This is a genomic window from Leuconostoc garlicum (assembly GCF_001998805.1).
In the GTDB taxonomy this organism is placed as follows: Bacteria; Bacillota; Bacilli; order Lactobacillales; family Lactobacillaceae; genus Leuconostoc; species Leuconostoc lactis.
The window spans coordinates 57,672-173,014 of record NZ_CP016329.1 but is presented as its reverse complement, the minus strand read 5'-3'; the positions used below and the strand labels follow the sequence as shown (position 1 = coordinate 173,014).

107 protein-coding genes and 1 tRNA gene (2 of these 108 cut by a window edge) are annotated in these 115,343 nt (G+C 43.6%); 91 read left to right on the top strand and 17 right to left on the bottom strand.

The features are described 5' to 3' along the window. The 9 genes from A9176_RS00825 to A9176_RS00785 form a co-directional block, all read left to right on the top strand. On the top strand, positions 1–604 hold the 3' portion of the coding sequence (locus tag A9176_RS00825; RefSeq protein WP_077283211.1) for a JAB domain-containing protein. It extends 29 nt beyond the left edge of the window; the window shows 604 of its 633 coding nt (coding positions 30–633); the start codon falls outside the window, past its left edge; its stop codon occupies positions 602–604. 185 nt (positions 605–789) lie between these two features. Beyond that, entirely contained in the window at positions 790–2,007 is a 1,218-nt protein-coding gene (gene tgt / locus A9176_RS00820) for a tRNA guanosine(34) transglycosylase Tgt (RefSeq protein ID WP_029509896.1), read from the top strand. A gap of 86 nt (positions 2,008–2,093) precedes the next feature. Beyond that, on the top strand, positions 2,094–2,450 hold the full coding sequence (gene yajC, locus A9176_RS00815) for a preprotein translocase subunit YajC (RefSeq protein WP_010003891.1): 357 nt from the start codon (positions 2,094–2,096) through the stop codon (positions 2,448–2,450). A 54-nt stretch (positions 2,451–2,504) separates the two neighbouring features. Next, a complete protein-coding gene (locus tag A9176_RS00810) occupies positions 2,505–3,242 on the top strand; it encodes an alpha/beta fold hydrolase (protein WP_077281879.1) in 738 nt (245 codons plus the stop codon). Further along, on the top strand, positions 3,229–5,784 hold the full coding sequence (gene mprF, locus A9176_RS00805) for a bifunctional lysylphosphatidylglycerol flippase/synthetase MprF (RefSeq protein ID WP_077281878.1): 2,556 nt from the start codon (positions 3,229–3,231) through the stop codon (positions 5,782–5,784). Before A9176_RS00810 ends, mprF begins: the two co-directional genes overlap by 14 nt. 52 nt (positions 5,785–5,836) lie before the next feature. Continuing rightward, the gene (locus A9176_RS00800; RefSeq protein WP_029509893.1) at positions 5,837–6,493 is read left to right on the top strand and encodes a YfbR-like 5'-deoxynucleotidase; all 657 of its coding nucleotides are present in this window, start codon (positions 5,837–5,839) and stop codon (positions 6,491–6,493) included. 13 nt (positions 6,494–6,506) lie between these two features. Beyond that, positions 6,507–8,489, top strand: coding sequence for an ABC transporter ATP-binding protein/permease (locus tag A9176_RS00795; protein ID WP_077281877.1), 1,983 nt, complete (start codon positions 6,507–6,509; stop codon positions 8,487–8,489). A gap of 104 nt (positions 8,490–8,593) precedes the next feature. Then, the gene (locus A9176_RS00790; RefSeq protein ID WP_077281876.1) at positions 8,594–10,312 is read left to right on the top strand and encodes an ABC transporter ATP-binding protein; all 1,719 of its coding nucleotides are present in this window, start codon (positions 8,594–8,596) and stop codon (positions 10,310–10,312) included. A 2-nt stretch (positions 10,313–10,314) separates the two neighbouring features. Then, positions 10,315–12,096 carry an ABC transporter ATP-binding protein gene (locus tag A9176_RS00785; RefSeq protein ID WP_077281875.1) on the top strand — a complete coding sequence of 594 codons (1,782 nt, stop codon included), beginning with the start codon at positions 10,315–10,317 and terminating at the stop codon, positions 12,094–12,096. A gap of 57 nt (positions 12,097–12,153) precedes the next feature. Here A9176_RS00785 and A9176_RS00780 read toward each other — a convergent pair whose 3' ends face one another. Both A9176_RS00780 and A9176_RS00775 read right to left on the bottom strand, forming a co-directional pair. Beyond that, on the bottom strand, positions 12,154–12,975 hold the full coding sequence (locus tag A9176_RS00780) for an IS3 family transposase (RefSeq protein WP_157093711.1): 822 nt from the start codon (positions 12,973–12,975) through the stop codon (positions 12,154–12,156). A gap of 29 nt (positions 12,976–13,004) precedes the next feature. Continuing rightward, entirely contained in the window at positions 13,005–13,511 is a 507-nt protein-coding gene (locus A9176_RS00775) for a transposase (protein WP_077281831.1), read from the bottom strand. A gap of 182 nt (positions 13,512–13,693) precedes the next feature. Between A9176_RS00775 and A9176_RS00770 the strand changes: the two genes are divergently transcribed. From A9176_RS00770 to uvrA, 7 genes are all read left to right on the top strand, one after another. Then, on the top strand, positions 13,694–14,920 hold the full coding sequence (locus tag A9176_RS00770; protein WP_048701385.1) for a glycosyltransferase family 4 protein: 1,227 nt from the start codon (positions 13,694–13,696) through the stop codon (positions 14,918–14,920). Beyond that, the gene (locus A9176_RS00765; protein WP_077281874.1) at positions 14,921–15,928 is read left to right on the top strand and encodes a glycosyltransferase; all 1,008 of its coding nucleotides are present in this window, start codon (positions 14,921–14,923) and stop codon (positions 15,926–15,928) included. Between the two features lie 20 nt (positions 15,929–15,948). Continuing rightward, positions 15,949–16,986, top strand: a complete 1,038-nt coding sequence (locus A9176_RS00760) for a lysylphosphatidylglycerol synthase transmembrane domain-containing protein (RefSeq protein ID WP_077281873.1) — start codon at positions 15,949–15,951, stop codon at positions 16,984–16,986. Further along, positions 16,983–17,249: a YkuJ family protein gene (locus A9176_RS00755; protein ID WP_010001201.1), complete on the top strand. Its 267-nt coding sequence runs from the start codon at positions 16,983–16,985 to the stop codon at positions 17,247–17,249. Before A9176_RS00760 ends, A9176_RS00755 begins: the two co-directional genes overlap by 4 nt. A gap of 60 nt (positions 17,250–17,309) precedes the next feature. After that, complete coding sequence (locus A9176_RS00750; protein WP_077281872.1) at positions 17,310–19,466, top strand: LTA synthase family protein; 2,157 nt, start codon at positions 17,310–17,312, stop codon at positions 19,464–19,466. 70 nt (positions 19,467–19,536) lie between these two features. Then, entirely contained in the window at positions 19,537–21,540 is a 2,004-nt protein-coding gene (gene uvrB / locus A9176_RS00745) for an excinuclease ABC subunit UvrB (RefSeq protein ID WP_077281871.1), read from the top strand. A gap of 113 nt (positions 21,541–21,653) precedes the next feature. Then, a complete protein-coding gene (gene uvrA / locus A9176_RS00740; RefSeq protein WP_077281870.1) occupies positions 21,654–24,518 on the top strand; it encodes an excinuclease ABC subunit UvrA in 2,865 nt (954 codons plus the stop codon). A gap of 49 nt (positions 24,519–24,567) precedes the next feature. Here the strand turns inward: uvrA and A9176_RS08795 are convergent, their stop codons facing one another. Then, complete coding sequence (locus A9176_RS08795) at positions 24,568–24,690, bottom strand: putative metal homeostasis protein (RefSeq protein ID WP_010001196.1); 123 nt, start codon at positions 24,688–24,690, stop codon at positions 24,568–24,570. 237 nt (positions 24,691–24,927) lie between these two features. On the opposite strand from A9176_RS08795, the gene A9176_RS00735 reads away from it, so the two are divergent. The 26 genes from A9176_RS00735 (at position 24,928) to A9176_RS00610 (ending at position 47,489) form a co-directional block, all read left to right on the top strand. Beyond that, positions 24,928–25,896: a gluconeogenesis factor YvcK family protein gene (locus A9176_RS00735; protein WP_029509884.1), complete on the top strand. Its 969-nt coding sequence runs from the start codon at positions 24,928–24,930 to the stop codon at positions 25,894–25,896. A gap of 4 nt (positions 25,897–25,900) precedes the next feature. Further along, a complete protein-coding gene (whiA, locus tag A9176_RS00730) occupies positions 25,901–26,845 on the top strand; it encodes a DNA-binding protein WhiA (RefSeq protein WP_019040415.1) in 945 nt (314 codons plus the stop codon). Positions 26,846–26,992: 147 nt separating this feature from the next. Next, positions 26,993–27,595: an ATP-dependent Clp protease proteolytic subunit gene (locus tag A9176_RS00725; protein WP_010001192.1), complete on the top strand. Its 603-nt coding sequence runs from the start codon at positions 26,993–26,995 to the stop codon at positions 27,593–27,595. A 210-nt stretch (positions 27,596–27,805) separates the two neighbouring features. Next, positions 27,806–28,804: a D-2-hydroxyacid dehydrogenase gene (locus A9176_RS00720; RefSeq protein ID WP_048701400.1), complete on the top strand. Its 999-nt coding sequence runs from the start codon at positions 27,806–27,808 to the stop codon at positions 28,802–28,804. Positions 28,805–28,937: 133 nt separating this feature from the next. Then, positions 28,938–30,176 carry a PTS transporter subunit IIC gene (locus A9176_RS00715; protein ID WP_029509882.1) on the top strand — a complete coding sequence of 413 codons (1,239 nt, stop codon included), beginning with the start codon at positions 28,938–28,940 and terminating at the stop codon, positions 30,174–30,176. Positions 30,177–30,511: 335 nt separating this feature from the next. Next, entirely contained in the window at positions 30,512–31,132 is a 621-nt protein-coding gene (locus A9176_RS00710) for a peptidoglycan-binding protein (protein WP_172412937.1), read from the top strand. Between the two features lie 158 nt (positions 31,133–31,290). Beyond that, the gene (locus tag A9176_RS00705; protein WP_010002663.1) at positions 31,291–31,827 is read left to right on the top strand and encodes a YqeG family HAD IIIA-type phosphatase; all 537 of its coding nucleotides are present in this window, start codon (positions 31,291–31,293) and stop codon (positions 31,825–31,827) included. Beyond that, positions 31,817–32,956 carry a ribosome biogenesis GTPase YqeH gene (gene yqeH / locus A9176_RS00700; RefSeq protein ID WP_077281868.1) on the top strand — a complete coding sequence of 380 codons (1,140 nt, stop codon included), beginning with the start codon at positions 31,817–31,819 and terminating at the stop codon, positions 32,954–32,956. The genes A9176_RS00705 and yqeH overlap by 11 nt, the downstream gene beginning before the upstream one ends. Then, positions 32,956–33,270, top strand: a complete 315-nt coding sequence (yhbY, locus tag A9176_RS00695) for a ribosome assembly RNA-binding protein YhbY (protein WP_029509879.1) — start codon at positions 32,956–32,958, stop codon at positions 33,268–33,270. The genes yqeH and yhbY overlap by 1 nt, the downstream gene beginning before the upstream one ends. Before the next feature lie 18 nt (positions 33,271–33,288). Further along, entirely contained in the window at positions 33,289–33,927 is a 639-nt protein-coding gene (locus tag A9176_RS00690; RefSeq protein WP_029509878.1) for a nicotinate-nucleotide adenylyltransferase, read from the top strand. Further along, a complete protein-coding gene (gene yqeK, locus A9176_RS00685; RefSeq protein WP_077281867.1) occupies positions 33,920–34,501 on the top strand; it encodes a bis(5'-nucleosyl)-tetraphosphatase (symmetrical) YqeK in 582 nt (193 codons plus the stop codon). Before A9176_RS00690 ends, yqeK begins: the two co-directional genes overlap by 8 nt. A 34-nt stretch (positions 34,502–34,535) precedes the next feature. Continuing rightward, positions 34,536–34,907 carry a ribosome silencing factor gene (gene rsfS / locus A9176_RS00680; RefSeq protein WP_010001179.1) on the top strand — a complete coding sequence of 124 codons (372 nt, stop codon included), beginning with the start codon at positions 34,536–34,538 and terminating at the stop codon, positions 34,905–34,907. Between the two features lie 45 nt (positions 34,908–34,952). Next, positions 34,953–35,711, top strand: coding sequence for a class I SAM-dependent methyltransferase (locus A9176_RS00675; RefSeq protein WP_077281866.1), 759 nt, complete (start codon positions 34,953–34,955; stop codon positions 35,709–35,711). Next, the gene (locus A9176_RS00670) at positions 35,708–36,919 is read left to right on the top strand and encodes a nucleotidyltransferase (RefSeq protein WP_077281865.1); all 1,212 of its coding nucleotides are present in this window, start codon (positions 35,708–35,710) and stop codon (positions 36,917–36,919) included. Before A9176_RS00675 ends, A9176_RS00670 begins: the two co-directional genes overlap by 4 nt. Further along, positions 36,906–37,451: a YceD family protein gene (locus A9176_RS00665; RefSeq protein ID WP_077281864.1), complete on the top strand. Its 546-nt coding sequence runs from the start codon at positions 36,906–36,908 to the stop codon at positions 37,449–37,451. The genes A9176_RS00670 and A9176_RS00665 overlap by 14 nt, the downstream gene beginning before the upstream one ends. A gap of 94 nt (positions 37,452–37,545) precedes the next feature. Next, a complete protein-coding gene (locus A9176_RS00660; protein WP_010001175.1) occupies positions 37,546–38,235 on the top strand; it encodes a response regulator transcription factor in 690 nt (229 codons plus the stop codon). Positions 38,236–38,243: 8 nt separating this feature from the next. Beyond that, complete coding sequence (locus A9176_RS00655; RefSeq protein WP_077281863.1) at positions 38,244–39,347, top strand: sensor histidine kinase; 1,104 nt, start codon at positions 38,244–38,246, stop codon at positions 39,345–39,347. Then, a complete protein-coding gene (locus A9176_RS00650) occupies positions 39,328–39,597 on the top strand; it encodes an acylphosphatase (protein WP_029509872.1) in 270 nt (89 codons plus the stop codon). Before A9176_RS00655 ends, A9176_RS00650 begins: the two co-directional genes overlap by 20 nt. 52 nt (positions 39,598–39,649) lie before the next feature. Then, positions 39,650–40,573 carry a membrane protein insertase YidC gene (gene yidC, locus A9176_RS00645; protein WP_077281862.1) on the top strand — a complete coding sequence of 308 codons (924 nt, stop codon included), beginning with the start codon at positions 39,650–39,652 and terminating at the stop codon, positions 40,571–40,573. A 65-nt stretch (positions 40,574–40,638) separates the two neighbouring features. After that, on the top strand, positions 40,639–41,412 hold the full coding sequence (locus A9176_RS00640; RefSeq protein WP_019040287.1) for a TrmH family RNA methyltransferase: 774 nt from the start codon (positions 40,639–40,641) through the stop codon (positions 41,410–41,412). Positions 41,413–41,513: 101 nt separating this feature from the next. Next, the gene (secG, locus tag A9176_RS00635) at positions 41,514–41,750 is read left to right on the top strand and encodes a preprotein translocase subunit SecG (protein ID WP_278320906.1); all 237 of its coding nucleotides are present in this window, start codon (positions 41,514–41,516) and stop codon (positions 41,748–41,750) included. 87 nt (positions 41,751–41,837) lie between these two features. Then, the gene (rnr, locus tag A9176_RS00630; RefSeq protein ID WP_077281861.1) at positions 41,838–44,162 is read left to right on the top strand and encodes a ribonuclease R; all 2,325 of its coding nucleotides are present in this window, start codon (positions 41,838–41,840) and stop codon (positions 44,160–44,162) included. 44 nt (positions 44,163–44,206) lie between these two features. After that, positions 44,207–44,671: an SsrA-binding protein SmpB gene (gene smpB, locus A9176_RS00625; protein WP_010004616.1), complete on the top strand. Its 465-nt coding sequence runs from the start codon at positions 44,207–44,209 to the stop codon at positions 44,669–44,671. 99 nt (positions 44,672–44,770) lie between these two features. Next, a complete protein-coding gene (gene rny, locus A9176_RS00620; RefSeq protein ID WP_029509869.1) occupies positions 44,771–46,327 on the top strand; it encodes a ribonuclease Y in 1,557 nt (518 codons plus the stop codon). 124 nt (positions 46,328–46,451) lie between these two features. Further along, positions 46,452–46,853, top strand: coding sequence for a DUF948 domain-containing protein (locus A9176_RS00615; RefSeq protein WP_029509868.1), 402 nt, complete (start codon positions 46,452–46,454; stop codon positions 46,851–46,853). After that, complete coding sequence (locus A9176_RS00610) at positions 46,854–47,489, top strand: hypothetical protein (RefSeq protein WP_077281860.1); 636 nt, start codon at positions 46,854–46,856, stop codon at positions 47,487–47,489. A gap of 66 nt (positions 47,490–47,555) precedes the next feature. Here A9176_RS00610 and A9176_RS00605 read toward each other — a convergent pair whose 3' ends face one another. The 5 genes from A9176_RS00605 to A9176_RS00585 all read right to left on the bottom strand — a co-directional run bounded on the left by A9176_RS00605 (position 47,556) and on the right by A9176_RS00585 (position 51,564). Further along, positions 47,556–48,377: an IS3 family transposase gene (locus A9176_RS00605; RefSeq protein WP_157093711.1), complete on the bottom strand. Its 822-nt coding sequence runs from the start codon at positions 48,375–48,377 to the stop codon at positions 47,556–47,558. Between the two features lie 29 nt (positions 48,378–48,406). Then, positions 48,407–48,913 (bottom strand): transposase, encoded by a 507-nt coding sequence (locus A9176_RS00600; protein ID WP_077281831.1) that lies wholly within the window; start codon positions 48,911–48,913, stop codon positions 48,407–48,409. Between the two features lie 61 nt (positions 48,914–48,974). After that, the gene (locus A9176_RS00595; RefSeq protein WP_068851862.1) at positions 48,975–49,439 is read right to left on the bottom strand and encodes a substrate-binding protein; all 465 of its coding nucleotides are present in this window, start codon (positions 49,437–49,439) and stop codon (positions 48,975–48,977) included. Between the two features lie 12 nt (positions 49,440–49,451). After that, on the bottom strand, positions 49,452–50,678 hold the full coding sequence (locus A9176_RS00590) for an ABC transporter permease (RefSeq protein ID WP_068851865.1): 1,227 nt from the start codon (positions 50,676–50,678) through the stop codon (positions 49,452–49,454). Beyond that, on the bottom strand, positions 50,671–51,564 hold the full coding sequence (locus A9176_RS00585) for an ABC transporter ATP-binding protein (RefSeq protein WP_077281859.1): 894 nt from the start codon (positions 51,562–51,564) through the stop codon (positions 50,671–50,673). The genes A9176_RS00590 and A9176_RS00585 overlap by 8 nt, the downstream gene beginning before the upstream one ends. 354 nt (positions 51,565–51,918) lie before the next feature. Here A9176_RS00585 and A9176_RS00580 point away from each other — a divergent pair. Beyond that, a tRNA-Glu gene (locus A9176_RS00580) sits at positions 51,919–51,990 on the top strand. Between the two features lie 427 nt (positions 51,991–52,417). Here A9176_RS00580 and A9176_RS08790 read toward each other — a convergent pair. Both A9176_RS08790 and A9176_RS00570 read right to left on the bottom strand, forming a co-directional pair. Continuing rightward, on the bottom strand, positions 52,418–52,573 hold the full coding sequence (locus A9176_RS08790) for a hypothetical protein (RefSeq protein WP_167604546.1): 156 nt from the start codon (positions 52,571–52,573) through the stop codon (positions 52,418–52,420). Between the two features lie 70 nt (positions 52,574–52,643). Beyond that, positions 52,644–53,234 (bottom strand): DUF4352 domain-containing protein, encoded by a 591-nt coding sequence (locus A9176_RS00570; protein WP_068851875.1) that lies wholly within the window; start codon positions 53,232–53,234, stop codon positions 52,644–52,646. Positions 53,235–53,572: 338 nt separating this feature from the next. Here A9176_RS00570 and A9176_RS00565 point away from each other — a divergent pair, with 338 nt between their 5' ends. Beyond that, positions 53,573–53,854 (top strand): DUF2087 domain-containing protein, encoded by a 282-nt coding sequence (locus tag A9176_RS00565; protein WP_068851878.1) that lies wholly within the window; start codon positions 53,573–53,575, stop codon positions 53,852–53,854. A gap of 113 nt (positions 53,855–53,967) precedes the next feature. On the opposite strand, the gene A9176_RS00560 is transcribed toward A9176_RS00565, so the two are convergent. After that, a complete protein-coding gene (locus A9176_RS00560; protein WP_242943228.1) occupies positions 53,968–55,065 on the bottom strand; it encodes a DNA/RNA non-specific endonuclease in 1,098 nt (365 codons plus the stop codon). A gap of 235 nt (positions 55,066–55,300) precedes the next feature. Between A9176_RS00560 and A9176_RS00555 the strand changes: the two genes are divergently transcribed. Continuing rightward, complete coding sequence (locus A9176_RS00555; protein ID WP_068851884.1) at positions 55,301–55,531, top strand: CsbD family protein; 231 nt, start codon at positions 55,301–55,303, stop codon at positions 55,529–55,531. A 45-nt stretch (positions 55,532–55,576) separates the two neighbouring features. Here the strand turns inward: A9176_RS00555 and A9176_RS00550 are convergent, their stop codons facing one another. Then, positions 55,577–56,122, bottom strand: a complete 546-nt coding sequence (locus A9176_RS00550) for a GNAT family N-acetyltransferase (protein WP_010001438.1) — start codon at positions 56,120–56,122, stop codon at positions 55,577–55,579. A 221-nt stretch (positions 56,123–56,343) separates the two neighbouring features. On the opposite strand from A9176_RS00550, the gene A9176_RS00545 reads away from it, so the two are divergent. The 6 genes from A9176_RS00545 to A9176_RS00525 all read left to right on the top strand — a co-directional run bounded on the left by A9176_RS00545 (position 56,344) and on the right by A9176_RS00525 (position 60,339). After that, positions 56,344–56,625 carry a lactococcin 972 family bacteriocin gene (locus A9176_RS00545; RefSeq protein WP_077281857.1) on the top strand — a complete coding sequence of 94 codons (282 nt, stop codon included), beginning with the start codon at positions 56,344–56,346 and terminating at the stop codon, positions 56,623–56,625. A gap of 15 nt (positions 56,626–56,640) precedes the next feature. Next, on the top strand, positions 56,641–58,647 hold the full coding sequence (locus tag A9176_RS00540; RefSeq protein ID WP_077281856.1) for a hypothetical protein: 2,007 nt from the start codon (positions 56,641–56,643) through the stop codon (positions 58,645–58,647). After that, positions 58,644–59,114 carry an ATP-binding cassette domain-containing protein gene (locus A9176_RS08855; RefSeq protein ID WP_077281855.1) on the top strand — a complete coding sequence of 157 codons (471 nt, stop codon included), beginning with the start codon at positions 58,644–58,646 and terminating at the stop codon, positions 59,112–59,114. Before A9176_RS00540 ends, A9176_RS08855 begins: the two co-directional genes overlap by 4 nt. Beyond that, on the top strand, positions 59,111–59,266 hold the full coding sequence (locus tag A9176_RS08850) for a hypothetical protein (RefSeq protein WP_157093689.1): 156 nt from the start codon (positions 59,111–59,113) through the stop codon (positions 59,264–59,266). The genes A9176_RS08855 and A9176_RS08850 overlap by 4 nt, the downstream gene beginning before the upstream one ends. A 96-nt stretch (positions 59,267–59,362) precedes the next feature. After that, entirely contained in the window at positions 59,363–59,857 is a 495-nt protein-coding gene (locus A9176_RS00530) for a GNAT family N-acetyltransferase (RefSeq protein WP_172412926.1), read from the top strand. A 161-nt stretch (positions 59,858–60,018) separates the two neighbouring features. Beyond that, positions 60,019–60,339: a DMT family transporter gene (locus tag A9176_RS00525; protein WP_010002201.1), complete on the top strand. Its 321-nt coding sequence runs from the start codon at positions 60,019–60,021 to the stop codon at positions 60,337–60,339. A gap of 62 nt (positions 60,340–60,401) precedes the next feature. Here the strand turns inward: A9176_RS00525 and A9176_RS00520 are convergent, their stop codons facing one another. Then, positions 60,402–62,315 carry a glycoside-pentoside-hexuronide (GPH):cation symporter gene (locus A9176_RS00520; RefSeq protein WP_077281854.1) on the bottom strand — a complete coding sequence of 638 codons (1,914 nt, stop codon included), beginning with the start codon at positions 62,313–62,315 and terminating at the stop codon, positions 60,402–60,404. A gap of 169 nt (positions 62,316–62,484) precedes the next feature. On the opposite strand from A9176_RS00520, the gene A9176_RS00515 reads away from it, so the two are divergent. The 6 genes from A9176_RS00515 to A9176_RS00490 all read left to right on the top strand — a co-directional run bounded on the left by A9176_RS00515 (position 62,485) and on the right by A9176_RS00490 (position 72,716). Then, complete coding sequence (locus tag A9176_RS00515; RefSeq protein WP_077281853.1) at positions 62,485–63,501, top strand: LacI family DNA-binding transcriptional regulator; 1,017 nt, start codon at positions 62,485–62,487, stop codon at positions 63,499–63,501. A 70-nt stretch (positions 63,502–63,571) separates the two neighbouring features. Then, positions 63,572–65,788: an alpha-galactosidase gene (locus tag A9176_RS00510; RefSeq protein WP_077281852.1), complete on the top strand. Its 2,217-nt coding sequence runs from the start codon at positions 63,572–63,574 to the stop codon at positions 65,786–65,788. Between the two features lie 46 nt (positions 65,789–65,834). Beyond that, positions 65,835–67,013 (top strand): galactokinase, encoded by a 1,179-nt coding sequence (locus tag A9176_RS00505; RefSeq protein WP_077281851.1) that lies wholly within the window; start codon positions 65,835–65,837, stop codon positions 67,011–67,013. Between the two features lie 9 nt (positions 67,014–67,022). Further along, on the top strand, positions 67,023–68,543 hold the full coding sequence (locus A9176_RS00500; protein ID WP_077281850.1) for a UDP-glucose--hexose-1-phosphate uridylyltransferase: 1,521 nt from the start codon (positions 67,023–67,025) through the stop codon (positions 68,541–68,543). Between the two features lie 21 nt (positions 68,544–68,564). Further along, the gene (locus A9176_RS00495; protein WP_077281849.1) at positions 68,565–69,599 is read left to right on the top strand and encodes an aldose epimerase family protein; all 1,035 of its coding nucleotides are present in this window, start codon (positions 68,565–68,567) and stop codon (positions 69,597–69,599) included. A 24-nt stretch (positions 69,600–69,623) separates the two neighbouring features. After that, positions 69,624–72,716, top strand: coding sequence for a beta-galactosidase (locus A9176_RS00490; RefSeq protein ID WP_077281848.1), 3,093 nt, complete (start codon positions 69,624–69,626; stop codon positions 72,714–72,716). Between the two features lie 61 nt (positions 72,717–72,777). On the opposite strand, the gene A9176_RS00485 is transcribed toward A9176_RS00490, so the two are convergent. After that, positions 72,778–73,353, bottom strand: a complete 576-nt coding sequence (locus A9176_RS00485) for a recombinase family protein (protein WP_029510131.1) — start codon at positions 73,351–73,353, stop codon at positions 72,778–72,780. Between the two features lie 357 nt (positions 73,354–73,710). Here A9176_RS00485 and A9176_RS00480 point away from each other — a divergent pair, with 357 nt between their 5' ends. The 24 genes from A9176_RS00480 to hisC all read left to right on the top strand — a co-directional run bounded on the left by A9176_RS00480 (position 73,711) and on the right by hisC (position 103,629). Continuing rightward, the gene (locus tag A9176_RS00480; protein ID WP_198150934.1) at positions 73,711–75,081 is read left to right on the top strand and encodes a vWA domain-containing protein; all 1,371 of its coding nucleotides are present in this window, start codon (positions 73,711–73,713) and stop codon (positions 75,079–75,081) included. A 115-nt stretch (positions 75,082–75,196) separates the two neighbouring features. Next, positions 75,197–76,312: a SpaA isopeptide-forming pilin-related protein gene (locus tag A9176_RS00475; RefSeq protein ID WP_077281846.1), complete on the top strand. Its 1,116-nt coding sequence runs from the start codon at positions 75,197–75,199 to the stop codon at positions 76,310–76,312. Continuing rightward, on the top strand, positions 76,309–76,572 hold the full coding sequence (locus A9176_RS00470) for a hypothetical protein (protein WP_077281845.1): 264 nt from the start codon (positions 76,309–76,311) through the stop codon (positions 76,570–76,572). The genes A9176_RS00475 and A9176_RS00470 overlap by 4 nt, the downstream gene beginning before the upstream one ends. 3 nt (positions 76,573–76,575) lie before the next feature. Beyond that, the gene (locus A9176_RS00465; RefSeq protein ID WP_077281844.1) at positions 76,576–77,373 is read left to right on the top strand and encodes a SpaA isopeptide-forming pilin-related protein; all 798 of its coding nucleotides are present in this window, start codon (positions 76,576–76,578) and stop codon (positions 77,371–77,373) included. Beyond that, positions 77,363–78,874, top strand: coding sequence for a SpaH/EbpB family LPXTG-anchored major pilin (locus A9176_RS00460; RefSeq protein ID WP_077281843.1), 1,512 nt, complete (start codon positions 77,363–77,365; stop codon positions 78,872–78,874). Before A9176_RS00465 ends, A9176_RS00460 begins: the two co-directional genes overlap by 11 nt. Positions 78,875–78,940: 66 nt before the next feature. Beyond that, positions 78,941–79,690, top strand: coding sequence for a class C sortase (locus tag A9176_RS00455; protein WP_077281842.1), 750 nt, complete (start codon positions 78,941–78,943; stop codon positions 79,688–79,690). Between the two features lie 115 nt (positions 79,691–79,805). Further along, positions 79,806–81,836: an ATP-dependent DNA helicase RecG gene (gene recG / locus A9176_RS00450; protein WP_077281841.1), complete on the top strand. Its 2,031-nt coding sequence runs from the start codon at positions 79,806–79,808 to the stop codon at positions 81,834–81,836. Between the two features lie 39 nt (positions 81,837–81,875). Then, positions 81,876–84,470 (top strand): DNA mismatch repair protein MutS, encoded by a 2,595-nt coding sequence (gene mutS, locus A9176_RS00445; RefSeq protein WP_077281840.1) that lies wholly within the window; start codon positions 81,876–81,878, stop codon positions 84,468–84,470. A gap of 28 nt (positions 84,471–84,498) precedes the next feature. After that, complete coding sequence (mutL, locus tag A9176_RS00440) at positions 84,499–86,493, top strand: DNA mismatch repair endonuclease MutL (RefSeq protein ID WP_077281839.1); 1,995 nt, start codon at positions 84,499–84,501, stop codon at positions 86,491–86,493. 41 nt (positions 86,494–86,534) lie between these two features. Continuing rightward, complete coding sequence (locus A9176_RS00435) at positions 86,535–87,047, top strand: DUF1456 family protein (protein WP_077281838.1); 513 nt, start codon at positions 86,535–86,537, stop codon at positions 87,045–87,047. A 67-nt stretch (positions 87,048–87,114) separates the two neighbouring features. Then, positions 87,115–87,528 (top strand): nucleoside-diphosphate kinase, encoded by a 414-nt coding sequence (gene ndk, locus A9176_RS00430; protein WP_010003529.1) that lies wholly within the window; start codon positions 87,115–87,117, stop codon positions 87,526–87,528. A 118-nt stretch (positions 87,529–87,646) separates the two neighbouring features. Next, positions 87,647–88,525, top strand: a complete 879-nt coding sequence (murB, locus tag A9176_RS00425; protein ID WP_029510140.1) for a UDP-N-acetylmuramate dehydrogenase — start codon at positions 87,647–87,649, stop codon at positions 88,523–88,525. 3 nt (positions 88,526–88,528) lie between these two features. Next, positions 88,529–90,625 (top strand): Na+/H+ antiporter, encoded by a 2,097-nt coding sequence (locus tag A9176_RS00420; RefSeq protein ID WP_077281837.1) that lies wholly within the window; start codon positions 88,529–88,531, stop codon positions 90,623–90,625. Between the two features lie 64 nt (positions 90,626–90,689). Continuing rightward, on the top strand, positions 90,690–91,508 hold the full coding sequence (gene cdaA, locus A9176_RS00415; RefSeq protein WP_048700668.1) for a diadenylate cyclase CdaA: 819 nt from the start codon (positions 90,690–90,692) through the stop codon (positions 91,506–91,508). Beyond that, on the top strand, positions 91,505–92,524 hold the full coding sequence (locus tag A9176_RS00410) for a CdaR family protein (protein ID WP_077281836.1): 1,020 nt from the start codon (positions 91,505–91,507) through the stop codon (positions 92,522–92,524). The genes cdaA and A9176_RS00410 overlap by 4 nt, the downstream gene beginning before the upstream one ends. 18 nt (positions 92,525–92,542) lie before the next feature. Beyond that, positions 92,543–93,907 (top strand): phosphoglucosamine mutase, encoded by a 1,365-nt coding sequence (glmM, locus tag A9176_RS00405; protein WP_010004104.1) that lies wholly within the window; start codon positions 92,543–92,545, stop codon positions 93,905–93,907. Between the two features lie 85 nt (positions 93,908–93,992). Further along, the gene (rnc, locus tag A9176_RS00400; RefSeq protein ID WP_077283207.1) at positions 93,993–94,694 is read left to right on the top strand and encodes a ribonuclease III; all 702 of its coding nucleotides are present in this window, start codon (positions 93,993–93,995) and stop codon (positions 94,692–94,694) included. A 4-nt stretch (positions 94,695–94,698) separates the two neighbouring features. After that, the gene (gene smc / locus A9176_RS00395) at positions 94,699–98,253 is read left to right on the top strand and encodes a chromosome segregation protein SMC (RefSeq protein ID WP_077281835.1); all 3,555 of its coding nucleotides are present in this window, start codon (positions 94,699–94,701) and stop codon (positions 98,251–98,253) included. A 2-nt stretch (positions 98,254–98,255) separates the two neighbouring features. Beyond that, positions 98,256–99,578: a signal recognition particle-docking protein FtsY gene (gene ftsY / locus A9176_RS00390; protein ID WP_077281834.1), complete on the top strand. Its 1,323-nt coding sequence runs from the start codon at positions 98,256–98,258 to the stop codon at positions 99,576–99,578. Next, positions 99,575–99,919 carry a YlxM family DNA-binding protein gene (gene ylxM / locus A9176_RS00385; protein ID WP_010000174.1) on the top strand — a complete coding sequence of 115 codons (345 nt, stop codon included), beginning with the start codon at positions 99,575–99,577 and terminating at the stop codon, positions 99,917–99,919. Before ftsY ends, ylxM begins: the two co-directional genes overlap by 4 nt. 64 nt (positions 99,920–99,983) lie before the next feature. Further along, positions 99,984–101,459, top strand: coding sequence for a signal recognition particle protein (gene ffh / locus A9176_RS00380; RefSeq protein ID WP_048701436.1), 1,476 nt, complete (start codon positions 99,984–99,986; stop codon positions 101,457–101,459). Continuing rightward, the gene (locus tag A9176_RS00375) at positions 101,459–101,638 is read left to right on the top strand and encodes a hypothetical protein (protein ID WP_010004267.1); all 180 of its coding nucleotides are present in this window, start codon (positions 101,459–101,461) and stop codon (positions 101,636–101,638) included. Before ffh ends, A9176_RS00375 begins: the two co-directional genes overlap by 1 nt. 40 nt (positions 101,639–101,678) lie before the next feature. Next, entirely contained in the window at positions 101,679–102,482 is an 804-nt protein-coding gene (locus tag A9176_RS00370; RefSeq protein ID WP_077281833.1) for a Cof-type HAD-IIB family hydrolase, read from the top strand. 82 nt (positions 102,483–102,564) lie between these two features. Continuing rightward, complete coding sequence (gene hisC, locus A9176_RS00365) at positions 102,565–103,629, top strand: histidinol-phosphate transaminase (protein WP_077281832.1); 1,065 nt, start codon at positions 102,565–102,567, stop codon at positions 103,627–103,629. Between the two features lie 55 nt (positions 103,630–103,684). On the opposite strand, the gene A9176_RS00360 is transcribed toward hisC, so the two are convergent. Both A9176_RS00360 and A9176_RS00355 read right to left on the bottom strand, forming a co-directional pair. Further along, the gene (locus A9176_RS00360; RefSeq protein WP_242943223.1) at positions 103,685–104,506 is read right to left on the bottom strand and encodes an IS3 family transposase; all 822 of its coding nucleotides are present in this window, start codon (positions 104,504–104,506) and stop codon (positions 103,685–103,687) included. Between the two features lie 29 nt (positions 104,507–104,535). Next, a complete protein-coding gene (locus A9176_RS00355; protein ID WP_077281831.1) occupies positions 104,536–105,042 on the bottom strand; it encodes a transposase in 507 nt (168 codons plus the stop codon). Positions 105,043–105,212: 170 nt separating this feature from the next. Between A9176_RS00355 and A9176_RS00350 the strand changes: the two genes are divergently transcribed. From A9176_RS00350 to A9176_RS00305, 10 genes are all read left to right on the top strand, one after another. Further along, positions 105,213–105,950: a Firmicu-CTERM sorting domain-containing protein gene (locus tag A9176_RS00350; protein ID WP_068851993.1), complete on the top strand. Its 738-nt coding sequence runs from the start codon at positions 105,213–105,215 to the stop codon at positions 105,948–105,950. Continuing rightward, positions 105,943–106,527, top strand: a complete 585-nt coding sequence (xrtG, locus tag A9176_RS00345; protein WP_077281830.1) for an exosortase family protein XrtG — start codon at positions 105,943–105,945, stop codon at positions 106,525–106,527. Before A9176_RS00350 ends, xrtG (A9176_RS00345) begins: the two co-directional genes overlap by 8 nt. Positions 106,528–106,530: 3 nt before the next feature. Beyond that, positions 106,531–107,871 (top strand): TIGR03111 family XrtG-associated glycosyltransferase, encoded by a 1,341-nt coding sequence (locus tag A9176_RS00340; protein ID WP_077281829.1) that lies wholly within the window; start codon positions 106,531–106,533, stop codon positions 107,869–107,871. 4 nt (positions 107,872–107,875) lie between these two features. Next, complete coding sequence (locus tag A9176_RS00335) at positions 107,876–108,259, top strand: 6-carboxytetrahydropterin synthase (RefSeq protein ID WP_077281828.1); 384 nt, start codon at positions 107,876–107,878, stop codon at positions 108,257–108,259. Positions 108,260–108,645: 386 nt separating this feature from the next. After that, a complete protein-coding gene (locus A9176_RS00330) occupies positions 108,646–109,209 on the top strand; it encodes a hypothetical protein (protein WP_029510155.1) in 564 nt (187 codons plus the stop codon). Then, positions 109,190–109,786 carry an exosortase family protein XrtG gene (gene xrtG, locus A9176_RS00325; RefSeq protein WP_347512239.1) on the top strand — a complete coding sequence of 199 codons (597 nt, stop codon included), beginning with the start codon at positions 109,190–109,192 and terminating at the stop codon, positions 109,784–109,786. The genes A9176_RS00330 and xrtG (A9176_RS00325) overlap by 20 nt, the downstream gene beginning before the upstream one ends. A 3-nt stretch (positions 109,787–109,789) precedes the next feature. Further along, the gene (locus tag A9176_RS00320) at positions 109,790–111,139 is read left to right on the top strand and encodes a TIGR03111 family XrtG-associated glycosyltransferase (RefSeq protein ID WP_077281827.1); all 1,350 of its coding nucleotides are present in this window, start codon (positions 109,790–109,792) and stop codon (positions 111,137–111,139) included. Beyond that, positions 111,139–111,516, top strand: a complete 378-nt coding sequence (locus tag A9176_RS00315; protein WP_077281826.1) for a 6-carboxytetrahydropterin synthase — start codon at positions 111,139–111,141, stop codon at positions 111,514–111,516. Before A9176_RS00320 ends, A9176_RS00315 begins: the two co-directional genes overlap by 1 nt. A gap of 254 nt (positions 111,517–111,770) precedes the next feature. Beyond that, entirely contained in the window at positions 111,771–113,054 is a 1,284-nt protein-coding gene (locus A9176_RS00310) for an adenylosuccinate synthase (protein WP_077281825.1), read from the top strand. A gap of 25 nt (positions 113,055–113,079) precedes the next feature. After that, complete coding sequence (locus tag A9176_RS00305; RefSeq protein ID WP_077281824.1) at positions 113,080–113,592, top strand: YiiX/YebB-like N1pC/P60 family cysteine hydrolase; 513 nt, start codon at positions 113,080–113,082, stop codon at positions 113,590–113,592. Between the two features lie 33 nt (positions 113,593–113,625). On the opposite strand, the gene A9176_RS00300 is transcribed toward A9176_RS00305, so the two are convergent. Continuing rightward, positions 113,626–115,343 carry the 3' portion of an ATP-dependent Clp protease ATP-binding subunit gene (locus A9176_RS00300; RefSeq protein WP_077281823.1) on the bottom strand. Its footprint extends 349 nt past the window's final position, so the window shows 1,718 of its 2,067 coding nt (coding positions 350–2,067); the start codon falls outside the window, past its right edge — the gene reads right to left on this strand; the stop codon is at positions 113,626–113,628.

Here is a 115,343-nt window from a genome sequence, read left to right as displayed (position 1 = left end):
CTATGCAACGTTGGGACAAGATGCGGCGCAACAATTGCACATGCTGCGCCGTTTTTTTCCAAATGATTATGATCTCAATGAAATGACACAGGATAATCAAGAAGATTTTATTGCCCAAAATCCTACGATTAACCGCGCGTTGCTTATTGGGATGGCGATTGGTCGTCAGGTCGCTAGTGTGACCCGGCCGAAAATGTTAAGTGCGAAATTTTCAGAAGAAATTGGACACTATGCGCAAAAACAACTGGGGCACTTACCCCAAGAACAATTATGTGTGGCGTTATTAGATGCGCAACTGAACGTGATTGGCTGGGAAACCATTTTTGTCGGTAGTTTAACGCATGTTCAAGCATCCCCACGGGAAATTTTTCAGCGTGTCCTCAAGGCCAATGCGCTAGGTTTTATGATGATTCATAATCATCCTAGTGGTAATGTGACGCCATCAGATAGTGATTTACAGTTTAGTCAACAATTACAAAATTTGGGCACACAACTTGGAATGCCCATGTTTGATTCTTTTATTGTCACAGGTGATAGCTATTGGAGTATGTCAGAAAACCAGCAGCTCACCAAACATTGGACACAAGGAATGACTTCTGAGTGATCAGTGTGCGTGATAAACAGACGTATCGCAAGACCATTAGGCCCGCGCCTGGGGTGTTTCCTGTGATGCGTCTTTTTTTGTCTCTCAAAAACTGGTAGAATGAAATAGATTGATTTCATAATGAATAGAAAAGGATAAGCTGTTGCCCTGACCGCTAGTCAGTCAGGGCAACAGCCCATAACAATATGACAACAGAAAAACCAGCAGTATGGTACGAACATCTGCATACTGAAAAATATACGGGCGCACGTCGTGGCCGGATTCATACCCCACACGGAACGTTTGAGACACCGATGTTTATGCCAGTGGGTACTCAAGGCGCTGTTAAAGGCGTTGGGACACGGGAACTCAAAGATATCGGTGCACAATTTATTTTGAGTAATACCTATCATTTGTGGGTTCGACCAGGGGATGAATTGATCGCTGAAGCCGGTGGGCTCCACAAATATATGGGTTGGGATCAAGCCATCTTAACGGATTCTGGCGGCTTTCAAGTTTTTTCACTTTCTGACGCCCGGAAGTTGCAAGAAGAAGGGGTGACCTTCCAAAACCATGTGAACGGGGATAAGATGTTCTTATCACCTGAAGTGGCGATGCGCATTCAGAACAATTTGGGTTCTGATGTGATGATGCAACTGGATGAAGCCATTCCTTATTTTGAAAGTTATGACTATATCAAAGAATCGATGCAACGATCATTACGTTGGGCGGAACGGGCACAAATTGCGCATAAAAATCCAGACACCCAGGCTTTGTTTGGCATTGTGCAAGGTGCAGGCTTTAAAGCCTTACGGACGGAATCAGCCAATGGCCTCGTGAGCTTGGATTTGCCAGGGTATGCCGTTGGTGGCTTGTCTGTTGGGGAGTCGAAAGCTGAAATGAATCGTGTCTTGGACTTTACGATGCCATTGTTGCCAGAAGACAAGCCGCGTTATTTGATGGGCGTGGCGGCACCTGATTCTTTGATTGATGGGGTTATTCGCGGGATTGATATGTTTGATTCGGTGCTCCCAACACGAATAGCCCGTAAGGGTACCTTGATGACGCGCTATGGTCGTGTGGTCATTAAGAATTCAAAGTATAAGCATGACTTTACCCCTTTGGATCCGGATTTAAGCTACTACTCACCTAATCCAATTCGTCGTGAACAATTTGGCAATAAAGCACAATTTGATGATCCAACGTATAACCCATTCCAGAATTTGACGCGTTCGTATTTGCACCACTTGTTTAACGCAAACGAAATTCTTGGGGCTCAACTCGCTTCGCAACATAACCTGCGCTTCTTGTTGCAGTTTATGGAAGATATGCGCACAGCGATTGAAAATGATGAATTATTGGCCTTCCGAGAAACAGTGATGGAAGAATATGGCTATAATAAGCCGAATGCACGCTTATTCTAAAAAACAGCGTGAATTTTTGATATAATGAGAATAGAGTGTCTGACCAGAAAATGGCAGACCTATTCTAGAAAGTAGGACAAATTACCATGAATGCAAACTTAATCCTCCCACTTATTCTGATTGTTGGTATGTTTTGGTTTATGAACCGCCAACAAAAGAAGCAACGTGCTGCGCAAGAAGAACGTCAAAACAGCCTTGAAAAAGGATCTGAAGTTGTGACAATCGGTGGTTTGCACGCCGTTGTTGATAGCGTGGATAAGGTCGCTAAGACTGTTGATTTGGACGCCGAAGGCGTTATTTTGACGTTTGACTTGGCCGCTATTCGCACAATCAAGCCAAAAGCACCTGCAGCTGGCGAAAAGGTTGTTGTGGATGATCTGAAGCCAGCAGAAACACCTGCTGAAGATAAGATTGTGAACACAAACGAACCAGCCGACAAGTAAACGTTATAATAAAGAGAGCATATTGCTCTCTTTTTTGAATGGTGGCAAATAATCATGAAAACAAAAACAATTCAACGACCAGATGGCACAAAAATTGTCTATGATGAATTTGGGGATCGCCAACACCAAACCTTGTTTCTGCTGCATGGGAATGGTGGCTCGGCCCGTTATTTTCGGCCGCAAATTACCCAATATGCCCAATACTTTCATGTGATTGCAATCGATACCAGAGGACATGGGCGTTCGTCCAATACGCAGCGGCGGATTACCTTTGATGACATGGTAGCTGATATCGAGGCCATTCGCCAAACCGAGCAAATTGAGACGCTGTATATACTGGGCTATAGTGATGGCGCCAATATTGGGATTAAGTATGCCACGCTTTATCCTAAACGCGTGGCCCGTCTCGTCCTTAATGCCCCCAATTTATCCAAAAAAGGGGTCTATCAAGTGCTTTGGTGGTTTGATCGCACGGCGCAGTTTTTGATGCGGTTACTAGCCCCGATTAATCATTATGCTAAACGGCGTTATAAACAGCTGCATGTGATGAGTGAACCACTCAATATTAGTCGACGAGACTTAGAGCGTATTTCGGCACCAACATTGTTGGTCATCGGCCGGTTTGATTTAGTGAAAAAGCGGCATATTGAAGGTATTGCAGCGATTTTACCGCATGCAGAAGTCATGATTATTCCACGCGGTGGCCATTTTGTGACTTACACCAATCCAAAAAAATTTAGTGCGTTAGTCTTACCATTTTTACAACAAGGAGAAGAGCATGAAAAAGTTTAAACAACTCTTATCACGGTTGATTGTGCCAGCTGTGACCCTGATTTTGATTGGGCAGACGATTTATATGACCCGAGAAATTACCTGGGATATGATTTTTTCAACCATCAATGATATTTATTGGTGGCAAGCGATTTTATTGATGATTTTAGGTTTTATTGCGGTATTGCCAACGGTGTTAAACGACGTGATCTTAGCCAAATGGCAGCACTATCAAATTGAGATGCCTGAATTGTTGCAACGGTCATGGCTGATTAATGTGTTTAATATTAATGCTGGGTTCGTTGGGACAGTCGGGGTCTTGTTGCGTCGCATTTGGTTTGCTGATCAAAAAAATGGTGGCCGGCTAAAGCCCTATATTCAGATGTATGTGTTGAGTTTAGGTGGGTTGTTTATTGCCAGTGTAATGGCAATTGTAGCCATCTGGTTAAATGTCATCCCCGACTTTGACGATAATCTGATTTGGTTGATGGTTTTGCTCGCTGTTGCGGTGGTGGTCGGCATCATCTCACTTATCCCACGATTTAATTTCTGGTCGGGGATGACACAGCGTGCCTTTGTCTTACTCACGAGTAATGCGGTCTTAACCTTTGCTATCCAAATGGCATTATTTGTGACAATTGGGCTTACGATTGGCGTGGATGTCCGCATTGCTATGATGATGTTATTGTTCACCATTGCCAATACCATTGCGCTGGTGACGATGACACCAGGAACTTGGGGCTCACTTGATGTGTCGTTGCTATTGATGCTATCAGGCTTATCAGTGGATATTGAAAAAGTGGTGGTTTGGCTGATTTTGTATCGCCTGGTTTACAACATGCTGCCATTGTTTAGTGCCATTGTCTTGTTTTGCTACCGGTTATCTCGCAAAATCAATCGTGAATATCGTGGGGTACCGCACTATGTTGCTTTGTCGGTGACGCATCGCTTGACGACTATTGCGTTATATTTGTCAGGTATTTTGTTAGTTTTGTCTGGGACAATGCCAGGTATCATGCAACGGGTGACCATCCTACATCATCTACGGCCATGGCCAATTACATTTGCGCTTGCCAACCAGCTGCCAAATATTTTATTGGGTTTTCTCTTACTTATTAGTGCGCGTGGCGTGTCCAATCGGGTGCAACGCGCTTATTATTCGACGATTGTTTTACTCGTTCTGGTGGTCATTTATGCGTATATGTCTTATCGACAAATTTTGCCAGTTATCATCTTTGGGTTGCTCTTGGTTGGCTTTATCTTTAGTAAGAAAACGTTGTATCGCAAACAATTTATCCACTCTTGGCAGCAACAGGTGATTGATGGCACCATTTGGGGTGCACTCATTATCAGTTATTTACTGCTTGGTATGATTGATGCACCGATTGTTAAAAACCATTTTCAGCGCTTAACGCATCTTGGTTTATTGCCGTCAGTGCACTGGTGGCTCATGGGAACCGCCATTATTTTGGTGGTGACAGTCTTTAGTCTGTTGTTATCACGCTACCTCCGTGCCCACAAGCAACAACTTGGGGTGCCGTTTGATGAAGCGCGCTTGCAACGGTTATTAGCCATTGGAGATACGCATTATACCAACTTGGCATTTTTGGGTGACAAACGTTTTTACTTCTATCAGGTTGATGGACAAGATCGCGTTGGCCTACAATTCCGCGTGATTAATAATCAAGCAATGGTGATGGGCGATCCGTTTGGCGACGCCACGTATTTCGCTGATGCGATGCAACAGTTCGTGGATGAGGCAGATGTTTTAAGTTATATGCCGGTATTTTATGAAGTCAGTGAACGGATTGCCATGTTGGCGCATGAATTTGGCTATGATTTCTTTAAGCTAGGTGAAGAAGCACATGTTATCGTCACAGAATTCTCAACTGCCGGTAAGAAAATGCAAAATGTGCGTTCCGTGATTAATCAAGCCAATCGCGCCGGCTTTGAATTTAAAGTATTGCAGCCACCATTTAGTGGCGAAGTGATGGCACAATTACGTGCAATTAGTGATGAATGGTTAGCGGGTCGTGAAGAAAAAGGGTATTCATTAGGCTTCTTTGACGAAAATTATCTCCAACGCTATCCAATTGCCGTCTTAGAAAAAGATGGCCAAATCGAAGCCTTTGCCACGCTGGTAACGTCACATACCGAACAACAATTGGCTGTTGACTTGATGCGTTTTACCAAGCAAGCACCAAATGGTGTGATGGATGTGTTGTTTGTGAACACGATTGCCTATGCCAAGGAAAAAGGGTTGACGACGTTGAATTTGGGGATGTCACCGCTGGCCAACGTTGGCCAACATCGCCAGAGTTTTGGTCGCGAGCGGTTAGCTAATTTGGTATACCAATTTGGGTCAAAAGTTTATTCATTTGAAGGGTTGCATCACTACAAGCGTAAATTTACGAAATATTGGGTGCCCATGTACATTGCGTACTCAAGAAAGTCATGGATTATCATGGTTATGATTGGTCTCTTGAAAATTGATAATAAGGGTGTGGCACGTGCACCAGAAATCAAAGTCGTGTATGATGAAGATAACGATTCTGAACAATAAGGAGGAACGTGTGTCATCTCGCAAGTTTGTTGCGTGACACACGAGAATGATCATGCCAATGCACGAATATTTTATGGGATTAAATCAATTAGAACTGATTAACCGTGCACCGGGCTTTTTTAAGTATCAACCGCACAACGTGGCGGCGCATTCTTGGAAAGTTGCCCAAATTGCGCAGTTTTTAGCGGATGTGGAAGAGCAAAATGGCGCGACGATTAATTGGCAATCAGTCTATGAGAAGGCCTTAAATCACGATTACACCGAACGCTTTATTGGTGATATTAAAACGCCGGTTAAATATGCCACGGCGGATTTGCGGGCGATGCTTGCTGACGTGGAAGAAACCATGACGGAAAATTTCATCAAAACTGAAATCCCTAAAGAGTTTCAGGCAGCATATACCCGCCGTTTAGGTGAAGGGAAGGATGACACCATCGAAGGCAAAATTTTATCGATTGCCGATAAGGTTGATTTGCTGTATGAAGCATACGGTGAGCTCGTCAAGTTTAATCCAGAACCTGTTTTTGTGAATATTTTTGAAAGCAGTCTCCAATCCTTGGCTGAATTTAAGACGATGGCGAGTGTGAAGTACATTGCCACCGACATCTTACCGGATATTTTTGCCGAAGATTTTATTAGTAAGCAACAATTATATGACTTAGCCAAGCAGTTATTGCCTGACTTTGCAGCAGTGACCCCAGCAGATTGAAAGTGAGGCAACAATGGCATTTTTAGAATTACACGATATTAGAAAGTCGTATTACATCGGTAAAACAGCTTTTCCGGTTTTAAAAGGGATTAACTTAAGCTTTGAAAAAGGCGAATTTGTGTCGATTTTAGGGGAATCAGGTGGTGGTAAATCCACGCTGATGAATATTATTGGTGGCTTGGATCGCAACTTTGAAGGTCAGGTGGTGGTCAATGGGGAAATCTTGGACCACACGCAAGCCAAAAAGTTAGACGTTTATCGCCGTGAAACAATCGGCTATATTTTCCAAAGCTTTAACCTGATTAATTATCAAACTAACTTGGAAAACGTCGAAACGAGCTTGAATATGACGACGTTATCAGCACGTGAACGCCGACAACGTGCCACTGAATTACTGACAAAGGTCGGCTTAGCTGATCATATTCACAAGTATCCCTCGCAACTATCTGGTGGTCAAAAGCAACGTGTTGCCATTGCGCGAGCATTGGCCGCTGATCCAGATATTATGATTGCCGATGAACCAACGGGTGCCCTCGACGCGGTTAACACGGCTGAAGTGTTGGCCTTACTCGAACAAATTGCCCAAGAAGGTAAATTAGTGATTGTGGTGACCCATTCGCAAGCCGTGGCTGATTATGGGACGCGCATTGTGCACATGGCGGACGGTGTCATTGATCGTGAACAAATCTTAAAGCCAAAGTTCCCAGTACCAGCAGAAACGCACCGGTTACACTCACGGCCATTGCGCCGTCGGGCCGTTTGGAATATGGCGTTTGATCATCTGAAATACAAAAAGTTACAAAACTTTTTGATTGTGTTTGGTTCGGCCATTGGTGTTTTCTCAGTCATTTTCTTTCTTGGCTTGGGAAATGGGGTCAAAAGCTACATTGGGGATCAAGTCGATGCGTTGGTCAATCCAAACTATCAAAGCGTTTTACGCAATACTACAACTGATAAACAAGCACCTGCAACGGAACGCATGCGCGCCACGATGCAGGCGAGGGCGACCAACTATACCAGCACAACATTGGATGACCAGTTATTAAAACAATTGCGTGGGGTATCAGGTGTGAGTGCGGTTTATCCTGGTGGCCAATACAACAATGCGATTTTCACTGCTGGCCAAGTGCGTTCAGAACCCGTACAGCTGGTATCTTGGACGCCGCAGTATTCCGATAAAATTATTAAGGCCGGTCATCAACCCAAAAATGGTGAGGTCTTGATTGATCGTGATTTTGCCAAGAAAATTCAGCCAAATTATCGGCAACTTATCGGCCAAGATATGGCCTTTAGTTATATGGCATATGATGCCAATAACCAACCTGTGATGATTAAAACAACAGCCAAAATTGGTGGCATCACGAGTGGGGGACAATCAGGCGCCTTATTTATCCAAAATTGGCAAACGATTCAACGTGACTTAACGGCAAATCATGCCGTAGCGGATGCGAACTTTGCTGCCGTTGAAATCAAAGATACAGCGCGCGTGAAAGCAACCATGGCACGTATTAACGCAGTCAAAGCGAATGGCCAACAAGTCTTTGTGGGCGTCTCAGTCGATGAGATTCTCAGCACAGTCAACACGATTACGAGCTTGGCATCTTATGTTTTGGCAGCCATTGCCGGCATTTCATTGCTTGTTTCAGCCATTATGATTATTGTGACGACTTACATGTCCGTGTCTGAACGTACCCGAGAAATTGGCGTCTTACGCGCCCTTGGTGCACGCGCGAAGGATATTCGTGGACTATTCACTAACGAAGCACTGTTAATCGGCTTGATTGCAGCTGCTTTGGGCATTGCGATGGCATATGTTGTCCAAATGCTCATGAATAGCGCTCTGAAAGGCCTCATTCATTTTGATATCGTACAAGTGTCGATTGGCAACGTCATTTTTGCCGTTGTGATCGCTTTGTTCATCGCACTCGTTGCTAGCTTTGTACCCTCACGACGGGCAGCAAAACTCAATACAATTGATGCGTTAGCAGCAGATTAAGCGATGGTGAGACATAAAAGGTGCAGGCAACTGCACTTTTTTATGCGATCCGATCGGCTATTAAATGATGACGTGATAACGCATCAGATTCAAAGGAGTAAAGAATGCAGATTTTAAAAAAGCACGCCAAACCTTACCGCCGCGAGATTATCTTGTCGATGCTTGCCGTGGTCATTATGGCGGGTGCCTCTTTGTGGCAACCACGTTTATTGCAACAAGTCATGAATGCCATTATTGCGGATAACCAACAAGCCGTGTGGTCAAATGGGATTGCGTTGGTTAGTTTGGCCGTGATTGGTTTACTGGCGGGTGTGATCAATACCATTTTTGCCGCCAAGGTCTCTCAGGGGATTGCTGCCGATATCCGGGCCGATGAGTATCGTAAAATTCAATCTTTTTCATTTGGTAATATTGAAGCCTTTTCAGCGGGTAATTTGGTCGTGCGAATGACCAACGATGTCAATCAAGTGCAACAACTCGTCATGATGTTTCTCCAGACCTTGACGCGAATTCCCATCCTCTTTTTAGGTGCCTTTATTCTGGCTTTAATGACACTACCACGGTTATGGTGGATTGTGATCTTAATGGTGGTCTTGATTGTCCTGTCTTCACAAGTTGTCTTTAAGCAAATGGGGAAGTATTTTGCTAAAATTCAACATTTAATTGATCGGACGAATACGTTAGCCAAGGAAGATTTACAAGGGATTCGTGTCGTTAAATCATTTAACCAAGAAGCAAACGAAACAGTGCGTTTTACGGATAATTCCGATGAATTGACGCGCGTGAACATGATGATTGGTTATCTGTTCTCAACCATGATTCCAATCTTTATGCTGATTTCATATGTTGCCATCGGAGCTTCAGTCTGGTTTGTGGGCCAAAGTGTGGTCGCTCATCCAGAAGATTTGGCTGCGATTACATCATTTATCGCCTACTTAATGCAAATCTTTTTTGCTATTTTGATTGGGGGGATGATGTCAACCTTTGCGTCACGTGGTTTTGTGTCATTAGGTCGAATTAAGGCGATTTTTGATACTAAGCCTGATTTGACATTCAATCCGAATGCGCCAGCGGTTGATTTAACCGGCGATGTGGCGTTTGAAAATGTCTCCTTTACGTATCCAGGTGATACACAGCCTGCTTTGACCGATATTTCATTTAAGATTAAAGCAGGTGAAATGGTCGGTATTGTTGGGGCAACTGGATCAGGAAAAACAACGTTAGCCCAGTTGATTCCACGGCTCTATGACCCAACTAAAGGGGAGGTCTTAGTGGGTGGTGTCAATTTGAAGGATGTCAATGAAAAGTCATTGCGTTCAGCGGTGTCATTTGTCCTGCAACGGGCCATTTTATTTAGTGGGAAAATTTCAGATAATCTTCGGCAAGGGAAACCAGATGCCACTTCAGCTGAATTCCAACGTGCAGCTGAAATTGCGCAAGCAGCCGAATTCGTGAATCGTTATGAAGATGGGTTTGAACATCTGGTTGAAGAACGATCAGCGAACTTTTCTGGTGGTCAGAAACAGCGTTTGTCGATTGCTCGTGGGGTTGTTGGGTCCCCTAAAATTTTGATTTTAGATGATTCAACCTCAGCTTTGGATGCGCGTTCGGAAAAGCTGGTGCAAGAAGCACTTGATAAAGAATTAGCTGGCACGACAACGATTGTGATTGCTGAAAAAATCAGCTCTGTCTTGCATGCCGATCGCATCTTGGTACTAGATGACGGCCGCTTAGTTGGCAGTGGGTCGCATGCGGAATTGTTGGCATCTTCAGCCATTTATCGGGAAATTTATGAGACGCAAAAGGCAAAAGGTGGTGAGTAAGCATGCATGATTTTCAACGCGCAATGCGCTATTTCTATCGTTACTTGAAACGCTACTGGCTGAGCCTCAGTTTTGTGGTGGTTGTCACGATTCTATCGACTTATTTCCAAGTCAAAGCACCCGTTTATATGGGACAGGCGATTACAGAACTCTCCCGTTATCTTGGTGACGTGATGAATCCGGCAACCCATGCGATTGCCAGCAAGACGCCATTTTATAATGCATTGATTGCCATGATGATTTGCTTTACGTTATCAGCGGGGACAATGTTTATCTCTAGCCTTTTGTCGTCAAGAATTTCAGCTAAAACATCGGGGAAAATGCGTATTGGCTTATTTGGTAAGCTACAACGGATGACCATCAAATATTTTGATACCCATCAAGATGGTAAAATTTTGTCGTTGTTTACGTCTGATTTGGATAACATTTTCAATGCGATGAACCAAGCCATCTTTGAATTGCTTTCGCAAGCAATCCTCTATATTGGGGTCATTTGGATGATGTTTGGCCAAAATGTCAAACTTGCCTGGGTCACGATGGCCTCGACACCATTGGCCATTTTGGTTGCGGGGTTTGTCATTATGCAAGCTCGCAAAAATATTAACAAGCAACAAGAAGCCATTGGTGAAATGAACGGCTACATCAACGAACAAATCAATGGTGAAAAAGTGATTATCACGCAAGGCTTGCAACAAGCGTCGGTGGCTGGTTTCTTGCCTTATAATGAAAAAGTGAAACAAGCGACGTTTAAGGGACAAGTTTATTCTGGTTTGCTCTTCCCGTTGATGCAGGGGCTATCTTTACTGAACTTGGCGATTGTGATTTTCTTTGGCTCTTGGTTAGTGGTGCATGATGGGATGGATAAGGCGGTCGGTCTGGGATTGATTGTCGTGTTTGTTAACTATTCACAAGAATATTATCAACCCATTACGCAAATCACGTCGATTTATAACATGTTACAACTGGCTATGACGGGGGCACAACGGTTGTCTGATGTGCATGATCAACCAGAAGAAGTGTCGCCAAAAGATGGCCAACAACTCACCAATTTGAAGCACGAAGTCGCGTTAAACGATGTCCATTTTGGCTATCAACCAGACAAAGAAATTCTACACGGTGTGTCGATTGATGTGAAAAAGGGCCAGATGGTAGCGTTAGTCGGGCCAACTGGGTCTGGTAAAACGACTATTATGAATCTGTTAAACCGCTTTTATGATGTGACGGGTGGTTCGGTTACCTTTGATGGGGTTGACGTTCGGCAATTAGATTTGAAATCATTGCGTGATCATGTCGGGATTGTGCTACAAGATTCCGTTTTGTTTACCGGAACAGTGGCCGATAACATCAAATTTGGTCGGCCAACAGCTAGTGATGACGACATGATTGATGCGGCCAAACAAGCTAATATTCATGACTTTATCATGAGTTTACCGGATGGTTATCAGACGACAGTCAATGATGAAAGTTCTGTTTTCTCAACGGGGCAAAAACAATTATTGTCGATTGCTCGCACAATTCTAACTAATCCTGATTTCTTAATATTAGATGAAGCGACGTCAAACGTTGATACGGTGACGGAAGCGCGCATCCAAGCAGCGATGGATAATGTGATTGCTGGTCGGACGAGCTTTGTGATTGCCCATCGTTTGAAGACGATTCTAGGGGCAGATAAGATTGTGGTCTTAAAAGACGGTAAGGTGATCGAAGAAGGGACACATGACGAACTGGTCGCAGAAAACGGTTTTTATGCGGAACTTTATCATAATCAAATGGTTTTTGACTAGTAAAAAGTCACGGTTATGTGGTGTACCCAAAAAGTTAAAGTAAAATAGTTTAGTTCATTAAGCGGCCAGTTGTCGGTATTCTACCGGTGAGTGGCCGTTTAATTTTGTTTGGATGCGTGTGTTGTTGTAATACAGTATCCACTTTTTAACGGCCTCTATCAACGCTTTAGCTGATGAATACTTGTTTAGTGGCCCGATTTCAACTTTAAGCTTATTGAAGAAGCTTTCCATCACCGCATTGTCTAGAGCAGTCGCACGACGCGACATGCTTTGGATAATGTGGTTTTTCTTTAGTGTTTTACGCCATGTTCTGTGGCGATATTGCCAGCCTTGATCCGTATGAATTGTTGTACGATACGAAAGTTTTGGCAGTTGCGCTACGAGCTGATTAAGCGGTTGTAAGGTAAAGGCGAGATCTGGACGCGTGCTAATGGCATAGGTAAGAATCTCATTGTTATACATATCAAGAATCGGTTCTAAATAGACCTTTTCACCAGTCGCTGAAATCTTAAATTCAGTAACATCGCTAGCTAATTTTTGTAATGGCCGATTAGTCTTGAAACGACGGTGAAGCTTGTTCTTCACACGTTTTCCTTCAGGTCCTTTGGATGAATCATACTGACGTGATTGCTTATTGTAGCCAACACCCTTTAGCCCCATTTCATGCATTAGCCGTTGTACTTTCTTGTGATTTACCGCTTTAAACGCTGGTTGTTGACGTAACTTTAAATACACTCTTCGCACACCGTAGTGATTATCAGCTTCCCAGATTGTCCTAATAGCCGCACGAAGGGGTGCATCAGGGTCATCATTTTTAAACTGTCGTTTCCAGTAATGCACTGTACTTTCTGCGATTGGCAGAACCTTTAGGATAGCCACCAATTTAAATTGCGCCTCGAGCCGGCAAGCTACTTCTGCGAGTTGTCGGTTCGTTGCTGAATCGAGGCTAATAATTTTAACGCTTCATTTTCAATCTTTAGTCGTAGGTTTTCGTCTTCTAGTTGGGCAATGTGTTTTTCAGTTTCTGTGAGCTGTTTTACTTGCTTAGGTTTCTTATTAGCCATTCTAGGTGATCGTCCTTTTTGAATAGATAATAACCCATTTGGCCCTAGTTGTGAATAGATCTTCTTCCACGAAACAATTTGGGCAATGCCTGTATAGCCGAACTTAGCAGCCACTTGACTATGAGAAGCGTTATTTTGAATGGCCCATGATGCCACTTTAATCCTAAATTCAGGTGTGATTGCTGGTGGATTAAATAATATATCTGATCCAAAACTTTTGTATGCGGCAATAAGCATGCGAAAGACACTGTTAGCAATACCATATCGAGCAGTAATGCCACGTATGGAATATTTTCCAGACAGATAATCTTGAATTGCCTGAAGTTTAATTTGTTTTGAAATTTTAGTCATAAATAAAACCCCGAAAGTTGCTTTAACTTTCGGGGTACGCCACATTAGCCGTGGCTTTTTTTGTTTGAATTCAAGGCGAAACGGCTGTCAGCCGTTGTTTAGTTGTCAAAATACTTTATGCTATAATTGTAGTATTGCTATTTATCGAAATTTTAATGTCTATATAAACTTTGGAGGACACAATGAATATTGGTCTCTTTACGGATACGTATTTTCCACAAGTCAGTGGTGTGGCGACTTCGATCAAAACATTAAAAGATGCACTTGAAGCGCAAGGCCACCAAGTCTATATTTTCACTTCAACTGATCCGAAAGTGTCTAAAAATAAATTTGAACCCCATATCTATCGTTTTTCGAGTGTGCCTTATGTTGGCTTTAAAGATCGTCGCTTAGCGTTTCGTGGGTTAATTCAGGCCGTTGAAATTGCAAAATCTGTTGAATTAGATATTGTGCATACCCAAACAGAGTTCTCGCTTGGTTTGATGGGTAAGTTTGTGGCCCGTCAACTTAAAATACCAGCTATTCACACGTACCATACCATGTATGAAGACTACACGCATTACGTGGCAAAAGGGTTATTAATTGGGCCTAAAGGCGTTGGCACATTGATGAAAGCCTATATGTTGGGGATGTCTGGGGTCGTCGCACCCTCTCAACTGGTACAAGAAACCCTGATTCGTTATGGCGTCAAGGCACCGATGCGTATTATTCCAACAGGTGTTGAAATGCCAAGACGTGGCGGTTCACGGGTTAATCTACGAGAAAAGTTTGGGTTTACCCCCGAACAACCCGTGATTTTGTCACTAGGGCGTTTAGCGTTTGAAAAGAACGTGGCGTTAACAATCTCTGCTTTTTCAGAATTATTGCAAACGCAACCAGATGCCCGTTTAGTGATTGCTGGCGATGGCCCAGCACGTAAGGCGCTTGAAGAGCAAGTAGCCGAATTGAACTTAACCCAGGAAGTGTTATTTGTTGGTATGGTTGATCACGATGATGTGACCGACTATTATCAGATGTGCAATGTTTTTGTGAGCTCATCTGATACAGAAACCCAAGGGCTCACGTTCATTGAAGCAATCGCATCCGATCGGCCGTTTGTGGCGATGCACTCACCTTATCTTGATAACTTGGTGGATGATGATGCCATCGGGACATTAGTGTCAGATTATGACGAATTGTTGGCAGGGATTGAAAAATACCTCACACGCCCAATGACGTCAGCTGATCACGCGTTACGTCAAAATAAAATGCAAGATGTTGATGCCGATACTTTTGCAACACGGATGTTGGCTTTTTACCAGGACGTTTTGGACAATTATCATTCTGACGATGCAGAAGATGAATATCCAACGGATGATGAAGTGGGTTACATGAAGCGGATCTTACGAAATCCATTTAGGAGAAATTAGGTGAAAGTTTTACTGTATTTTGAAAACCAAAAGTGGATTGCAAAATCTGGCATTGGGCGCGCTTTAAAGTTGCAACAGGCTGCTTTGAGCTATACGGATGTGACCGTCACAACGGATCCAAAGTCGCAGGATTATGATGTCTTACACATCAATACCTACGGCGTGAAGAGCCACCACATGGTGAATGCGGCTCATAAAATGGGCAAAAAGGTTGTCTATCATGGCCACTCCACTTATGAAGACTTTAGAAATTCATTTACCGGTTCAAATCTGATTGCACCGTTATTTAAGCGGTATTTGGTGTCGCTATATCAAAAGGCGGATGCGTTGATTACGCCAACCCCTTATTCTAAGCAGTTGTTGCGCGGGTATCGGTTATCACAACCCATCACGCCAATTTCCAATGGAATTCCCCTCGATAAATATGCCCCAGACGCGGATAAAGTTGCCAAATTTCGAACGTATTTTGATTTGTCACCAGATCAAAAAGTTGTGATGAGCGTGGGGTTATTTTTTGAGCGTAAAGGGATTTTAGATTTTGTCACCTTAGCGCAACGCCATCCCGAATACGTTTTTATTTGGTTTGGGTATACGGATTTGCGCCTGGTTCCCGCTAAAATTAGTCGGTTAATTAAAGGCGACCATCCGCGGAATTTGATTTTCCCAGGTTATATCACTGGAGAAGTCATCCAAGGTGCCTATCAGGGCGCAGATTTATTTTTATATCCGTCCTTTGAAGAAACGGAAGGGATTGTTGTTTTAGAAGCCTTGGCATCCAAACAAAAGGTGCTCGTGCGTGATATTCCCGTCTATAAGCCTTGGTTACAAGATGGGGTGAATAGCTATCAAGCCAAGAATCTTGAAGATTTTGATACTAAAATGGTCAAAATATTAAACGGCGAGCTACCAGATCTGAGTGCGGCTGGCTATGAGTTAGCTGTTGCTCGGAATTTACCGGCAATTGGCCAGCAGTTACAACAAGTTTATGAGGCAGTCTTAGAAGGGTAGTCACGGGCAAGGAGGAGAATATGTCTAAAACAGATAAAGTTTCTGCTATTGTTGTCGTGATATTGACTGGTGTTGTTGTTTATTTTTTGACAACAGAATTACGTGGTAAAGGTTATCAACTCAATTTGGCGTTAAAGCACCTTGACTGGCGGTGGCTGGTCGGGGGACTGGTCATGATGCTGTTGTCCATTTTGCTTGAGGCGATTGCCACTTATGTCATGCTCAACAAATCAGATCGTCACAAGACATCTGTCATAGCTTTGTTACGTGTGCCATTGCTTAATTTACTTGGTACAGGCTTAACACCGTTTGCGACTGGTGGCCAACCAGCGCAATTGTTTGGGATGACGCGTGCTGGTGTTGAAGCTGGACGCGCCATGTCCGTCATTCTCATGAAGTTTTTAGTTTACCAAGTGGTCGTCGTGGTATTCTTTATCATAGGTTACTTTTCGGCGGAACATTTTATTTACGGACAGGTTGACCCCGCATTTGCTAATTTTATTCCATTTGCCATTGCGATTCATGCCGTCGTGATTATCGGTATCCTGTTGGTCATGTTCTGGCCAGCATTGACGCTCAAATTAGTGGATATGGTGGCACCGATGTTCCAAAAAATGTTATCGCGTGAGCGGTATGACAAGTTATTGTCCACAGTTACCCAGAAAGTTGCCAATTTTCATCGTGAGTCACGGCGCGTGATTAGCAGTTGGGAATCATTGATCGGCGCTACGGTGTTTACCGTGTTGCAATTGATGGTTTTTTATCTCATTCCGTATTTTGTTATTCGCGCGTTCGGTTATGCCCAGGTGAATCCTTGGTTAATTATCACAATGAACATCATGATTGTGATGGTTATTTCCCTGTTTCCAATTCCTGGTGGGGTTGGGGGCGCGGAATTGAGTTTCCAATTGCTATTTTCACCATTTGTTAAAAATCCAGCAACGTTAATTTTGGTGATCTTAATTTGGCGTCTCATTACGTACTATTTTGGTCTATTTGCTGGTATTATTGCCTATATGGTACCTGCGCGATCAGTTAGTAGAGAGGAGCGACCATGACAGTTGAAAAAACGTATCCGGTGAGTGACTTAAAGCAAATTTTGGCACGGTTACGGGCAATGGTTGATGCGACGGATACGCCGTATCAAACGCGCCGTTTTGATGCTTTTGGTATTGAAGCCGTGCAAGTTGACTATGATCAACTCACACAAATTTGGACGGTCCATGAACATCGTGAAGTGCGTCAATTTCAATTTGATGATATTGACTTGGTTGCGATTGAAGTTTATGATGTCCTCCATGATTTTAAATTAATATTTTAAATACGCAGGCTGACCGATAGATTATTCGGTGATGTGACGACGTATGTGAAGGAAAAAAATATGCGAAATTTGCTCAATAAAGTGCCCAAACCGAAAGCCATTTGGCTGAAGATTAAGCAGACAATGGATACCTCCGCACCGCTTGTGTGGTTCTTTGTGTTGAACGTTGTGCTCGTTTGGTTCAAAACGTTTGTGAACTACCATATGAATTTCAATCTTGGTGCTGATGGGCCAACGCAGCAGTTTTTGTTATTCTTAAATCCATGGCCAACAGCGATTATCCTCTTAAGTATTGCGCTTTATTTTAGAGGCGTCTTGAGTTACTGGATCGCAATTTTGTTTAATTTCATTCAATCCCTGTGGTTGTTTGCCAATATCTTGTATTACCGTGAATTTTCTGATTTCCTCTCAATGGGCATTTTGGGTTCTGGTAGTTCAACAGGGAATAACTTAGGAAAGTCGATTGCTGCTATTATTCACTGGTCAGATTACATGGTCTTTCTGGACATTGTAATTTTAATTGGCTTGGTCCTCTTTAAGCAATTGACGATTGACCGTAAAGGGGTGCAACGCCGTTTTGCCGTTTTGACAACGTTGCTTGGTGTCGCCTTAATGTTTGTCGATTACGGGATTGCCTCGGCTGATCGTTCAGGGTTGCTCACGCGATCATTTGATAATAACTATATTGTGAAGTATCTTGGTCTAAATGAGTATGCGGTCTTCAACGCTGTCCAAACTTATAATCAAACGGAGAGTCGGAAGCGCGCGAAGCCAGCTGATTTAACCAAGGTTAAACAGTTTGTTGCGAGTCAGCAATTACCAGATAATCTGGAATATTATGGGACGCAAAAAGGTAAGAATGTCTTCATGATCCATTTGGAGTCATTCCAACAATTCCTGATTGATTATAAAGTTGATGGACGTGAAGTCACGCCAAATTTGAACCAGTTCTACCATGACCAAAATACGTTGAGCTTTGACAACTTCTATAATCAAGTTGGTCAAGGGAAGACTTCTGATGCTGAAATGATGCAAGAAAACTCATTGTTTGGGCTTTCTACTGGATCAGCCATGGTGAAGTATGGGACAAGCAATACGTTTGAATCATTCCCCGCAGTATTGAGCCAGCGTGGTTACACAACGGCCGCCTTCCACGGGGACGTGGCGAGCTTCTGGAATCGTGATAACACGTATAAGTCATTTGGTTATAACTATTTCTTTTCTAAGTCATATTACCCAAATGCGGATAAGCCAAACTTCAATATTGGCTATGGTTTAAAAGATAAAATCTTCCTGCAAGATAGTGCCAAGTACCTGGAACAATTGCCACAACCGTTCTATGCGAAATTAATTACGGTCACGAATCATTATCCTTATGATCTCGATAAGGCCAATATTGATTTCCCAGCCACAACGACTGGCGATAACACTGTGGATGGGTACGTGCAAACAGCGCATTATCTGGATCAAGCCTTTGGCGAATTCATGACCTATTTGAAAAAAGCTGGCTTGTATGATAATTCAGTCTTTGTTTTGTATGGGGATCATTATGGTATTTCTGAGAACCATCAACCAGCTATCGCACAGCTATTAGGCAAAGATAAAGTCGCCAACTATGATTTAGCTCAGTTCCAAAAGGTACCGTTCATGATTCACGCAACTGGTCTTAAGGGCGGGGTAGATCACACGTATGGTGGTGAAATTGATATGATGCCAACGTTGCTTGACCTGTTGGGTATTCCAGATAACAATATGATCATGTTTGGGCAGGATATGTTGTCACCAAAGTATGAGGGGATTGTGCCATTCCGTGATGGGGATTGGATTACACCGACTTATATGAAGTATAACAACCAGTACTTTAATACCGTAACGGGTGAGCAAGTGACGCTTGCCAGTGACCCAAGTCTCAAAAAGATAGCGGGGCCAACGCAAAAGTATGTTGACCAAGTCTTGGAAAATTCAGATGCGGTTATTACGGGTGACTTGTTGCGCTTTGATACGGCACGACCAGATTTCCATGCGGTTAACAAAAAAGCATTAGACTACAAAAAGACTGCTGGTCTTGCGTCGTTAAAGGCTGCACAGCAAACAAATCCATCTAGTGTACTCGCTAAAAATAAAGGCAAATCAACGCTTGGTGATTATCAAACTGATGCACCAGAGTTGAAACCAGCTGATAATAATGGGCAGGATGCCAGTTCATCCTCAAAATAAAACGAACAAACAATAGAACGTTTGTTCGTTTTATTGTATAATGAAATAAAGTCGACTAAGGAAGAAAACTATGCGTGAAAATGTTGCCAAGCATGAATTTGAAGTGGTGTCAAAGTACGAACCAACTGGTGATCAGCCCCAAGCGATTGACCAATTAGTGCGTGGCATCAATGCTGGAGTGAAAGAACAAATCCTGTTGGGCGCGACGGGGACAGGGAAAACTTTTACTATTTCCAATGTGATTCAACGTGTCAAAAAGCCAACCTTGGTTTTAAGTCATAATAAGACCTTGGCTGGGCAGATTTATGGCGAGTTAAAAGAGTTTTTCCCCAATAATGCGGTAGAATATTTTGTTTCTTACTATGATTACTACCAACCAGAAGCCTACGTCCCAAGTTCAGATACTTTCATTGAAAAAGACTCCGCGGTCAATGATGAAATTGACCAATTGCGAAACTCGGCCACTAGTTCACTGTTATCACGCAACGATGTTATTGTGGTTGCTTCGGTTAGCTCTATTTTTGGTTTGGGTGATCCGCACCAGTATCAAGAACACGTGATTAATTTACGGGTGGGGAATGAGTATGGCCGTGAACAATTGATGCGTGATTTAATCGATGTGCAATTTACGCGAAATGACATCGATTTTCGCCGTGGCACATTCCGTGTTCGCGGTGACATTATGGAAATTTTCCCGGCATCAGAAGACGAGATGGCGTTACGCGTGGAGTTTTTTGGGGATGAAATTGATCGCATTCGAGAAATCAATTCGTTGACGGGTGAGACGGTTGCGGAGCGTGATTTTGTGGCCATTTATCCGGCCAAACATTTTATGACTAATGATGATCAAATGCGCTATGCGTTAGCCGGTATCAATGATGAAATGACCGCGCAAGTCGCTAAGTTTGAGGCCGAAGGCAAGTTAATTGAAGCGCAACGCATTAAGCAACGGACAGAATATGATCTGGCGATGTTAGAAGAAATGGGCTTTGTTGGCGGGATTGAAAACTATTCACGTTGGATGGATGGGCGTCAACCAGGCGAACCACCCTTTACCTTGTTGGATTTCTTCCCCGATGACTTTTTGATTGTGGCGGATGAAAGCCATGTGACGATGCCACAAATTCGCGGGATGTTTAATGGGGATAAGGCACGGAAAGAGACGCTCGTTAATTATGGCTTTCGTCTACCGTCGGCTTTAGATAATCGGCCCCTTAAATTACCAGAGTTTGAAAAACGGGTCAACCAAATCATTTATATGTCGGCAACGCCTGGTGATTATGAACTCGAGCGGGTGACCCCAGATCATGTGGCAGAACAGATTATTCGGCCAACTGGTCTCCTGGATCCCGAAGTTGAAGTCCGGCCGGTGATGGGACAAATTGATGATTTGGTTGGCGAAATTAACCAGCGTGTTGATCAGAACGAACGGGTCTTTATTACGACCTTGACCAAGCGAATGGCGGAAGATTTAACCGACTATTTAAAGAATGTTGGCTTAAAAGTAGCCTATTTGCATGCGGATATTAAAACACTAGAACGAACAGAAATTATTCGTGACCTCCGACTGGGTAAATACGATGTGTTGATTGGGATTAACTTATTGCGTGAGGGAATTGATGTGCCAGAAGTCTCTTTGGTGGCGATTCTTGATGCGGATAAAGAAGGCTTTTTGCGTAATCCACGGTCACTGATTCAAACCATTGGGCGTGCGGCGCGTAATGCCAATGGTCATGTGATTATGTATGCTGACAAGATGACGCGGTCGATGCAAGAAGCCATCGATGAAACTGCACGTCGTCGTGAAATTCAACTGCAATATAATGCCACGCATGGGATCACCCCTATGACGATCAAAAAGCCGATCCGAGATTTGATTTCTGTCCGGACTGAGACAACAACTGGCGAAAAAATTGATTTGACGCAAGTGGCCTTTAAAGATTTGCCAAAGGACGAACAAAAAAATATTATTGCAAATTTGGAAAATCAAATGAAAGCTGCGGCCAAAGCACTAGATTTCGAAGAAGCTGCGCAATTGCGAGATAGCGTAATGTCTCTGAAAGCTTTGTTGTAGTATAAGCAAAATAACAGCGTCACTGGTAGTGCTTGTTATAATGAAATGAGCAATGAAATTTAGGATAAGGAAAGGCGTTAGGCTGGTAGTCAGCAGGCTAACGTTTAAAATCTATGGCGAAAACTAATATTGAAATTCGTGGCGCTCGCGCCCAAAATTTAAAAAATATCGATGTGGATATTCCAAAAGATAAGTTAACGGTTATCACAGGGTTATCTGGTTCTGGGAAATCATCCCTGGCATTCGATACGCTTTATGCAGAAGGACAACGACGGTATGTCGAGAGCTTGTCATCTTACGCCCGCCAATTTTTAGGGCAAATGGATAAGCCCGATGTTGATTCAATTGATGGCTTGTCGCCGGCAATTTCAATTGACCAAAAAACAACGTCTAATAATCCGCGTTCGACTGTCGGGACGGTGACAGAAATCAATGACTACTTCCGTTTGTTATATGCGCGCGTTGGACGACCAGATGAACCAGCCGATGGCACTAAAGTGATGATGTCCATTGACCAAATGGTTGAATATGTTTATCAACAGTTGGCCATTGGCAGCCGTTTGCAAGTATTTGCACCCATTATTGTCGGCAAACGTGGGTCACATGAGACGACGTTTGATAACATGCGCAAGCAGGGGTATATTCGTGCGCGGGTTGACGGTGACATCTATGAATTGGATGCGCAAACACCAACGCTAGATAAAGAAACGGCCCATGATATTGACGTAATGATTGACCGTATTGTGTTACGTGATGATTCCCGCTCACGTCTATTTGACGCCATCGAAGCCGCCGTGCGTTTAACGGATGGTTTAGTACAGTTGGATGTGGTGACGCGTGAGGGTGAACCAGCAGTTGCCCCATTGAAATTCTCTGATCACTATCTGGGTCAGTTGAAAGATTTTCGCGTTGGGCGCTTGGAACCGCGGTTGTTTAGTTTTAATGCACCACTAGGGGCTTGTGAAGTTTGTCAAGGATTGGGTGTCACACGTGAAGTCGATATTGATCTGGTCGTGCCAGACGACAGTAAAACTTTACGTGAGGGGGCGATTGCGCCTTGGAATCCGATTTCCTCGAATTATTATCCTGAAATGTTACGGCAATTTGCTGAACAATCAGGCATTGATATGGACACCCCATTCAAAGCATTACCTAAAAAACAACAACGATTAATTTTACAAGGATCAGGTACCAAGGATTTTCATTTCCATTATGAAAATGATTTTGGCGGTGTTCGTGACGTGGATATTCCTTTTGAAGGGGTTATCAATAATATTTCACGGCGTTTCCACGAAACCAATTCAGAGTTTACCCGCGATCAAATGGCCAATTACATGACAGAGTTGACTTGTCAAGCTTGTCAGGGCTACCGTTTAAATGAAGCGGCTCGCTCGGTTAAAATTAATGGTCGCCATATTGGTGAAGTGTCGGAATTGCCAGTTGACCAAGAATTGGCATTCTTTAATGACATTCAACTGGGTGAACAAGATACGACGATTGCCGCGCCAATCATTAAAGAAATTAAAGACCGCTTGGGCTTTTTGGCGAGCGTGGGCTTGCAGTATCTGACATTGTCACGTGCTGCTCGCACATTGTCGGGTGGTGAATCGCAACGGATTCGCCTAGCCACGCAAATCGGCTCTAATCTGTCCGGCGTGTTGTATGTTTTAGATGAACCGTCAATTGGGTTACACCAACGCGACAACGACATGTTGCTTAAATCGATGCAAAACATGCGTGACTTAGGGAATACGTTGGTCGTTGTGGAACACGATGAAGATACGATGTTAGCTGCTGATTACTTGATTGATGTCGGCCCTGGTGCGGGTACTTTGGGTGGCGAAATTGTCGCGACTGGGACGCCAGCAGAAGTGGCGGCTAATCCAAACTCACTGACGGGTCAGTATCTGTCTGGGAAAAAGTTTATTCCAGTACCAACTCAGCGTCGCGAGGGTAATGGTCAGGCCATTACGATTAAAGGGGCGCAAGAAAACAACCTGAAAAACGTGACGGTCAAATTCCCTTTGGGCAAATTTGTGGCCGTGACAGGGGTGTCTGGTTCCGGTAAATCAACACTGGTAAACCAAATTTTGAAGCGCGCGTTAAAGCAGAAGTTAAATCATAATTCAGAAAAGCCGGGGAAGTATCGTACGATTGAAGGCGTTGACAACATTGAACAAGTTGTCGACATCAACCAATCACCAATTGGGCGCACGCCACGTTCTAATCCGGCAACCTATACCGGTGTATTTGATGATATTCGTGAGTTGTTTGCGCAGACAAACGAAGCTAAGATGCGGGGTTACAACAAAGGCCGATTCTCATTTAACACCAAGGGTGGTCGTTGTGAAAATTGCCGTGGTGATGGTGTGATTAAAATTGAAATGAATTTCTTGCCTGACGTTTACGTCACTTGTGAAGTCTGTGGCGGCACACGTTATAATACGGAAACGTTGGAAGTGACATATAAAGGGCATAACATTTCACAAATTTTAGACATGTCAACCACAGAGGCGCTAGCCTTTTTTGCCCCAATTCCAAAAATTGCCCGTAAGTTACAAACGATTGTGGATGTTGGTCTTGGTTATATCAAGTTGGGCCAATCGGCGACGACCCTATCGGGTGGTGAAGCCCAGCGCATGAAGCTTGCCTCAGAATTGCACCGACGCACCAACGGTAAAACAATGTATATCTTAGACGAGCCAACAACTGGTCTCCATGTCGATGATATTGCCCGTTTGCTGGTCGTTTTGGAACGACTTGTTGAGGCGGGGAATACCGTCGTGGTGATTGAGCACAATTTAGACGTGATTAAATCAGCTGATTGGGTTATTGATATGGGACCAGAAGGTGGTGAAGGTGGCGGGAACGTCTTGGTCACTGGAACGCCTGAAAAGGTGATGGCGCATGCCACATCTTACACGGGTAAATATCTTAAAGAAATTATCACGCGTGATTTGGCGCGGGCAGCAAATTAATAACAGAAAAAAGCCCACTGTTCTCAGAACAGTGGGCTTTTAATGACGATTAGCGTGATGCTTTCTTTTGCTTAGCTAAGTCGTGAATAGCCTTCAAAGCACGCTTGCGTGTTTTGATATTTGGGCTCTTTAACTTCCGTGCTGCTGAAGCAATATCTAATTTTTCTGTCATGTGATGAGATCTCCAATTTGTTTGTATTTGCAAATAGGGACGGTATGCTCACAAGCATACTAGCAATCTTACTTACATATAATAAGTATACCAAAAATCTGAAAAATTGCAACTATCATGCTAAAATGTGAGATAATGAAAAGAAATCAAGGAAGGTGAAGACGTTGACTACCCGTCTGCGACTGCTGCTTTGTCGCTGGTCTCAGATGGTATCAGGTAGTTTGAACAATTGGAAATATGCCAAATAAACCAAAAATAGTGATCATTGGCGGTGGTTCAGGATTACCCGTCATTATTAAACCGCTTGTTAAAGAACGTATCGATTTAACCGCTATTGTCACGGTTGCGGATGATGGTGGATCAAGTGGTCTACTACGTAATTACATTAATATTGTGCCCCCTGGTGATATTCGCAACATCTTAGTGGCAATGTCAGACGTGGATCCGGCCATCAAACAAGTCATGCAATATCGTTTTGATGCCAAAGACGATTTTTTTGCCCAGCATGCGGTGGGAAATTTGATTATTGCCGCCATGACTGAAATGCATGATAGCATTTTTGATGCTGTGCAGCACCTGGCAGACTTTATGAAAGTGCGGGGCCGTATTTACCCCGTTTCGAATGAGCCACTAGTTTTGCACGCGGAATTTAAAGATGGCAATATTTTGGCCGGTGAGTCCGAAATTACAAAAGCGCACAAGACAATCGATCATGTTTGGGTCACACGTGATGCCTCACAAGATATCCCTAGAGCTGCACCAGAAGTCGTTGAGGCGATTTTGGACGCTGACATGATTGTGTATGGGCCAGGCAGTTTATTTACCTCAATTCTACCCAATGTGGTGGTACCGGAAGTACGGACAGCATTACGATTAACGGCTGCCAAGCAAGTCTATATCTCAAATATTATGACGCAAAAAGGTGAAACAGACGCTTACACGGATGCGCAGCATTTGTTAGCCTTAAATGCTCATATTGGCGCACCAGTGATTGATTACGTGATTGCCAACAATGCGATTGTCCCTGATGATTTCGTTGATTTTCAAAAATGGCATGAAATTTCTAACCAAGTGAAATTAGACCCTGCCGCTGTTGCTGTGCAGGGCGCGCAAGAAATTGCTGGAGACTTTCTACAGTTGCGTGATGCCGGGGCGTTCCATGATGGCGATAAAATCATGGCAGAATTGATGCAAATTTTGGAGTGAAAATATGTCATACGCGGCTGATGTCAAAAAAGAATTAACAGGGTTACTGGTTCATGATGGTAACGCTAAAGCAGAATTATCGGCCCTGATGCGTATGAATGGTGTCAGTACGCTGGGCTTTGACCAAACCGTGTCTGTCAAAACCGAAAACGCCGCGATTGCGCGCCGTATTTACACGTTGTTAACGCAAAATTATGACGGCGTGGTGGTTGAAGTGACAATGGCTGATCACAGCTATTTATCACAGCATAAATCCTATGGTGTGTTGCTGAAGACACAGGTTGAGGAAGTGTTGGCTGATTTAGGGGTTGATCCCTTTGGGCTACATCCAGAGATCCCAGCCCGTCTGTTAAACCAAAAGGATAAGCGACGGTCCTTTTTACGTGGGGCCTTTTTGGCAGCTGGTTCAGTGAACTCGCCAGAAAAAGCCAATTATCATTTAGAAATTTTTACAACCCACGAAGAACTCGCTGAAAAAATGTTGCAAATGATGCAAGAATTTAACTTGCCTGCTAAAATTACTGATCGTGCGGGCGGTTTTATTGTCTATCTTAAGCGGGCGGAAAAGATTGTGGATTTTTTGTCGCTGATTGGGGCTTCTCAGACCATGTTGCGATTTGAAGATATCCGTATGATGCGTGATATGCGTAATTCAGTCAATCGCATGATGAATGCCGAAATGGCAAACATGCAAAAAACAGCGGATGCGGCTAACAAACAAGTGCAACAGATTCTATTTATTGCCAATGCCATTGGGGATTTAGATTTGTTACCCAAAAAGTTACGCGATATCGCTAAAGCCCGTTTAGAGCATCCAGATGCCTCGTTAGCTGAACTGGGAGACTATCTAGAAATTAGTAAATCTGGGGCGAATCATCGCATGCGGAAGTTAAAAGAGCTAGAACAAATGATCAAAGATGAGATACCGTTTGACTTAGCGAAGTTGTAAAACAAATTTTAGCACTCTAACTGTGTTTGTGCTAAAATAGTCTTAGTGACTCGGTACTGACATCGAGTGACACATAATTGACCAGTTTATCATGCCACCTGTTGGTGGGGATGGTAAACTGGGACCATGAAAAGGAGCTTAACAACTATGTGGCCAGGAGTTATTGAACAAACAGCAAACGGCCGTGAAAGCTATGACTTGCCTTCACGTTTGTTAAAAGATCGTATTGTTTTGGTACAAGGCGAAATCGAAGATAGCATGGCAACTTCAATTGTTGCCCAATTGTTATTTTTGGAAGCCCAAGATCCAACGAAAGAAATTTCAATGTATATCAATTCACCTGGTGGCTCAGTCACTGCTGGGCTATCAATTACCGATACCATGAACTTTATTAAGGCGCCGGTGACAACTATTGTGATGGGCTTGGCGGCCTCAATGGGAACAATTATTGCCAGTTCTGGTGAAAAAGGGCACCGTTTCATGTTGCCTAATGCTGAATACTTGATTCACCAACCAATGGGTGGTGCTGCTGGTGGTACTCAGCAAACAGATATGGCCATTATTGCTGAACAATTGACGAAAACACGGGCAAAGTTGAACCGTATTTTGGCCGATGCGTCTGGCAAAGATTTGGAAACAATTGCACATGATACAGAACGTGATTATTGGATGAGCGCTGAAGAAACGTTGGAGTACGGCTTTATTGACGGTATTTTGACGAAATCTGGGGAAAAGCCAGTTGTCAAGTGATGATGAGAAAACTGATCGATAACTTTGTGAGTTGCGGTTAGCTTTTTTATTAGCTAGAAATGAACTTGATCAGTTAAAATGAGATGTAATATCATCAGGATTTCACGGTAATGCGTGCAATATAATAATCTCATTAAATTAATACTTTCACGTGCAAATATGCACAATATAGGGTAAAATAAGATAGTAATAAAATTTTTGGAGGATATTATGAAGATTTTTGCTTACGGTATTCGTAATGACGAAAAGCCAGCGTTAGAAGATTGGAAGTCAGCTCATCCAGAAGTTGAAGTTGATTACACCCAAGAACTTTTGACACCAGAAACAGCCGCTTTGGCTAAGGGGTCAGATTCAGTGGTTGTTTATCAACAATTAGACTATACGCCGGAAACATTGAAGGCATTGGCAGAAGCTGGTGTAACAAACATGTCTTTGCGTAATGTTGGAACAGATAACATTGACTTTGAAACAGCAAAGGCTTTGGACTTCAACATTTCAAACGTCCCAGTTTACTCACCAAACGCGATTGCTGAACACGCAGCCATCCAAGTTGCTGCTTTGTTGTCACAAGCTAAGGTGATGGAAAACAAAGTGCAAAAGCGTGATTTGCGTTGGGAACCAACAATCCGTCGTGAAGTGCGTGACCAAGTTGTTGGTGTTGTTGGAACAGGTCACATCGGCCGTGTCTTCTTGGAAATCATGCAAGGTTTCGGGGCAAAGGTTGTCGCTTATGATGTTTACCGCAACCCAGAACTTGAAGCTGAAGGTGTTTACGTTGATACATTGGATGAATTGCTTGAACAATCAGACATCGTGTCATTGCACGTACCACACATTCCAGGTGTCAATGATCAAATGATCAATGCAGAAACAATTGCTAAGATGAAGGATGACGCAGTCTTGGTCAACGTTTCTCGTGGTTTGTTGGTTGATACAGATGCCGTTGTTGCCGCATTGGATTCAAAGAAGTTGTTTGGCTTCGTCATGGATACTTATGAAGGCGAAGTTGGTGTCTTCAACAAGGACTGGTCAGAAAACGGTTTGGAAGACAAGCGTTTGGATGACTTAATCTCACGTGAAAATGTTTATGTGACACCACATACAGCATTCTATACAACGCACGCTGTGCGTGAAATGGTACATCAATCATTTGATGCTGCCGTAGCATTTGCCAAGGGTGAAACACCTGCAAATGCTGTGAAGTACTAAACAAAGGAATACCCGCAGTAGCCGCGGGTTTTCTTATGTCATTTTGTGTCACGGTATGGCACGTAGTAAAATTTTGATGGAAAAAACTTAGCAATACAGTTATGGATTGCTGTAATTTTAGGTGAGGGAAATTATGACGATTAAAGCAGAAGGCCAAAAGTGGGCTTCAAAAGATTCACAAGCCTTACGTAATGAAGAATACGCTCGTAAGGCTGTGGAAAATGCCCCAGTAACATTTAGTGGTGATACAGAACTTAAGTTGAAGGATTTCTTCTTTAAAGTTTTGTCTGGTTCAGCGCAAGGTATTTTGATTGGTGTGTTACCATCTGCGGTAATGAAGTACATCATTCAATATTCTGGTTTGGGGACAACCACATTTGGTGGACATCTCAGCGCAATTTTGACGTTGTTCACATCATTCATCCCCGTTTTGATTGGTTTGGCAGTTGCCTTGCAATTTAAGATGAAGAGTTTGGATGTTGGGGTTGTGGCAATTGCAACAGCTGCAGCATCTGGTTCAATCAAGTGGGCGCAAGTACCAACTGGCTTTGTGAACCCAATTACAGGGGCTAAGACAATTGCGCCAAGTAATATCTACATCGCTAGCGGCGCTGGTGATGTGATCAATGCCATGATCGTGGCAGCCGTGGCAGTCTTTGTGACATGGTTAGTTGCCCGTTACTTGAAGGGCTTTGGTTCTGTTGCCATCATTTTGAGCCCAATCATCATCGGTGGTGGTGTTGGTTTGTTTGGTAAGATGATTGCACCTTACGTTGGGGCTGTCACAACTTGGATTGGTAACTTGATTGAAACGTTCACACGTTTGGCACCAATTCCAATGGTTATGTTGATTGCCATGGCGTTCTCAATTATCATTATTACACCTGTTTCAACTGTTGGTATTGCTTTGGCTATTTCATTGTCAGGTATCGGTTCTGGTGCTGCCGCAATGGGTGTTGTGGCCACAACAATTGTTTTGTTGATTAACTCATGGCGTGTTAACAAGCCTGGTGTCACAGTAGCGATTGCGCTAGGTGCCATGAAGGGTATGATGCCATCTGTCTTTGCTAAGCCGGTAACCATGCTACCATTCATGCTGGCAGCGGCAATTTCTGCCATTCCGGTTGCTTTGTTCAACATTCAAGGAACACCAACAACTGCTGGATTCGGTTACATTGGATTAGTTTCACCAATCCAATCAATGGTGAAGGATCCATCAATTCCAGCAAACGTGATGAACCACTTCATTAATCCATTTACAGCTTTGATTGCTTGGATTATTATTCCAATCATTGCCGGATTTATTGCACAATTCATCTTCAGTAACTGGTTGAAGTTGTATACACCAGCTGATTTTGAACAAGAACTATAAAATTTAGTACGTATTAGCGTCACCTCAAATTAATGAGGTGGCGTTTTTATTTGACAAAAGCGTTAAGCAATGTAACAAAATTTCGCACCAATGTTACAAAAATATTAAATAAATCATGTTTTATACTGGAATTGCGGGGTATTTTTCACCAATCATCGTTTTTAGCCTCGTTTTAAAAGCACCATGATACTGCGTGTTCAGCCGATTTTTTGGGTTGGGATGACTTTTTAAATATATATATTGTTGCATGTTTGTATATTAAAAGGTTTTTGTACTGGTTTTTGATTGGCTATGTTACATATATGTAATATTGATACGTCAAAATAAGTCACATGATGTTAAAGAAAATTTTAATCACAAGTGCAACAGTAACTGGTATGACGTTGGGGGTTCTCGGCGCGCAACTTAAAGCTGAAAGTCATCCAACGGATGCCGCTTCATTAAACGAACAAGTTAGTGTAAAAGCGGTAGACCGAGCTGTTGCTTCATTAGCTGACGTGAAGTCAGTCCAATTGTCAGTCAGTCAAGCAGTGGCGGCACATGCTACTGCTGAACAAGACACAACACCAGCGGCAACTGCGCCGGCTGAAGCAGCACCAGCTGTGGCCGTTGCAGAACCAGTTGCGACACCGGCACCAACAGCGCCGGCAGCTGCGCCTGCTGTTGTGACACCAGTTGCAACACCAGCCAAGCCAGCTGAAGCAACACCAGCACCAGTTTCTGGTGATTTGCAATGGTTGATTGCACGTGAAAGTAGCGGTAACGTTAACGCGCAAAACGGACCTTACTATGGGATTGGCCAATTAAGCGAAAATTATTATGCCAAATACGTCCCAGGCCAAAACTATCGCGGCAACTACGCGGTGCAACTTGAAGCCATGCAGAAATACATTGCTGATCGTTATGGCACAGTGGCGCAAGCCATTGCACATTGGCAAGCGAACAACTGGTATTAAGCCTTGTTTGGTGTGAATCATACGGTTCAAATGTAAAAGTACACTCCGGTGTGCTTTTTCTATTTTGGTCCTAATTTGTCCACGACAAGAGTGGTGTCAAATTTAGTGGCAGAGTAGTGTATAATAGAATAGAATAAATAAACTGGATGATGATTTGCATGCGCTTAGAACAATTTACGCCAACCTATATGGTTGAAAGAATATATGATTTGACAGTTGACGACCTGAAAGCTCATGGCGTCAAAACGGTCCTAGCTGATTTGGATAATACGTTACTTGCTTGGAACAATCCAAATGGCACCCCTGAATTGCGTCAGTGGTTAGCTGATTTACGTGAGGGTGGGATCGAGTTGATTGTGGTGTCAAACAATACCACCAAACGCGTAGCGAAGGCCGTTGAACCGTTAGGGGTACAATTCGTTTCCTGGTCGCTTAAACCATTACCAAGAGGTATTTTGCATGTTTTGCGAACACACCATCTTGATCGGCAATCGGTTATTATGGTGGGGGATCAAATGTTGACCGACATTTGGGCAGCACATGCAGCCGGCGTACGTAGTGTCCTTGTTAAACGTTTAATTGACTCAGACATGTGGCAAACGTGGCTTAATCGTAGTATTGAAAAGCAAGTGAAAAAAATTGTTTTTCGTGCACATCCAAACTTAAAATGGGAGAAATCACTTCGTGACAACTGAAGTAACGGACGCATATGTCCGAGAAGAATTAAATGATGGTTTGCGCTGCATTGGCTGTGGCGCTTTAATCCAGGTTGATGACCCAAATAAGTCGGGTTATCTGCCAATGAGTGCCTTAAAGAAGGCGATTGACCGGGATGAATTACTTTGCCAACGGTGCTTCCGTTTGCGGCATTATAATGAAATTCAACCCTTAGAATTGACTGATGATGACTTTGCGAGCTTGTTACACCAAATTTCCGACACACGCGCTTTGATTGTTTACGTGATTGATGTCTTTGATGTGACGGGTTCAGAAATTTCTGGCTTGCCACGCTTTGTGGGACAAGACAATCCAATTTTGGTAGTGGCCAACAAGGTAGACTTATTGCCAAAGTTGTTGAACAAAAATCGATTGAAAAATTGGTTGCAAGCCGAATTGAAGGCGCAAGGCATTAAGCCGGTCGATATTTTCTTGACGTCAGCGACGCACCCACAAAATCTTGATGCGTTGTTGGCTGAAATTGATGAATTACGTGCCGGTCGTGATGTCTTTGTCGTTGGGGTAACCAATGTTGGGAAGTCAACGTTAATTAACCAAATTATTAAGACAAGCACAGGGGTGAAGGATTTAATTACGACCTCACGTTTCCCAGGGACAACGTTAGATCGAATCGAAATTCCGCTATCTGATGGGAAGCATTTGATTGACACACCAGGGATTATCAAGCGTGACCAAATTGCGCACGTGTTGTCGGACAAAGATTTAAAGTATGCGTTGCCTAAAAATGAAATTAAGCCACGCACTTACCAATTGAATCCGGAACAAACCCTATTTATTGGTGGGCTCGCCCGCTTTGATTTTGAATCAGGGGAACGTGCCTCATTTACGGCATATTTTGAAAATAATCTCAATTTACACCGGACAAAACTGGCCGGTGCAGATGCTTTTTATGAGAAGCATGTTGGGACGTTATTAACACCGGCACCAAAAACAGCAACCCCACTTGTGAAGCACACATTTAAAACGACTGAAAAGAGTGATATTGTGTTTGCAGGTTTGGGTTGGATTTCTGTGCCAGCTGGCGTACAAGTCAGCGGTTGGGCACCACAGGGCGTTTCTGTCCTTATTCGAAAGGCAATGATTTAATGTTACAACTCACTGGAAAGCAAAAGCGCTTTTTGCGCGCACAAGCAAACACACTCTCACCTATTTTTTCGGTTGGTAAAAATGGGTTGACCCAAGCTTGGGTGGATGAAATTGTCTTGGCAATTGCCAAGCGTGAATTAATTAAAATTAGCATTCAGCAAAGTGCGGATGATTCAGCGCAAGCGGTGGCTGAATTTATTCAATCACACTCAGACATTACGGTCGCACAAGTGATCGGCCGGACGCTGGTGTTGTACTTGCCAGCGCAAGAAGATAAATATAAGAAAATTTCTGTGGCATTAGCAAAGATTTAATAAAAGGTAGTCATGTCAATGCAAGGGATAGCAACAACGATCACACAAAGGCAACTGCAGGAAGCCCCCGTGCAACCGCAACATCGTGTCGGTATTTTTGGTGGCACTTTTGATCCACCACATATTGGGCAATTGGTATTAGCGGAAAGTATTGGGCGGCAATTGGGTTTGGAAAAGGTTTATTGGATGCCAAATGCGCAACCGGTAGACGGACGCCATGCCAGTGCGATTGCGCCTGCGGATCGTGTTCAAATGGTTCGCCAAGCGATTATGGGCAATCCTTTCTTTGACCTTGAATTGATTGAAATCTATCATGGTGGGCCATCTTTGACCTACCAAACCATGTTGGCCCTGACGCAAGCACATCCGGAAAATGCTTACACCTTCATCATGGGTGGTGATCTCGTTGAAAAACTGCCAACTTGGGCACATATTGATGACCTGGTACAGTTGGTGCAACTAGCAGCCGGTAAAACGACGCAACAGGCAGGCCAATCGGACTATCCCATTATTTGGTGTGACGTACCCAAAATTCAAATTTCTGCTTCAGACATTCGGACAAAACTGCGGTTAAACCAAAGTATTCGTTATCTGGTACCAGAACGGGTGAGTTATTTTATTGAAGAATATCATTTATATCGAGGGCTATATGACTAAGTATTTTGATGGCAGTATTGCAGAACTCGAAACGCGTGTTGCCGCGCAACTGTCGGACTATCGTTTTCAACATGTCTTACGTGTCAGAGATTACGCGCTTAAATTAGCGAAACAGTATGGTGTGTCACCAGAAAAGGCTGAAATTGCCGCACTTGTGCATGACTATGCAAAAGAACGCGCTGATGAAGATTTTCTTGCTGTGATTCAGGCCAAGAATTTGGATCCTGATTTAGTGAATTGGGGTAATTACATTTGGCATGGTGTTGTTGGGGCAGAAATGATTCGTGATGAGTTGGGGATTGATTACCCAGACATCTTAACAGCGGTTCGGCAACACACAACGGGATCAGGGGCAGACATGTCTTTGTTATCACAGATTATTTTTATGGCAGATTACTTGGAGCTGGGGCGGACTTTTCCAGGGGTTGAAACAGCGCGTACTTTGACGGACCAATCACTGGCTGCCGGTATAAAATACCAAATTGTCCACACCGTTTTACGTTTGGTCGAAAAAGAAACACCGATTTATCCAAAGAGTATTACAACCTATAATTATTGGTTGCCCCGTGCTTAAGGGCAACGTATAAACGAAAGTAAAGGCAAATATTTTGACAACAGCATTAGATGTAAAAACAGTATTAGAAACAGCTATTAAGGCTGTAGATGACAAAAAGGCCAACAACATTGTGGCCCTTGATATGCAACAAGTCAGCTTAATGGCTGATTACTTTGTCATTGCCGATGCCGCTTCAAACCGGCAAGTACAGGCAATTGTGACGGAAGTAAAAGACAAAATTCAAGAAGCTGGGGGCGAAGTTAAGTTAATTGAAGGCTTCCAAGCAGCGGATTGGGTGTTGATTGACTTAGGTGACGTTATTGTCCATGTCTTTTCAACAGAACAACGTGATTTCTACAACTTGGAACGCCTCTGGCATGATGCACCATATGTTGATATCACAGAATTATTGGTAACTGATTAATTGAGATGAGCGGCAGCTCGTCTTTTTTCTGTTAAAATAGAACTTATGACAAACGAAAATTTACAAAATAATTATTCAACCTTTGCGGCAAAATACGATCAGTTATTTGATCAAGAGATGTATCGTGCCTGGGCAGACTTTGTGACCAGTCAAACGCAACCAGGCGACATCTTAGATCTTGGTGGTGGTGCCGGGCGATTGGCTGTTTTATTGGCGCAACGCGGTTACCAAGTTGATGTACTGGATATGTCGGCCGAGATGTTAACGTTGGCCCAACAGCACGCCGCCGCAGCTGGCGTGGATGTGAACTTGTTACAAGCCGATATGCGCGATTGGTCAGATTGGCAGAAAACCTATCCAACGATTGTGAGTTTTGCGGATGCGTTAAATTATTTGCCAACGTTGGCCGATTTTCAGGCAACCATCCGTGAAGTTGCCGCTCATCTGGAAAAGGGCGGTCAGTTTTTATTTGACGTCATTACACCGCATCAGGTTAATGTTGGTTATGCTGACTATTACTATAATAACGATGATGATGCCGACAATATCTTCATGTGGACAAGTTATCCAGGGGAAGCGGCCAACAGTGTTGATCATGATTTAAAGTTTTTCGTGTATGACGAGCAGATTGATGGGTTTAAAATTTTACGTGAAATTCATCATGAACAAACGTATGATTTAGCGACCTATGAACGCGAACTACGTTTAGCAGGATTTGAGCAAATAGCGGTGTCGGCGGGCTTTGGTGACAGTACCATTGATGATGCCACAGATCGCTGGTTCTTTAAGGCGGTGAAAGCATGAAAGTTGTTGGTTTAGTAACTGAATACAATCCATTTCATAATGGGCATCGTTACCACATACAACAAGCCAAAGCGGTGACTGGGGCCGATGTTGTGGTGGCCGTGATGTCGGGTAATTTTGTCCAACGTGGGGAACCTGCTTTATTTGATAAATGGACACGGGCGCAAACAGCACTGGAAAATGGGGTCGACCTCGTGATTGAGTTGCCAACTTTTTATGCGGTACAACCCAGTCATATTTTCGCAGAAGGTGCGGTGCGCTTATTGTCAGCAATGGGCATCACAGACATGGTTTTTGGGAGTGAACATGCAGATGTTGATTTCTTAAAACTCGCTGAACAGGCACCAAGTGTCGAAGACGGTCATGCTTTCCAAGAAAAAAATCAAACTTTTGCGCATGCTTATGCGACGCAATTGGCCGAAGAGACGGGGTTCGTGTTAGAAGATCCAAATGACATTTTGGCATTTGGCTATGCTAAAGCGGTCATTAAATTGGGCGTTGACATGACGTTACATCCTATCCAACGGGTGGCTGCGGGGTATCACGATCAAAGTTTTGCTGATGATCAAACCATTGCATCGGCCTCATCAATCCGTTTGGCCTTGCATAAAGGCAAACTTGACAAAGTACAGGGCGTTGTGCCAGAAGCGACATTACAGGCGATTGCACAAGCCCCACATACGATTGCTTTTGAAACGCCATTTTGGCAATTATTGAAGTACCGCTTAATGACGGATACAATTGGGCAGTTGGGGCAAGTTTATCAAATGGCTGAAGGCTTAGAACATCGCTTAGCGGCAGTAGCACTGGGTGAACCTGGCCCCAAAAATTATCAGAGCTTTATTAAGTCAGTGAAATCAAAGCGCTATACTTTTGCACGGATGCAGCGCACATTGTTGTATACGTTACTCAATATTAAGGTTGATCAAATGCAGGCAGCCATGCAAGATCCTTATTTGCGCATTCTTGGATTTACCGATGCAGGACAACAATTCCTCAATCAGATTAAAAAGACGGTAACGTTACCGTTGATTAGTAAAGTGGATCAAAATCTTGCCAAGGCTAACTTGCGATTAGATTATAAAGCAGGTAAAATCTGGCAGTTATTGGCCAATGAGCCTGGGCAACAACAGGACGTGACACGTCAGCCGATTCATGTGACCGGCCAAAAACAAGCAGACAGGGGAGAAACAAATGAAATATCATAAAAATCAACTACAAAAATTTCGCCAAAATGCGTTAACTTTCGATGAAGATTTAACGCTTGAGACATTGGCTAAAACACGTTTTCCAGACACCATTTTAGCTTTGCCACCACTTCACGTGACTGGGCAAATTAAATACACTGACCAAGACGATTTGCTACTTAACGCGCATGTGACAGGGGAAGTCACAGTGCCATCATCACGATCATTAGCACCAGTTGTACGGCCAGTGGATTTGGTGATTGAAGAACGTTATGTTGAAGATGAGAAGCGGTTGGCTGACTTTGAAGAGACCGATCCTGTGTTTGTATTAGAAAATGATACACTTAACGTCGACGAAGCCGTCCTTGACAACATTGTGGCCGAATTACCGTTGCAAATTTTGACGGCGGAAGAGCTGGAAAATGATGTGTTACCATCTGGACAAGATTGGCATGTTATCAGTGAATCAACTTATGAAAATGAGAAAAAAGCAGCAGAAACCGAGCAGTTGGACCCAAGACTAGCAAAATTAGACGATTTTTTCAAAGAATGAGAAAAAACTTGCAAATTTTTAGAAACTACTCTAAAATATAGGGAAGTAAAAGAATTGGATTCGGCGTTGCCGATTTAACTATTGAGGACAAAAAATGAGCAAAGTATTGATTGTTGAAGATGAAGAAAACTTGGCAAAGTTTGTCGGCCTTGAACTAAAGCATGAAGGCTATGAAGTCGAAACAGTTTTAGATGGTCGTTCAGGACTAGACGCCGCACTGGAAAATAACTATGATGTTATTTTGCTTGACTTGATGTTGCCGGAATTAAACGGCTTGGAAGTTGCCCGTCGTTTGCGTGAAACAAAGAAGACACCAATCATTATGATGACAGCACGTGATTCAGTGATTGATCGTGTTTCAGGTTTGGATTACGGTGCAGATGATTACTTGGTGAAGCCATTTGCCATTGAAGAATTGTTGGCACGTATTCGGTCACTCCTTCGTCGTATTGCAATCGAAACGGAATCAAGTGATAAGCACCGGTCAATTATTAACTTCAAAGACTTGCGAATTGAAAAAGAAAACCGTATCGCACGTCGTGATGACCAAATTATCAATTTGACAAAGCGTGAATATGACTTGCTCTTGACGTTGGTTGAAAACATTAACGTTGTGCAATCACGTGAACAATTGTTGAAGGAAGTTTGGGGCTTTGACTCTGAAGTTGAAACCAACGTAGTTGATGTGTACATTCGTTACTTACGTAACAAAATTGACGATCCAGAAAGTAAAGCATCTTATATCCAGACTGTTCGTGGTACTGGCTATGTGATGCGCAGCTAATAAATACTATGGTTGACAAAAAAAATACAACTCAAAAAGCCGCACGTCGTTTCTCATTAGGTTGGCAACTGTCACTGGGGATGGCGTCTGGTTTTTTTGTTGTCTTCATTTTCTTTACGTTGATTGTCATTGCGCGAATTAAGCAATATTATGGCACGCTACCGCCCCACTTGTACCATTGGTTATGGGGAACCGTCTTTTTAGGCGGCGTGGCCATTTTTATTTTTGCTTTTCTACTAACGCGTCTGATTTTACGTCCCGTCAAGTCAATTGAGACAACCATTGAAGCGTTACGTGATGATCCGATGACTGAGGTGCGGGCGAAACAGACCGGCCCTAATGATGAATTTTCGGATTTGGTCAGTGTGTTAAATCGGATGATTGATCGGCTACAAAATTTGATTGCTGCGCAGCAACAATTCGTTTCCGATGTTTCCCATGAGCTGAGAACCCCCGTTACCATTGTGAAAGGGCATATGGATTTGCTTAATCGCTGGGGGAAAGATGAACCGGAAGTGTTGGATGATTCGATTAAATCATCCCTTGCCGAGATGCAACGGATGGAAACACTGATTAATGAAATGTTAAACCTGACCCGTGCGGAACAAATTCCAATTGAAAATGTTCAAGAAGTCACGGAAATTGGTGGTTTAGTGCATCGTGTGTATGACAACTTTAAGTTGATTCATCCAGATTTTATTTTCACCTTGGATGATGACTTAACGCATGAAGCGAATGTGAAAGTTCGTCAAGATCACATGGAACAAATCTTAATTATCTTAGCGGATAATGCGGTGAAGTATTCAACAGATCGTAAGGAAATTCATTTTGCCTTGTCGCAGACGGCTAATCGTGTTGAAATCGGGGTCCAAGACTTTGGTGAAGGGTTATCGACTGAAGATGCGGGACGGGTGTTTGATCGTTTTTATCGTGTTGATAAAGCACGTTCCCGTGCCAAAGGAGGCAATGGGCTTGGTTTGAGTATTGCCCAACGCCTAGTTAACGCTTACGGTGGTGAAATTGCCATTGAAAGTGCTCTGGGATCGGGGTCAATTTTTACCATCCACTTACCACTTTATCGGGAGGCGCAGCATGGTCAGCTATCAAATTAATGTTTATGGTCGTGTCCAAGGCGTTGGCTTTCGTTGGTTTACCCAGCAGGCAGCAGAACGCCATCACATCAGTGGTTGGGTACGGAACAAAACAGATGGCTCGGTTGAAATGGCGATTCAGGGTGAACCGGCTGCTATTGATCGTTTTTTAACCATCATTGCTGCTGGACCTGGTGCCTATAGTCACGTCACACAGCTTGTTAAAACACCGATTGCGCCGTTTGAAGGGAAAAACTTTACCATTAGGTAGGAATTATTGGTATAATGGTTATCTGTAATAACCAGGAGAAAAAAATAACCTCATGAAACAAGTCAAGCGCGTCCTCACAATAGCTTTTGTGATTTTAGATATTATCTTAATTACCGGTGGCTATAGCCAACATAGTCGTATGTACCGCTGGATTGGGCAACCATTAGCAGATATCATGGCCAATATTGCGCACGTTATTGGTGGTGTCAATGGTATCGGTTGGGCGATTATCATTATTACAGCGATTTTGCGTTTGATTTTGTTGCCGTTCTTCTTGAATCAACAAGTCAACACAACAATTAACCAAATTAAAATGCAAAAATTAAAGCCTGAAATTGATAAATTACAGGCCATCTCACGTCAGGCAGGGACATCTGCTGAACAACAACAAGCCAGCATGGCGATGATGTCACTGTATCGCGAAAACGACGTCAGTGTCATTGGCGGTATTTCATTTTTGACTTTAGCCATGCAACTACCAGTTTTTTCTGGTTTGTACGCTGCTATTTTACACGCTCCAGCATTGAAAGGGGCAACTTTCTTTGGGCTTAGCTTAGGGCAACCACAATTGATCTTTGCGATTGCAGCCGGTGTGGTTTACTTGGTGCAAGCTTGGATTGCCGTGCTACGGATGCCAGAAGAACAAAAGAAGGCGTCAGCAACCATGATGTTGATCAGTCCAATCATGATTTTTGTGTTTGCTATGATTGCCAGTGGCGCAATTGGCTTGTACTTTATCGTGGGTGGTTTGTTCGCCCTCTTGCAGTCTTTGATTCTGCACTTCCAACGTCCTGGTTTGGAAAAGCGTGTGGCGCGTGAATTTAAAATTAAGAAAACAGCAGATGATTTGTTAGCAGATCGTGCGCAAACGACACCGGGCGCGCAAGCAACACAAGCAGCGCCTGCAGCCGAACAAACATCAGTATTACCCCCAAAATCAAAGCGCAATCGTAATGCTGGTAAACAGCAGCGTTAATGTTTAAGTACGCCAAAAATTTGGCGTACTTTTGTTAGTTCTCAAGAGAACAGAAAGAAGTTATTATGGATCGTATTTTATCAAATCAAAACAGTCGTGTGAAAGCGTGGGCAAAGCTCGCTACTAAGAAAGGCCGTCTTGAAAACAAGACTTATTTACTAGATGGCTGGCATTTAGTTGAAGAAGCTATTAAAGCAAAGGCCAAGTTCCATGCCGTGATGGCGACAGAAGCCCAAATGGCTGAACACTTGCCGGATGTACCGCATGGTGTACCAGCTTTTGAAATTAGTGAAGAAGTCGCCAAGCATATTGCTGGGACCAATACACCACAAGGCATTTTTGCCGAAATCTCATTGCCAGACAAGACGTTTGATCCAAGTTATGTGCATGATGGCGCTTGGTTGTTGCTTGACAAGATTCAAGATCCAGGTAATGTTGGGACATTGGTTCGTACGGCCGATGCTGCTGGCTTCAAAGGGGTCGTCTTGGGCGAAGGTACAGCTGATGCTTATTCACCAAAGGTTGTTCGTGCCATGCAAGGGTCACAATTCCATTTGGAAGTCTTAAACGGCGACTTGAATGAATGGACAGATGCGTTGACTGCGAATGGCTTGCCAGTTTATGGTTCACAATTGGATGAAGCAGCGCAATCTTATCGTCAAATCGAACCAAGTACGCAATTTGCGCTAATTGTGGGTAACGAAGGTCAAGGTATGGCCGAAGAATTGGCAGCGAAAACGACTGCTAACTTGTATATCCCAATCCAAGGTCAAGCGGAAAGTTTGAACGTGGCTATTGCTGGTGGTATTTTAATGTTTAGTTTGGCGGCAGGTAATTAAGCAGCCCGCGACATAAATAACGTCTTGTGATAAAAATTCTGTGCACAAGACGTTATTTTTTGTTATAATAGGTATTAATGATTTAATGAGGAGTTATGACTGTGGCAAAAATACTCACCGTTGCTCTGATTGTTGTGGGTCTATTGCTCATTGTGACAGTCATGATGCAACCAAGTAAACAACAAGATGCGTTATCTGCTTTATCAGGTGGCGCTGGCGATTTATTCGCTGAACGTAAGTCACGCGGGTTTGAAGCGGTGATGCGACGCACAACAGCTATTTTAGGCGGGTTGTGGTTCATTATCGGTTTCGCCTTAATGTACTTGTCAGCGCATTAAGAATGATTAAGGTCAGTTTGCTCTTTTTGTAGACTGACTTTTTATTTTGGAAATTTTTATTTTGGAGAAATATAGAAAGAGGAGACTATGGCAGTAGAACAATTAAAATCTCAAATTGGCGGTTTTTTAAAAGCAAACCGCGAACAATCCTTTAGTGCACAAAATATGGCGGACGGCCTACGCATGAATTCAGCTGCGGGCTACCAAGACGTGATTAATGCGATGAATGCGCTTGTGCGTGATGGGGAAGCCGTCGAAAAAGATGGCCAATTCTCATATAACGTCAATGCCGGCTATGGGATTGGTGAATATCATGCCAATGACAAAGGATTTGGCTTTGTTAAATATGACAGTGAATTACCGGACTTTTTTATCAATCCTGAAAATACGTTACAAGCCATGCAAGGTGATACGGTGCGGGTTTCAACAGTTAAGCCTTCAGCATCAGCCGACCGTGGCCCTGAAGGTAAGGTAGAAGAAATTATCAGCCACGCCTTTGAACGGGTTGTGGGGACTTTCTCACTTGGCTCAGAAGCGAAGGGGATGATTGGAGAAATCAAACTCAGTGACAAAAAGGCTATGGGTTATAAAGTTTTGGTGAGTGCTGATGGCATTACGCCAAACGATGGTCAAGTTGTGGTCGCGGATGTTACCCGTTTCCCAGATAAAGTTCACCCACGTGAACTAGTGGCAACGGTGACGGAAACATTAGGCTACAAGGATGAACCTGGGATGGACATTTTGCAAATTGTCTATTCTAAGAAAGTACCAAGTGAATTCCCACAAGAAGTGTTGGATGATGCAGCCAAAATTCCAGTTGACGTGCCGAAATCTGATTGGGCCGGTCGTGAAGATTTGACTGAACAAACACTGGTCACAATTGATGGTGCCGATACGAAAGATATCGATGATGCCGTTGTGGCTTGGAAGTTAGATAATGGGAATTATCATTTAGGTGTGCACATTGCCGATGTGTCACATTACGTCACGGAAGGGTCAACGATTGATGCGGAAGCCTATAAGCGTGGGACATCGGTTTATTTGACAGACCGTGTCATCCCAATGTTGCCACGTAACATTTCAAACGGGATTGCGTCATTAAATCCTAATGTTGTCCGTTTGGCAATGTCTGTTGAAATGGAAATCAATCCACAAGGACAAGTTGTGAACCACCGTTTGCACACATCTGTGATTAAGTCGCATGCGCGGATGACTTATGATGCGGTCAACAAGATTCTTGATGGTGATGTGTTTGTGCAAGACGAATACGCACAATTGACACCGATGTTTAAAGTCATGGGCGAATTACATGACATTTTGTACAACATGCGTAAAAAGCGTGGGGCAATCGAATTTGATGCGCCAGAAGCACAAGTTGTGGTAGACGATGAAGGTAAGGCAGTTGATATTAAGCTGCGTGAACGTGGCACAGCAGAACGGATGATTGAGTCCTTCATGTTAGTGGCAAACGAAACAGTCGCGGAGCACTTTGACAAGTTAGAAGTGCCATTCCTTTATCGTATTCACGAGATGCCCGATGAAGAACGCGCGAAGTCATTCTTTGAATTTTCAAAGGCATTGGGACACCCGGTTTATGGTGATCCAAGCAAGGTAACACCAGCAATGTTGCAACAGTTAATGGCTGATGTGGCTGGTGATCCGGCTGAACAAATGATTTCAACGATGATGCTACGGGCAATGAAGCAAGCGAAGTATGCACCAGATCCTATTGGCCACTTTGGTTTGGGAGCTGATTACTATACACACTTCACATCACCAATTCGTCGTTACCCTGATTTGACGGTTCACCGCCTCATTAAGTGGTATGAAAAACATGGTTATGGTCCGGAAGCACAAGCAAAATATGCCGATAAGCTCGGCCAAATTGGTGAAGATACCAGTGCCCGTGAACGGCGTGCGATTGACACGGAACGTGATGTTGATGCTTTGAAGAAGGCCGAATACATGTTAGACAAAGTGGGTCTGGAATTTGACGGTGTTGTCAATTCAGCCATGAAGTTTGGCTTGTTTATTAGCTTAGAAAACACGGTTGAAGGATTAGTGCACATTTCTAACTTGACCGATGATCATTATGAATACGATGAAGCACACGCTGCCTTGATTGGCCGCTCAAAGCACCGTATTTTCCAAATTGGTCAAAAGGTGCGTGTCAAAGTTTTGCGCGTTAACAAAGAAGAACGGACTGTTGACTTTATGTTAGTGGATCCAGAAAATACGCCAACAACCGACATCCGTGTGGCGTCAAAGAACAATGGTAAGTTTGGTAAAGGCCGTAATCGCGAAGAGCGTCGTAAGAATGAGCGTCGCGGTAAGTCTGAAGGACCACGACAACGTCGCGGTAACTTAGATGCTAAGCAAGGCCAAAAGCGTGATGCAAAGCGAAATTTCTAAAGCGATGCGCAATGAAAGACTAATTTTTTAGTGGCGGGAACAGTATGGCAAAAAAGCAACAACAGACAGAAAAATATCTTGCACAAAATCGCAAGGCGCGGTTTAATTATGCAATTGAAGACACGTTTGAAGCTGGGATTGCATTAACTGGGACTGAAATTAAGTCTGTCCGTGCGGGACAAATTACCATCGGGGATGGTTTTGTGACGATTCATAATGGGCAACCACTATTAACGAATGTGACAATTGCGCCTTATGCGCAAGGTAATCAATTCAACGTTGATCCAACCAGAACACGACCATTACTTTTGCATAAACGCGAAATCAATCAATTAAGTCGCGCTGCGGCCGAACCAGGGGTTACGATTGTACCCTTAAAGGTCTACCTGAAACATGGTTTTGCCAAAGTCCTGATTGGCATTGGTCGCGGAAAAAAGAAGTATGATAAACGCGAAGATATCAAACGTCGGGACCAAGAACGCGAGCTTGGTCGACGCTTAAAACATTGAGCGCAGGACCGGCTTTGGGTTTGACGTTAAGTAAGTTTACAGCTATACTTAATATATGTGGAATAGTTGAAATTTCACAAGCTGAAAGGAATGACACGCATGATAGTAACAATCATTTCAGCACTCTTCGCAATCGTGATTGGTCTCGTTGTCGGTTATTATGGTCGTCTTTGGCAAGATAACAAACAAATTAACGCAACGAAACAAATTGCAGCTAACATTCTTGAAGAAGCAAACAAAGAAGCTAAAAGTCTCATACGTGCAGCGAAAACTGACGCGAAAGAAATGGCCCAAGATTATCGTAATCAAGTGGATTTAGATTTCAAAGATCGTCAAAAGCAACTGCAGCAACAAGAACAACGGCTTGAAGATCGCATCTCGAACCTCGACAAGAAAGATGCGGCCTTGAATCAGCGTGATGCGCAATTGATTCAAAAAGAAAACCAAGTACAGCAACGTTTGGATGATGCAAATCATAAAAAGACAGTTGCCAATGACTTAGTAACAGCACAACAGGAAAAGTTGGAAGAAATTGCCCAATTAACGCCTGTTGACGCTAAAGAACAAATTTTAAGTCAAACGAAACAAAGTTTGGTACGTCAACGAGCTGCTTTAGTGAAAGAAGCTGAAGAAGACGCGACGAGTGAAGCCGAAAAGCGCGCGCGCAATATTATTGTGCAAGCGATTCAACGGTCGGCAGCGGATGCTGTGGCGGATGTCACAGTGTCGGTTGTGCATTTACCAAGCGAAGACATGAAGGGCCGAATTATTGGTCGTGAAGGTCGGAATATTCGCACATTAGAATCATTGACAGGGATTGATTTAATCATTGATGATACACCAGAATCAGTGGTGTTAAGTGGCTTTGATCCAGTTCGTCGTGAAATTGCTAAAATGGCCTTAGATGCCTTGGTAGCAGACGGTCGCATTAATCCTTCACGGATTGAAGAGACTGTTGAAAAAGCACGTCGACAAATTGATGAAACAATTCGTGAAAAGGGTGAAGAAGCGGTATTTGAGCTTGGCCTACGTGGCCTGCACCCAGATTTGATTAAAATGATTGGCCGGATGAATTATCGAACGTCTTACGGTCAAAATGTGCTCCAACATTCAATCGAGGTCGCAAAACTTGCGGGAATGATGGCAGCAGAGCTTAAAATGGATGTCGCGCTTGCGAAGCGCGCTGGATTAATACATGATATTGGTAAGTCGGTTGACGCTGAAGTTGAAGGTTCCCACGTGGAATTGGGCGTACGCCTTGCCGAGAAATTTAACGAAAAGCCTGATGTGATCAATGCCATTGCGTCACATCACGGCGATGTACCAGCAACGTCACCAATTTCTGAATTAGTGACCGCTGCTGATGCCATTAGTGCCGCCCGTCCAGGGGCGCGGAGTGAATCACTTGAAAACTATGTTCAACGTTTGAAGGATCTTGAAGCTATTGCTAACCGTTATGACGGTGTTGAAAGTGCTTTTGCCATTCAAGCTGGACGTGAAGTTCGCGTGATTGTCGAACCAACTAAATTAACGGATATCCAGGCAACAGTCTTAGCACATGATATTAAATCAGATGTTGAGGAAAAGCTAGAATATCCTGGACATGTGAAGATTACAGTGGTCCGCGAAACACGCGCAACAGACTATGCCCACTAATAAACAAAAGTTACTCGTTGAGTAACTTTTTTTGTTATACTTATACTATGTTGTGCCAGTATGATGTTATTTTAATACAGTAGGTTGCAGCAAATACATTAAATATCACGGTATGGGGGGATTTATGGCACCAGGACAATGGGCACTTATCATTTTTGCGGTTGCTTTCTTATTACTGGTAATATTTATCGGTATATTCCTAATGCGCCTAACGCAATCACTTAAGATTATTACGTTCGACGTGGACACGATTGCCCGCTCGAGCAATGAAATTCTTGGCAACGCCAATGAGCTATTGACTGATGTCAACGAGAAAATGAAGACATTAGATCCAACTGTGCAAGCAGTTGCGGACTTGTCGGTTACGGTATCAGAATTAAATGACACTGTACAAAGTGTGACAAGTCGATTTGCTGCCTCAAAGCTTGTTCGCGGCTTTGGTGCGACGGGTATGGCAGCATCTGTTGCAAAAACGGCTATGCGTAAGTATAGTCACAAAAAATCATCAAAAAAGGAGACAAAGTAAATGTCAAAAGCTAAAGGATTTTTAATTGGGATTGCTGCGGGAGCAGCTGCATTGGCTGCGTTTAAAGCATTGCCAAAGAACCGTCAAGAAGAACTCAAAGCTAAGGCTACTGAAACATCAGATGTCTTGCGTGAAAAGGCCTATGATGCCGCTTATGCGACTGCTGATTTTGCTGGTGATGTGACGGAAAAGGCTAAAGCTAAGGCTGCTGAATTAAAGGACAAGAGTCAAGAAAAGTATGGCGAAAAGATTGATTTGGCTGCTGATCAAGTGAAGCAATTAGCCGATCAAGCCACACCTTATGTTAATAAGGCAAAGGATTTGGCTGTAAGTTATGTAGATAAGGCACAAGCCTCATTGAATGAATTACGCGATAAGTTCAATAATCACGATATTGAATTGACACAAGCTGATCTTAACCTTGATGAAACATTGCGTGATTTAGCTGAAGCGGCTCAAGTTGAAGCTGAAGATTTCTCTGATAAAGCTGCTGATAAGGCTAAAGAAGTTAATGAAAATGTTGACAAAGCTGCCGAAAAGGTCAACGAAAACGTTGCTAAGACGGCTGAAAAAGTTAACGAAAAGGTCGACAAGGCTGCTGAAAAAGTTGCTGACAAAGCCGACGATGTAAAATAATTGGTCAAAAAAAGCGCTCACATACTGTGGTGTACCCAAAAAGTTAAAGTAAAATAGTTTAGTTCATTAAGCGGCCAGTTGTCGGTATTCTACCGGTGAGTGGCCGTTTAATTTTGTTTGGATGCGTGTGTTGTTGTAATACAGTATCCACTTTTTAACGGCCTCTATCAACGCTTTAGCTGATGAATACTTGTTTAGTGGCCCGATTTCAACTTTAAGCTTATTGAAGAAGCTTTCCATCACCGCATTGTCTAGAGCAGTCGCACGACGCGACATGCTTTGGATAATGTGGTTTTTCTTTAGTGTTTTACGCCATGTTCTGTGGCGATATTGCCAGCCTTGATCCGTATGAATTGTTGTACGATACGAAAGTTTTGGCAGTTGCGCTACGAGCTGATTAAGCGGTTGTAAGGTAAAGGCGAGATCTGGACGCGTGCTAATGGCATAGGTAAGAATCTCATTGTTATACATATCAAGAATCGGTTCTAAATAGACCTTTTCACCAGTCGCTGAAATCTTAAATTCAGTAACATCGCTAGCTAATTTTTGTAATGGCCGATTAGTCTTGAAACGACGGTGAAGCTTGTTCTTCACACGTTTTCCTTCAGGTCCTTTGGATGAATCATACTGACGTGATTGCTTATTGTAGCCAACACCCTTTAGCCCCATTTCATGCATTAGCCGTTGTACTTTCTTGTGATTTACCGCTTTAAACGCTGGTTGTTGACGTAACTTTAAATACACTCTTCGCACACCGTAGTGATTATCAGCTTCCCAGATTGTCCTAATAGCCGCACGAAGGGGTGCATCAGGGTCATCATTTTTAAACTGTCGTTTCCAGTAATGCACTGTACTTTCTGCGATTGGCAGAACCTTTAGGATAGCCACCAATTTAAATTGCGCCTCGAGCCGGCAAGCTACTTCTGCGAGTTGTCGGTTCGTTGCTGAATCGAGGCTAATAATTTTAACGCTTCATTTTCAATCTTTAGTCGTAGGTTTTCGTCTTCTAGTTGGGCAATGTGTTTTTCAGTTTCTGTGAGCTGTTTTACTTGCTTAGGTTTCTTATTAGCCATTCTAGGTGATCGTCCTTTTTGAATAGATAATAACCCATTTGGCCCTAGTTGTGAATAGATCTTCTTCCACGAAACAATTTGGGCAATGCCTGTATAGCCGAACTTAGCAGCCACTTGACTATGAGAAGCGTTATTTTGAATGGCCCATGATGCCACTTTAATCCTAAATTCAGGTGTGATTGCTGGTGGATTAAATAATATATCTGATCCAAAACTTTTGTATGCGGCAATAAGCATGCGAAAGACACTGTTAGCAATACCATATCGAGCAGTAATGCCACGTATGGAATATTTTCCAGACAGATAATCTTGAATTGCCTGAAGTTTAATTTGTTTTGAAATTTTAGTCATAAATAAAACCCCGAAAGTTGCTTTAACTTTCGGGGTACGCCACAACATTGTCGTAGTTTTTTTATTGTGTCAGTTGTTGATCTTGGGCAATGATCCATGCATTGAGGTCGGAATCATCAATGCGGGTGGGGTGTTGTTTCAAAAATTGCCGGTAAAGTGTGGCAATACGTTTGCTAAAAATGAGTGTATTGGGTGGTGTCAGTGAATCATCGAGTAGCTGATAAGAACGAATCGCATAACTGATAAATGCCAGTGTTTGGGCTAACTCGTTATCGGATAATCCATGTGCTTCTGACAGATAGTGTCGACGTGCGGCATAGCCTAGGGCTTGTTGAAAGCGATTTAAGTTATCCGGCTCAATCTGGCCCTCGGGGCCGATGGCAATCATGGTTGCTTTGAAGCTGGCAATCGCATCTGGTGTCGCTTTGTTGGTGAGTTCAAAACGTTGAAAGGGTATCCCGTCCGATGTGGTGCGGGTTTCAAAGGTATACCATTTTTTATTGGTGAGAAAGAAAGGCGTTGTCATAAGGACCTCAGTTTAATCGTGGTGTTTGATGTTTCGGATGAGTTGCGCCATAATCTTGTCATCGCTGTATGACAAGACGTTTTTCGCGTAAATACCACGGCCAAACCAAGCTAGAAGGACTAGCGCAATGGCCGACAAAGCCAGGGCCACAATGGCAGCTGGCCAGGATTCGACCTTAGTAACCAGGCGGACAGGCATCATACTTTGTGAAATAAATGGGACGTAACTTAAAATTTTAATCACGATATTGTTTGGCATGTTAGTCATAAAGTAACTAAAGAAATAACCAATCATGGCCAGCACCGTCACGGGGCCAACAGCTTGTTGAACTTGTGAATTATCATTAACGAGGGAAGCAATAATTGCCGTCAGCACGAGATACAAGGCCACGGCTACTAGAATAAAGCAAACAGCATAAACAGTAAATCCTACAGTGATACCGGAGAAGTTATGCGCAATCTCAGCAACTGCTACATTATTTTTAAAGATAAGATAGGCAATAATACCGGCAACCAAGTAAAGGAGCATGTGTGTGAGTGTTAGCGCAAAAATACCAATGATTTTACCGAAATATTGAATATTTGATGATGTCGCAGCCAACAAGGTCTCCATAATACGTGACGACTTTTCGTTGGCGATTTCTGTGGCAATCATTGAGGTATACCACATCACGACGACCATCGTGATCACGCCAATGGCAACAGCAATGCCGTAGTTGGCCATTGATGAATTATCGCCATTTGTGGTACGGTTGTCAGCTTGCTTGACAACAGACTTTAACTGATAAGGCTGTATCAATGCTTGGGTCTGTTCAGGTGTGAGACCGTACTGGGCTGCTTTTTGTGTGCGGGCCAGATTACCTAAGACACTGCTGATTGCCTCTTGATTGATTTTATTACTCTTAGGCTGTGTTGTGAGCGTGGCACCATTAGCATTAAAAGTCAGCACACCGTCAAGAGTTTGCTTGTCGAGTGCTTTGTTTGCTTGTGCTTGTGTTGTTATACGTGATACTTTCAGGTCGAGACTTTTTTCGCTTTTAATCATGACTTGGCGTACAGCAGGATTACCAATGACGGCTACATTTGGAGTGGTATTGCCTTGCATTTTTGTAATGCCAAAGACAATCGCGGCAATGATGCTAGCAAAAATAATTGGCGAAAGGACCAAAAGCCAATAACCGCGCGATTTGAAATGATTACGGTACGTCTGTTTAATGACGATCATGAGTCCATTAGGCATTGTGAGCGACCTCCTGTCGGAAAATATCATCTAGTGTTGGGGGTTGTTGAGAGAAGGCCGGAATGTAGCCGTTTCGGGTAACATAGTTGAAAATATCATGACCCACAGCTTCATCTGTGACAACGAGGTCAAAGCCTGCGCCGCGTGGAGTGACACTAACAACCCCTGATAACTGGGCCAACTCGGCTTGTGTGAAGGGTCCTTCAACGTAGATTTTTGTCCGACCAAACTGTTCACGAATTTCTTGCACGCCGCCTTGTAGAATAACTTCACCTTTTTTAAGCATGGTGAGTTGGTCTGAAATTTTTGTGACGTTGTCCATATCATGACTTGAAAAAATAATCATGGCACCTTGATCGCGCATCCGGATGATTTCGTTCATCATGATGCTGGTGTTGACAGGATCAAGCCCAGAAAAGGGTTCATCTAAAATGATAAATTCAGGATTGAAAATGAGCGAGGCAATCATTTGGACTTTTTGCGCATTACCTTTTGACAAAGACTGCACTTTGTCCGTTGCTTTGCCCACAACATCAAGTCTTTTCAGCCAATCAGCTAATGCTGTTCGGGCATCTGCTCGTCGCATGCCGTGTAGTTCAGCGAAATATAGTATTTGCTCTTCAATCGTTAACTTTTGATACAAGCCACGCTCTTCAGGGAGAAAGCCAATACGTTGTTTATCCTGTTGCGTGATGGGATGATTATCCCAAGTGATTGTGCCGGAAGTCGGCGTAATGAAGTTAAGAATCATACGGAAAGTTGTCGTTTTACCGGCACCGTTTTGTCCGATTAACCCCATTACTTGACCGGACTCAAGTGTCATGTTTAATTGGTTAACGGCTAATTTGCTGTTGAACTTCTTAGTGAGTTGGGTCAGTTGGATCATACTGTGCTCCTTATGTTAACTGCGTCTGTAACGATTTAAAGGGGGGAATTGTGGCTCAAAGTTCGTCATATAAATGATACGAATTTTTGTTTTGTTGCTTTGCCGACACTTGCCGTATTTGGCTAATTATCTACAAGTCATCAGTCGCGTATTATACAATTGATACTTTGAGTGTAGCGAACTTAACATTAAATGTAAAGGCAAGGGCCAAATGTGTGATTGGTGGCCTCTGATGCTTGCTTAGGGCAAGCGTTGCGCCATAATGGTCATTAGCGCAGGTTTAATCGCACGAGTCGGTTTTTTGATTGCTTGTTGACGAGGCAGTATTTTTTCGGTATACTTATATTTTGTTATGGCGCTATGGTCAAGTGGTTAAGACGTCGGCTTCTCAGGCCGAAATCGAGGGTTCGATCCCCTCTAGCGCTATTCTAGCCGCTCTATCAGGTTTACTGGTAGGGCGGCTTTTTTGTGTTAAAACGTCCAGTTTAGTGATTATTGCTTATCTCGATATTTGTTTAAACAAAGCAAATATATCAGGACAATTGAATAGATACAAAGCCATTTGTAATAAAAATCACCCTGTGTGATGAACAAGTTCAAGAGAAAGCCGATTAGCAATACACTTAAAATAAATACGATATATTGTGTTGACCGTAATTGATTGACAAACTTGACGACACCATCATTTTTAGCTTTTTGTTTTTCAAAAATAAAATTGAATAAATTGAAAATTAAGAACCAAAAAATGAGCGTCATGATGAATTTGACTGTTAAATATAGCATGATATCCCTTTCTAAAAATCACGTCTTATGATCGAGTAGGTGATGTTTGTTGTGACCCGAGTGAGCGGCATCAGCGCAATAGTCGATATGCTAAAATGATCAGTCCGATAATGAGCAAGGCATAACCGATATATTTTTGATAGGTTTGGCGTGGGTTTGGTTTTTTTGATGCGCCAATCAGTAGGGCAGCAAACAATAGAAAAGTAACTTGTACTGTTGTCGTCATAATCATCTCCTGTGTGCGATCAGAACGTGGTGGTTAGCCTATATATGTACGCCCAAAAGGGCATAAGGGATTAGTCGAGGTCAAAGGTAATTTTCTCATCTTTTGAGAATAGTGACCCTGTGTAAATTAGCTTGAGTTTATCTGTTTGGACGGCTTGACCGACGAGTGTACCAGTAACGGAAGCGCCCTTGGTCAGGTCGCCGGACTTCAAATCATCGCCCACAACTTTGTGACCATTATCATCTAGCACAATTTCGGTTAGGTCAGTTTGGTTGCCATTGTCGTCCAATTTGAAATCTAATGGATTGTAGCTGACTTTGTTGCGATCGACATTAGTAATAGTAACATTCACCATCACGAACATCTTGCCAGAATCTGGTGTTGAAATTGAACTACCGTTATAATAGTCCACTTTATTGAGTTTTAAAGTAACGCCATCTGCCTTGACAGTGTCACCAACTTTGAATGTTTGGTGGTTAACCTTAGCTGAAGAAGTTGTTTTATGTTCAGAGGAAACCTTTTTTGCGCTGTCGTCAGCGCGACCAATTGCCGCAATCACAAGCACGACAATGATCGCTAGCGTCCAAAACCAACCACGCTTATAAAATGGCTTCTTTTGAACGTCTGTGTTGCCATTCTCATCAACAATCTTTTTCGCCATGAAAAAATCTCTCCTTAGCCTTTTAGTGTGGTTGCTCAGCACATGTGATGTTAGGGATTACAGGCTAGTTAACATGTTTGGTAAATGTTTAACGTTTAGCATTTTAAGACGCAGTAACTCACCGGATTGCGTCGATGTTAGATAAACTTAAATAGGAAAATGATATTTTATATTGCAATTTTATTATTAAACCAGTATTGTGTCAACGCAATCTGACACATGCACGCATTAATCAAGTCGCTAATCAGGGCTTGTCGATTTTACTAGAATTAAAATTTAATGAGGTTTATAATAGAGACAACTTAATATTAGAATTGCAGAAAAACGGGAGAGAACAAATGACACAGGGGATTACAGCCTATTTAAATGACGATGGGGTCTTGATACAATGGCCAGCGAAATACCATAAAAAGCGTGACGTGATTGCTTATTTAGCCAGTAAGTTTGACAGTGATAAAATGTACGATGAACAGGACGTTAATTTAGTATTGCGGCGTTGGTCCGATTATGCGGACTATCCACTGCTAAGACGCGCATTAGTAGATTTTGGTTTGCTAACAAGAGATGCTTATGGGCGAACGTACCAATTGTCATCCGAAGTAAATAGTTTAGAAAACTAGTAACAGTGCTTGAGTAGTTTTAAAGACGTGTTGTGATCAGCACACGTTCGCAGATGATGACTCAAAATAAAAAAGCGCTTATGCGCTTTTTTATTTTGTCGTCGTATGGTAATTTATTGGACTTGCCAATGATAACCTGCTGGCAATGCACCACCAGGTGCAACACGTGTTGAGTGGCCTTTGCGGGTTTGCCAAGTATAGCCATCTTGAATAGCCCATTTGTATGCCCCAGTATTATTAATGTTACCAGTGGCTGGTGCGGGGGCGACAGCTGTTTGGGCCGTCGCTGCCTGAGATTGCGCTGCTGCTTGTTGCGCAGCGGCCTCACTAGCGGCGCGCGCAGCACTTTCTACAGCAACGCTTTCCGCAGCAGCTTGAGCGGCTGCTGCTGCGTTGGCCTTAGCTTCGGCTTCAGCTTTGGCCTGGTCAGCTGCTTCTTGTTCAGCTTTTAGTGTTTTTGCTTTATTGAGTGTGTTGCGTGCGGTACCATTACTGTAATCAATAATGGCATTTGGACTATCATTATTGAGGTAGACGACCGTCGCATCATCATTTCCATTTTCTTCACGATATGAGTGGAGATTAATTTTGACTTTTTCACCACGCGGATTGTAGCCAACATAAGCCAAGCGTACTTGTCGTGGTAGTAACTCATCGTTGCGATACAATGGTGTCACTTGATAATCGAGGCGATAGCCTTTGTGTGTCTTTAACCACTTGGCCAGATGATTTTCATAATAAAGCATGGATTGCTTATTAGCAGCATTCATGCTTTTAAGGGCACCGGCATTTAAATAAGCGGTTTCAGGTACTAAATTTTTAGATTCGTCATTGAGACCGCTGAATTGATAACCGACTAAATGGCCACGATTGAATAACCACTCTTTACTGATTTTACCGTTACTTTTTTCATATTTGAAACGATAGTTGTGCCAACCAACTGGATTGTAAGTCAAACGTGCTGCGCGTTTGGCAGTTGGCTTATCAGTATTAGCCAACTGAATATGTGCATCCGTTGTCCGTTGTTTGTCATCATGATCACCTAAGACAAGCTGTTTAGATTGACTGAAGGCCAACGGCCGCTGTTCTGCACCCGTCAGTGTTGCATCGCGATAGGTTTGGTCAGCGGCAACTGGGGCAATTCCCATTAAGCCAACGAGACTCGAAAAAACAGCCAAAATGACTGTCCGTTTTATGTGTTGAAACATCATATTCTCCTAAATTCTCCCGAAAAATAGTAATCTGTTGAATGATCCTTTTTTAAGGAACATTTATAAGAATTATTATAAGATATTTGCAAAAAATTGTATATCTATTTTAGTTTGAGCATGATTAAAGACAACATAACCGTTTGACCATAGCGATTAGGCCCGCAATTTTTATAAATGGCAAATTTATGATAAAATAGAGGGGTACCATCAAATAAAACTCAAGGAGAACATGTTCATGTCAGTTGAAGAAAAGTTTGATAGCGCCAAGGACCAAGTTGTTGGTAAGGTGAAAGAAGTAGAAGGTAAGCTTACCGGAGATAAGGTACGTGAAGCAGAGGGTAAAGCCCAAGGCGTACTTGGCAAGGTGAAAGATGCCGTGTCAGATGTTAAAGAAGACGTTAAGGATGCTGTTAAAGAAGCAGCCGATGACTACAAAACCGATAGCGAAAAAGAAATTGATCAATAAATTTAAAAAAGCCCAACAGGCAGTTTAGCCTGTTGGGCTTTTTGTTTAAGCACGAGACGTTAATTGTGAAAAAGGTATAAACGGTGCGGGCGTATCGGTTGGTGTTGCTAAGGATTTTTGTAACCAGGCAACATCAAGCCATTTACCATGTTTAAAACCAACTTGTGTTAGTTGGCCCACTTGGTGATACCCAAAATGTTCATGAAAAGCAATACTACGTGTATTTTCAGCAGTAATGACAGCGATGGTTTGGATAACATTTTGCTCTTTCAGATATTGTTCGAGTGCTTGGTAAAGTTGCTTGCCCACACCACGTCCCTTTGCAGTCGAGCCAACATAGACGCTGAGCTCAGCAGTCCATTGATAAGCTTCGCGTTCGTTTAAGGGGTGCGCATAGGCATAACCTAAAATTTTGTTGTTATCTTCAGCAACAAGATAGGGGTGTGTCTGTAGTGTTGTCGTGATGCGTTGTTCAAATGTTTGCAGACTGGGGATGTCATATTCAAAAGTAAAGGTGCTATCCAATACGTAAGGGGCATAAATATCAAGTAACTGTTGGGCATCATTTTTGGTGGCAATTCGAATGATCATCACATACACTCCGTTTGATTAATGTTCACAGTATAGCATACGTTGCGAAGAGAAACAGCCAGTAGGTGATAAAAATACATAGCATTAATTTATTACAATGTCAATAAATTGTTTGGAGGATCAAAGTGAGAAATTTATTGACAAAAAACGACACGGTATTGTTTATCATGTTGATAACGGTTGTTAGCAAACGCCGTTAGAAAGATGAGGTATTATTCTATATGAATAAATTTAAAAAAGTGGTGTTAACTGGTGTCATAGCTAGTGGCATTTTTTCGGGTATTAGTTTTGCCCATGCGGACCAAGTAGGTGGCGGCGAGTGGCGCCATGGGGTTGGGAGTTATTATGTCTGGTCGTATTACTTTCATAATTACCGTAACCACAGTTCGTCGGTTTCGGGTCAATATTTTGCATCGAGTGGTCGAACAAGTCCAGGATATGATGCACAAGCTTCAGCTCCAAAGAGTTTGTTTGGTAATAGAGCATATTATGATTTCTGGTGATGTGGTTAAGCGCGGATGAAACGTTTACGTCAATTAAGAAATAGTGTTTATATTATCTTTATTTTCCTCGTTAGTGTGATATCTGTGGCGGCCGCCATGTCGTATGCGAAGGATGCGGCCTATTTTGGCACACCGACAAATATTTCAATTGTGAATAATAGTAGTGATTTACGTACTGCCACATTGAATCAAGCGATTGCCGCGTATGCAGATACCCATGATTTAGTGATTATTAAACGTGTATATCCAAAAATTGATGGCAAAATCATCCCGAAAAGTTATATACTTGGGCATCAAAAACAACACATGATTGGGGTACCAGACGCTAGTATTGAACATCGAAAAAATATTGCAGATCGTGATGTGTTGTCTGATTACGGTGTGTTTGGGAAGGGGAATCATCAAGGATTTTTGGCATTTTTGTCTAAAAAAAATATTCAATTTATGGTGTATAATCCAACAGCTTTGTCAGCAGTGGTATCAGATCTCACAGGACAATTGGCTGTTTCACGACTAGATATCTTGTTAGTGATGATACTCTTAGTCATTGTGATATTGAATAGTTTCATTATTTTTAAACAACGACGGCAATTTGTGATACAACAACTTTTAAAGGGACAAACCAAAGGGACTGCCGTATTGACGATTTGGTGGTCTAACATAAAGGTCTATGTTTATGCTTATCTCGTTGGACTACCCATTATTGTTGGTGTTTTATGGTTGTTGTTACCGGAGATGCTCACTTATGAATTAATCATCGTTAACGTGATGTTGTTACTATTTTTTGGTGCTGTTGCTGTTAGTACGCTTATTTTAACGATTTTGTTCAATCGTGGGCAACTTGTAGCGGTTCTGAAAGGACGCGGGAAGCAAATCTTGATTCCAATCGTATCTTGTGTCATTTTAGCACTAACATTTATGAATTTTGTGACAACACTAGATTTGGCACAAAAAGAAAATCGACAAATTGATTTAATACGACAAGGGCAACAAAAATGGGAGCAAATAGCTCATTTTTCAGTTTTAACCATGCACACAATGTCCAAACAAGATGATGTGCAGATCAAAACGAGTCACTTATTGCTGAATCAGATCGATGAATCACAACTGTTAATGAGCATGTTTGCACCATTCCAAGGACCAAAAATAACCTTGGGGCGGGATCAACTTTACGCACGTGATATTTATGTCAATCCCACTTATTTTAAGTATCAACAGGTACGATCAGTTACTGGAAAGCGGTTAACAGCAGATGATTTTCATGCACCCGTCACGTTATTGACGACAGAAAATTTATCGCCGACCCAAATACAGGAAAATTATGCGATACCCAATGGCATTGACGTCGCAAATATCGTAATCAAAAAAATGCAACCGACGTCAACCTATGTTTTTCTTAATGCGACGCAGGAACAGTCATTTGCCTACCAAAAACCAAAACATATACTGGTGATAAATTTTCATGCTGTACAGCGTGATGCCTTAGCGCATTTAGATAACAGTGGGACAGTTGCGACAGAAAAACCAAGTCAATCGATTGTGCAGAATTTGTTGCCGTGGTTGTCACAACGCAACGTCATGGTTAACTTGGCTTCTGAGGAAAATAAAAACCAAGTCATGACGGTTTTAGGACCAAATATTCAAGACATCAGTAGTACGAACAAGCTGCGGGTAACCTTGAAACAGACCTATTTATTGCGTAAAAATGTCTTATTGGGGAGTTTGATACTGGCAATTTTGGTGGTGTTATTGTGTGGCCTGTTTACTATTTACATCATATTTATGGCTTATCGTCGTTCATTGTTTGTAAAACAAGTTTATGGCATATCATTTATTAATCGCTATCGTCACATTTATCTCATGTTATCGTGTGCGTTGTTACCAGGCATCTTGTACGCAACTTCAAAACCTGGCGTCTTGATAACCGTTATTTTTGTCATGAGTTGTCTGTTATTGTTTTTCACGTACCGCATTATGGTGAATGAAAGGCAAAGCTATTTAATACTTAAGGGAGAGTTATGACGCTAGTTTTGGAAAATGTGAGTAAGCAGTTTGGTAAGCACCAGGTTATTGATAATCTGTCAGTTGTGTTTCAGCCTGGTATGAAATATATTTTGCGCGGGCGCTCTGGAGCTGGGAAATCGACAATTTTAAATATAATTGCACGTTTTGATGACGATTATCAAGGCGACATAACGTATGATAGTGGTAATCTGAAAACCATCAAAAAAAGTCGGTTTTATCGTGACTATTTGGGTTATCTGTTTCAAAATTATGCGTTGTTAGAAGATCAAACAGTTTTTGATAATTTAGCGCTTGTTTTTCGACACCGTATTCAAAAGCGAGATACGGAAGAGATGAAACAGGCATTAGAGGCTGTGGACTTATCTAAATCCTACTTGAAAAAACATATCTATGAATTATCTGGTGGTGAACAACAGCGTGTTGCAATAGCCCGCTTAATATTAAAAAACCACGCATTATTTTGATTGATGAACCAACAGCTGCATTAGATCACGATACTGCGACGGATATTTTATACCAGGTACTGGATCGTTTGATTAACGACCAGACCATCATGATTGTTGCTACCCATGATCCTTTAGTTATTCAGTGGGGGGATGTGATGATTGATGTTTAACATGGGGCCTATGCTGTTCGTCATTCATGATAGGGCATACAAAAAGTATATGGTTTGCTATAATAATCGTAATTGAAAGGATGGATGGGTTGACACATGCAGTTTAGAAACGCGACACACGAAGATATTGAGATGATTTTGACAATTGAAAATCAAGGCTTTAACCAAGATGAGGCGGGAACGAGAGACCAATATCTTGATAGAATTGCTAATTTCCCAGAAACATTTATTGTGGCTGAAGATGAACAGGCAGGTGTTCTCGGCTTTATTTGTGGACCAGCTGTCAATCAGCGTTTTGTTGAAGACTGGATGTATGAAGAAAATCCGAAAAATATCGCCCAAGGGGGCTATCAGACCGTGCAAACAGTCGCAGTTCATCAAGCTGCCCGTGGTCTTGGTTTAGGGAGTCAATTATTGGCACAGTTAACAACGCGTGCGCAAGCAGCTGAGCGTGAAGCCATCGCTTTAACGTGTTTAGCTGATCGTATTCCTTTTTATGAAAAAAACGGCTTTACGAATCTCGGCCCATCACAATCTACTCATGCTGGTGAGCAATGGTACAATATGGAAAAGATCTTACAGCATGCCTGAATTTTTAACGTCTGGGCCAGTACCAGACGTTTTTGCTATATGGCGGGAATATTGTCTCGGTTAGATAACCATGGTAGACTGACAGTTAGGATATAACGTTGGCTAAGTCAGTTATAAATTGTCGACTAATCCAAGTGCAGCATGATTAAGGAGATAAAAATATGTCATGGGTATATCTATTGTTAGCCGGTTTATCAGAAATTTTGTGGGCGACGACGATGAAATTAAGTCAAGGCTTCACTAAAGTTGGCTGGGTGATTGTGACGATTATTGGGCTTATTGCCAGCATGGCGTTTTTAATCCAAGCCGTGAAACAGCTACCCTTTAGTTTGGCCTATCCAATTTGGACAGGAATTGGCGCTGTGGGGTCTGTTGTGATGGGTGTTGTGTTGTTTCGAGATCAATTCCCGCCAGTTACCTGGTTTTTTATTGGGTTACTCATTGTCGCTATTATTGGGATAAAAATAACGGCTGGCGAATAAAATATAAAAAACGCGTAATTGCTACAGTGACAAACTGTAGCAGCTACGCGTTTTTGATTACGTTAATCATTAAATTCTAATAAGATATCGTTTTTGGATACTTGTGATCCAAAGGCCTTTTTAAAGGTTAATTGTGGCAAGGCATTGGCATTAGTGATCGTTACCATCACAGTGTCATCTAGCTGTGCATCTTGAATGGCCTTGTCCCAGAATTCGATGAGCAAGTCACCTCTCTTCACACGTTGGCCTTTATCAAAGCAAGTAATGAATCCGGTACCTTGCATGGATACGGTGTTAATACCAATATGGATTAGCGTGACCACACCTGAATCAGATTCAATACCGACCGCATGACGTGTTGAGAAGGTTGAACGAATCACACCATCAAATGGGGCGTAAACACGGCCATCGGTTGGTTTAATGGCAAATCCTTCGCCAAGCGCACCTGAAGCAAAGGCAGGATCCGAGACGGTTGCTAAAGGTTCTAACGTACCGGCAATTGGCGCATAGTATTGTGTGTGTGCTTGATCCAAATCAATGAGATCTGACTGACTATTTTCAAACTTTTTACCCCAAGTCTTTTCGAGTTGGTCAACAATTTCGGCATGTTTGTCTTCTGTTAACGTGACACGACGATAAAAGACGAATGCACCAATTGAAACAATGATAAAGGGTAGGCCAAACATAATGATTTTAAACGTGAGTTGGCCAGAAGGGGTGATCGAGCTGGCAGTTGCACCAGTTGTCATACCGGCAGCAACCGCAGTCAAACCAACCGCACCGTTTGAGATCGCACCGGCTAATTTATCTAATAAAGGCCGAACAGAAAGCGTCAAAGATTCGTCACGATGATTGAGTTTCAATTGGCCATATTCAACAGAATCGGAAATGAGCATCAAGACAACCAAGAAAACGAGGGGTTGTGGCAAGGCAAACAATTCTGCTGCAATCAATACGAGCGTTAACGAACCGCCAGCAAAGGAAAATAGGATGATGCCAGAAAGCATGATGGCAATACACCAGAAGAATAGCTTACGACGATTAAGTTTATCAGATAGGGTTGGGAATAGGGCAACGGCCACTAAGCCAGTGACAATGTTTAAGCCGGCTAAGATTGAGAAGGCACTAGAGTTACCCAGGATAAATGTGAAATAATAAAGTTCTAACGAATTGACAAGGGTCACACCTGTTGTGTAGAGTCCGTATGCTAAGGCAATCCACATCAATTGATCGTTGTGCGTCAAAATGTGAAAGACTTGCTTGAAGGTGGTACGTTCTTTGTTTTGACGTAAGGTTGAATCAATTTCTTTAGTTCCTAGGCCAACAACAATTGAACTGATCCAGGCAACAGTTGCAACAATCACGGCAAACCAGAACCAGCCTCTTGAGTCACCGGTACCGCCATTGCTCTTCATTGAAAAGAACAATACCAGTGGCATCACCACAACGCCGACCAAGTTACCACCGATAGTTGAGCCGATACGGGCAAGCGTTGCCGTCTTTTCACGTTCACGTGAATTCAGAGTCAAAGCGGGGATCATTGACCAGAAGCCAATATCCTTAAATGAATAGAAGATATCCATTGTGATATACACGAAGCCAAAGAGCAAGAGGTACAAAAACGGATTGCTCTTATTGATACCGCCCATATTTGTAAACAAAATGATCAGGGCAATGGAACCGATGGTCCCACCAACGACGACCCAAGGTTTAAACTTTCCCCAGCGCGTCACGGTATTATCAATCGCGTTACCAATAAATGGATCAATAATTAATTCCACAAAACGCAGGACGAAAATAATCAGAGTGATATAACTAATCATCCGGTCATTTTCGGCGGAATTACCGGTGTTAAACAAATGTGTCGTGACGAACATGATGAAGTACGTCGACAATGTCGCAAAGAAGACATCGTTACCAAATGCACCAAAGGCATAAGATAGACGTGATGACATAGTATGTTTGTTAGAAGGCATAGCTCGTTCTCCTTTTTAATATCAGCTAACACAAACATTGTAAGCGCTTTCAAATTAAAAGACAAGACTTTTACTAAAATTTTAGTAAAATATAGCAGTAATAATTTTTTGTAGTAGAATAAAAGATAACGATATTTTCGTGCAACTATGCACACAGTGGAGAGCGTCTATGGTAACTATCAAACAAATTGCGGAAACGGCTGGCGTGTCGTCGAGTACGGTGTCGCGTATTTTAAATGACGATACAAGCTTGTCTGTTTCATCAGCAACACGACAGGCTGTGCTAGAAACGGCGCATCAGTTAAAATATGTGAAACGGCGCAAAGACACGTCGATGAAAAAAGTTTGTCATGTGGCTGTGATTACGGTTTTTTCGGAAGCGCGTGAGGCAACGGATGCTTATTGGCGGCAAATTTACTTAAGTATTGAAAAACATGCCCGACAGATTGGGGTTGTGATTGACGATGTGATTCGCATGGCGCAAGGGATTGATCAACAAACAATTGCGGCGTATGATGCCATCATTATATTAGGGGATATTTCCCAACAAGCCATTTTTACCATTAAACAAATGAATCCACATTTAGTTTTGGTTGATAGCAAAGCACATGATGATGATATTGATGTGGTTGAGCCAGAAATGGCCAAGATGACGGCGAAAATTCTAGATGATTTTTATACTGCCGGTCGTCGTCATATTGGGTTTATTGGTGGCACAAATGAATTGTTTGAGCTAGATGGTACTACCAAGGGGAGTGCGGCAGACGTACGAGAAACGGTGTATCAACAATGGATTGCAGCCCATCAGCTAACACCCTATATTTACACAGGGGCTTGGCATGTTGAGACAGGGAGCCAAGGGGCTACGACATTATTAGATGACGAACCAGACATTGATGCGCTGTTGGTTGCCTCGGATCCAATTGCCATTGGCGCTATCAATGCGTTGAAAATGCGCGGACTTGAGCCTGGCAAAGACATTGACATTGTCAGTTTTGATAATTTAGAATTGGCTGCCTACTTGGTACCAGCTTTAACAACTGTTGATTTAAAGCCAGAAATATTAGGGCAACAAGCGCTCATACAGGCTTGTGATTTAGCCCAAAATAAGCGGGATTGGGCAGTCTGGACAACGATTCCAAGTCGGTTGATTTACCGCGAAACGCTCACAACAACGAAAAAGTAAGCGTTTACATTTTAGTAAAATAATGATACTATATGCTTGTAATTTAGTAAAAGTTTCCTGGAGGAAGACAATGACTAGTGCAAGCATTTTTTTTGACGCTGAAAACAAGGTTTTTCATCTGAAAAATGATCAAATATCGTATCTTTTTCAAGTTGAGACGGGGGACATTTTAAGTCATCTCTATTTTGGCCGTCAGATAGCAACATATCATGATCAACGGCGTTATCCAAGAATCGATCGCGGTTTTTCACCGAATCTTGCTGGCGATCCTGGGCAAGTCGATCGTGGCTATTCAAAAGATACGTTACGTCAGGAGTTTTCAGGCTTTGATACGGGTGATTTTCGGCAACCGGCTGTCGTGATTCGGGCTGAAAATGGTGCGCAAGCAACAGATTTTCGTTATGTCGATTATGAGATACAAGCGGGTAAACCAAACTTAGCGGATTTGCCCCAAGCTTATGTCCTAGCACCTGAAGAAGCCAAAACGCTGATTGTCCGGTTAGTTGATGCGACGTTAGATGCGGAACTGTACTTGTCTTACACCATCTTCGCCGATCGGCCAGTGATTGCCCGCACGGCAAAACTCATCAACCGTGGGACCCAAACATTGCAGGTAGAAAAATTAGCGTCAGTACAACTAGACGTCATTGAAAATCAACTAGAAGTTATTGCCCTACATGGCGCACATTTACGCGAACGTCAGGTTGAGCGGAAAAGTTTGCCGCATGGTATGACATCATTTGCCAGTCATCGTGGTGGTAGCTCACATCATATGAATCCCTTCATTGCATTAGTCGCACCAGATACAACGGAAGACAGTGGCACAGCGATTGGCGTACAACTGGTATATTCCGGTAATCATCAATTTACGTTGGAAAAAGACTATGTGGATCAGGTACATGTCCTGGCAGGCATTAACGAACAAGGCTTTAGTTGGCAATTATTGCCAGATGAAGCCTTCCAAGCCCCTGAAGCCTTACTCGTCTATTCGGAGGCTGGCTTGAACGGCATGTCGCAAGCTTATCATCACTTATTGCGTGAACGCGTCGCTCGAGGACGCTTCCAATATGCGCCGCGTCCCATTGTAATTAATAATTGGGAAGCGACATATTTCAATTTTGATGCGGAAAAAATTGATCATATTGTGGACCAGGCTGCACCGCTAGGTATTGAAATGTTTGTGTTAGATGATGGCTGGTTTGGTCATCGTGATGCCGATACAAGTTCTTTGGGTGATTGGTATGAATACGCTGATAAACTCAAATCGGGTGGTGGATTAGCCGGTATTTCGCAGCGTGTGCATGATCGTGGCATGCAGTTTGGGATTTGGATTGAGCCAGAAATGGTTTCAAAAGATTCACAGCTTTATCAAGCGCACCCAGATTATGCGATTCAAATTCCCAATCGGGATATGACACCTAGTCGTGATCAGTATGTCTTAGACTTTTCGCGTCAAGAAGTGGTGGATGCGATTTACGACCAAATTGCCGCCATTTTGGACGCCGTCCCAATTGATTATATTAAATGGGATATGAATCGCCATTTAACCGAGGTGTATTCGGCAGCCTTACCAGCGGCGCAACAAGGAGAAGTGGCGCACCGTTATGTATTAGGCGTGTATCAGTTAGCTGAACGGCTCACCACAGCCTATCCAGACATCTTGTTTGAAGGCTGTTCCGGTGGTGGTGGGCGCTTTGATGCCGGTATGCTGTATTATTTCCCGCAATCATGGGCGTCAGATAATACCGATCCGGTTGACCGGTTGAAAATCCAATATGGCACATCTTTGAGTTATCCCATTTCAAGCATGACAGCACATGTATCAGCTTCGCCAAATCATCAGACTGGCCGTCTGAGCAGTTTGACCATGCGTGGGGATGTTGCCATGGCGGGTGTCTTTGGCTACGAACTCGATCTTAGCCAACTATCAGATGCCGACAAAACGCAAATCAGTGAACAGGTGGTGTTTTACAAAACGCATCGTGACTTAATTCAGTATGGCGACTTCTATCGCATTCAGTCACCTTTTGAAAGCAATGATGTCGCTTGGCAGTTTGTCAGTGCAGATAAAACGGAAACACTACTGTTCCAGTATCGTGTGCTATCTGAAGGACAACCACCATTGCATTTGACCAAACTCAGCCATTTGGCACCGGATAAAACTTATCTTGAACCAGCTACTGGTCAAGTATTTGGTGGGGATGAACTGATGACCGTTGGCTTCTACAATGTACCATTGCAACAGGCTGACTTTACTTCACGTGTACGCTATTTTAAGCAAGTATAGGCATGTGATCATGGTTTGAAGTTAGTACGCATGAAAGGAAAAACAAATGACAACAATTTATGATGAACTCGCAAATGTCTATCACACCCAGTTTCAAACACAACCAACCGACAAATTCTTCTCACCAGGTCGGATTAATTTGATTGGGGAACATACGGATTATAATGGGGGCCATGTTTTCCCAGCAGCGATTACCTTGGGCACTTATGGGGTCGCCGGTAAGCGTACCGATAAACTGGTCAAGTTGTATTCGACCAATATGCCTGAGGCTGGGGTGATTACATTTGAGATTGATGATGAAAGTAAGCTGCCACATGGGTCATGGGGGAACTTCGTTAAAGGTGTGTTGCAAGCCTTACGTGGGTACGGCAACCAGTTTGAGACGGGATTTGAATTGGTCATTTCTGGCAATATTCCCAATGGGTCAGGTCTCTCATCGTCATCATCATTAGAATTATTGATTGGGGTGGTCGCCAAAAAATTGTATGACTTAAAGGTTCCCCGATTACAATTAGTGGCGAGTGGGCAACGGGCTGAAAATGACTTTGTCGGCGTTAATACTGGGATTATGGATCAGTTTGCGATTGGTTTTGGTGAGGAGGATCACGCCATTTACTTGGATACGAACACGATGATTTATGAGATGATCCCGACGCACTTAGGGGATCATGTGATTGTCATCATGAATACCAATAAACGGCGTGAATTAGCCGATTCAAAATACAATGAGCGTGTGCGTGAAACGCAAGCGGCGGTCGTTGACTTACAACAAAAACTCAACATTCAATTCCTTGGGCAATTGGATCGTGCGACGTTTGATCAAAATGCGGCGTTGATTGCGGATGAGACGGTGCGCCGCCGTGCGCGTCATGCGGTCTATGAAAATGAACGGACGCAAGAGGCAGTGAAAGCCCTCCAGGCCAATGATTTGGTTGGATTTGGGCAATTGATGAATGCCTCACACCAATCGCTAAAAGCAGATTACGAAGTCACAGGACTTGAACTTGATACCTTGGCTGAAACGGCACAACAGGTGCCTGGTGTCTTAGGCGCACGAATGACTGGGGCTGGTTTTGGTGGCTGTGCAATTGCCTTAGTGCATCGCGATGCAGTCGCAACACTAGAAAAAACAGTTGGCGAGCGCTATGAAGCGGTGGTGGGTTATGCGCCATCATTTTATGCGGCTAACATTGGCACAGGTGCACATTGGGTTGGCGAAATTTGAGGTGACACGATGAATCGAAATGGCTTAATCACGGTCTTTGTCCAGCGGATTATTGCGGCAACAGACTATACCGAACTAGATGAGACCTATTTAATTAATCAGGTACTGGGCTGGCTTGGGGAAGCAGACTATCAAACACCAACCACATTGACCCCTTGGGAAGATACGGACACCTTAACCTTGTTGGATGCGTTAATTCGTGTGGCCGACACGAACGGGACATTGGCGCGTCGTGAGATGAACGCGGATATGGTCGGTGCCCAATTGATGGCCCTCTTTGTCCCACGACCTTCTGAGGTGAACCGGATTTTTTGGGAAAAATATGCTAGTGAACCCGCTGCTGCTACGGACTACTTATTTGCCTTATCACGCCGCAGTAACTACATTAAGACACGTGAAATTGGTCAAAATATCTCGTTTCCGGTCACGACAAAATATGGGGCGTTACAAATCACGATAAATTTGTCGAAACCAGAAAAAGATCCCAAGATGATTGCAGCAGCGTTGCAGGCTCAAAAAAATACGCCCGTCAATTATCCAGTGTCGCAATTATCCCATGATAATGAAGGCTACTGGGGGCGACTAGATTATCCAGCACGGGCAAATCATCGGGTGGTGGCGTTGACGTTGGGTGGGGAACCTTGGTTTTTCCAATATTCACCGTATGCCTATTTTAATGAACACGCAATTATCTTTTCAAAAACGATTCGACCAATGCGTGTCGATGTGGCGCATTTGGCAAAATTATTAGAATTTGTCACGTTATTTCCGGATTATTTTATCGGGTCCAATGCGGACTTGCCCATTGTCGGTGGCTCTATTCTAACGCATGATCATTTCCAGGCGGGACGCTACGACTTACCAATGGCTCAGGCTACCATTAAGACGCCAATCACGCTGCCGGGGTGTCAAGTTGCGTCAGCTGGGGTGTTAAATTGGCCGATGACGGTGATTCGTTTGGCCGATGAAAACCAAGCCAACTTGCTACAAGCTGCCCAACAAATTATGACGACTTGGGCGCATTATAGTGATCCTGCGTTAGACATTCGTGCTTTTGATGCGCAGGGCGAACGGCATCATACCGTAACGCCCATTGCGCGCTATCGTGACGGACGCTACGAACTTGATTTAGTGTTGCGGGATAATAACGTATCGGAGACGTATCCTGATGGTATTTTCCATCCCCACGCCGATGTCCAACATATTAAACAAGAAAATATTGGTTTAATTGAGGTCATGGGCTTGGCGATCTTACCACCAAGGTTAAAGACCGAACTTGAGGTTGTTAAGGCCTACTTATTAGGCCAAGTTGACCAGGTGGCACCAAAGCATCAATTGTGGGCTGAAACATTGCGTGCCAACACCACCATTACACCCGAAAATGTCAACGCTATCATTGATGACAGTGTCGGACACATTTTTGAGCGGGTCTTAGAAGATGCGGGTGTCTATAAACATGACGCTGTCGGAGAAGCTGGTTTGGCGCGTTTCCTGCAGGCTGTGGCCCAAAATGTACAAGTATCAGATTAAAAAGTTGAAAGGAAAATCATCATGGAAATTTTAACCCAACCGTTTGGTGCACAAGCAATAAGCTACACCTTAATCAACGATCATGGCGTGGCCTTAAGTGTAACGGATTTTGGCGCACGAATTGTGAGTTTGCGCGTGCCACTTGCGACTGGTGAACGTGAATTGGTATTAGGTTTTGATAGTGCGGAAGAATATCAACAAAAAGATACCTTTATTGGGGCCACAATTGGCCGTGTTGCTGGTCGAATTGCTGGGGCACATTGGGCACACGATGGTGTCGATTACCAGTTTGAAGCCAATGAAAATGACAACACCTTACACAGTGGTGTGATTGGTTTTGACCAACGCTACTGGCAAGCTGCACCACAGGTGACGGCAACAGAGGCAAGGGTTGTGTTTACTTATGTCAGTGAAGACGGGGAAAATGGTTTTCCTGGTCAAGTGACGGTAAACGTGACCTATGCTTTGGCTAATGATAACGTCTGGCGGTTAACGTATGAGGCTGTGACAGATACGCCAACACTCTTTAACCCAACGAACCATGTCTACTTTAACTTGACGGGTGACCCATCGCAAAGTGTTGCAGCACATCAACTTAAGATTGCGGCTGATACCTTTGCGCCAATTGGTGACAAGAATTTAACGACTGGGGAAATACGGTCAGTAGCTGGGACAAGTTTTGATTTTCGTGCGGCAAAACCAGTTGGTACGACGATTGAGAGTACCGATGACCAACATCAACGGGTTGGTCATGGGCTTGATCATCCATTTTTGCTACAAGATACACAGGGGGCACCGCAAGCTGAACTGCTATCACCAGATGGTTTGGTGGGCGTTGCCATGACCACGACGGCACCGGCAGTAGTGGTCTTTACGGGTAATTTTGGTACAGATTTCACGCTGCCAATGCGCCAATCACAGTTGAAAAACCATGGCGGTATTACGCTAGAGACGCAAGCAGTACCTGGCGCTGAACGTTTTGCGCAATACGGAGATATTGTCCTCACGCCGGCATCACCTTATCAGCAAGTTACCGAATTTAAGCTGGACTTTTAAAGTTGGCAACCTAAAGGAGATCACATGACAACACTACAGACGATTTTGGCACGTCGCGATTGGGAAAATCCGGTCGTGACCCAATGGCATCGCTTGCCGAGTCATACGGATATGACCTATGATCGTCCGGATCAAGGACAATCAGGTAGCCAAATCCAATCATTGAACGGGACTTGGAGATTTAATTATTTTACGCATCTTGATGCTATTGATGATACATGGCGTATGCAAGATTTACCGGATGCGACGACCATTACGGTACCAGGCAACTGGCAATTAGCCGGTGATTATGACGTGCCGTTGTATAGTAATGTGGCCTATCCGTTTCCTGTAACGCCACCAATCGTGCCTGACGAAAACCCAGTGGGTGCTTATTCAAAGACCATTCAAGTCGATGAAGCGTGGTTGGCTGACTCAAAAGAGACACATATTGTCTTTAATGGTGTCAGCTCGGCATTTTATCTTTGGGTTAATGGGACTTGGATCGGGTACTCAGAAGATAGCCGGTTACCCGCCGAATTTGATTTAACGCCCCACCTAGTGGCGGGGGAGAATCGTATCGCTGTTTTGGTTTTGAAATGGAGTAAAGCGAGCTATTTTGAAGACCAAGATATGTGGCGACTTTCGGGTATTTTTCGAGATGTTGAGCTGGTGAACATGCCCAAGGTGCGTTTGTCAGACTTTGCGATTGATACCCAGTTAGCGGATGATTTGGATGATGCTGTGGTGACAGTGCGTGCGGAAATTGATGACGTGGCGAATCAGGCATTACAAGTACGAGCGACTTTGTCTTGGGACGGCTTAGAAATCGCATCAGATGAGACAACATTTGGCAACGACTTAGTAGATGAACGTGGCGCCAATGCCCACGAAGCAACCTTGTCGCTACCAGTTCATCAGCCAAAACTGTGGTCAGCAGAAATCCCACAGCGCTATGACTTAACGCTGACACTATTTGATGACGACACAGTTTATCACACAGAAACCAAAAAAATTGGTATTCGTCGTGTCGATATCAAGGATGGACTCTTGCGTTTAAATAACCAGCCTTTGCTGATTCGCGGGGTCAATAAGCATGAATTCACGCCAGAGACGGGTTATTATGTCGATGAAGCGACGATGTTAAAAGATATTCGCTTACTTAAAGAGCATAATTTCAATGCCGTCCGGTTGTCACATTATCCTAATGATCGCCGTTGGTATGAGTTATGTGATCAGTACGGGTTGTATTTAGTCGATGAGGCAAACATTGAAACCCACGGCATGACGCCGATGAACCGGCTAACCAATGATGCCACTTACTTACCGCTGATGATGGCCCGCGTGACACGGATGGTCAAGCGTGACTACAATCACCCCTCAGTGATTATTTGGTCACTGGGGAATGAATCAGGCTACGGGCGCAATCACGATGCGATGTATCAATGGTTAAAACAAGTGGATCCGTCACGACCAGTGCAATATGAAGGTGGCGGGGCTGATTCGCCAGCAACCGATATTATTGCGCCAATGTATGCGCGTGTGGATCAAGACCAAGTCGCGCCTGTGAATTCAAAATGGTCGATTAAAAAGTGGGTCAGTCAACCTGGTGAAACCCGGCCCCTCATTTTGTGTGAATATGCGCACAGTATGGGCAATAGCTTAGGTGGTTTTGCCAAATACTGGGACGCTTTTGAACAGTATCCACGCTTACAAGGTGGTTTTATCTGGGATTGGGTTGATCAAGGGTTGTTGAAAAACGAGACGACGGGCGAGGCATTTTATGCTTATGGTGGCGACTTTGGGGATCATCCCAATGATCGACAATTCAGTCTGGATGGCTTGCTTTTCCCAGACCGCACACCAAAGCCGGCTTTACTAGAAGCGGCATTTTGTCAGCAGTACTTTGGCTTTTCGCTTGTTCGGACACCAACTGGTCACCCCGAAGCGTTGCAAGTCACCAGCAAGCATCTGTTTAAACACGTGGATGATGCGGTTTTGCAGTATCAGTGGGTAATCAATGGGGTACCACAACCGTTAGCGAGTTTGCCACTGGATTTATCAGCTGGGGACACCGTGACGATACCCTTAACGGTACCACAGGTTGCGACCGGTGATGTGGCCTTAAATGTGGCCATTATCCAGCAAACACCCGATGGCATTATTCGGCCGCAAACGCGTTTGGCTTATGATCAGTTTGTGATTCAAAATCGGCCGTTAAAACCAGTGTTGCCTGACATGACGACCAGTTTGCCACCAGTTGTTGAACAAACGGCCGAAACCGTTACCATTACAGCCGGGCAACACCAGTTTGTCTTCGATGCCACGCGAGGCTGGTTGACCCAATGGTATTTTGGCGGCGTTAGTCAGTTCTTGACGCCGTTAAAAGATCAGTTTACCCGTGCGGCAATTGATAATGATATTGGTGTGAGTGAAGTCGGGCGCGTTGATCCAAATGCTTGGTATGAAAAGTGGCGTGCGAGTGGTTATGACCAGTTACAACCACGACTAGGCGCATTTGACGTGACGGCCAACGACCAAGGTGTCGTGGTAACGACGACACATGATTTTTTGTCACCAATTGATCAGCATGTGATGTTACAGTCGACTAAGCGTTATCATATTTCACCAACTGGGGCGTTAGCACTGCAAGTTGATGTTTGGCGCCAAATGGCTGATCCTGAACCAGCACGTATTGGCCTGAATGTGCAATTAGCGACCGTCCCTGAACAAGTGAACTACGTTGGGTTCGGGCCAATGGAAAATTATCCAGACCGGCGGGCAGCAGCAACCAGGGGCCGATGGTCCGCAACTTTGGCCGACTTATACACGCCGTACATTTTCCCTAGTGAAAATGGGCTGCGCACCGGCGTTAGCCAGTTGCAATTTGGTCAACATGACCTACAAAGTCCAACGACGGTGGCCTTTAATTTGTCACCGTATAGTCCACAACAGCTGAGCCAAACGACTCACCGGCATCTGCTTAAACCAGAGGCTGGGGTGTGGTTGAACTTAGACGGCGCGCATATGGGCATTGGGGGGGATGATTCATGGTCACCAAGTGTGGCCCCCGAATATCTTTTATCTGGCGAACATTATCATTATGCGTTGAACTGGCAATTGCATGACCAACTTTAAATAAATTACTTAAAAAGATGTGTTTTCAACACATCTTTTTTTGTGGGTTAAAGCCGGTGATTCACGTGTTTTGCTCGGCTTGTCGGAGTTTTTTGATGCGCCGTTTTAAAGTCGAGGCACTAATACCCGTTTTTTTGGCGACTTGTTGATACGACAGGCCATTTTGATGTTGTTGATAGGCGGCTAAAATTTCCATATCGGAATAGGTCTCTTTACGTCCTTCACGAAAATGGGGATTGTGCCGTCTGGCATAAGCTTTGCCTTCCTGTGTCCGGGTCAAAATCAGATCACGTTCAAACTGCGCAAAGGCAGAAAAAATGGTGAAAATCAGCTTGCCCGTAGGACTTTCATCAATCAAACCTAAATTTAAGATGTGGATAGCGACCCGTTGATCAAATAAATGTTGCATGACTTCGAGCGCTTCATGGGTATTTCTGGCAAAGCGATCTAGCTTGGTCACAACAAGCATATCGTGGGGTTGGAGCGTTTTTAAGAGTGTGTCAAAAACAGGTCGTTCAGTGGTTGTGCCGGTATATTTTTCTTTGAAAATTTGGTCAACACCAGCCTGGGTTAACTGCGCAACTTGGGCTTCAAGATGTTGGCCTTCTGTACTCACTCTAGCATAGCCGTATTTCATATCATGATTCCTTTATTGTAGTGATAATTTTCCCAAGACGCAAAAAAGGTTCGCAACTCGAGAGATGCGAACCAGACACTTTGATAAGAGAATTATATCACAAAGGTAATTTAAATGCGTGTGTAATCGTTATCTTAAGTCATAATACGTGCTAATTGGTGATTTGTTGGAATTGTTATGGTGGGGTTACATCTCTCGAGTTGTGCTACTAGAAAAACGGGATTGACTTTGAAATACCAAGCACAACTGTTACTTAGAAGGGAGAAAGGAACGATTGATATCATAAAAGCGAGGCGGGCTAAAAAATGCCGAAACCACCGTGGCTGGTGGTTGTGGTTAAGTGTGCTGAGTCTGTGTTTGTTAACCATTGGACAAACTGTGACTGCTGCTGGCATAACGCCAACCTATCAAACCACACCAACTGGCACGTCACCAACAGCTGCATGGACGATGCCAGGGCAGGCGGACGTCATTAATCCTCAGGGTGGGCATGAGCATGAGGGCTGGGACAATGTCACCCAATGGGATGGTGCACCTGATAACACGCACAATGCCTATCTCAAATTTGGCGGTCATGACGTCAACAATCCAGCTTATCAAATACGACAATATGCACGACAAACCGCGACACCTGGCTTGTTTGATGTTTTCTTGAATGTTAAAGGAAATCGGCAAGTGGCGATCAAACCAATTGATATTGTTTTGGTTACCGACATGTCCAGATCCATGAATTCAGTGTTCAACGGTGGTATCAAACGTGAATATGCCGTCCGTGATGGTATCAAAAAATTTATGCCAACAATTAACGACGAAGGGTATGGTGATTTTGTTAATGTTGGTCTGGTGAGTTATGCCTCTAAAGAAAGTGAACAGCGACCAGGCATTTCGACAGAAAATATTGATCGTGTCAGTAATACAACGCATGTGACAAACATCAATCGTATCCTCAGAAATCCCCCCGTTGGCGGAACGTTTACACAAAATGGTCTCCGTGAAGCACAAAACATGTTGGCAAGTGATGCCAGTGACCACAAAAAAATCATGGTGTTATTGACTGACGGGCTTCCGACGCAATCATACAAAGTAACTCAAGCCAAAGTAGTTGATGGGCACGTTATCGGGACGGATTTTAGTCAAGCATGGGATTATCCAGGGTATACGTCACAGTTTGTCGAAAGCCACTATCCTGACTGGATAGAGAGACCAGCGCCATATCAAGTCGATGGGCAAATGATTCCAGATACTTGGGCAGCTACGTTAGGGGAGGCCTACGCACTACGAGAAAAAGGGACTGAACTACATACATTAGGTATTCAATTGGATATGGATAGTTGGGGTACAGGTAATAATTCTCACATGTATTTAACCAAAACGCAAGTACGTGAACGTATGGCGTTACTTGCAACACCTGGTCACTATCAGGATGCTAATACGTTAGATGATGTTGGCACTTACTTAGCAGGTCAGGTCAATAGTGTCTTAAGTGAGTTTTATACAGTAAAAAATGGGACGGTGCATAATCCGATTGGTGAACAATTTATTTATGCGGACACACCACCAACCGTGACCAGTGTAGGTAAAAAAGTGGTTGATAACTTACCAAGTGTGACACGTGACGCTAAACAAGTGACCGTTAACAACCTGAATTTGGGGCAAGATCAAGAAATTCAGCTGCATTATCAGGTCCATCTCAAAACGGAAGCGCAAAATTTTCAACCTGATTTTTAGTACCAAGTGAGTGGGGAAACGTCATTAACTCCAACTGAAAAAGACGCCGCAGTGGCCTTTGGTATGCCTTCTGCTAAAGCAGCCGGAACCAAGTTGCAGGTGACTAAAAAAATGGGTGGATGATATTGATCGTACAAAACGACCCGATCAAATTCAGTTTGGCATTGGACGAAAAGTGGCGAATCAGTTAACTGAATGGCGGGCAGTTGGGCAGCTCACTGCCGCGGAAAATTGGCAAAAGACTGTCACCCAAGGGATGCAAGACGGGCAATCGGTGTGGCTACCTGCTTATAATAACCAGGGTCAAGCATTCGATTATCACGTTTTAAATGAGCAGACGGCGGGTTACGTGACACACATTACGCAACAAGATAATCAGGCGACGGTAACAAATTGCCAATATGGCTTAATAATTGACAAGATCGCCCAGGGGACAACATTACCCCTCAAAGGTGCGACATTTACCGTATCATCTTCAGATGGTCAGCAGGTCATGACGGTTCAGGCGGGCCAATGCCAGTTGTTGACACCAGGCGACTACACCATTCAAGAAACGCAGTCACCCAGTGGGTTTCAAATGGCTAACACCACGTATCATTTAACGCTGACGGCAGACGGACAGTGGTTAAGTGATGGGCAAGCCATTACGGCAACCGTACCTGAATCAGACGGTGATGGCGTTAAGGACGGTTTTTCAATTGATCAGACATTATCGCATAATGCCAGTCAAACGAATGTTGTCAAATTAACGCAAAATAATCCCATTAAGCCATTCAAATTAGTGGTGAAAAAGACGGATGCCCAGACAACCCTACCTGTGTCAGGCGCAAAATTTGAGCTTAAAGCGCTAACGGATGAGACGCTAACCCTTAAAGCCAATCGAAATGGCACAGCATTTACCGTGACACACTTAACCCCAGGTACTTACACCTTGACCGAACGTCAAGCGCCTCAAGGTTACTTGCCTGCCGAGCCGGTCGTGATCGTTATTTCGCCAGATGGCCGTGTCCAAGTGACTGGTGGGACTAAACAGTGGGCCACCAAGTTAACCAACGGTCAGACTGACAATCAAGTTACCTTGCAAGTTCCAAATCGGAATCAAGCCGTTTTGCCAAATACAGGGGGGTCAGGTCAGCTACCTTATTTGATTGTGGCTGGTGGTTTACTGAGTGTCGGTTTCTTGCTTCATTCAGGTTACCTGTATGGTCAACGTCGGAGGCAGAAAAAATGATTAAAAAGATGCTGTACTTTTTAACGGGTTGCTGCTTGTTTGGCCTGCTAAGTTGGCAATTTAACTGGCCAGTATTGGCACAAAATCAAACTGATACGACCATTGCGTTGCAACATCAAGTTGTGAATCAGACCAAGCAACGGACACGCTTTGATCTGTATGACATGTCAAATTTGGCAGCTACGCATTGCCACGAACCCAATTATTTTCAAACACTTAAAACACAAGCGCAGACCATTCAGACGGTGATCCAAGACTAACATTTGGCGTTAGTTGATTCGCAAGTCACAGATGCATTAGGACAACTTGTGTTTCATGTATCGCAAGCAGAGAACAAGACGTATCTGATTGTGCAACGCCAGCCGGATGCTGTAACGCAAAATGGTCAAACCAATCAAGTATTGGCTGATCCAATGGTTGTCAAAATGGCTGATTATGTCGGGTTGGCACAACCGGCGACGATTCAAACCAAGTCGACGGGTTTAAAACGCCAACCATATTTTTTTAAGTATGGGCGAACGCAAAATAAAGGGGAAATCCCTTTGTCAGCGGTACGTTTTGTGTTATATCAGCGCCGACAACGACAAAAATACTATCTGACGCAAACAGGTGATTGGTGTCAGAGCACCACACCCAAACAAGATTCGCGGGTTAAAAAGATTTTGTCAGATAGTCGAGGCTTGGTGATACTGCAAGATTACCAGTTACCAGCAGGCCAGTATTTTTTTGAAGAAATTCAAACCCAACCGAATTACCTGATATCATCAGCCGCGCGAGCCATTCAGTTGGACGTACCCGTAGTAGCAGATAATACGCCACTATCACCGATGCGTTTGAATGGTGAGCCATTGTGGCAAACAGCTGCTGGTCAGTTACCCAATACGGTGATGACAACGGCTCAACCGCGCGTTATCAATGCACAAAAACAAGCAACCACGCAGTTACCAGCAACAGGACAAGCCAAGGCGATGATGTCCTTGGTTGGCCTAACTATTTTGGTCATGAGTTTTTTATTGTTAGCTGGGTTATACACGAAGAGAGGATTAAATCATGAAAAGTAGTATCTGGTCAAAACTGGTAGCCATTGGCTTATTGCCCATTTTGATTGCTACAATTATCAGTGCGTTCAGCGGGGCTGTATCTGCAGATACAACACCAAGTACAGTGACTGTTACCTTACACATGCGGGGATTTGAGACAGGCCAAGTCCAAGCTAACAAAGAAAATTCTGGTGTGATTGATAACGATTTTGGTGGGACGCCTTTAGCAAATGTCACCGTTACAGCGTATGATGTCACAGCACAGTATTTACGGTTACGCCAAACGGGCCAAACTGCACAAAATACTGTGGCAACAATGCAACAGGATGCGCAAAAAACTGTCCCGAGCTATGCGACAAAGTTATCAGACGCGACAACGGGTCAAGACGGCAATGCGACGTTTGCTAATTTAGCGGCTAAAGATGGTGACAAGGATAAGGTTTACTTATTTTTAGAAACCAATTCCTCAAGTAACATTACACAACGCGCTACACCGAGTGTTTTAGCTTTACCAATTTATCAACCAGGATCAGATACGCAGATCAATCCAAATATCCATATTTATCCTAAAAATGAACAGACGAACGCCTTTTCAAAAGATTTGACCGCGCAAAGTAAGGCCGATTTGACGGTAAACTTACCCGATGGCTCAAAAATTTACAATGCTACTATTGGCCAAACGTTTAGTTATCAATTACAAGTGGCCGTCCCTTGGAATATCCAAGATAAATCAACGTTCAACGTTGTTGATACGCCTAACTTAGGCATTGATGACGTGGCGAGTACCGTCAAAATCGATGGGTTAGTCCAAGGAACGGACTACCAAGTGACAGCAACAACTGCAACGGCAAAAGATGGGAAAGGGTTTAGAATCACATTTAATCCAAAAACTGCCCGTATGACAGCAATGGCAGGGAAACAGTTAGTTGTTGCTTACGATGCTACGTTAACGAAAGCGGCCGCACCAGAAAAAGGCTTGACGAACGCCGCTACTTTCACCGTTGATCAGGAAGTCGTCACGACCGAAGGGGACGGGTTAAAAATTTACACTGGCGGTGCTACCTTTGTTAAGGTGGACAAACAAAGTCAAGCCAGGTTGGCTGGGGCTGTTTTCCAATTAGTCAAAGTTGATCAGCAAGAAAACATCATAGCTTATGCGAATCAAGCTGCCGATGGCAGTTACCAGTGGGGAACAAGTGCCAATCAGGCCACAAGATATGTGACGGATTCACAAGGAATGTTGCATTTGCAAAATTTGATTTATTCAGCAAAATTACCGAATAACCAACACTATGCCTTGCTTGAAATACAAGCACCAACGGGTTATGCACGTTTGGCAAAACAAGTACCGTTTAATGTGACCAAAGGCAGCTATGCGACTGCGCAAACCATGACCATTGAAAACACCAAAAAAGGCTTGCTACCAGCCACTGGTGGTGTTGGCGTTTATATCTTCTTCGGTATGGGCGTGATATTGATGGCTGGTGCTGTTTGGTGGTATAAAAAACAACACACGGTCTAATGTGTGAACCAGAAAGATGACGTTATGACAATGGCACAAAACCACCGACCAGATTGGTTTCGGTAGGTGTTTGCAGGTATTTTTATTCTTGGCTTTTTGATTGCGACTTATCCATTTTATGTCAGTGCAGTCAATCATTTTATCGATCAGCAACGGTTAACGCCCTTAGCACGACAACAACAGAAAACTAGTCAGCCGAGTCAACCAAACGATCACGGCGACGAGGTGGCAGATCCGTTTGCAAATGCCGCCCCGCCACAACAAATTGCTTTAAAACAACAATTGCTTGGTAGTATCACAGTGCCAAGTATTGCGTTGCATACGCCACTATTTAAAGCCACCAACGAGGTGACCTTAACCTATGGGGTAACCGTGTTACAAAATATGGATAGTCCAACTGGTGGGGTTGGGACGCATTGTGTCATTGCGGGGCACCGTGGCTTGGCATCAAGAGTACTATTTACCAATCTTAATCGGGTTAAGTCAGGGGATATTGTGATTTTAACGCTTGGGGATAAAAAATTAGCTTATCAAATTTTTATGACCCAAGTGGTGCGACCGGCTGATTTTCAGGTGTTACAACGTCAACCTCAGCAGGACTTACTGACATTAGTGACGTGTACGCCGTATATGATCAATTCACATCGCCTACTGGTGACGGGCAGGCGCGTGCCGTATCAGCCGAACTTTCAGAAAAAAATCACACAAACGATTCAGTCAGAAAATATCAAGCAAGCTGGGATATTGCTAGCCATTGGAGTGGCGCTTGGCGGTCAAATCTGTTGGTTTTGGTGGCGTTGGCGACAATCAACCTGATACCTAATGGTTCTTGCTGACTGCCAAAAGTTAATGCGCAACATGGATAGGGGGAAAAGGCAATCGGCTCATGAGCTGGTCGCCTTTTTTTCAAGCAAAATGATACAATAATAACATGATGACACCGGTTGACAATGTGGATATTTTACCAGGCGTTGGCCCAAAACGCCTAACGGCTTTGCATGACCTTGATATTTTTACCATTGAAGATTTATTGGGGTATTTTCCGTTTCGCTATGAGGATTTAGGTGAGCGGCGGCCGTCCGAAACTTTGGATGGCGAGAAGGTCACCTTCAAGGGGGTGGTGAGTGCGCCCCCAGTGGTGACACGTTTTGGCAAGAAAACGCAAACGCGCTTTGGCTTACTCATTGAACACGAAAATGTTCGCGTGACGTTTTTTAATCAGCCTTGGTTAGCACAAAATATCGCTGTTGGTCAGGAAGTGGCCGTGTACGGGACGTATAATGCTGCGAAAGCAGCACTAACGGGCATGAAAATGATTAATGCCAAGGCAAATGCTTTAGATCCAATTTATACGGCCTCTAAACAAATCACGGCAAAAACTATTCGGCATTTAGTCGAATTGGCCTGGGCGGATGTCCGTGGGACGATGCCGGACCTCGTGCCACTTAGTTTACGGCAGAAGTATCGGTTATTAGACCGCAATACCCAAATTGAACACATGCATTTTCCCACTGACATGCCAGCTGCGAAAGCAGCACGTCGGAGTGCGGCCTTTGAGGAATTTTTCATTTTTCAAATGCGTTTACAACTGTTGAAGTTGGCGGATCAAAAATTTGCGGGTGAAGGCATTGCCTATGATGCGCAAGCACTCAAAAAGTTTGAGGCAGGACTACCATTTACACTCACTACCGCGCAAAAAAAGGTGATTGCGGAAATTTTGCAAGACCAGCATCGGCCACGGCACATGAATCGCTTACTACAAGGGGATGTTGGTTCCGGAAAAACAGTGGTGGCGGCCATGGCTATGTATGCCGTCGTGACGGCAGGGCTACAAGCTGCCATTATGGCACCAACGGAAATTTTAGCGCAACAACACGCGTTGAATTTAGCACAGTTATTTGATCGTGCGGGTGTGCAGCTACGCATTGAGCTGCTGACTAGTGGTTTGCGTGCTGCGGCGCGACGACAGATTTTAGAAGATCTTGAGAACGGCGAGATTGATATTTTAGTTGGCACACATGCATTGTTACAACCAGACGTGGCATTTCATCATTTAGGACTGGCAGTCATTGATGAACAGCATCGTTTTGGCGTGAACCAACGAGCTGCGTTACGTGAAAATGGGGTTAATCCAGATATTTTGGCGATGACGGCGACCCCTATTCCACGCACATTGTCGATCACGGCTTACGGTGAGATGGATGTGTCCATTATTGACCAATTACCTAGTGGCCGTAAAGCTATTGAAACTAAACGGCTCAGTCATAATCAGTTAGATGCCGCTTTGGCATTTGTGAAACAACAACTGGATGACGGGGCACAAGCCTACATCGTGACGCCTTTGATTGAAGAATCGGAGTCACTGGATGTGCAAAATGCGACCGCCATGTATGAAGCGATGCAGTTAGAATTGCCAGAATATACGATTGGCCTATTACACGGTCGCTTATCAAATGATGAAAAAAAGCAGTTAATGGCTGATTTTAAGGCGAATCGGATTCAAGTTTTGGTGGCCACAACAGTGATTGAAGTTGGGGTGGATGTGCCCAATGCCAGCATTATGTTGATTTTAGATGCCGATCGCTTTGGGTTAGCGCAACTGCATCAATTGCGTGGCCGTGTGGGTCGTGGTAGTCGGCAATCGTATACGTTGCTGATAGCGGACCCTAAAACCGATTACGGCACAGCCCGTTTAGATGCGATGGTGGCGACGACTAATGGCTTTGTTTTGGCGCAAAAAGATTTGGAATTACGTGGTTCTGGGGATATTTTAGGCACTAAACAGTCCGGTGTCCCAGAATTTGTTGTGGGTGATCCAATCAAGGATCTGACGATGATGGAAATTGCGCAACAGGAAGCGATTACGTTAGTGAGTCAGGAAAATTGGGACCAACAGCCAGAAAACCAAGCGTTAGTCGCTTATTTATCACGCACGATGGCGCGCTATCGCCATTTTGATTAAGCGAAGTGAAAGAAATGATGATTGAGGAGATACCTACCGATGGCTAAACCAGCTGATACCCCCATGATGGTGCAATATCATGAGATTAAAGCGCAATATCCAGATGCGTTCGTTTTTTATCGCTTAGGTGATTTTTACGAATTATTTGAAGAAGATGCTATTCAAGGGGCAAAATTGCTGGAATTGACGTTAACAGCGCGGAATAAAAATTCAGAAAATCCGGTGCCGATGGCCGGTATCCCCCATCATGCGGCGCAAAACTATATCGATATTTTAGTTGATCAGGGACATAAGGTTGCCATTGTGGAGCAAATGGAAGATGCTGCCGCAGCCAAAGGCATGGTGAAACGTGACGTTGTCCAACTGATTACACCAGGGACAAAGTTATCGGGTGGGGCTGGTTCAGATAAACAAAATAATTATTTGGCGGCCGTATTACCGGATGGCCAGGCTTGGGCTATGGCTTATATTGATTTATCAACTGGTGAGTTGAAAGCCACAACCAGCCAACAATTTAATGATATCGTGGATGAATTGCGGTCGTTGGAAGTGAAGGAAGTCGTTTTGCGCCAAAATGATCCCGAAACGATCAAGCAACAAATGGCAACGCAATTGGGCGAGCATGGGTTAGTTATCTCAACGCAAGCGGAAGTCGCACCGTCCGCAACGATTAGTTTTTTGACGCAAAATCTCACGCATTCGCTAGAAGTTGCGGTCACGACGATGTTGTTGGGGTATATTTTTGATACCCAACGTCGTAATCTCGAACATATTGTGCCTGCGGAAAGTTATGAACGGCTAGCTTACCTGAAATTTAATCAAGATACCCGGATTAATTTAGATTTAGTAGAAAATACCCGGACCAAAAAACGGGCAGGCTCATTACTGGGGTTAATTGACGAGACGCACACGGCAATGGGTGGTCGTTTATTGAAGCAATGGGTGTTGAAGCCGTTACGCGTGCAAGCTGATATTGAGGCGCGCATAGATCTTGTGCAGGCTTTCCAAGCCGACTTTTTTACTCGAGGCACGTTACAAGATCATTTGAAGTCTGTCTATGATTTAGAACGTTTGGCAGCACGCGCAGCGATGGGTACCATGAACGCGCGTGAACTCGTCCAGTTAAAACGTTCATTACGCGCAATTCCGGCGATAAAAGCGACTTTAGCAGAATCGGACAGTTTACTTCAGGCAGTTGGGCAGCAGCTCGATGATATGGGCGACTTAGCCACTTTAATTGATGATGCCATTATGGACGAACCGCCAATTAGTGTGCGCGAAGGCAACATCATTAAAAATGGTTTTGACGCCAAAATTGATGACTATCGTCAAGTGCTCACCGATAACCAGCAGTGGCTGGCGCAATTGGAAGCCGACGAACGCGCTGCGACTGGGATTGGGTCGTTGAAAGTCGGGTATAATAAGAACTTTGGTTACTTTATCGAAGTGACCAAAGCTAATATTGGGAAATTAGCGGAAAATCGGTATGAACGCCTGCAAACTTTGACCAATGCAGAACGTTTTGTCACGCCTGAATTGAAGGCACATGAGCGGTTAATTATTGAAGCCCAAGCCAAGCAAACCGAACGTGAGTATGATTTGTTTGTCACCGTTCGTGACCATGTGAAGGCTGAGATTGGACGTTTGCAGACATTAGCTCAGCAAGTCGCCCGTTTAGACGTGCTGGCTGCGTTAGCTGATGTTGCGGATAATCGCCGTTTTGTCCGGCCAGTCTTTACCACCGGTAATCATATTGCCATTGAACAGGGACGACATCCGGTTGTTGAATCCTTATTGCCGGCTGGTGAATTTGTGGCGAATGATGTCATGTTATCTGATCAAACCAATATGCAGTTGATTACGGGGCCAAATATGGCGGGTAAATCAACCTATATGCGGGAATTAGCGTTGATTGTCATTTTGGCACAAATGGGTAGTTTTGTGCCCGCCTCAGCGGCTGAGTTGCCGATTTTTGATCAAATCTTTACGCGCATTGGGGCCAATGATGATATGGCCATGGGACAGTCAACCTTTATGGTAGAAATGGCGGAAGCCAACCATGCGTTGCAAGAAGCAACGGCGCATTCGTTGATTTTATTTGACGAATTGGGTCGGGGCACGGCAACTTATGACGGGATGGCGTTGGCTCAGGCGATTATTGAGTTCTTAAATACGCATGTGCATGCCAAAACGCTGTTTTCAACCCACTATCATGAACTGACGGTGTTGGCTGATCAACATCCAGGCATTGCCAATGTGCATGTCGGCGCTGTTGAAGATGCGGATGGCCAATTACATTTCTTACATCAAATTCAAACAGGCCCCGCTGACAAATCTTATGGGATTCACGTGGCTGCGTTGGCCGGTTTGCCTGATGAACTCATTGCCAATGCGACCCACATTTTGTCACAACTTGAAAATCAAAAATCAGTTGTCGTGGCAAGTGAACCCGTTGCACCAGTGCCTGTTTCATCAGTACAACAGTTAGCCGAGCAGGTGCCGTTGTTTGATGTGGCCACAACTGATGACAAGACACAACAATTGCTAGCGCAACTAGATCAGTTGGATATTTTAAACATGACACCGATTGATGCGATGAATGCATTGCATACCTTGAAGAAAATGCGACAGTAGGAGGAGTGCCACGTTGCACGGACGTTAAATGGGAAAAATACACGAACTCTCAAACTTATTAGCGAACCAAATCGCAGCGGGTGAAGTAATCGAACGACCGGCCAGTGTCGTCAAGGAATTAGTTGAAAATGCGATTGATGCTGGGGCTACCCAAATTGATGTGGTGGTTGAAAATGCCGGCCAATCACTGATTCGTGTCGTGGACAATGGCACAGGGATTGATCCAGAAGATGTGCCCTTAGCGTTCACGCGGCATGCCACCAGTAAAATTACGGATCGGCATGATTTATTTAATATTGTCTCGCTGGGCTTTCGTGGGGAAGCATTGCCGTCCATTGCCGCCATTGCCGATGTGACGCTGAACACGACAACTGAGACGGCACCGGCAGGTGTGATGTATCACATCAAGGGTGGGAAGGAAGTGCAGGTGACCCCAGCCAATGGCCGCCGTGGGACTGTGATTTCAGTTCGTGATTTGTTTTATAATACACCGGCTAGATTGAAATACCTCAAACGCCCACAAACAGAATTATCGCGTATCACTGATATTATGAATCGGTTGGCCTTGGCCTATACGAATATTGCATTTACTGTCACAGCCGATAATCGGCCCTTATTAAAAACTACTGGCAATGGCAATCAGCAACAGGTGATTGCGGCGATTTACGGGCGTGATGTGGCCCAAAAAATGTTAGCGATTGCAGGTGAAGATGATACATTTAATATCACTGGCTTTGTGTCCTTACCAGAATTAACGCGCGGGTCACGTGAGTATTTGACAGTACTTATTAACGGCCGCTTTATTAAAAATTTTGCCGTTTCTAATGCAGTGATTCGCGGCTATGGTTCTAAGCTGATGGTCGGGCGTTTTCCGATGGGCGTCATCAATATCAATACGGATCCCTTGTTGATTGATGTCAATGTCCACCCGCAAAAATCAGAAATTCGTTTAGCTAAGGAAGAAGAACTGGCAACGTTACTTGTTGAGACGATTAAGGCACGTTTAGCCCAAGAAAATTTAATTCCAGATGCCTATGAAAATTTGTATGGTCAGCAGTCGGTCATCGCCGCACATGATCGACCAACACCGCAACAGCAACCTACCCAACAAGCACCGTGGGTAACGGCCAGTGATACCGTCATCCAACCAACTGAACCCGTCAAGGCAAGCGAGACAGCAACTGATCGCTCAGCACAGGTGATTCATATTACGAATCGCACTCAACTCACCAGTGACGCTGTGCAAGCATTTGCGACAAAATACGCCAATGAACCGGCACTAACTGTCTTTGAACAACCGGCGGTGGTCAATCAGGTGACAGAACCAGTAATGCCGTATCAAGCACCGACCGAAAAGGTTGTTCAGGAAACGTTGGACGTCACACCAGCACGGCCGAGTGGCTTTCCAAACTTGGCTTACATTGGGCAAATGCATGGGACTTTTCTCTTTGCACAAAATAAGACCGGCTTATTTTTAATTGATCAACACGCCGCACAGGAACGGGTTAATTATGAATACTATCGTGACATCATTGGTGATGTGTCAGCTGATCAGCAGCGGTTACTCGTCCCAATTACCTTGAATTACGCCACGTCAGATATGCTAAAAATCGCTGATTATGCAGCGGATTTAGCTGCTGTTGGGTTACATCTAGAAACGTTTGGTCCCAATACACTCATTGTCCGAGAACATCCGACGTGGTTTGCCAAAGAACAAGTGGCCGAGACGATTCGTGAAATGATTGATTGGTTACTCCGTGATGGCCATCTGACCGTAGCTGAATTTCGTGAACGGACGGCGATTATGATGAGTTGTAAGCGGGCCATTCGGGCTAATATGCATTTATCAGATAGCCAAGCACGCACCTTGCTGGAAACATTATCACAAGCTGAAAACCCGTATAATTGCCCACATGGTCGTCCCGTGTTGACACAATTTACGTTAACTGAGATGGAAAAAATGTTTAAGCGCATTCAAGATGCGCATGAAAAATGGGAAACCTACGATAACCATCCATACTAAACGCAGCGCAGATTTGCGCGGTACATACTAGGAGAAATATTATGAATAATAACGATATTATCATTCGTTTACGTTACGCACTTAATATTAAAAAGACTGACATGCTTAAAATTTTTGAATTGGGTGGCATCACGCTTGATGAAGCGCAATTGACAGCGTTGCTCACCAAGCAAGCCGAAGGAACACCACGTGATGAAAAGGTTGATATGCATACTTTAGAAGCCTTTATGAATGGCTTGATTATTTCACAGCGTGGCCAGAAAATCGGGGCTGATCTCAAGCCAGTACCACCAACTTTTGATATGACAAAAGAAGATGACATCAATAACGTTGTCATGAAAAAGCTGAAAATTGCGATGTCTTACACCAGTGACGATTATCTTGGCTTTTTAGAAACGGCAGGCATTACCATTTCCAATAACGAGCTAAGTGCCGTCTTGCGCCGGCCAGATCACCGCAATTATAAGCCAGCAGGGGACCGTTACCTGCGCAATATTTTAAAGGGCATGGCCATGACTTACCGACCAGAAGATATTAAAAAAACAGCGCGTTAAACGTATTGTAAGCGGTTTCTATTCCGTGTAAAATGGAGATGAGGCACAAGACTTGGAGGAAGTAAGCATGACAGAACGTACCTTTATGATGATTAAGCCAGATGGTGTACAACGTGCTAAAGTTGGTGAAATCATTCGCCGTATTGAGGCCAAGGGTTATCAGATTGTGGCCATGAAGATGTTAACGCCAACACCAGAATTGTTGGCGCAGCACTACGCAGAACATGTTGATAAGCCTTTTTATCCTGATTTGGTCACTTATATGACGTCTGGTCCAGTCGTTGCCATGATTGGTGAAGGTGATGAAATCATCGCTGGTTGGCGGAATATGATGGGCGCTACTGATCCAACTAAAGCCTTGCCTGGTACAATTCGTGGTGACTTAGCACGTGCTTGGGATGCTGCCGCTATTATGAATTTGGTCCATGGGTCAGATAGTGAAGCCGCAGCCAAGCGTGAAATTGCGCTCTGGTTTGATTAATCCAAAAAAGCTTGACTTAGCCAAGTGGCGATATGTCAAGCTTTTTTTGTGCAATGTGCGTGGTGAGGCGCAAAGTTTGGTAGAATAGAACTATAGATTCGGAGTTGAGATTTAGAAAATGACAATAGATAATATTACAATATTAAAAAATCAACCACTAGCGCCTTATGCCCACACCCAGGTGGGCGGCGTGGTGGATTATTTAGCAATCCCTAAAACACTGGCTGAATTACAGGCTTTGCTGGCTTGGGCGCGGTCAGCCCAATACCCAATTCATGTTTTTGGCCGTTTATCTAATTTAGTGGTACGCAATGGTGGACTACGCGGTTTGGTAATTTTATTGCACGAATTGCGCGATATTCAAGTTAGTGGTGAGACAATCACTGCTGATGCCGGCGCTGATTTAATTCTTGTGACAGAAATTGCTCTGGAACATGGGTTAACGGGGATGGAATGGGGCGCAGGGATTCCTGGCTCAGTTGGTGGTGCCATCTTTATGAATGCTGGGGCTTATGGCGGACAAACCGACATGGTTGCCACGTCGGTGACAGCCATTATGCCAGATGGGTCATTGCAAACTTTTGCAGCAGATGCGCTGAATTTTGGGTATCGTCAATCCGTTTTCCAAGAAAATGGGGGCGTGATTGTCAGCGCGACGTTTACACTTCAGTCAGATGAACCAACGGCTATTCAAGCACGCATGGATGACAATAATTTCCGTCGCGCCAATAAGCAACCGTTGAATTATCCGTCTAATGGGTCGGTGTTTAAGCGACCAACGGGTTATTTTGCGGGGAAGTTAATTATGGATTCCGGTTTACAAGGAACACGCGTCGGCGGCGTTGAAGTGTCAAGAAAACATGCCGGTTTTATGGTCAACGTTGCCAATGGCACAGGTAATGATTATGAAGATTTAATCCATTTGGTGCAAGCGACCGTTAAAGAAAAATACGGGGTAACACTGGAGACAGAAGTACGTATTATAGGAGAAAGATAAACGATGTGGATACTTGAATTGGTCGTTATTCTGATTGTTTCAGTGACTTTCTCTAATATTATTTCGCACTTTGTGCCGGAAGTGCCGATTAGTCTTTTTCAAATCGTGATTGGGTTATTCTTATCATTATTGTTAGGGGTTAATGTCGACATTGACGCGCATTGGTTCATGTTATTGTTTGTGGCGCCGTTGCTTTATAATGATGCCTGGCGCTTTCCAAAACGTGAATTATGGGAGCTACGTGGCCCCATCTTAGGAAATGCTATCCTGTTAGTCCTACTCACCACGTTAATTGGTGGGTACTTTATTCACTTGTTGATGCCACAATTGCCAAACTCTGTAGCGTTAGCGTTGGCAGCCGTGGTATCGCCAACTGATCCGGTGGCGGTACAAGCCATCGCTAAACGTGTTAGATTACCAGAAAGTGTCTTACATATTGTCGCTGGTGAAAGTTTGATTAACGATGCGAGTGGTTTGGTGAGTTTTAACACGGCCATTAAAGCCACGGTAGTCGGGACATTTTTAATCGGGCAAGCGGTGACGAACTTTTTCTGGATGACCTTCATGGGGCTTATTGTTGGTTTAGCCTTAGGGAGTCTGCTCAGTTGGTTGCGCGATACGTTCGATCGCGTCGGCTTAAATGATGTCGTGTTTCATACAGTGATGACGCTGTTAGCACCATTTTTGATTTATTGGACAGCTGAAGCTGTTTTCCATGCATCAGGTGTCATTGCCGTAGTAGCCGGTGGGGTGCTGACTAAAATCTTAAGTGATCAGCATATCAACGCGCGGCATCCAGAAATTTCGGTGACAGCGGTTCGTACGTGGGAAATCTTCGTGTATTTGCTCAACGGGATTATTTTCGTGCTGTTGGGGATTGGGTTGCCGCCCATTGTGGTGGCGGTTGTCAAAAACGCACAAATCCATACCGGACAAGCGATTCTCTATGGTGTGATTGTTTGGCTCATTATTTTTACCATTCGGACATTATGGACGTATGGCAATCAGGTCGTGTGGTATCTGCGCAACCGTGATCAAAAACCAACGGTTAAAATGGCCATTATTTCTGGTCTAACGGGTGTTCGTGGGGCGGTGACGATGGCGGCGGTTATGACTGTCCCAGCCGTTATTCAAGATGGCTCGGCATTTCCACAGCGAGATTTGTTGATTTTCATTGCGGCGGTTGTCGTGATTGTTAGTTTATTAGTCGCGACGATTATGTTACCAATTGTCACGAAAGTCCGGTCATCACACGACTTTACGCAGCCAGAAATTTCTGATGCTGAGTTACCGGAGACGGGCGAAGGCCGTGAAGCTGAATTATCAGAATCACGCGCACGTATTTTTGCCATCCAAGTAGGTATTGCAACATTGCGTGAGCAACAAAATGATACCAATCGCGCTGTGGTTTATGAATTGATTACGCGGAAGCAAGCCACAATCGCCCAAATTCGCGAACAGCTTATGGGCGAAAAAGCTGAGGATGTTCAGTTTGATAACTCAGAGTTACGGCGAATTGCTTTGGATGCGCAACGCAATCGGTTGCAGCAATTATTGGTTGAAGAGAAAATTTCAATCTTAATTTTCTCCATTCAATCTCGGCGCCTAGAACGCTTAGAAAAATTAATTGGTGCGGATAAAAAGTTTGATAACTCTGCGCATTGGGTCCGTATTTTAACACGGCGAGCTTTGCGTAGTGTCCGGATTTGGTTGTCAGATGAATCAAACAAACAGTTCAAAGCGGAAACCTCATTAGCGATTCGCGAGATGGCTAAGGCTGCGATTAAGGCGTTGTCGCAACACATGGAAAAGTATGATGGTGATACTGTTTTGCACCGTATGGAAAGACAAAATGCTTATGAGCTGATTGTGGTTTACCGCTATCAGATTGAACACGAAAAACATCCCGATACACCAGAACAGCGTGAATTAGATGATAAACAGCGCATGGAACTTGAATTACTCGCTTTAAATGCCCAACGTGAAACGATTCAAGATCTTTACGAACAAGGCCGGATTACACGTCAAGCGGGGATCAATATCCGCCAATTTATCAACTATGCGGAAACAGCAGCGCTAGCAGGTAAAAATGAAGAATAGGGCAACACCGTTCATCGTATTGTTGCCGTCAAGTTATTGCTTAAAATTCAGTAAAGGAAAACCTATGCTATCGTACTTAACCATGTCCAACCTCATGCACGCGGTTGATATTATTATTATTTGGTTCTTACTCTATAAGATTATTCAGTTTGTTGAAGGCACGCGTGCGCTCCAAATTTTATTTGGCGTCGGGGCAATTATTTTGGTCAAAGTGGTGAGTTGGTATTTAGGCCTCACAACTTTGTCGTGGGTCATGGATCAATTGATTACTTGGGCGCCAATTGCCTTGGTGGTGATTTTTCAGCAAGAAATTCGTCGCGGTCTGGAAACGTTAGGGCGTGGCTTGACGCTACGACGATCGCATGTTGACAATGCAGAAGAAAATCAACTGATCAAAAGTTTAGATGATGCGCTACAATATATGTCAAAACGGCGTATCGGGGCCTTAATTACAATTGAGCGTGAGACGCAACTGGATGATTACATTAAAACAGGTATTAAGTTGGATGCGGCAATTTCTGGGCAATTACTGATTAATACGTTTATTCCTAATACGCCACTGCATGATGGTGCCGTGATTATTAGTAAAGATCGTATTGCTGCCGCTGCCGCTTATTTGCCACTGTCTGAAAGTGTCCGAATTCCAAAAGAATTAGGCACACGTCATCGTGCCGCGGTTGGTATTTCGGAAGCCAGTGATGCCATTACGGTGGTAGTGTCGGAAGAAACCGGTGAGATATCCATCACGCAAAACGGCGATTTATTGCGCCGTATGGATCAGGAAAGCTACCTTAACTTCTTCAAACATCAGTTCTTGGCATCCGATGAAGATTTGGCGGCTAAAAAACACTGGTGGCAAAAGAAAGGGAGGTCAGCCTCATGAAAAAAGTTGGCCAGTCAAAAATTGTTAACCTTGTGATTTCGTTGGTAATCGCAATTCTCCTCTCAGCGTATGTGTTAAGCACAAAAACGGCGAGTCTCACGTCTAATGGGTCGGATAATTTTTCGACGTTGATACCGGAAAAAAAGGCGACTTTAAAAGTCCCATTGAATTTACAATTTGATAGTGATAATTATGTTGCTGTCGGTGCACCGGCAACGGTCGACGTTGACATTGAAGGGTCAGGGGCTTTAATTTCCGCTACCCAAAGTCGTAATGATATTCAAGCTAGTGCCGATCTACGTGGCCTAAAACCAGGGAAACATACGGTGACGGTTGCGTTACGCGGCGTGAATGCGTCATTGACATCTACGGTAACCCCACAAAAGATTACGGTCACGATTGCCAAGAAGGCCGCGGTGACTTTGCCAATTCACGTCAACTATGATCAAAGTAAAATTGCCCAAGGTTACACGGTCAGTGAAGTGGTCAGTGATCCGAAGCGCGTGACGATCAGTGGGCCAAAGACAAATGTGGATGCGGTTGAGACAGTCGCCGCACAAGTGGCATTACAGTCAGGGATTAAAGATACGGTAATTCAGGTTGTCCGTTTGGTGGCTTATGATAAGGATGGTCATGTGGTTGAAGTGAATTTCGACCAAAGGTCAACGACTGTGACAATGGTGATTACACCAGCAGACAGTAAGAAATTATCACTGACACCAACGCTTAAAAATGCCGGTAGCAACAAATATCAAGTCACATTTGATCCAAAAAATGTGACGGCCTATGGTGCTTCTGATATACTTAATGCTATGAGTGATCTGAGCGTGCCGATTGATGTCTCGCAAGTTCAAGGTAACGGTACATTGACAGTGACGTTACCGGCGATTGCCGGCATTGTCCGTTATGATGTCAAATCTGTAACGGCACAAGTGACACAAGTCATGGATGGGGATCAGAGTAGTAGTTCATCTTCTACGACGAGTGCCTCGTCTTCCAGCCATTCAACGAATTAAAAAGAACAGGACAAAACAATGTCAGAAATTAAATTAAAATATTTTGGAACAGACGGTGTGCGTGGTATTGCCAATGACACGTTAACGCCAGAATTGGCTTTCCGTCTCGGACGTGCCGGTGGTGCTATTTTGACACGCCACGCACAAGATGATAAGAAGCCAGTTGTTATTGTTGGCCGTGATACACGTATTTCAGGTGAAATGCTGCAACAAGCCATTATTGCTGGCTTCTTGTCAGTTGGAATTGATGTGTTGCGTTTAGGTGTGATTACAACACCAGCGGTGGCATTTTTGGTGCAAAACCTTGAAGCCGATGCCGGTGTCCAAATCACCGCTTCACATAATCCAGCAGCTGATAATGGGATTAAATTTTTCGGTAATGATGGCTTCAAATTATCCGATGAACTCGAATTTGAGATTGAACAATTGCTAGATAGTCCAGTCGATGATTTGCCACGCCCGAGTGCAGCCGGTTTGGGCGTTGTGAATAATTACCCAGAAGGCGCTTTGAAGTATTTGAGCTTTTTGCAAAAAACAATTCCAACTGATTTGGAAGGGATGCGTATTGCGCTTGACGGCGCTAATGGAGCAACGAGTGGGTTGCTGGCGCATTTGTTTGCTGATTTAAATGCTGACTTTGTGATGATGGGAACGCAACCAAATGGGCTCAACATCAATGACGGTGTCGGCTCAACCCATCCAGAAGCATTGGCAGCCTTTGTGACTGAAAATGACGTTCAGGTTGGCTTGGCTTTTGATGGCGATGGTGATCGGCTGATTGCGGTTGATGAAAATGGTGAGATTGTCGATGGTGACAAGATTATGTACATCACAGGGAAGTTTATGGATGCACAGGGTCGCTTGAAGCACCATACTGTGGTTTCAACTGTGATGAGTAATATTGGTTTTTACAAGGCATTGTCTGAACACGGCATGACGAGTGTGAAAACGGCTGTGGGTGACCGTTATGTCATGGCTGAGATGCTGGCATCTGGTTACAACCTCGGTGGTGAACAATCAGGGCACATTATTTTCAGTGACTGGGCAACAACTGGTGATGGCTTGCTCACAGCACTGCAACTTCTTTATGTCATGAAAGAAACTGGCAAGAAACTGTCAGAATTGGCCGCTGAAGTCCAAATTTACCCACAAAAGTTAGTCAACATTCCAGTTGCGGATAAAATTGCGATCCAACAAGATCCAGCAGTGATCGCAAAGATTGCCGAAGTGGAAATGAAAATGGCTGGTGATGGTCGTGTGCTTGTCCGTGCATCAGGGACTGAGTCACTCTTACGCGTCATGGCTGAAGCCCCAACAGTTGAACAAGTTGATGAATACGTTGAAGAAATCGCGGCGGTTGTGCGTGCGCGTGCCAACGGTTAAGACAAAGGAAGTCCCAAGTTTGTGATAAACAGAGGGCTTTTTTGTTATAATAAAGTATCAAACTATGACTTCAAAGGATAAAATCGTGTCACAAGACAGTTTTAAACAATACTTACGGACCGAATTCAATATTGTATTTCATGATGAGGACTTATTACTAGAAGCGCTCACTCAGCGTAACTACCTGAACGAACATCCGAACGAACCAGGTCGGGACTACCAGCGGTTAGAGTTTTTAGGTGATTCGGTGATGCAAGTCTCAGTTGCCGAATATTTGTTTAAGCGCTATCCCGATTGGCATGAAGGGCAATTAACCGAAATGCGTATTGCCATGGTACAGACACGATCATTCGCCCATTTCTCACGTTTAGTGCATTTGAACGAAGCTGTGCGCTTGGGTAAAGGTGAGGAAATGTCTGGTGCGCGTGAACGTGACTCGTTGTTGGAAGATATCTGGGAAGCCTTTATCGGCGCATTGTATTTGGATCAAGGGGCAGACGCCGTGCAAGAATTTTTAGAGCGCACGTTATTTGCTGCCATTGATACCGGCTTTTTTGATCGCTTTATTGACTTTAAAAGTCGCTTGCAAGAAAAGTTGCAAGTGAACGGCGCGGTCGTCATTGATTACCAGACAGAACGTGAGCAAGCCATGGCTGATAAAACACAGATATTTGAAGCGAGTGTCTCTGTTGATGGGCATGAGTTGGCCCGCGGGACTGGCAAGTCGATTAAAGATGCAGAAAAGGCTGCGGCCCGTGCAGCCTTAAAACTATTGGAAGAAAACTAAGCTTATGAAACTTAAATCCCTTGAAATCAGTGGCTTTAAGTCTTTTGCTGATAAAACGGTTATTGAATTTATGCCAGGCATGACTGGCATTGTAGGACCAAATGGTTCTGGAAAATCAAATATTATCGAAGCGATTCGTTGGGTAATGGGTGAACAGAGTGCCAAAGATTTACGCGGTACCAAAATGGCAGACATTATTTTTGGTGGGACCAATACCCGACCCGCTTTAAATCGGGCCGAGGTCTCGATGACTTTTGATAATACCGATCACTACATCAAATCAGATTTTAGTGAAATTCGTATCACCCGTAAATTGTATCGCTCCGGTGAGAGTAGCTATCAAATTAATGGCATGGAAAGTCGCTTGCGAGATATTCATGAACTATTTATGGATACTGGCTTGGGACGGGAAAGTTTTTCAATTATTTCACAGGGTCGGGTGGAAAGCATTTTTAATGCTAAACCAGAAGACCGTCGCAGTATTATTGAAGAAGTTGCGGGTGTTTATCAATATAAACAAAATAAACAACGCGCACAAAAGGAATTACAACAAACAACTGATAATTTAGCGCGTGTGGCCGATATTATTCATGAAATTGAAGGTCGAATTGAACCTTTAGCTGAACAATCTGCGCAGGCAACCGATTATATCGCCCAAAAAGCGCGTTTTGACACGTTAGATCGTCTTCGACTAGCGCTGACACAACAAGCATTAGTTGAACAAAAAGCGCAAGCGACGGCTGAACTCACCCGCCAAGATGCGCAAGTGAACCACACTAAAACAACCGTCGATGCGCTCAATCAAACCTTAGCGCAAAAACGGCAAGCCCGTGTCAATGAACAAAAGACGCGAGACGCCTTGCAAGCCACTATTTTGCAAGAAACGCAAGCCTGTGAGCGACTGATTGGGGCACAAAACCTCAGTTCTCAACAGCTTGAAACCCTACAGGGGAAAATTGCTGACCAGCAAGTTCGCGCACAAGAGATTGCTGAACGTGTGACCGATCTTGACGCACAACTGCAAGCGGTGACGGCACAACAAACGGCCCTAACGCAGAAACGCCAAGCGTTAAAACGACAACTGACTGCTTTTGACAACCAAGCATCTGCGACCCAACAAGCAACGCTTGAAGCTGACCTTGAGAAAAATCGGCATGCATATATCCAAACAATGCAAACCATTGCCGCCTTACATAATGCGTTACAACATGATGACAAGACGCAACAAGCATTGCAGAGTCGGCAACAAATTCTCCAGCAACGGTTACAACAGGAAGTGGCGAAGCACGAAGAATTGTTGGCAGCTACTGCCGGTGACACACCAACAACAGCCGATGACAGCGATCTGACGGTCTTGTCAATAGAGGTTACCAAGCTCAAGCAACAATTGGCCCAAGCAACGCAAAGTTATCAACAAACTGAAAAGCAATGGTATGCGGCCCTAAATGATTTAAATAAGGCTAAAAGTCAACGCGATGCATTGCATGCGTTAGATGAGTACGCTGGCTTTTATCAAGGTGTCCGGGCGGTCATGCAAGCAGCGGTTCGAGCAAAGTTTCCAGGGATCCAAGGGGTGGTTGCTGAATTGTTAGCAGTACCAAGTGACTATACCAAAGCGATTGAAACCGTCCTTGGTGGCGCCTTGCAGCAAATCGTGGTGGATACAACCGATACGGCAAAGCAGGTGATTCGTTATTTGACGCAAAAACGGGCGGGACGGGTCACAATTTTACCCATCGATACCATTAAGCCACGGCGTTTGACTGGTATTGAGCGTATTAAAGAGATGCCAGGCTTCGTTGGGATTGCAGAAGATTTGGTTACGATGCCGGCAGGTATGGCGGGTATTAGCGGTAATTTATTGGGCAATACCGTTGTGGCAGCCACACTAGATGACGCGACGCAAATCGCACGAGCGGGTCAATATCGTTTCCGCGTGGTGAGCCTTGATGGCCAAGTCGTTAATGCTGGGGGCTCGCTAACTGGTGGGGCCAACCAACAACGTGGGGCAACAATTTTAAGTCGTCAGACGGAATTGAAGCAACTCACGGCCCGTGTGGATGAATTAGCCACGCAAGCCCAAACGCTTGAACAACAACTACAAGCACAGCGCGCCACTGGTGACCAGCTACGCGAAGCTTTGCAGACGGCTGAGACCGCGTTCGCCACGGCTAAAAATGAAACAGCCAAGGTAGATTATGAATTATCACGCCGTCAAGATGCGGTCAAACAGCAAGCCCGTGTTGTCCAAGCTTTGCAGTTTGAGTTAAACGAACTGGCAACACAATTGGCCGAAGGCCAAACGCAAGCCACACAAAATCAAACGGCATTGGCAGAGGCGACAACCGCAAAGACCAAACAAGAGGCGGAGACGGCTCGCTTGAATGAGGAACTACAGGCTATTTCACAGCAATCAGAAGCCTCTAATGCGGAAAAAGTAGCCGTGCAAACGGCCTATGCGGCGGTGCAAGCCCAACGCGATAGTGTAACCAGCCAAGTGCAATTACTGCAAACACAACACGAGGACTTACTGCAGCAACAAGCTGCAGTAGCCCATACGTTAGCTGACTTACAAGCACAATTACAAGCTGCCAAAGATAATAGCCAAAATGACGCTGTGATTGCAGCAACCACAGCACGTTTAGCAACAGCCCAACAGACGTGTGATGCTACAACACAGCGGATTGCGCTGCTGTCAGATGAGGTGGTGTTGCTGGAAGAGCAGTTAGCCACGCAACAAGAAACCTTACGGGTACAAACTGGGGTCCAGAGTCAATTGGCTGCCCAATTAGCACGCCTTGAAACGCAACTCGACAATAGTCAGTCACAATTATTGACGCAATATGAGACAGTCGACATCGTCGATATTATTGGGACGCATGATGTGCAGGAATTGCCAGCCATTACTGAACAACTTGCACTCGTTAAACGTGGTTTAGACGAGATTGGGACGGTTAACCTGGGCGCGATTGAAGAGTATGAAGCGGTTAAAGCACGCTTTGACTTTTTGACGCAACAGCGCGATGATTTACGACAAGCAAAAGAAATTTTGCTCCAAACAATTGACGAAATGGATGACGAAGTGCGGGTCCGGTTTAAAACGACTTTTGACGCCATTGCAGCGCGTTTCTCAGAAACTTTTGCGCAAATGTTTGGTGGTGGCCAGGCTGAGATTCGCTTGACGGATCCTAAGCACTTGCTGACCACAGGCATTGACATTATTGCCCAACCACCAGGCAAAAAGTTCCAACAAATGAGCTTGTTGTCGGGTGGTGAAAAGGCCTTGACTGCTATGACGTTACTTTTCGCCATTTTGCATGTCCGCCCAGTACCTTTTGTGGTATTTGATGAGGCGGAAGCAGCTTTGGATGAAGCGAACGTGAGTCGCTTTGCCAAATATTTGTTAGATTTTGCCGGCGGTACCCAATTTATTGTCATTACGCATCGGAAAGGGACGATGATGAAAGCCAACCTGTTGTATGGCGTGACCATGCAAGAGGCGGGTGTGTCAAAAATGATTGCAGTCGATTTAGATAAAGTAACAGAAAGTGTAGGTTAACGATGGGATTATTTGATATTTTCCGTAAGAAAACTGCGGCCAATCACGAAGCACCAACTGAAGAAACGACGACCAGCACGACGGATGAGACGACGGTCACAACTGATGCCAAGACATCAGAAACTGAAACGGCGACAACACCGGTTGACACATCAAATGAGACTGTGCCACCATTAGCCGAAGCCGAAGCCGAAGCCGAAGCCGAAGCCGAAGCCGAAGCCGAAGCCGAAGCCGAAGCCGAAGCCGAAGCCGAAGCCGAAGCCGAAGCCGAAGCCGAAGCCGAAGCCGAAGCCGAAGCCGAAGCCGAAGCCGAAGCCGAAGCCGAAGCCGAAGCCGAAGCCGAAGCCGAAGCCGAAGCCGAAGCCGAAGCCGAAGCCGAAGCCGAAGTTGTGACCGAACAGGAAATCTATACACAAGGTTTGACCAAGACACGGACTGGTTTTGCCGCCAAGTTCAACCAATTTTTGGCTAATTTCCGTTCGGTAGATGAAAACTTTTTTGAAGAACTTGAAGAAACGTTGGTGGGCGCTGATGTTGGCTTTGACATGGCCATCAAGATTTCGGATGACTTACGTGAAGAAGTCAAGCTTGCCAATGCCAAGCGACCAGAAGATGTGAAACAAGTCATCGTTAAAAAAATGGTTGACATGTATGAAGCTGACGGTGTTAATGAAGATGCGACCATGCATTTTAATGCCAACGGCACTACCGTTATCTTGTTCGTTGGTGTCAACGGTGTGGGTAAAACAACCACGATTGGAAAGTTAGCCACAAAGTATCAACAACAAGGCAAATCAGTGTTATTGGCAGCTGCTGATACTTTCCGTGCTGGCGCCACCAAGCAACTGCAAGAATGGGGTGAACGCGCCCATGTCCCAGTGGTTGCTGGGAAAGAAAAGGCGGATCCCGCATCAGTTGTGTACGAAGCCGTTGCTAAGGCACGTGACGAACATTATGATATTTTGTTTGTGGATACGGCGGGTCGTTTACAAAACAACGTGAACTTGATGCAAGAGTTGGAAAAGATGAAGCGTATTATTCAACGCGAAATTCCAGATGCACCGCATGAAGTCTTGCTTGTTTTGGATGCGACGACGGGTCAAAATGCGTTACAGCAAGCCAAACTCTTTAAGGATTCATCGGATGTTACAGGCATTGTGTTGACTAAGATGGACGGGACGGCCAAAGGTGGGATTGTGTTTGCCATCCGTAATGAGATGCAATTGCCTGTAAAATGGATTGGCTTTGGTGAAAAAGCGCAAGATTTGCGTGAATTCAAACCAGAAGAATTCATTTATGGCCTCTTTAAGGACTTAATCGCATGAATTTCGCAGAGAAAAATCAGATTACGCGGTTATTTGGCTTTTATGGTGGTTTATTGACACTTAAACAGCAGGATTATTTGCGTTATTATTTTGAAGATGATTATTCCATTGTTGAAATTGCGGAAGCAGAGCATGTCAGTCGACAAGCTGTGTCGGACAATATTAAGCGTGGGATTGATCAATTAGTCAAATACGAACAAGTCTTGCATTTACAAGCAGACTTTGAGGCGCGTGCAGCCATTGAGCAGCAAGTGCAAGATTATATTAGCTTGTATTATAATAAAGATGACCAGTTAAAGCAGCTGGTGTCACAATTAATGGCGCATGAAATAGAAGACTAGTGCCAAGACGCTAAAAAGGGGAGATATAGTACCGCTGGCGACAGTCCGGTGTTATACAAAGATTATGGCATTTGAAAATTTAACTGAACGCCTATCCAAGGCAATGAAAAACCTGACCGGCCGTGGTCGTGTCAGTGAAGAAGATTTACGTGCAACGATGCGCGAAATTCGTTTGGCCTTGTTGGAAGCCGACGTCAACTATGACACGGTGAAAAGGTTTGTGACCAATGTCCGTGAAAAGGCCAGCGGCGCCGACATTTTAGAAGGTTTGAACCCAGCCCAACAAGTTGTCAAAATTGTTAATGATGAATTGACGGCAACTATGGGTGAAGAAGCCGTACCGTTGAATAAGTCACCAAAAATCCCAACGATCATTATGATGGCTGGTTTGCAAGGTGCGGGTAAAACGACGACGGTTGCCAAATTAGCTTACAAATTAAAAACTGAAGAAAAGGCACGGCCTTTGCTGATTGCAGCCGATGTTTACCGACCAGCTGCCATTGATCAGTTGGAGATTTTGGGGCGTGATTTGGATATCCCAGTTTTCCAATTGGGTACTGATGTTGACCCACGTGAAATCGTGCGCCAAGGACTTGCCAAGGCTGCGGAAAATAAGAACGACTATGTCTTTATTGATACGGCCGGTCGTTTGCAAATTGATGAAGTCTTGATGCAAGAATTAAAAGATGTCGCTGAAATTGCTCAACCAGATGAAATCTTGTTGACAGTTGATGCCATGACGGGACAAAACGCTGCCGAAACGGCAAAAGGCTTTGCTGAAGCGCTCGACTTAACTGGGGTTGTGCTCACAAAGCTTGATGGCGATACTCGTGGTGGGGCTGCGTTGTCAATTCGTGATGTGACAGGCAAGCCAATTAAGTTTGTCGGCCAAGGAGAAAAGCCAACGGATTTGGATGTCTTTTATCCTGAGCGAATGGCCTCACGCATCTTGGGGATGGGTGACGTCCTCACGTTGATTGAAAAAGCCCAACGTGATTTTGACGAAGAAGAACAAGCCAAGCAACTTGAAAAGATGCGTCAAAACACATTTGACTTCAATGATTTTGTGTCACAATTGAAGCAAGTGCAAAAGATGGGGCCAATGGAAGATTTGTTAAAAATGATTCCAGGTATGGCCAATAACCCGGCCTTGGCTAATATCAATATTGATGCCAAGCAATTTGCGCATTTGGAAGCTATTGTGAACTCAATGACACCAGCCGAACGTGAAAATCCGGATCTCATCAATCCATCACGCCGACGTCGTTTAGCTGCCGGTGCGGGTCGCCCAATTGTTGAAGTGAACCGCATGATTAAGCAGTTTGATCAAATGCGTAAGATGATGAATCAAGCGACGAATGGTAATTTTGGTGGTATTGATAAGATGATGGGTGGTGCCGGTATGGACATGTCGTCTCTTATGGGCGGCATGGGCGGTGGCATGCCAACGGGTAACTTCGGTCAAAAGGTGCAAAACTTTGCGATGAAGCAAGCTGCTCGTCGCTTGCAAAAAGCCAAAAAGAAGCGTGGTAGAAAGTAATGGCTAAGTTAGAACGGGTATTACCCACGTTTATCTTTGTCGTCATGTTGGGGTCAAACTTACTCAACATGCAACGTAGCACACTGCCAGCAATCGCTTTGGCGATTATTGGCGCGTTAATACCTGCCATTGTGGTTTTTGCACTAATCCGGTTTTTAACTTGGTGGCTACAACGCTAGGGGATTATTGTTAAAAAGGAATAGACAGTAAAGGGGAAATATGTCAGTCAAATTAATTGCATCAGATCTTGATGCAACGTTTCTAAGAGATGATAAAACGTTTAATGAAGCATTGTTCCGAGAAGTGCTTGATAAGTTACATGCCCAAGATATTCAATTTGTTGTGGCAACAGGTAATCATGTCCAAAAAGTGCATGATTACTTTAAGCACTTTGCAGGACAATATCAATTAATTGCAAACAATGGTGCAGAAGTCATCATCAATGGTGAGTTGGCCCACGTATGGGATGTGCCACATTCAGCATTAGCAACCGTGGCGCAATTGACTGACAAATATACTGATCAATTAGAACTTGGTGTGGCTTTTGTCGCAGCTGATAAGTCCTTTATGATTATCAAGCGACCAAATGAGAAGTATCTCAAGTTAGCACACGCTTATTTTGAAAATTTGCAAATCATTGATGATGTGAGCGACATTAATGAACCAATTTTAAAGATTTCATTGGTTTTGCCACATGCAGCAAATGAATTTATGCAGGATGTGAAGACTGTTTTGGGCAGCAAAGTCCATGTGACGACTTCTGGCTATGGCGCCATTGATATTGTCAATCCAGAAGTGAACAAGGCAACAGCGTTGTCATTTATGGCCGATAAGTTACATATCGCCCCCGCTGATATCATGGCTTTTGGTGACGGTCTCAATGATTTGGAAATGTTAGAATATGTTGGCCATCCAGTGGCCATGACAAATTCTGATCCAGAAATCTTGAATCGTGGCTTTGCGTTAAGTGTCGCGGACAATAATCACGACGGTGTTTTAAAAACAATTCTTGAAAAAATTTAACACGCTATGGCGTGTTTTTTTATTGTCAAAATGGTATGATAAATAAAATTAATTAGTTTTAGATGAGAAAGAGGCCAGGATATTGAAAGAAACAATCAAAAACTTAACAGCTTATCAGGCAGAATTGCCAGCTGATGTCGTGAAAGAAAAGTATCAGCTGGACCATTTGGCGCGCTTATCGGCCAATGAATCGCCTTATGGCCCATCACCAAAAGTTGGTAAGGCTATCCGTGCTATTCCAGATGATGTGCTAGGCTTTTATCCTGACGGGCAGGCAACACTTTTACGTGACAAAGTCGCGGCCTTAGAACAGGTTGATCCTGAAAATTTAGTCTTTGGCGTTGGCGCTGATGAACTGATTCAATTATTAACGCGCACCGTGTTAACCCCTGGCGGGAATATGGTGGTTCCATCCCCAACTTTTGGAGAATATGCGCTTCATGCACAAATCGAGCAAGCAACGACTAAGCAAGTCCCAGTTGATGATGCAACAGGGCATGTTGATTTTGCAGGGATGTTGGCGGCAGTGGATGAACGCACCGAAATGGTCTGGTTGGCTAATCCGAACAACCCAACCGGTGTGTTTGAAACCCGTGCCGATATTTTGGCCTTTTTGGCCCAGTTGCCAGAATCAGTCGTTTTGGTGGTCGATGAAGCATATTATGATTTTGTTGATGCGCCGGACGCGACGTTGGCTGGTGATGTTGGCAACTATCCAAATTTGGTGGTCCTCCGAACGTTATCAAAGGCTTATGGTGTCGCCAACTTGCGCGTAGGCTATGGCATCATGACCGCACCACTTTATCCCGTCATGCAAGCAGTAAGGCTGCCTTACAATCTTAATACGTATCAAATTGTGGGTGGGGCGGCGGCCCTAGACGACCAAACCTATTTGCAAGAAATCGTTAAAAAGGTTCAACATGAACGTACGATATTCCAAGATTTCTTGCATGAACACGGCTTTAAATTTTACGCGTCACAAACGAATTTTATTTGGCTTCAAGTCGGTGATAGCAAACGTGTCGGTGAACAGTTGCTATCCCACGGCTATCAAGTCAATGATCGCTTAAGCGATACTTGGCTGCGAATTGCCCTGGGTACGCCAGCAGACAATGCCGGGATGCGGGACATCTTAGCACAACTTTAAAAAGCACAGGCTACTGTGGTGTACCCAAAAAGTTAAAGTAAAATATTTTAGCTAATCAAGCGGCCAGTTGTCGGTATTCTACCGGTGAGTGGCCGTTTAATTTTGTTTGGATGCGTGTGTTGTTGTAATATAGTATCCAATTATTGACGGCATCTATCAACGCTTTAGCTGATGAATACTTGTTTAGTGGCCCGATTTCAACTTTAAGCTTATTAAAGAAGCTTTCCATAACCGCATTGTCTAGAGCAGTCGCACGACGCGACATGCTTTGGATAATGCGGTTTTTCTTTAGTGTTTTACGCCATGTTCTATGGCGATATTGCCAGCCTTGATCAGTGTGAATTGTTGTACGATACGAAAGTTTTGGCAATTGCGCTACGAGCTGATTAAGCGGTTGTAAGGTAAAGGCGAGATCTGGACGCGTGCTAATGGCATAGGTAAGAATCTCATTGTTATACATATCAAGAATCGGTTCTAAATAGACCTTTTCACCAGTCGCTGAAATCTTAAATTCAGTAACATCGCTAGCTAATTTTTGTAATGGCCGATTAGTCTTGAAACGACGGTGAAGCTTGTTCTTCACACGTTTTCCTTCAGGTCCTTTGGATGAATCATACTGACGTGATTGCTTATTGTAGCCAACACCCTTTAGCCCCATTTCATGCATTAGCCGTTGTACTTTCTTGTGATTTACCGCTTTAAACGCTGGTTGTTGACGTAACTTTAAATACACTCTTCGCACACCGTAGTGATTATCAGCTTCCCAGATTGTCCTAATAGCCGCACGAAGGGGTGCATCAGGGTCATCATTTTTAAACTGTCGTTTCCAGTAATGCACTGTACTTTCTGCGATTGGCAGAACCTTTAGGATAGCCACCAATTTAAATTGCGCCTCGAGCCGGCAAGCTACTTCTGCGAGTTGTCGGTTCGTTGCTGAATCGAGGCTAATAATTTTAACGCTTCATTTTCAATCTTTAGTCGTAGGTTTTCGTCTTCTAGTTGGGCAATGTGTTTTTCAGTTTCTGTGAGCTGTTTTACTTGCTTAGGTTTCTTATTAGCCATTCTAGGTGATCGTCCTTTTTGAATAGATAATAACCCATTTGGCCCTAGTTGTGAATAGATCTTCTTCCACGAAACAATTTGGGCAATGCCTGTATAGCCGAACTTAGCAGCCACTTGACTATGAGAAGCGTTATTTTGAATGGCCCATGATGCCACTTTAATCCTAAATTCAGGTGTGATTGCTGGTGGATTAAATAATATATCTGATCCAAAACTTTTGTATGCGGCAATAAGCATGCGAAAGACACTGTTAGCAATACCATATCGAGCAGTAATGCCACGTATGGAATATTTTCCAGACAGATAATCTTGAATTGCCTGAAGTTTAATTTGTTTTGAAATTTTAGTCATAAATAAAACCCCGAAAGTTGCTTTAACTTTCGGGGTACACCACATACGGCCTGTGCTTTTTTGCGCGTATTAAGTTAAAATTTGCTATACAGCATAACCCATTATGAGGTAACCTATTATTATCTTAGTTATTCATAAAATAGTAAATACAGCAAAATTGGAGAAATCAAATGCATATAATGCGAAAAGTGGCCATCATTGGTTTTTTCACATTTTCCATCATGTTGAGCTTTACCGCATCAAACGCCAGTGCCAATGCAAATGGCATTGTCATTGACGGTAACTATAATGACTGGAACGGGCAATACCAAAAAGTACAAGCCAACAGTGATGCCCAACGGAATGTTGGCATCTGGGCGGATCAAAATAACATTTATTTTTATATGGATTCGGCACCAGACTTTGAGCATAATAACCAGGGTCAAGACAACAAAACGTACCTCGATACTGATTTTATTATCCAAGTCGGGGGACAGTCGTATGTTGTTGGTGCAGGCAGAGGGTTTATGAATCAAAAAATCAATCAACTTGAAGCCACGCCAACTAATAGTAGTGCCACAATTGATTTGAAATACTGGGTGTATAATGCTGACAATCATTACACACCACAAGTTGTTGGGAAAGCTGTCGCAACACATGTTGTCAAAGATGGTCGCACTGATAATATATTTGAAGCAGTCATCCCCATTAAGGCGCTAGGGATTACGGCTATTCCTGAAAACACGACCATATCAATTAGTAATCCGTCCACCTGGCGCGGGTCGGTTTCAATTAACTATGCCGGTGCACCAACTGGTCCTTGGGTCTTGGTTGGGATTGGGATTACTTTTGCGTTGATGGGGTTATTCTGGCAGCAGCGTCATACGAAAAATCGTAAGCCAATTAACATGGTGATGCAACATGCTTAAATATATGTTGCTATTTGTTGGGATTGTTTTTTGGCTGTATTGTTTAACAGTGTTAAAACGTGCCAAAAACGGCGCGTTTTATTTTTTGGCGGGAAGTACTGGCCTTTTTATTGGGCTATTATTGATGAGTAAACCTTATGGGATATGGCTTTTTGCAACCGCAATGACTTGGGCAGTGGGGCTTGTTGGCCAGATTACTGGATTTTTTACGACATTTTATTTAGCCCATGTGATTCAAGTTGTTAACCATCATCATCTGATTCTTTTTATGATTGATTATGAATTCTCAGGTCTGATTGAATCGGCGGCTTTTCTGGGTTTGATTGCTTTTTATCCAATTTATTCACGGCAGCACCGTGTTATATTGGCGGTATTGGGCCTCATCTGGTTATTTGTGGCCAATATTGTCCGTCTGTCGCTAGTGGCCATTATGATTCATTTTTTTGGCGATGGTGTTTTTTATTTGGCGCATGCGATTTTAGGGTGTCTATTATTTTATAGCTTGGCGATTATACTTTACTACCTTGTCTTTACGAAGGGGCAGCTCGTTAATCGCCTGTTCAAAAAGTTAGGATAGGCTATGGCACTTTATATACATCAATTTATCTATCAAATTGGTTTCTGGTTTACTTGGCTATTGATTCCGATTGTCGTTGAAATCCTGCCTGCTAGCCAGCATGCTTTTCGGCTCCAACGTACCATTAAATCAAGTCAGGCGTATCAAGTGCCTTTAAAACTGCCGATGATTTCAATTGTGTTGCCAGTCTATAATTCCGGCGAAACGCTTTATAACTGTATTGCTTCAATTGCCGTATCGTCTTATCCGAAAGCGTTGATTCAAATTATTGTGGCCAATAATCATAGTACGGATAATAGCTTTCAAGTCTTCCATCAAGCTCAGGCTGATTTTCCAGAACTACGGCTGCAAAGGATGAATACCGATGCTGGTAAAGCCAGAGCGTTGAATGCGGCGATTTATAATAGCATGGGTAGCTATATTATGAATTTAGATACCGACGGCTGGTTAGAACCATCAGCGTTATCTAACATGGTACTTTATTTTGAAAATAACAAACAGGTGGATGCTGCCACGGGGACAATTCTGACTCAGAAATCGGCCATTGAAGGGACCCAAAACAAGTGCCTAAAATTATTGCAACGTAACGAATATGTTGAATATGCCCAAGCGTTTTTGTCAGGACGTAGTATTGAGAATCAAAATGACCGGCTTTTTACGATGTCAGGGGCCTTTTCGGCCTTTCGTCGCGAAGTACTGGTGCAAACGTATATGTATAATGTCGATACGATTGGTGAAGACACGGATATGACTTTTCAGTTGCGTTATCGCTTGGGTAAACGCATTGGGTTTGTGGTGGATGCTATTTTTTATGTTGAACCAATTTCTGGGCTTGAAGCGCTCTATTTACAACGACAAAGATGGCAACGTGGTCAAATTGAAGTGGCTCAAAATTTTCTACAACAAAAACTTAATCTTTATCAATTTTTTAGTCATTTTATGATTGGTCGATTGATGGTTGACCACACGTTTGTCTTCCCCCGTTTGATTTGGATGATTGGGTTAGGCATGTTGGTTTACTTGGGTTATTCCCCCGTAGTAGTCGGCCTGTCCCTGATGATGATGTATTTGCTCTATGTGGTGTTTGGTTTCTTGAACTACTGGAGTGCGTTACAGTTACTGACAAAATTTGAGACCGAACGGCGCTATTATCTGAAACAATGGCCCATGCTGTTGACGTTGCCGCTGTATAATGGACTCAATACGGTGATTCGGTTAGTTGGTATCATTAATGCGACGACAACGCGTGCGAATTGGCAAACAAAAAAGTTCAGCACCGAAATGGCAGAAATTAGGGCCATTATTCGGTCAGATTTTCGGTTAACAAAGAAAGAGAAAAAATAGGCCGATGCGACAAAAAAGCTATACTTACAAACTACGGACTTTCATTAACGCCAGTCATGCTGTGCGTTGGCAGGGCGTTCTAGGGGCCGAGCACCCTCATACTTGGGAATTAATCTTAGAAATACGACCAACAGTTGAGCAATTTGCCTTGAAATTTGAAGACATTGAGGCCGTTATTGCTGACAGTATTGCACCGTTTCATGGTCAGTTGCTCAATAACGTGCAACCGTTTGATCAGATTGTCCCAACACTGGAAAATTTTGCGGAGCAATTATTTGACCTATTAGCCGACGCACTAACCGAAATTGCGTGTCAATTGCACGATTTATCGGTGGGGGAGTCGCCAACACGTTATTATAGTGTGGCACTGCGAGAGCTAAACGATTAGCAACAGTTAGGTTGTATAACAGCATACCATTGTTACAAAAAAACAGGCAAAGGCCTGTTTTTTTTGGTGTGAAATCCTGCCATTATTTTTTAATAAAATGTGATTGAATGTTTATAGGTATGGGTATTTCAACAATTTTGTTACAGTTAAAAAAATATAATGATAGTTATTGTAATAGCATGTAAACTACTAATTGTTAAAGTGCTTATCATCTGATAAGGTCGTCCATTTGGGCGATTTAATTCAACAAATGTTAAATGAGAAGACAAATGCAGCGAGTATCTTTAATGACAAATTGTAGTGCGATATGCATTGTGGCTATCTTACATTTTTTGATGCCAATGCGTGTTTCTGCGAGCGATAATTCGGAGTTCGAAAAAATTATAATGACGCCACATAACATTGTGTTGACATCTCCTTGGCGAGCGAATCACACACAGATCAACGTTGGCATATTTGCGGATAAAAATAGTATTTATGTCGATTTGGCTGTAGGATCAATCGGCGATGAGAAACAGGGCGCATCGAACAAGTGGTCTGGGTACGATTACCGACAGGGTTATTCATTGATCGTTGATGGCGAAATGATTAACTTTACGTTGGGCGACTTGGGACAAAGTGGTAATTTTCATGTCTTGAGTGGTAAAGACAAAATTGGGGCAGGTCGCATCATGTTCAAAAGTGATCGTGATGTCAGGTGGCAATTTACAATTGATATCAACGCTATTCAGAAAGTTTTAAACCACGATATAGCACAAAATGCAACCATTACTTTAATTAATCCTGGCTTGTTTGAGGGTGAAGAAACCATAAGATATGCGGGCGCACCAACAGGTGCTTGGTTGGTAACCGGTATAGGCTTGATGTTAGCGTTTGTTGGGTATTATTACTATAATCGTGACCGTTATCAATTAAAGACAAACTTTAATCATGGTGATGCGTATGCTTAAGTATTCCGTTTTAATTGTTATATCCCTCATTTGGATCTATGTGCTTTCAGTATTAAAGCGTGCAAAAACTGATACGTTTTATTTCTTAGTGGGTAGCGCAGGTTTGTTTGTTTTGTTGCTGTTGTGGAGTAAACCTTATGGTGTTTGGTTATTTTCGACGATCGTGACAGGGGCTGTGGGTCTTGTCGGATCGTTAACGGGGCTATTTGAAACCTTTGGTATGGCACATGTGATTCAGGTCATTTCACACCAACAGACACATATCATGGTTGTCGATTATGAATGTTCTGGCATTATTGAGACAGCTGCTTTTTGGGGACTAATTGCTTTCTATCCGGTTTACACGATTAAACGGCGGATAATCTTAGCGATTGCTGGGGCAGTGTGTTTATTTGCGGCGAATGTGATTCGCTTATCGGTTGTGGCAATAACCGTTTATTTTTTTGGTGATAGTTCATTTTATCTTGCGCATGCCATAATCGGTCGATTAGTGTTTTATACGATTGCCATTTTATGGTATTATTTTGTCTTTACCAAGGGGCAATTAGTTAATAACGTGTTATCAGAGCGAAGGTAGCGTATGGCATTTTATGTACATCAATTTTTTTATCATCTTGGTTTTTGGTTTTCTTGGTTATTGATACCTATAGTTGTTGAAATTATACCAGCCATACATGGTGTTTGGGTGATCAGAAGATCAGAAAAAAAACGTGTCGCAATGACTAAGCCGATTAGGAAGTGGCCGATGCTTTCGGTTGTATTGCCTGTTCATAATTCGGGCAATACACTATACCAATGTATTGATTCGATTAATGCTTCAAATTATCCAAAACATTTAATCCAGATTATTAATGTGAATAATAAAAGTACGGACAATAGTTTTGACGTGTATAAACAAGCAAAATTGGATTTTCCAGATTTACGTATGCAATGGATGAATACGGATCAAGGGAAGGCACGAGCACTTAATGCAGCAATTTTTAACTGTACGGGACAATATGTCATTAATTTAGATACAGATGGTTTTTTAGAACCAGAAGCATTACGAAATTTAGTGCTATATTTTGAAAATAATCCTGATATTGATGCAGCAACTGGTACGGTTTTGACGCAAAAGCAAGTAGTGGCAAACACAAAAAATAAGTGGTTAAAATTATTACGGCATAACGAATATTTTGAATATGCGCAGGCTTTTCTTGTGGGACGAAGTATTGAGAATCATTGGAATCAACTTTTTACTTTATCTGGTGCGTTTTCGGCATTTCGAAGAAACGCGCTGACACAGACGTTTATGTATAATGTTGAAACAGTCAGTGAAGATACTGAAATGACCTTTCAACTCAGATTTCGGTTTGGCAAGCGTATTGGTTTTGCTGTCAATTCAATTTTTTATGTGGACCCAATTTCTGGCTGTGATGAACTTTATTTACAACGACAACGTTGGCAAAGAGGGGAACTTGAAGTCATTCAAAAGTTTATGCAAGATCGGCTAAATTTACGCCAATTTTTTTCAAATTTTATTATTAGCCGTTTAATGATTGATCATACTTTCATCTTTCCTAGATTAGCTTGGATAGTAGGTCTGCTAGTCCTACTATATTTTGGTTACTCACCACTAGTCATTCTGATGTCCATATTGACACTGTACGTTTTATATGTTGTGTATGGGCTAATTAACTATGCTAGCGCAATAAGGTTATTACAAGACTTTCCTGAAGAACGTCATTATCTAAGAAGAAAATGGTGGGTAGCATTTACGATGCCATATTATAATGCTCTGAACACGTTAATACGGTTTATCGATATTTTGAATACTGTGTCAAAGCAGGCGAGTTGGCAAACTGATCATTTCAAAGATGAGTTGGCAGAAATTAAAAAGATATTTTATTCAGACTTAAAAATAAATAAGCGAAAGGGAAAAGTAGATTAATGGGAAATAAGGTTTTTACTTACAAATTAAGTACATTTATTAATGCGAGTCACGCGGTGCGTTGGCCGGATGAAATAGAAGCTGAGCATCGCCATACCTGGGAGTTAATCCTAAATATTCGGCCAATTACTGCTGGAAAATTACTGAAAATTGATGATATAGAAGAAGTTATTGAGGCTTCACTGCAGACATTTTCTGGTCGGTTCCTCAATGACACGTCACGCTTTGATAACGTGAATCCAACGTTGGAAAACTTTACGGAGATTCTTTTCGATGACCTCACGCAAGCATTATCAGGAATTTCTATGCAATTGGTTGAACTATCGGTTGGAAACTCACCGACAAGGTTCTACCATATTACTTTGGAAGACAACTAAACTTGTACGATAATAGTGATGCTGTTGCTTTGTGAAATTAACACTATCGTTATGAAGGTTTGTATGGTAAAATGGTTTAGTAAAAGGCGTTGTAATACATAATGTTCGTGTTTTACTAAAAAATAAAATGGACATCCGCAGAGGGACACTCACGGATAGGTGCAAACAAACCCTGTCGATTTTGAATCACATGGTTTTCTCCGACAAACCTATCCCGTCTGAAAGCAGCTGTTGGTGTTCTAGGAGAAAAATATATGTCTGGTGTAATTGTTGTCGGTTCGCAATGGGGCGATGAAGGTAAGGGAAAGATTGTTGACTTTTTTGCGGAAGACGCAGATGCTGTTGTCCGCTATCAAGGCGGCAATAACGCAGGTCACACAATCTGGCATGGTGACACAAAGTTTGAATTGTCAGCTTTGCCTTCTGGTATCTTAACTGAGGGGCAACTAGCAGTTATTGGTAACGGTGTGGTGGTCAATCCGGAAGCTTTGTTGGCTGAAATTGCTGAAGTGCAATCAAAGGGCATTTCAGTTGATAATTTGCGTATTTCAAATCGCGCGCATGTCATCATGCCTTATCACATTGCGCTTGATAAAGCAGCAGAATCATCATCAAATAACCGTATCGGAACGACAAAGAAGGGTATCGGACCAGCTTACACGGATAAAATTTCACGTGTCGGCATCCGAATGGCTGACTTGGTTGATCCTGAAGTCTTTGCCAAGCTTTTGCAAGAATATTTGCCATTCAAAAATGCGCAATTGACAAAGTTGTATGGCGAAGAAGCACTTGATTACGATACGATTTATTCAACTTATGTTGAATATGGTCGTCAATTGGCACCTTATGTCACGGATACTTCTTATCTATTGGGGCAACTCATGGATAAGAACAAGCGCGTTGTCTTTGAAGGTGCGCAAGGGATCATGCTTGATGTGGATCATGGCACATATCCTTATGTCACAAGTTCAAACCCAACTGCTGGTGGTGTGATGAACGGGGCCGGTGTTGGTCCTAACCAAATCCAAGATGTGGTCGGCGTGATTAAGGCCTACACGTCACGTGTTGGTGAAGGGCCATTCCCCACAGAATTACACGATGATATTGCTGATCATATTCGTGAAGTTGGTCATGAATACGGTGTGGTCACAAAGCGTCCACGTCGTATTGGTTGGCTAGATTCCGTGGCTTTGCGTCACGCTGTTCAAGTGTCTGGTTTGACAAAGTTGGCAATCAATTCACTTGACGTTTTGTCTGGTTTGAAAGAATTGAAGATTGCGACATCTTACACGTATAAAGGTGAAGAAATTCATCATTTCCCAGCATCTGATACATGGTTTGAAGGGCTTGACGTGAATTACGAAACATTGCCTGGTTGGGACGAAGATATTACAGGTGTGCAATCATTTGATGAATTGCCAGAAAACGCTCAACGTTACTTAAAGCGTATTTCTGAATTACTGTCAGTTGAACTGTTGAGCTTTGCAGTTGGACCAAAGCCAGAAGAAACACATTTGATGAGTCCTGTTTGGCAATAACAGCACAAATAGCAGAGGGATAAGCATGGCATTACAAGCTGGGGATTTACTGTTTATCAAAAATCAACATGAACCCATGGATGAAGCCATTGCGGCATCGACAGGTACTTATGTGCATGTTCGCATTGCTGTGGATGACCAGACTGTCATCCATGCGAGTCCGCGCTATGGGGTGGCCATGCAGGATTTGGCGCAATTCCAAGCGGAATTTGGTCAGCCGGATGTTTATCGTCCACAAGTTGATGATGTCGCGACGGTCATTGCGCGTGCGAAAACGTATCTTGGGCAACCGTATAATGCCACTTTCTATCCAAATGGTGCAGGACTGTATTGTTCTGAATTGGTTGAAGTTGCCTTTGGTGATAGATTGCCGTTTGAACCGCAGCCGTTACGTTTTCATGATGCGACCCATGATATTTCGGCCTATTGGCAAGCTTATTATGACCAATTAGGGGTGGCGGTACCGGTTGGCCTACCTGGTTCCAATCCGGAGGCGATGGCCAAATCGTCACAATTAACCTTTCTTGGCAGCCTATAAAAAAGCACGTTCTCAAACGAGAACGTGCTTTTCTTATGCCTTGACGTAGGCTTCTTCGGAAATAATAATTTGATTTGTTTCAGCATCCCAATCAGCGTACAAATTAGTACTTTCAGGATGTAATAGATAATAATCAGCCAGTTGATCGGCAATTTGATCTTGAATGACACGACGTAGTGGCCGCGCACCTAAGGTTGGATTGTAACCCAACTTGGCAAGTTGTTGCTTTGCAGCGTCGCTTACCGTGACGTGGAGTTGATTATCTGCCAAATTAGCGTTCATATCGGCTAACAGTAAGTCAACAATTGTTAAGAGATGGTCTTGCGTCAATTGATCGAATTCCACAATATCATCAAAACGATTTAAGAATTCAGGGCGGAAATAATTTTCCAAACGTTGGAGTAACTTGCTTTGGGCATCAACTTGGTTGAAGCCCATTGGCGTGTTCCCAGTATCTGTAGAACCAGCGTTTGACGTCATGATAATTACTGTATCTTTAAAGCTAACGACATGCCCTTGGGCATCGGTCAAACGACCATCATCCAAAATTTGTAAGAACATATTCATCACATCTGGATGTGCCTTTTCCACTTCGTCAATGAGAACGAGGGAATAAGGCCGACGACGGACTTGTTCGGTTAGTTGACCAGCTTCTTCATAGCCCACATAACCAGCAGGGGCACCAATCATTTTCGATACCGCATGCTTTTCCATATACTCTGACATATCAAAACGAATCAAAGCGTCTTTGCTGCCAAACATTTCTTTGGCCAATTGCTTGGCTAATTCAGTTTTACCAACGCCGGTTGGGCCGACAAAGAGGAATGACCCAATTGGGCGACCGGACTTGGTCAAACCAATACGATTACGACGAATAGCTTTCGCCACAGTTTGTACGGCCGCATCTTGACCAATGACATGGGCTGACAAATGCGCATCCAATTCACGGAGCTGGTTTGCTTCGTTATCTTTTAGGTCACCAACTGGAATATCAGTTTTATCTTCGATGATTGTTAAGATATCTTGTTCAGTGACAGCTTGTGGCTTAAACATTTCTGGGTGTGCTTCAACTTGTGCTTTTTGCGATTCGAGTTGGTTGACTTGATCACGCCAATAGCTAGCTTTCTCAAAGTTTTCTTGATCGATTGCTGCTTGTTTGAGCTTGTCGGCCGAGTCGATTTTGGCCTGAATCGCTTTAGGATCAGCAATTTTCATGGACAAATTCTTCCGTGAACCAGCTTCATCAATTAAATCAATCGCTTTGTCTGGCAAGAAACGTTCTGGTAAGTAGCGGTCCGATAAGGATACCGCGGCAGCAATTGCTTCATCTGTGTAGACAACATGGTGGTAATCTTCGTAACGTTGCTGAATCCCTTCTAAAATCTTAATGGTGGCAGCCATTGAAGGTTCGTTGACCTGTACGGGTTGGAACCGACGGGCAATCGCGCCATCTTTTTCAATTTTACGGTATTCATTTAAAGTCGTGGCGCCAATCAATTGGAATTCACCACGTGCCAAAGCGGGCTTTAGGATGTTACCAGCATCCATACCACCTTCGGCATTACCGGCACCCATGATTTCATGAACTTCGTCAATAAACAAAATGACGTCGTCATTATCGGCGACTTCTTGCATCAGTTGTCGCATCCGCGCTTCAAACTGACCACGCATTGCTGTGCCTTGCACGAGCGCAGACATGTCAAGTCGGATAATCTCTTTAGATTGCAATTTTTCAGAGACTTTATTGTGCA

Excerpts from the sequence above, each read along its gene's own strand:
- rny (WP_029509869.1), top strand. The coding sequence starts at position 44,771 with ATGATAGTAACAATCATTTCAGCACTCTTCGCAATCGTGATTGGTCTC.
- A9176_RS00770 (WP_048701385.1), top strand. The coding sequence starts at position 13,694 with ATGAATATTGGTCTCTTTACGGATACGTATTTTCCACAAGTCAGTGGT.
- recG (WP_077281841.1), top strand. The coding sequence starts at position 79,806 with ATGATGACACCGGTTGACAATGTGGATATTTTACCAGGCGTTGGCCCA.
- A9176_RS00585 (WP_077281859.1), bottom strand. The coding sequence starts at position 51,564 with ATGATCCAACTGACCCAACTCACTAAGAAGTTCAACAGCAAATTAGCC.
- A9176_RS00600 (WP_077281831.1), bottom strand. The coding sequence starts at position 48,913 with ATGACTAAAATTTCAAAACAAATTAAACTTCAGGCAATTCAAGATTAT.
- yhbY (WP_029509879.1), top strand. The coding sequence starts at position 32,956 with ATGTTACAACTCACTGGAAAGCAAAAGCGCTTTTTGCGCGCACAAGCA.
- A9176_RS00540 (WP_077281856.1), top strand. The coding sequence starts at position 56,641 with ATGAAACGTTTACGTCAATTAAGAAATAGTGTTTATATTATCTTTATT.
- mutL (WP_077281839.1), top strand. The coding sequence starts at position 84,499 with ATGGGAAAAATACACGAACTCTCAAACTTATTAGCGAACCAAATCGCA.
- A9176_RS08790 (WP_167604546.1), bottom strand. The coding sequence starts at position 52,573 with ATGACGACAACAGTACAAGTTACTTTTCTATTGTTTGCTGCCCTACTG.
- A9176_RS00655 (WP_077281863.1), top strand. The coding sequence starts at position 38,244 with ATGGTTGACAAAAAAAATACAACTCAAAAAGCCGCACGTCGTTTCTCA.
- A9176_RS00760 (WP_077281873.1), top strand. The coding sequence starts at position 15,949 with ATGTCTAAAACAGATAAAGTTTCTGCTATTGTTGTCGTGATATTGACT.
- A9176_RS00810 (WP_077281879.1), top strand. The coding sequence starts at position 2,505 with ATGAAAACAAAAACAATTCAACGACCAGATGGCACAAAAATTGTCTAT.
- mprF (WP_077281878.1), top strand. The coding sequence starts at position 3,229 with ATGAAAAAGTTTAAACAACTCTTATCACGGTTGATTGTGCCAGCTGTG.
- A9176_RS00555 (WP_068851884.1), top strand. The coding sequence starts at position 55,301 with ATGTCAGTTGAAGAAAAGTTTGATAGCGCCAAGGACCAAGTTGTTGGT.
- yidC (WP_077281862.1), top strand. The coding sequence starts at position 39,650 with ATGAAACAAGTCAAGCGCGTCCTCACAATAGCTTTTGTGATTTTAGAT.
- A9176_RS00510 (WP_077281852.1), top strand. The coding sequence starts at position 63,572 with ATGACTAGTGCAAGCATTTTTTTTGACGCTGAAAACAAGGTTTTTCAT.
- A9176_RS00335 (WP_077281828.1), top strand. The coding sequence starts at position 107,876 with ATGCGACAAAAAAGCTATACTTACAAACTACGGACTTTCATTAACGCC.
- ffh (WP_048701436.1), top strand. The coding sequence starts at position 99,984 with ATGGCATTTGAAAATTTAACTGAACGCCTATCCAAGGCAATGAAAAAC.
- A9176_RS00665 (WP_077281864.1), top strand. The coding sequence starts at position 36,906 with ATGAAATATCATAAAAATCAACTACAAAAATTTCGCCAAAATGCGTTA.
- A9176_RS00675 (WP_077281866.1), top strand. The coding sequence starts at position 34,953 with ATGACAAACGAAAATTTACAAAATAATTATTCAACCTTTGCGGCAAAA.
- A9176_RS00640 (WP_019040287.1), top strand. The coding sequence starts at position 40,639 with ATGGATCGTATTTTATCAAATCAAAACAGTCGTGTGAAAGCGTGGGCA.
- A9176_RS00305 (WP_077281824.1), top strand. The coding sequence starts at position 113,080 with ATGGCATTACAAGCTGGGGATTTACTGTTTATCAAAAATCAACATGAA.
- A9176_RS00515 (WP_077281853.1), top strand. The coding sequence starts at position 62,485 with ATGGTAACTATCAAACAAATTGCGGAAACGGCTGGCGTGTCGTCGAGT.
- A9176_RS00690 (WP_029509878.1), top strand. The coding sequence starts at position 33,289 with ATGCAAGGGATAGCAACAACGATCACACAAAGGCAACTGCAGGAAGCC.
- ylxM (WP_010000174.1), top strand. The coding sequence starts at position 99,575 with ATGAATTTCGCAGAGAAAAATCAGATTACGCGGTTATTTGGCTTTTAT.
- A9176_RS00595 (WP_068851862.1), bottom strand. The coding sequence starts at position 49,439 with ATGACAACGCCTTTCTTTCTCACCAATAAAAAATGGTATACCTTTGAA.
- A9176_RS08795 (WP_010001196.1), bottom strand. The coding sequence starts at position 24,690 with ATGACAGAAAAATTAGATATTGCTTCAGCAGCACGGAAGTTAAAGAGC.
- A9176_RS00500 (WP_077281850.1), top strand. The coding sequence starts at position 67,023 with ATGAATCGAAATGGCTTAATCACGGTCTTTGTCCAGCGGATTATTGCG.
- smpB (WP_010004616.1), top strand. The coding sequence starts at position 44,207 with ATGGCAAAAAAGCAACAACAGACAGAAAAATATCTTGCACAAAATCGC.
- ftsY (WP_077281834.1), top strand. The coding sequence starts at position 98,256 with ATGGGATTATTTGATATTTTCCGTAAGAAAACTGCGGCCAATCACGAA.
- A9176_RS00485 (WP_029510131.1), bottom strand. The coding sequence starts at position 73,353 with ATGAAATACGGCTATGCTAGAGTGAGTACAGAAGGCCAACATCTTGAA.
- A9176_RS00495 (WP_077281849.1), top strand. The coding sequence starts at position 68,565 with ATGGAAATTTTAACCCAACCGTTTGGTGCACAAGCAATAAGCTACACC.
- A9176_RS00410 (WP_077281836.1), top strand. The coding sequence starts at position 91,505 with ATGAAAAAAGTTGGCCAGTCAAAAATTGTTAACCTTGTGATTTCGTTG.
- A9176_RS00340 (WP_077281829.1), top strand. The coding sequence starts at position 106,531 with ATGGCACTTTATATACATCAATTTATCTATCAAATTGGTTTCTGGTTT.
- A9176_RS00320 (WP_077281827.1), top strand. The coding sequence starts at position 109,790 with ATGGCATTTTATGTACATCAATTTTTTTATCATCTTGGTTTTTGGTTT.
- mutS (WP_077281840.1), top strand. The coding sequence starts at position 81,876 with ATGGCTAAACCAGCTGATACCCCCATGATGGTGCAATATCATGAGATT.
- glmM (WP_010004104.1), top strand. The coding sequence starts at position 92,543 with ATGTCAGAAATTAAATTAAAATATTTTGGAACAGACGGTGTGCGTGGT.
- A9176_RS00750 (WP_077281872.1), top strand. The coding sequence starts at position 17,310 with ATGCGAAATTTGCTCAATAAAGTGCCCAAACCGAAAGCCATTTGGCTG.
- A9176_RS00660 (WP_010001175.1), top strand. The coding sequence starts at position 37,546 with ATGAGCAAAGTATTGATTGTTGAAGATGAAGAAAACTTGGCAAAGTTT.
- A9176_RS00310 (WP_077281825.1), top strand. The coding sequence starts at position 111,771 with ATGTCTGGTGTAATTGTTGTCGGTTCGCAATGGGGCGATGAAGGTAAG.
- A9176_RS00315 (WP_077281826.1), top strand. The coding sequence starts at position 111,139 with ATGGGAAATAAGGTTTTTACTTACAAATTAAGTACATTTATTAATGCG.
- A9176_RS00355 (WP_077281831.1), bottom strand. The coding sequence starts at position 105,042 with ATGACTAAAATTTCAAAACAAATTAAACTTCAGGCAATTCAAGATTAT.
- A9176_RS00330 (WP_029510155.1), top strand. The coding sequence starts at position 108,646 with ATGACGCCACATAACATTGTGTTGACATCTCCTTGGCGAGCGAATCAC.
- A9176_RS00525 (WP_010002201.1), top strand. The coding sequence starts at position 60,019 with ATGTCATGGGTATATCTATTGTTAGCCGGTTTATCAGAAATTTTGTGG.
- A9176_RS00610 (WP_077281860.1), top strand. The coding sequence starts at position 46,854 with ATGTCAAAAGCTAAAGGATTTTTAATTGGGATTGCTGCGGGAGCAGCT.
- A9176_RS00790 (WP_077281876.1), top strand. The coding sequence starts at position 8,594 with ATGCAGATTTTAAAAAAGCACGCCAAACCTTACCGCCGCGAGATTATC.
- A9176_RS00490 (WP_077281848.1), top strand. The coding sequence starts at position 69,624 with ATGACAACACTACAGACGATTTTGGCACGTCGCGATTGGGAAAATCCG.
- A9176_RS00560 (WP_242943228.1), bottom strand. The coding sequence starts at position 55,065 with ATGATGTTTCAACACATAAAACGGACAGTCATTTTGGCTGTTTTTTCG.
- A9176_RS00420 (WP_077281837.1), top strand. The coding sequence starts at position 88,529 with ATGTGGATACTTGAATTGGTCGTTATTCTGATTGTTTCAGTGACTTTC.
- A9176_RS00350 (WP_068851993.1), top strand. The coding sequence starts at position 105,213 with ATGCATATAATGCGAAAAGTGGCCATCATTGGTTTTTTCACATTTTCC.
- yajC (WP_010003891.1), top strand. The coding sequence starts at position 2,094 with ATGAATGCAAACTTAATCCTCCCACTTATTCTGATTGTTGGTATGTTT.
- A9176_RS00370 (WP_077281833.1), top strand. The coding sequence starts at position 101,679 with ATGTCAGTCAAATTAATTGCATCAGATCTTGATGCAACGTTTCTAAGA.
- A9176_RS00775 (WP_077281831.1), bottom strand. The coding sequence starts at position 13,511 with ATGACTAAAATTTCAAAACAAATTAAACTTCAGGCAATTCAAGATTAT.
- A9176_RS00785 (WP_077281875.1), top strand. The coding sequence starts at position 10,315 with ATGCATGATTTTCAACGCGCAATGCGCTATTTCTATCGTTACTTGAAA.
- A9176_RS00435 (WP_077281838.1), top strand. The coding sequence starts at position 86,535 with ATGAATAATAACGATATTATCATTCGTTTACGTTACGCACTTAATATT.
- A9176_RS00615 (WP_029509868.1), top strand. The coding sequence starts at position 46,452 with ATGGCACCAGGACAATGGGCACTTATCATTTTTGCGGTTGCTTTCTTA.
- whiA (WP_019040415.1), top strand. The coding sequence starts at position 25,901 with ATGTCATACGCGGCTGATGTCAAAAAAGAATTAACAGGGTTACTGGTT.
- uvrB (WP_077281871.1), top strand. The coding sequence starts at position 19,537 with ATGCGTGAAAATGTTGCCAAGCATGAATTTGAAGTGGTGTCAAAGTAC.
- xrtG (WP_347512239.1), top strand. The coding sequence starts at position 109,190 with ATGGTGATGCGTATGCTTAAGTATTCCGTTTTAATTGTTATATCCCTC.
- A9176_RS00505 (WP_077281851.1), top strand. The coding sequence starts at position 65,835 with ATGACAACAATTTATGATGAACTCGCAAATGTCTATCACACCCAGTTT.
- A9176_RS00460 (WP_077281843.1), top strand. The coding sequence starts at position 77,363 with ATGAAAAGTAGTATCTGGTCAAAACTGGTAGCCATTGGCTTATTGCCC.
- A9176_RS00550 (WP_010001438.1), bottom strand. The coding sequence starts at position 56,122 with ATGATCATTCGAATTGCCACCAAAAATGATGCCCAACAGTTACTTGAT.
- rnr (WP_077281861.1), top strand. The coding sequence starts at position 41,838 with ATGGCAGTAGAACAATTAAAATCTCAAATTGGCGGTTTTTTAAAAGCA.
- A9176_RS00570 (WP_068851875.1), bottom strand. The coding sequence starts at position 53,234 with ATGGCGAAAAAGATTGTTGATGAGAATGGCAACACAGACGTTCAAAAG.
- A9176_RS00735 (WP_029509884.1), top strand. The coding sequence starts at position 24,928 with ATGCCAAATAAACCAAAAATAGTGATCATTGGCGGTGGTTCAGGATTA.
- A9176_RS00375 (WP_010004267.1), top strand. The coding sequence starts at position 101,459 with ATGGCTAAGTTAGAACGGGTATTACCCACGTTTATCTTTGTCGTCATG.
- A9176_RS00720 (WP_048701400.1), top strand. The coding sequence starts at position 27,806 with ATGAAGATTTTTGCTTACGGTATTCGTAATGACGAAAAGCCAGCGTTA.
- A9176_RS00795 (WP_077281877.1), top strand. The coding sequence starts at position 6,507 with ATGGCATTTTTAGAATTACACGATATTAGAAAGTCGTATTACATCGGT.
- smc (WP_077281835.1), top strand. The coding sequence starts at position 94,699 with ATGAAACTTAAATCCCTTGAAATCAGTGGCTTTAAGTCTTTTGCTGAT.
- A9176_RS00705 (WP_010002663.1), top strand. The coding sequence starts at position 31,291 with ATGCGCTTAGAACAATTTACGCCAACCTATATGGTTGAAAGAATATAT.
- tgt (WP_029509896.1), top strand. The coding sequence starts at position 790 with ATGACAACAGAAAAACCAGCAGTATGGTACGAACATCTGCATACTGAA.
- cdaA (WP_048700668.1), top strand. The coding sequence starts at position 90,690 with ATGCTATCGTACTTAACCATGTCCAACCTCATGCACGCGGTTGATATT.
- yqeK (WP_077281867.1), top strand. The coding sequence starts at position 33,920 with ATGACTAAGTATTTTGATGGCAGTATTGCAGAACTCGAAACGCGTGTT.
- A9176_RS00470 (WP_077281845.1), top strand. The coding sequence starts at position 76,309 with ATGATTAAAAAGATGCTGTACTTTTTAACGGGTTGCTGCTTGTTTGGC.
- A9176_RS00755 (WP_010001201.1), top strand. The coding sequence starts at position 16,983 with ATGACAGTTGAAAAAACGTATCCGGTGAGTGACTTAAAGCAAATTTTG.
- A9176_RS00545 (WP_077281857.1), top strand. The coding sequence starts at position 56,344 with ATGAATAAATTTAAAAAAGTGGTGTTAACTGGTGTCATAGCTAGTGGC.
- A9176_RS00710 (WP_172412937.1), top strand. The coding sequence starts at position 30,512 with ATGTTAAAGAAAATTTTAATCACAAGTGCAACAGTAACTGGTATGACG.
- A9176_RS00650 (WP_029509872.1), top strand. The coding sequence starts at position 39,328 with ATGGTCAGCTATCAAATTAATGTTTATGGTCGTGTCCAAGGCGTTGGC.
- A9176_RS00530 (WP_172412926.1), top strand. The coding sequence starts at position 59,363 with ATGCAGTTTAGAAACGCGACACACGAAGATATTGAGATGATTTTGACA.
- ndk (WP_010003529.1), top strand. The coding sequence starts at position 87,115 with ATGACAGAACGTACCTTTATGATGATTAAGCCAGATGGTGTACAACGT.
- A9176_RS08855 (WP_077281855.1), top strand. The coding sequence starts at position 58,644 with ATGACGCTAGTTTTGGAAAATGTGAGTAAGCAGTTTGGTAAGCACCAG.
- uvrA (WP_077281870.1), top strand. The coding sequence starts at position 21,654 with ATGGCGAAAACTAATATTGAAATTCGTGGCGCTCGCGCCCAAAATTTA.
- A9176_RS00800 (WP_029509893.1), top strand. The coding sequence starts at position 5,837 with ATGCCAATGCACGAATATTTTATGGGATTAAATCAATTAGAACTGATT.
- murB (WP_029510140.1), top strand. The coding sequence starts at position 87,647 with ATGACAATAGATAATATTACAATATTAAAAAATCAACCACTAGCGCCT.
- xrtG (WP_077281830.1), top strand. The coding sequence starts at position 105,943 with ATGCTTAAATATATGTTGCTATTTGTTGGGATTGTTTTTTGGCTGTAT.
- A9176_RS00565 (WP_068851878.1), top strand. The coding sequence starts at position 53,573 with ATGACACAGGGGATTACAGCCTATTTAAATGACGATGGGGTCTTGATA.
- A9176_RS00670 (WP_077281865.1), top strand. The coding sequence starts at position 35,708 with ATGAAAGTTGTTGGTTTAGTAACTGAATACAATCCATTTCATAATGGG.
- A9176_RS00725 (WP_010001192.1), top strand. The coding sequence starts at position 26,993 with ATGTGGCCAGGAGTTATTGAACAAACAGCAAACGGCCGTGAAAGCTAT.
- A9176_RS00715 (WP_029509882.1), top strand. The coding sequence starts at position 28,938 with ATGACGATTAAAGCAGAAGGCCAAAAGTGGGCTTCAAAAGATTCACAA.
- A9176_RS00590 (WP_068851865.1), bottom strand. The coding sequence starts at position 50,678 with ATGCCTAATGGACTCATGATCGTCATTAAACAGACGTACCGTAATCAT.
- A9176_RS00520 (WP_077281854.1), bottom strand. The coding sequence starts at position 62,315 with ATGCCTTCTAACAAACATACTATGTCATCACGTCTATCTTATGCCTTT.